Here is a 115,343-nt window from a genome sequence, read left to right on the forward strand (position 1 = left end):
ACGTCGACGGTTATTACGACCCGGACATCATGAGTTACTTCGGCGAAAAACGCCGTGAACACGCGGATGCGTTGTCCAGTAGCGTGCGAGCGGTCGCGTTGACCGGTCACTACAGCCTGAAAAACCTGCATGGCGCCTACTACGCCAAGGCGCGGATGCTGGTACCGGAGCTGACGCGCCAGTACGACGAGGCATTCAAGGATTTTGATGTATTGGTGCTGCCCACCATGCCCTTCGTAGCCACGCCGTTGACCGCCGCGGATGCGCCCGTCGAGGAGTACGTGCACAGTGCACTGGACATGCTCGCCAATACCGCGCCGTTTGACCTCACGGGGCACCCCGCGACGTCGATCCCGGCGGGGCTTGCGGACGGCTTGCCGGTAGCCATGATGATCGTTGCCCCGCGTTTCCAGGACGCCCTCGCATTACGCGTTGCCCAGGCCTACGAACACGCCCGTGGCGCATTCCCTAAACCCCCGGCGCTGTAAACCGATTGCCTGCCCTGGCGCTGGCGAATACGTTCGCTGGCGCCTGGGCTACTTTGCCTGCCAGCCCAATTGTCTGGAAATCTGCTGGGTGGCTTCCATCAGCCGATTAACGTAATCCTGCTTGAGTTCTTCGCGAAAACGAAAGCAGGGGAAGGACACGCTCATGCCCGCTATCACGTGGCCGAAACGGTCACGGATCGGTGCGGCCAGGCAGCGCATATTGTCTTCGAACTCTTCATGGTCTTCGGCATAACCCTGGGCGCGTACCACTTCCAGTTCTTGTAGATAGGCCTCGATGCTGGTCAAGGTGTTGGCGGTACGGCGCTCGAAACTTTCTTCCTGCAAATGAGCGATCAGCTCGGGCTGCTCCAGCCAGGGCCTTTAGGATGGTCAAGGGGGGCGTTGCCAGGGTGCAGACTGCCTTGGCCTCGACAAAACCTCAGCCCCCGGAAAGCTGAAACCGATAGCCCACCCCATACAACGACTCGATGGGCGTTTCCCCAGGGCATGCCTGCTCCAGCTTACGCCGCAGGTTACGGATATGGCTGTCCACCGTGCGGTCGGTGACCACACGGTGGTCGGAGTAGATGTTGTCGAGCAGTTGGTCACGGGAAAACACCCGCCCGGCGGAACGTGCAAAGGTGCTGAGCAAGCGCAGTTCCAGCGGCGTGAGGTCCAGTTCGATACCGTCGAGTGACGCACGGTATTGCGCTTCGTCGATCAGCAGGCGCGGCGGTGTGCTGGTCAGCAGTTGGGGGCCGCGACGCAGGATGGCCTTGACTCGCGCTACTACCTCGCGCGGGCTGAACGGCTTGCAGATGTAGTCGTCGGCGCCCAGGTCCAGGCCCTGCAGGCGGTCCACCTCTTCGACTCGGGCGGTGATCATGATGATCGGTACGGCGCTGAACCCGCGCAGGTCCTGGCACACTTGCATACCGTCGCGCCCGGGTAGCATCAGGTCGAGCAAGATCAGGCGCGGTGCCTGGGCGCGCACGCTCGGCACCACCTGCAAGCCGTTGTCCAGGCAGCGCGTCGGGTAGCCCGCGGCGACCAGGTAATCGCGCATCAGTGCGGCCAGCTTCGGTTCGTCTTCGACGATCAGGATCGGGCTTTCGTCGCTCATGAGTCAGGTATTCCGTGGCAGGCGCAGGGTCAGCCAAAGACCGCCGAGGGGGGAGTGAGCGGCGCTGAGGCTGCCGCCGTGGGCGAGGGCGATGCTGTGACAAATCGCCAGCCCCAGGCCGGCCCCGCCACTGGCGCGGTTGCGCGACGATTCACCGCGATAGAAACGCTCGAACAGGCGCGGCAGTTGTTCGGCTGAAACGCCTGGGCCGGAGTCTAGAACATCAATGCACACGTCGGTGCGATCCAGGCCGGCGCGGATGCGTATGAGCCCCTGCGGGTCGGTGTAGCGCACGGCGTTTTCCAACAGGTTGGAAAACAATTGCTGTAAGCGATTGGCGTCGGCCAGCAGTTCTAGGGGTTGGGATGGCAAGTCCAGTTCGATGCGCAGGTGCTGGGCGTGCAAGCGCTCCTGGAACATCGCCACACTGTTGCGCAGCAGCGGCTCCAGTGCGCAAGCGCTCTTGCGATAGGTCAGTGCGCCCACATCCGCCAGGGACAGTTCATACAGATCATCCACCAGCTTGCTGAGCATGCCGACCTCACCTTGCAAGGATTTCATCGAGCCTTGGTCCAGGGTGCGCACGCCATCCTCGATGGCCTCCAGCTCGCCGCGCAACACCGACAGCGGGGTACGCAATTCGTGGGACACATCGGCCATGAACTCACGACGCATCTGTTCATTGCGCTCCAGGGTATAGGCGAGCTGATTGAAGTCCCGGGCCAATTGGCCCACTTCGTCATTGGAGGCCACCGCCACGCGGCCGCTGTAGTCGCCGCTGGCCAGGCGATGGGTCGCTGCGGCCACCCGTTTGACCGGCTCTAACAACGTGCGGGCGATCCACCAGGCAATCAGCATCGCCAGTAGCAGCGAAAAGGCGCCCATCACCAGGCTGGTGCGTAACTGGTATTGCTGGAACCGTTCGCCGCCGGCCTCGGTCACGCTCTGGAACGGGGTCACGGCCAGCCAGCCGACGGTTTCATCGGCCACCACGATCGGGCGCAACAAGGCGTCGTTGCCGATATCCGGGTAGCCGTTCACGCGTTTTTTGTGTTTATCCAGCAATGCAATGCGAAACAGCGCGCCCGTCAGGTCCGAGGCCATGGGGGTACGCAAGTCGTTCTTCGCCGGATCTTCGCCGAGTTCGGGCCGCATAATGTCAAACCAGCGGTCCGGCTGGTTGCGCAGGAACTCCCAATTCCCCTCACGCGCATAGGCACTGGCCAGGCGTGGCAGCACGGGTGCCATGCGGTCCAGCGCCTGCTCATTGAGATACCCGAGAAAGCCGCGCCCAAAACTCCAGCTCGTCGCCAAGCCCATGCTCAGGATGACCAGCAGCACACCGGCCAGTACCGCGATAAACAGCTTGGTGGAGATACTCAACTTCATGCAGGTGGGCCGTTAAGAATGGATGGACCATTTAGGCCCTGGCGACGGAAAGATTCAACCCGGTCGGGCAATCTTCAATTTTCCTGCACATTTGCCTCGCAGGATGGCGCTGACTCAAGCCATTCCGTCTTGCAGAGGCAGCTATGTCCACGAAAATAATCGCCAAATTCCTGGTAACCGCCGCGGTTTTCCTGTCGTTGATCATTCTGGTCATGTTGGGTGGCTGCTCCGGTGGCGAGCCGGCGCCTGAAGCGGTCACCCCCAAAGTCTCGGTGATCAGCATAAAGCCCCAGAGCCAGGTGCTGACCACTGAGTTGGCGGGGCGCACCCAGGCGTTCATGGTGGCGCAGATCCGTCCGCAGGTGGGCGGCATCGTCCAGCGGCGACTGTTTGTCGAGGGCGCGGATGTCAAGGTCGGGCAGGCCCTGTACCAATTGGATGCTGCGTCCTATACCGCCGCGCTGGCGCAGTCCCAGGCGAGCCTGGCCAAGGCTCGCGCCACGCTTAAATCGGCGCAGAGCACCGCCAGGCGCGACGCGGAACTGGTGAAGATCAATGCCATCAGCCAGCAGGATAACGAGGACGCCCAGGCGACCTTGCTGACGGCTGCCGCCGATGTGCAAGTCGCTGAGGCGGAAGTCGAAACTGCCCGGATCAACCTGGCGTACACACGTATCACCTCGCCGGTCAGCGGGCGCATCGAAACGTCCACCGTGACCCCTGGTGCGCTGGTGGTGGCCAATCAGGACAGTGCATTGACCACGGTGCAGCAACTCGATCCGATCTATGTGGACGTTACCCAATCGACCACGCAATTGCTGCGGCTCAAGCGGGACCTGGCCAGCGGCGTGTTGCAGTCCAACGGTGACGGCCAGGCGCGGGTCAGCCTGAAGCTGGACGATGGCAGCACTTACAACCAGCAAGGGCGGCTCAAGGTCAGCGGCGTCAGTGTCAACGAGGGGACGGGCACCGTCACCCTGCGCGCGGAGTTCGCCAATCCAGACCACCTGCTGCTACCGGGCATGTATGTCCGCGCGGTGCTGGAGCAGGCCCGCAATGACCAGGCCATTCTGGTTCCGCAAAAAGCAGTGACCCGCAGCGCCAGCGGTGTGACCACGGCGCTACTGGTGGTCGACGGCAAGGTGGAACAACGTCAGCTGAGCATTGATCGCGCGGTGGGCAATCAATGGTGGGTCACGGCAGGCCTCAAGGCGGGTGACCAGTTGATTGTCGAAGGCGGACAAAAAGTCCGTGCCGGTGCCGCAGTCCAGGCGCAGGACGCCAGCGCGCAAGCGGCCACGCCACCCACCCCTGTGAAGGAGGGTTAAGCGTGGCGCACTTTTTTATTGATCGACCGATTTTCGCCTGGGTCATCGCCATCGTGATCATGCTCGGTGGCAGCCTCTCCATCAGCCAGTTGCCGTTGGAGCAATACCCGGACATCGCGCCACCCACGGTGAAGATTTCCGCGACCTACACCGGGGCCTCGGCCAAGACCGTGGAAGACTCGGTGACCCAGGTCATCGAACAGCAGATGAAAGGCCTGGATAACCTGACCTACATGTCGGCCACCAGCAGTTCGGCGGGCAGTGCCAGCATCAGTTTGACGTTCACCGCCGGCACCGACCCGGATGTCGCCCAAATGCAGGTACAGAACAAGCTGCAACAAGCCGAGTCGAGACTGCCGCAATCGGTACAAAGCGAAGGCCTGACCGTGACCAAGGGCGGCTCGGACTTCCTGATGATTGTCGCCCTGGCATCGGATGACCCCAGCGTGACCGGCACCCAGATCGGCGACTACATTTCCACCACCTTGCTGGACTCCATCAGCCGCATAGACGGGGTCGGCGATGTGCAGACATTGGGGGCAGGCTATGCCATGCGTATCTGGCTGGACCCGGCCCTGTTGGAAAAGTACGCGCTGATGCCTTCGGACGTCAGCAGTGCCCTGGAGGCGCAGAACACCGAAGTCTCCGCCGGGCAACTGGGGGCATTGCCGGCGATCAAGGGGCAGCAGTTGAACGCCACGATCAGTGCCCGCAGCAAACTGCAGACCGTCGAAGCGTTTCGTGATGTGGTGGTCAAGTCCAGCAGCGACGGTGCCGTGGTGTTGCTGGGCGATATCGCGACCCTGGAACTGGGCAGCGAAAGCTACGACATCAGCACCGCCCTCAACGGCAAGCCCGCGGCGGCCATGGGGGTGCAACTGGCGGCAGGCGCGAATGCGCTGAACGTCGGCAAGGCGGTCAAGGCCAAGCTCAAGGAGATGGAGCCGTTCTACCCGACTGAAATGCAGCTTAAAAACGTGATTGCCTACGACACCACGCCGTTTGTCAGTCTGTCCATCGAGGAAGTGGTCAAGGCCTTGGGCGAGGCCATCGTGCTGGTGGTGTTGATCATGTTCCTGTTCCTGCAAAACCTGCGCGCGACGCTGATCCCGGCGATTACCGTGCCGGTGGTGTTGCTGGGCACGTTCGGCGTGTTGGCGATGTTTGGCTATTCGATCAACACCTTGACGATGTTTGCCATGGTCCTGGCGATTGGCTTGCTGGTGGACGACGCCATTGTGGTGGTCGAAAACGTAGAGCGGCTGATGGGGGAGGGGCTATCGCCTGTGGCGGCCACGCGTCAATCGATGCGCGAAATCAGCGGCGCACTGGTCGGCATCACGCTGGTGCTGAGCGCGGTGTTTATCCCCATGGCGTTTTTCGGCGGTTCCACCGGGATTATCTATCGGCAGTTTTCGGTGACCATTGTCTCGGCCATGGTCCTCTCGGTGTTGGTGGCGATGACGCTGACCCCCGCGCTGTGCGCTTCGTTGCTCAAAACCCACGATGGCCAGGGGCATGCGGCCCAGCGCGGGTTCTTCGGCGGGTTCAACCGCACCTTTGAACGTGCCAGCGCCGCTTACGAGCGTTGGGTGGGTGTGGTGTTGCGGCGTTGGGTGCGCAGCCTGCTGCTCTATGGCGGGGTGCTGGTGGTCATGGCGGTGGGCTACATGAGCCTGGCCACGTCGTTTCTGCCGGACGAAGACCAAGGGATCCTCCTGGCACAGATCCAGTTGCCGGTCGGCGCGACGGACAGCCGCACCCAGGCGGTGATCAAGCAGTTCGAGGACTACATCCTCAAACAGCCCGAAGTCGAAGCGATGATCAGCATCAGCGGGCTGGGCATGGGGGGGAACAGCCAGAACACCGCGCGCGCGTTTATCCGCCTCAAGGACTGGGACGAACGCGGTGGGCCCGGCCAGGGTGCGGCGGCCATTGCCCAACGGGCGACCCTGGCACTGGCCAGCATCGGGGATGCCGACGCGTTCGTCATGCAACCGCCGACCGTACGCGGCCTGGGCCAAAGCTCGGGGTTCGACCTGCAACTCAAGGACCTCGCTGGCCTGGGCCACGATGCACTGGTGGCGGCCCGCGAACAGTTTCTTGAGCTGGCCAGAAAGGATCCACGTTTGCTCGGGGTTCGCAGCAACGGCCTGGACGATGCGCCGCAGCTCAAGGTCAGCATCGACGACCGCAAGGCCGGGGCCCTGAGCCTGAGTACCAGCGACATCAACACCACCTTGTCGACGGCGTTGGGCGGTACTTATGTGAATGACTTTCTCAACCAGGGCCGGGTGAAAAAAGTCTACGTGCAGGGCCAGGCATCCGCGCGCATGCAGGCCGCGGACCTTGATCATTGGTTCGTGCGCAACAGCAACAATGAAATGGTGCCGTTCTCATCGTTTGCCAGCAGCACCTGGAGTTACGGCTCACCCTTGCTGGAACGCTACAACGGTAACGCCTCCCTGGAAATCGTCGGTGACCCCGCGCCAGGGGTGAGCTCCGGCGACGCGATGGACGCGGTGGAAGCCATTGTCCGGCAATTGCCCCAGGGCATCGGCTACGAATGGACCGGGCAGTCCTATCAGTTGCGGCTATCCGGCTCCCAGGCCCCGCTGCTCTATGCCCTCTCCGTATTGTTTGTGTTCCTGTGCCTGGCCGCACTCTACGAGAGTTGGTCGGTGCCGTTCTCGGTGATTCTGGTGGTGCCCCTGGGGGTGATTGGCGCAGTGTTGGCGACCCGCGTCGCGGGGTTGAGCAACGACGTGTATTTTCAGGTGGGGCTGTTGACCACCGTGGGCCTGGCGGCGAAAAACGCGATCCTGATCGTTGAGTTCGCCAAGCACCTGCAAGAGCAGGGCAACAGCCTGATCGACGCGACGCTGATCGCGGTGCGCCAGCGCCTGCGGCCGATCCTGATGACGTCCCTGGCCTTCATGTTCGGCGTGTTGCCGCTGGCCTTGAGTACCGGCGCAGGTTCCGCCGGACGTCAGGCCATCGGTACCGGCGTACTGGGCGGGATGTTCAGCGCCACGGTGCTGGGGATTTTCTTTGTACCGCTGTTTTTTGTGCTGATCCGCCGCCGTTTCGGCCGCGAGCGCAGTGCTCGTCAATCTGCCCCGACAGGTGATGCATGATCAAGTCACATTGGCCTTTGCTGGCCGCCATGGTCCTGGGCGGCTGCGTCAACCTGGCGCCCCAGTATGAGCGGCCTGAAGCGCCCGTCTCCGGGCAATGGCTGCCGGCGGCCAGCCTGCCGAAAGGGCAGGTGGGCGCCGACGTCAAATGGCAGCAGTTCTTCACCGACAGCCGCCTGGCGCAGTTGCAGGCGTTGGCGCTGGCCAATAACCGCGACTTGCGCCTGGCCAACCTGAACGTGGAGAAGGCCCAGGCGCAGTACCGCATCAAGCGCGCGGACCTGTTTCCCACCCTTGACGCGAGCGTCAGCGGCACCCATAGCCGTACGCCGGGGTCGTTGTCCAATACCGGCACGGCGGCCACCACCCACGATTACAGCGCGCAATTGGGGCTGAGCAGCTATGAACTGGACGTGTTTGGCCGGGTACGCAACCTTCGGGACGAGGCCCTGGAAGACTACCTGGCGCTGACGGAAACCCGGCGCAGCACGCAAATCAGCCTGGTGGCCGAAGTGGCCACCGCCTGGCTGACCCTGGCGGCCGACAACGAACGGCTGCTGCTGGCCCAGGAAACCCTGACCAGCCAGTTGGCCACCTACGACCTGACCCAGCGCAGCTATGCCCTGGGCGGCTCCTCCGCGCTGTCCGTGGCCCAAGCCCAGACCACGGTCGAGTCGGCGCGGGGCGATGTGGCGTCCTACGAGAGCCAGATTCTGCAGGACCGCAATGCCTTGCGCCTGTTGGTCGGCAGTGACGTGCCCGAGGCCCTGTTGCCGGGCACGCACCTGGAGTCAGCGGCCGTGCTGGTGCAGATACCCGCGGGCCTGCCTTCCAGCCTGCTGCAACAACGCCCGGATGTGCTGTCGGCCGAACACACCCTCAAGTCCGCCAATATCGATATCGGCGCGGCGCGCGCGGCGTTTTACCCCAGCATCAGCCTGACCACCAATGCCGGCTCCTCCAGCGCGGCGTTGGCCGGCCTGTTCAAATCCGGCAGCGGTGCCTGGACCTTTGCCCCGAGCATCAGCGTGCCGATTTTTGACGCGGGCAGTAACCGCGCGACCCTGGACTCGGCCAAGGTCGAACGTGATATCCAGGTGCAGACCTACCAGCAAACCCTGCAGACCGCGTTCCGTGAAGTGGCCGACGCGCTGGCGGTGCGCAGCACCCTGGATCGCCGGATCGCCGCGCAACAGGCGCTGACCGACGCCAGCCGCAAAAGCTTCGAACTCTCCGATGCCCTCTATCGTGGCGGGTTGAAAAGCTACCTCGAAGCCCTGGATGCGCAACGCTCCCTCTACAGCGCACAGCAAGACCTGATCACCCTGCGCCTGACCGAGCAGAGCAACCGCATCACGCTCTACAAAGTGTTAGGCGGCGGCTGGAACTGAAGGCCCAGGCGAAAAGACTCTGCCGCATACACACACATAACCGCAGCGATGGAACGGCTTGCGTGGATCAAATCGGGTGACTTCATTCATTGGGGAATAAACATGCGTGCCTTTCGTTTCACCTTAAGCCGTCGCGCCCAGGCACTGGCCTGCGCCTGTTTCATCACGCTGTCACCGCTGTGCCGTGCGGATTCCGACGAGGACCCATGGGAGGGGTTCAACCGATCGATCTTTGCATTCAATGACACGTTGGATACGTATGCACTCAAACCGCTCGCCCAAGGCTATCAATTCATCACCCCCCGTAGGGTCCAGGACGGTATTCATAACGTCTTCAACAATCTGGGGGAGGTGAAAAACCTGGCTAACAATGTACTTCAAGCCAAATTTCACAGTGCCGGCGTAGATACCAGTCGCTTTTTGCTCAACAGCACGCTGGGCCTGGTGGGGATGATCGACGTCGCGACGCCGATGGGGCTGCAACGCAGTGACCAAGACTTTGGCCAAACCCTGGGGCACTGGGGCGTCAACAGCGGCCCTTACCTGGTACTGCCATTCCTGGGGCCAAGCACGCTTCGCGATGCACCCGCGATCCTGCCCGATGCCTACGCCAACCCGGTCCGTTACATCGGCGACGTTCCGACGCGCAATAGCCTGTACGGCGTGAGCATGATCGACGGGCGTGCCCAATACCTGAAATCTGAAAAGCTCATCACTGGCGATAAATACAACTTTATCCGCAGTGTTTATCTGCAAAACCGAGCGTTCAAGATCCAGGGCGCAAACGTCAAGGATGACTTTTGAGCCGTGTGACGACCTACACGAGGTGACCTGCATGCGTTGCCAGGCCCGTCCACCCTGACCTCGGTGTGGATGGGCGGTGCCTGGGGTTACGCCGCGGTGGAGTTGGCGCGGGCGTCGCTGGCGGTCTCACGAAACAGCCGGGGCGACATGCCGAATGTCGACTTGAAGTGCCGGCTGAAGTGCGAGCTGCTGCCATAACCCCAGGCGTAGGCTATTTCGGTGAGGGAGCGATGGGCCTGGTCGTGGTTGCGCAGGTCTTCGGCGCAGCGGGACAACCGACGCTGCCAGATGTACTCGCTGACGCTGCACCCCAGTTCGTCCTGGAATGCCCGATGCAAACTGCGCACCGAACACTGCTCGGCGTTGGCGATGCGTTCGATGCTCAGGTCGCGGTCGGCCAGGTGGCGCTCAATGTAGGCCTTGAGGCGGTTCTGCTTGAAGAAGCGGAAGTCATGGTCGAGCTGCTTTTCATCTTGCTTGTTCTTCAGCGCATTGTTCAGCAGCCCGGCGATACTGTCGCCGATCAGCCCCGCCGACTGGCTGTTGAGCAAGGGGTATTGGTGGTAGGCGTCGCTGATCAAGTGCATCAGCATGCGCCCCAGCCCGTTGCGGCCGCTCAAGTGCATGTCGCCGGTCTGGGTCAGTTGCCCGGCAGCCCCCTGGAACAGCAGGATAAAGTGCTCGCAGCCCTGGGTACTGGTGACGCTGAAGGGTTTGCCGCAGTCGACCAGGAGCATCTCGTCCGGCGCGACGGCGCTGCTTTTCTGGCCTTGCTCGAAGTGACTGACACCGGCGATTTGCAATATCAGCATACGCGGGGTGTCGAGCACATCGAGCGCCTGGCTCAGGTGACGTGAATAGCGATGGGCACTGGCGGTCATGCGGCAGAAACGCAACTGGCCCAGGTCGCCGTATTCCAGTCGCCCCTGGAAATTACCGTTGTGCAGCGGGTCGATGTGGGTGGATTCCAGGCGCTTTATATACTCCGGCGTGCGGCCCAGATGATCGCTCATGAATTCTTTCCACTTCATCAGCCGATCGGAGCGCATGACCTGTTCGGTGGACACACAGGCTAGATTACTCATTGGTTTCGCCTTTTGTTTTTTGTTTTGGGCAGACGGGGCAGGGCTGGACCCTGCCCGATCCTCGCAGACGATCAGAACGGGTAGTGATGGCTCCCGGCTTGCCAGGTCACCCAATGGGCCCGGGTGAATTCATCCAAGGCATAGTGACCATTGAAGCGGCCAAGGCCGGAGTTCTTTTCGCCGCCGAACGGCGCATTGGGCTGATCATCGACCGTGATGTCGTTGATATGGGTCATGCCCGCCACGATGCCACGGGCAAAGCTCAGGCCGCGCGCCATGTCGCGGGTAAACACCGCACTGGACAGACCGTACTCGCTGGCGTTGGCCAACTCCAGGGCATGGGCCTGGTTTTGCGCGATCATCAACGGCAGCAGCGGCCCGAAGGTTTCATCGCGAGCCAGGGCCTGGTCGGGGCCCACTTCGCCAAAGACATGGGCCGGCAGCACCAGCCCGCGCGCCTGGCCGCCACACAACTGCTTGAGACCGGCGCGCTCGGCGGCGGCGATCTTCCCCAGCAGACCGTCGAGCTGACTTTGGTTGACCACCGGCCCGATCACCGTATCGGCCTGGGCCGGGTCACCGGTCTTGAGATTGCGCACGCGCTCGACCACCAGCGCTGCGAAATCGGCATACAGCGAGCGATCCACAATGACCCGGTTGACGCTCATGCAAATCTGGCCCTGATGCAGGAAGCGCCCGACCACGGCGGCATGCGCCGCTATCTCGATGTCCGCATCCTCCAGCACCACCAGCGGCGCGTTGCCGCCCAGCTCCAGCGCCACCCGCTTGATGTGCTTGCCACCGGTGGCGATGCGTCCGACATTGCGTCCCACATCGGTGGAACCGGTGAAAGAGATCAGGCTCGGTATCGGGTGTTCGACGAAGGCATCGCCAATCTCCGAACCCGCGCCGACCACCACATTCAACGAACCGGCCGGGAACCCGGCTTCTTCGAACAGGTGGGCAATCAGCAGGCCGCCGGTCACTGCCGTGTCGCTGGCCGGCTTGAGTACCACGGTATTGCCCAGCGCAAGTGCCGGCACCACGGAACGCATGCTCAGGTACAGCGGGAAGTTCCACGGGCTGATCACACCGACCACCCCCAGTGGTTCGCGAAACACGAAGCTCTGCTCACCAGGCTTGTAGCTGGTCAGGATCCGTCCCTCAACCTGCATCGGCAGGGTGGTGCACTCGCGAACCAGGTTGAGGGTGAACTGCCACTCCATGCCCGCCTTGATGCGGGTACTGCCGGACTCACGGATCAGCCAGTCGATGATTTCTTCGCGGCGGTTCTGGATGACCTGGGCGAGTTTTTCCAGCTGTGCGCCGCGCTCGGTCGGGTGCAGCGCGGCCCAGTCGGTCTGCGCGCGCTGGGCGGCCTGGTAGGCGTCATCCAGGTCGGCCACCGAGGCCAGGGGCATTTCCAGCAAGGGTTCGCCGTTGAAGGGGTTGCGGTCGTCCAGGCGTCGTGTCGAACCACCGGCGCGCCAGGTGCCGTTGATGTATTGGTCGCCGTTGATGGCGTAGGCCGCGAGTATTGGAGTTGTCATTGTCTTACCTTTGAGGCAGGTAGCCGCGTCGATTGAGGGTGGGTGAGGGCAGACCCTTTAGGTTGTGCGTATTCAGCTTCGGATCCAGGCGCGTCCCCAGGAGTTGAGGGTGTATTCCTCCTGCGGCCAGACGCCAGGCGGGCGCGTGGGCTCGGTGATCTCCAGCTCGGCCGAGAACTCCAGGCGGTTGCGATCGGCATCGACCACCATGAAGAACAGGTTGTTGCCTGGGCCATGTCGTCCCGGGCCGAAGAACAAGGTGATGCGTTCCTTGGCGAAGCGGTCGCCCCAGTCGCGAATGTCGTTCCATTCGTTGGTTTCGTAACAGTGGTGATCCCACTCGTTTTTCGATCCGCGGAAGAACGCCAGCGAATGGTGCTCATCGTCCGAACGCAGGAAGCAGGTGGTGAGCTGGCCGCTCTGGTCGTCGACGACGTTGTCCGAGACGGTGAAGCCCACCGTGTTGACGTAGAAGTCGATCATCGCTTCCAGCTCCGTGGTCTGGAACACCACGTGCTGCAGGCGGCCCGGCATGCCCTTGCGGTCGAGCGTGGACGCGCCGCGAGACACCCCAAATACGGTTTGTCGACCCTGGGGGTCACGGATTTGAAAGGCGCCCGCTTCCAGCAACGGCGAGTCGAGCGCCTCGACGTTACAACCGTTGCCGACCAGGCGCGTGCGCAGCTCGTTCAAGTGTACTTGGCTGCCCAGGTCGTACGCCGCCGCGAGCAGGCCGCTATGGTCGGCGGGCGAGATCAGCATGGCCCGTTGAGGCCCCTGGAGCAGCCAGCTGCCGTCGGCTTGCGCCAGGCTGTCCATGTCCAGCAGGCGCCGATAGAAATCGACTTGCTGCTGGGGCGCTTTGCTCGCCAGGTGCAGGTAACACAGGCGTGCGGGAGTGGAAGTCTGCAAGGTTTGCATAAACACCTCTGGGGCTGAAGGTTCAGGGGTAGACGGGCGCCATCGCCGGCTGATCCACGCGATGGTTCGTCAGGGTGATGCCGAACAACGACTGCAATGCGCCAGCGGCCTGGTCTTGTGTGGCCAGGTCGAAGATGGCGGCCACATAGCGATCCGGGCGCAGCAGCACAAACGTGTGGCTGTCGCCGAGCAGGTCCTTGAGCGCATCCTCGCGGTCGTGCAGCACGGTGCAGCCGGGCAGTGATGGCAGGGCCTGCACGTGCGCGGGCAGGATCAGGATGCGCTTGGCTTCCAGGTGGTCCCAAAGGCCGTGGCGCAGTTCATCCAGGCGCTGGAGAGCGGGGTCGCCATATTGGATCAGGGCAAAACCGGCACCGATGGTCGTGTCCAGCAGTTGTGTGTGGCCTTGGGCATCGGTCAGCAATGGCTGAGGAAACATTTGCCCGCAGGCCAGCTTCCCGGCCTTGCCTTCGGGCAATACCAGGCCTTTGGTAAAACGTGGTTTGGGCTTGAAGCGCATTTGCAGGAAATAATCGCGCAGCGGCGGCACCAGGCCGATTAACGCGAAGGCCGCGCTGATCAGGCGAGCCCGCAGCACGGTGGCCGGCGCCATGACCACGCCAAGGTTCAGGGCCAGCTTGATCAAGGCCCAGGCATGGTCGCGCCGCTCGCTTTCGTAGGACAGCAGGGCGGTTGCGGCCATTTGGCCCTTGAGCACAGCGATCAGCTTCCAGCCCAGATTGTGCGCGTCGCGAACGCCGCTGTTCATCCCTTGCCCGGCGTAGGGCGGGGTCAAGTGCGCGGCATCGCCGGCAAGAAATACGCGGCCGACCTGCCAACGCTCGGCGACGCGGGCATGAAAGGTGTAGACCGTCTTGCGCACGATAGACACCGGGGCATCGCCCTTGAACGGACGAAGCAGCGTGTGCAGGCATTCGGGGCTGAGCACCTGCGCATCGGTTTCGCCCGACTTGAGCTGGAACTCAAAGCGCCGAGTATGGTGCGGGCCGGGCACTTCCACCACCGGGCGCCGGGCATCGCAATACACGCGGGTCTGCCAGAAGGGGTCGTCGTCCTGGTCGGTGTCGACCACCAGCCAGCGTGAGGAAAAACTCGACCCTACCATCTCGATCCCCAGTTGCTTGCGCACCGGGCTGCGACCGCCGTCGCAGGCGATCAGGTAGCTGGCCTTGACGTCGAGCAGTTGGCCATCGGCATCCTTGATCAACGCGCGCACGCCGTGCTGGTCTTGAGTGAACTCGAGCAGTTCGTGATTGAAGCGCGCTGTCAGGTTGGCAAAACGTTCAAGGCCGACCTTCAGCGTGCTTTCGAACAGCGGCTGGCGAAACGCATTACGCTTGGGGAACCCATATAACCTGCCGGTGGGCTCGACCTTGCCAAAGCAACGGCCGCCTGCGCGGGTGAAGTAATGCACACCGTAGCCGGGCACGACGTCGCGTAACACGGCGTCATCCAGCCCGATCGCCTGCATGGTGCGCAAGGATTCATCATCGATCGAAACGGCGCGGGGTTCGGTCACGGTGCCGGGTTTGCGGTCGATGATCAGGGTGTCCACATTGGCCTGGCCGAGCAGGTTGGCCAGGGTCAGCCCGGTGGGGCCGGCGCCGACGATCAGGACTTGAGTGCTGAAGCTGTTGAGGGTTGTCATTGTTATTCCCTTCCAAAGGTTTCAGTCCGGCTGCGGCGGGCGATGGGTCAGCGCCGCCATGCGTTGCGACAGCGTCTGCGCGAGGGCCAGCATCTGTGCCCCTTGTTGCGCTTCCTGGGCGTTGTCGCGCTGCTGGATCGGGCGCACGCAACTGATGCTGCCGACCACCTTGCCGTCGCTGTCGAAGATCGGCGCCGCCAGGCCGTAGACGCCGGGATCGATTTCCGCCGCGCTGGCGACATAGCCCTGGCGGCGCAGTTGCTGCAGCGAGCGGCGGAACTGTTCCCAGGTCTGGCCCAGGTGGCTGGCGCGCACTTCATCAGGGTTTTCCAGGAACAGTTGGTTGTGCTGGCGCGAGGTCATGTTGGCGAGGATCGCCTTCGACGTTGCGCCGAGAAACAGCGGCCTGGGTGAGCCCCTGGAGTAGCTGACCTCACTGAACAACTCGCCATGCTGGTGGATACACACCACCTGGTCCTTGAACAGCCGGCAGATCAGCCAGACCTGTTGTTCGCTCCAGCGTGGCAGGTCGTGTTCCAGCGACTGTGCGGCGCGCACCAGGGGGTCGCTCAGGCGCAGTTGGCGGTCCCAGGTGATAATCCGCGCGCCGAGTGCGTAGCGTCCGGCTTCGACCTGAAACAACAGGCTCGCCTCGGCCAGTTCGCGCACATAGCGATAGATGGTCGAGCGCGTATAGCCCAGTGCGGCGCCCATTTCGTCGACCGCCCAGATCGGGCTGGCTTCGGTGAATAAATCCAGCACCCGCAGCATGCGTTCAAGGCTCGAACCTTTGCTATCGACGTCCTGTTCGGACAGCTGTTCTGTTTCAGACAATGGCTGCATGGCTTACTGCTCGTCGGCGATGTTGTTGCGCAGAATGCCGATGCCGGCTATCTCGACTTCGACGGTATCGCCGGGCTTCATCCAGACAGCTGGTTCGCGGAAGGCGCCGACGCCGCCGGTGGTGCCGCTGACAATCACATCGCCGGGCGCCAGTTCGGTGAAGGTGGAGCAGTACTCGATCAACTGGCGCACACTGAAAATCATGTCGCTGGTGCAGGTGTGTTGCATCACTTCGCCGTTCAGGCGCGTGGTCAATTCCAGGTCCTGCGGGTCGCCGATCTCATCGCGCGTTACCAGCCAGGGACCGAAGCCGCCGGTGTTGGGGAAATTCTTACCCGGCACGAACTGAATGGTGTGCTTCTGCCAGTCGCGGACGCTGCCATCGTTGTAGCAGGCATAACCGGCCACATAGTCCAATGCATCCGCTGCCTTGACGTGCCGCGCGGTTTTGCCGATGACCACCGCGAGCTCGCCTTCGAAGTCCAGTTTGTGCGAAGCCTTCGGACGAATGATCGGTTGCAGGTGCGCCACCTGGCTGTCGGCGAAGCGCGTGAAAATCATCGGGTAGGTTGGCATGTCACGCCCGGTTTCACGCACGTGGGTGGCGTAGTTGATGCCGATGCACAGCACTTTGCCGGGGTTTGCGATCACTGGCAGGAACGTCACGTCCGCGATTGCGACGCGGGGCAATGACGCCAGCACGGCTGGGGTCAGTTCCCCGAGGCGATGGGCGGTGATGGCTTGCTTGAGGTCCGTGCCAACGGTGGGCTTGACCGATTCCAGGTCAATCAACTGGTCACCGTCGACCACACCGTAGGTCGTACGGCCGTGAACAATGAAGCTTGCGAGTTTCATGAAGTGTCCTCTCGTAAAGGGCAGCGGGAGATGGCGGCAATGGGGTCAATCTAGTCCTGCACATTTATCCTGTAAAGTGGGATTTATGCATAAATCCTGCAATATGAAATAAATGCGATTTTTCTGTTCGATCATCGGATCGAGGCCGGCAATGCCAGGCAGCCCGTGCCATTCCAGCAAGTGGATGGCCACGGGCGTGACGCGCGAAAGGGGGAACGCTGGGACGATTTAGCGCGGTGCCCAGCAGCCATGCAGTGACATGCGCAGGCGGAACGGGATTTTGATGCGTGCGATGGGGCCGGCGGCCATGGCGGAGGCGTCCAGCACCACCAGTTCGCTGCGGCCTTCGGCGATCAGGTTGAGCAGGCAGACCACGTAGCCATCGCCTTCCGCGGCGTCAGCGGAGCGTGGAATGAAAATGGGTTCCTGGAAGCAGCCGCTGTCACCGGGAAACCAGGCATCGGTGACACCGGTGGTGAGGTTGAGGTGAGCCAGCAGGTTAAAGAACTGGAACGGCATCGGCCCGTTCGACGGGTTGTAGGGGCGCTCTGGATCGAAGGCGAGCAGGAATCCATGTTCATATTTGCGCCCGATGTAGCGGTCATCACAGCGGGGAAACTCGCAGGGGTAGTCGGTCAGCGCCTGGGGTTGCAGTTCATCTTGCGCACTGTTGAGGTCGAACACCCAGCGCATCAGGCTGGCGGCCAGGGTTTCCGGTGGCGGTACAAAACCGTCCGCCTGGGGGAAGAAGTAAAAGATGTTGCCGCCGGTGACCGGCATGTCCAGATAGACTTTGCCGCCTTCGTCGAACGCATTCAGGGTGTGGCCCTGGAAGCCGTCCTTGGGCCCTTTGAACCAGCGCACGTCCCGCGCGTGCCCATGGCGGGGCAGCACGGCAAACAGCTGGTGCAGCTCGGGCTGCCACTGGAAATGCTGGCCGCCGTTTTTCATGCGCTCGACGTCTACCGTCAGCGGGATCAGCGGGAACACCACATAATGTTCGGTGACCGCGAAGTCGTGGACCATCGCTGCATAGGGAGCCTGGAACCAGATTTCATGCAGCAGTTTTCCCTGCGGCGAAATCTCGAAATAGGCCATGTCGGGTGTGCCGTCGCCTTTGGCTTCGTAGCTGAAGGCCAGGAGGTTGCCGGTGACGGGGTCGAGCTTGGGGTGGGCAGTGAACGTTGCAGAGTTGATCTGCCCGTCGAAATTCCACTCGCCGAGGGTTTCCAGCGTCTGTGGGTCCAGGGCCCAGGGCATGGCATCTTCCTTGAGCGCCAGCAGGACGTTGTTGTGCGGGATCACCGAGGTGTTGGCGGTGGTGTTGTTTTTGGCCGCGAGCGGGTCGTTGGTGTAGACGTTGCGGTACACGCCGTTGAGCGAACGCCCTTCACGGCGTTGAGCGACCAGGCGATCGGTCAGCACATAGCGTCGACGCAGCGAGACCTTGCCGCCTTCAAAGTAAAAACCGCTGACCAGGGCGTCGCCGTTGAAGAAAATATCGCTGCCGAGCATCGGCGGGTACTGCGGGTCCGGCGACACCTGATAAAAAGTGCCACGGATCGACTCGGGAAGGGTGCCTTCGACTTCAAGGTCGTACACCTCGCCCTCGACGCGGCTGGGTGTATACAGCGCCCCGGAAAATTCGGGGGTATTGGGGAATGGCGTATTCATTGCGTGATCTCATTGAGCGGTTTGGTTGACGTCGTTCAGGCGGATTGGGTTGCCAGGGCCTGCCCACAAGGCTTCACGCCTCGACGGAAACGGGCCACCACCAGGCACGAGATGATCAAGGCCAGCATATAAGCGCAGGCGGCGAGCCAACCCACCGCGCGAAAGTGCCCTTCGCCGACTACCAGCGCGGCGCCAAAGGGGCCAAGGCCCTGACCGACGAAAATCGCTGCGTTGCCAAGGCCGGCCAATCGACCGGAGGGGTCGAGTTCGGCGGCCATGGACAGCAGGTACGGCAAGCTGAAAAACCACACCATATGAATCAGGCAAGCCGTGGTGGCGAATGCCACGGTGCTGTCGCCGTAGACCATGATCAGGGTGGCCAGTAACGCAGTGCCGAAGCTCAACAGTTGCGGGAACAACAGCCCCAGACGCCGCCCGATCAGCCCGGAAAGGCCGGCACCCAGGGCGCCCGCCAGGATGCTGCCGCCGAGGATGGCGCCGATCTGCTGGGGCTCCAGGCCCAGGCTTTTGCCGATGCGTTCCTGATACACCCACAGGGCGGAGTGCCCGAAGAACAGTAGCGCAAACAGCGCGATCAGCAGCATCGACGTCAGCCCGAACGGCCGGGCTGCGCCATGGGCGATGCGTTGGGCGTCCGGGTAGTGCCTGGGTATTCTCCAGCAACCCAGTGCGGCGAGCAGGCTGGTGATGGCCAGCAGGCAAAAGGCACCCTGTACGCCAAACCCCCGCAACAGCAGGGGCATGGAGGTGACCAGCAGCATGCCCCATAACAGGTTGCCGATATTGATCACCGCAAAGGTCGCATCTTTGGACCTGCGCAGTGCCGCGGTCGCATACACCACCGCCATGACCGCGCCACCGCTGGCGCCGCAGATGATTCTGAAGACCACCAGCCATGCCTGGCTGTGAAGCTGGGTGCTGACCAGGTTGCCAGCGGCCAGGATCAACAACGCTACCAGGGCAAAGCGGCGGCGGTCGACACGCGCCATCAGCAGCGCACAGGCGCCGCAGGCGATGGCCATCGCGATCAGCTCGGCGGCGAAAATCGCGCCGATGGCATTGAGCGGCACACCCAGTTGATCAATCAACGCGCCGCCCAGAATCGGCTGGATCTGCAGCGTTCCCAGGGAAATGACCATCATCAGGCAGATAGCGCCCAGTGATTGCTTGCTGTCGATGGAGTCGAGCGCATTCATCACACATCACCTCAGTCAGAACTTATGGACGTAGCGAACTTGCACGGCGTAATCGGTTTTGCTGCGGTTCTCTACGCCGGTTTCTTTATAGGTATTGAGCCAGAACGCCTTGTCCTCAGTGATCTTCCAGAACAGGCCAGGGCCAATGCCGAGGACTTTCTCGCGGGAATTACTCAAGCGGTCGCCGTTGACCTGGTCATCCGAAATCTGCCGGAAGTAATAGCCGTTGATCCCGACCGAGACCTTCGGGAACACCTCGTACGAGGCCGTAAAGTTGGCCCAGGCCGATTGCCCTGCTTGGGTGTCGCGCACCGGTCGCCCTTCAAAGAACTGCGCCGAGCTGCTGGCTGGATCGTCGTTCTTGAAGTTGTACAGGTAGTTCAGGCGCCAGCTCACTTCCCAGCGCGGTGCCGGCATCAAGGTCGCGGCCCAGTAGGGGTTGAAGGAGAAGTAGTTGGAGCCGGTATTCAAGTCCTTGTGTTTGTCGTACTTGCCGGTGGGCAGGATCGTATCGAAGGCCACGCGCTGCACAAACACCGGCCGGCCTTCGGCATTGACGATCGGATCGAACTGGATCTGCGGGCCGACCGTGACGTCGCCCAGGCCAACGCCGTTGTCCTTGAGTTTGGCGCCGTTGTCGCCAAAGTCGCCGTCCAGTGAGATCACGGGTACCAACAGGCTCCAACCCAGGTGCGCGCCACCGCCGATGGTGTCGGGTGAGTAATAGCTGAATTGGTTGATCAAGCTGATGACATTGATCTTCGGGTTATCGAAGTTGCGGTTGTCCTTGCCGCCATTGTCACGAATGCTGCTGGCCGTACTGAATTTCAGATAGGTCTGATGCGTCAGCCCGGGTGGCCCGGCGAACCCGTCGTAGAAGCTGGTGCCGCCCAGGTTGATACCGCTGGGTTGGCTGACGGAGGGCGGAGGAGGGCCCTCGGCAGCATAGGTGGCAAGTGATACGAAGCTCAGAGCCAGGCACGCTGGCAAGGATGGTGTCAGTCTCATTGACGTCGCTCTATTATTGGAGTTGTGAGCTGGGGTAGCTTCCCCTGGCGCTTCAACTCTAATTCCTGAGCTTTTGCGTTACTTGTACACAGCGGTCAGAGTTGACTGAGAGCGTCATGTTGCCGGCGTTAGGCGCTTGAGCGGCAAGGTTGTGCAATCAGCCCACCCCTCGCGCCCCTAGACCTTGAAGCGCTCCACCAACCTTTCCAGTTCATGCCCCAGCCGTGCCAGCTCGTTACTCGACGCTGCGGTTTCTTCGCAGGTGTTGGCCGTCTGCTCGGAAATGTCGCGGACGTTGATCACGCTGCGATTGATCTCCTCGGTGACAGCGCTCTGTTGTTCGGCTGCCGTGGCAATCTGCTGGTTCATTGACTGAATGATCGAGACCTTGCCCGTGATGTTCTCCAGCGCATTGACCGCTCGATGGGTGCATTCCACGCTGCTTTCACTCAGCAGCAGGCTGCTTTCCATACCGGAAGCCACGGCGTGGGTGCCGCTTTGGACGCCGGCGACCAGGGTTTCAATTTCTTCGGTGGAGCGCTGGGTGCGCAGGGCGAGGTTGCGGACCTCGTCCGCGACCACCGCAAACCCGCGACCAGCCTCTCCGGCGCGGGCCGCTTCGATGGCCGCGTTCAGCGCCAGCAGGTTGGTTTGCTGGGCCACGGCCTTGATCACATCCAGTACGCCGCCGATTTTGTCGCTTTGTTCCTGGAGATGGCGCACCGCGTCCGCCGACTGGTTGAGTTCTGCCGCCAATCGCTGGATTTGCGCGATGGCTTCGCCCACGATCCGTTCCCCTTCGCTGGCCTGCTGATCGGCGATGGATGCCGCCGCAGAAGCTTCTTCGGCATTGCGTGCGACGTTGTGCACGGTGGCGGTCATCTCGTTCATTGCCGTGGCCACATGATCCGTTTCGGCTTTCTGGTTGCTGATGCCGGAATTGGTGTGCTCGGTGACCGCCGACAGCTGCTCGGCCGCGCTGGCCACCTGGATAACACCGGAGCGAATGCCGTCGATCAGTTCGTGGAGGTTGAGCATCATCTGCTGAAGGCCTGATTGCAGCTGGCCCAGTTCGTCACGCCGGTTGACCTGCAGATGCTCGGTCAAATCACCCTGGGCAATGCGGTTCACCGCCCGGAGCGTGTGTTGCAGTGGGTTCACGATTTGACGGGTGATGACCCACGCAGCGAGGGCGCCCAGCAACAGCGCCAAGGCCGCGACGAGCCCCAGCAGGGTCTTGGTGGAAGCGGCGTCGGCATCGCGTTTGGCATTTTGCGATTGAATGAGTTTTTGCGTGGTATCGAGCAGCAGGTCACCCAACTGGCCCATTCGTTTAAATAACGACGCTTGGTCAATGCCGGGGGTGGACAGGTCGTGCAGCAGCCCTCCGTACGCGGTGACCGCATTTTCCTGCTGTTGGATCAGGTCGGCATCCAGTGGGTCAATGAACAGTGCCCGAATACTGTGCAGGTGGGCTGCGAGCTGATCCAGGGTTTGCTGCAACGGTTGATAGGCATTCGGCTGCGCGTTCGTACCGATGCGTAGACGAATGATTCGCAAGTCTTTGGTGTAATCGCTGACCTGCGCAATTTTTTCAACTTTCAGCCCACGGTCCGTCAACGTCACCACGGCGTACCAGCCGGTCGCGGCCAGTAACAACGCAAGCCCCAGTACCAGACCGAACCCCCAACTTAATTTAGCACTGACTCGGATATTGCTGATCCAGCCGAACATATGGACTCCCGGTAGTAACGCAGGTTGATAAGTGAGTTCTGAGTGTCGACCTTGAATCGCAATGCTTTAGCGTGAGTGTGACGGCGACACTATTACTCCGGCTGGTTTTGAGCACTGCATGAAAAAATATCGAGAGGCGGAATGAAGGGCGGTAGTGCCACTGAAAGGTTAAAGCACCTTGTTTTTCGGGGGGGTGGAAAGATTGGCCAATTAACCAAGTGCGTTTTCAGAAGGCTCATAGTGTGATCTTGTGCTTTAGTCGAATATTCAGGAAGGCCAGGTTCTGGTGAGCCCGAATAGAGAGCGACAACTTCCTGAAAGGGCCACGATCGTCATCATGAATTTAATGGTTGATGGCTTTTTTCAGGTAGGAAAACAGCTGGTCCTGGCAAGCCCTGTAGTGATTTTCAAGGTTCTCGACCTCCCACATGCGGGCGAGCCAGACCTCATCGCAGGCCTCTTCTAAATGGTTTACGGTTGTCATCCAACTGGTTTGGGCGTTCAGCGTCGCCTGCATTAATTGCAAGAACTCCTCATTAATGGGAAGGGTATTGGGTGTGGATTGTTTGAGGGGCATTAAAAGTACCAGGCAACAATTTTAATCAGGGTGGGGGTTTGTGCTGCCCACTATAAAACGCTGCTCGCAAAGGGCCATATTCGACGAATGGCTAACAAGTCGGGCACTCATAGTTGAATTTTTTAGGTGCGGGTATTCATCCGCTGGATAATATCGTTGTGGTGATAATCATTATTTGTTGCATTAAACCGATGATTCGATTCAGCCGATAAGTTGAGCGCTTAAATAAACGCTCTTGAATGATCGGCTGCAACGCTATTGCTGTTGAGAGTGCAAACGCAATCAACGACCGTGGCGGTTTTCCAGGGCCGTAAATAACAACATGCCACCCAGCATGGCCACCATGAACACCAACGCTTGCCAGTGCCCGGTCAGCAGGATGGCCACGGCCGGCCCAGGACAAATTCCGGCGATCCCCCAACCGATGCCAAATAACAGGCTGCCGCCGATCAGGCGCCGGTCCACTCACGCTTGGCAGGGAACTGCATGGGCGCGCCCAGGAGCGAACGGGCGTGTCGGCGTGCCCAGGTCAGCGGCCCAATCGCGACGGCAATGGCGCCGCCCATGACCAGCGCCAGGGACGGGTCCCAGGCCCCAGCCAAATCCAGGAACGCGAGCACTTTGCTCGGGTTGGCCATGCCGGCCAGCAGCAGGCCCAGGCCGAACAGCAGGCCGGCGATGAATGCCGTGACTTTGAGCATGTTCAAACCCCCAGTAGATGACGCAGCACAAACACCGTCAGGAATCCGCTGGCCATGAAACAAACCGTGGCGACCATTGAGCGCGGCGAAAGGCGTGATAAGCCACACACCCCATGGCCACTGGTGCAACCTGAGCCATACCGCGTACCAACCCCCACCAGCACACCGGCGACGATCAGCCCGAGCCCGCCGCTCTGGAACTCAATCGCCGGCAGCGCGGCAAACAAGCCCCATAGCAGCGGCGCGACCAGCAGGCCCAGCAGAAACAGCGCTTTTTCACTTACGCCTTCGCCACCGCGCTGCAGCAGGCTGCCGATCAGGCCGCTGATGCCGGCGATGCGGCCGTTGCCGACGGCGAACAGGCTGGCCGCCAGGCCAATCAATGCGCCGCCTGCCAGGGACGACCAGGGGGTGAAGTTGAGCCAGTCGACAGTCATGGGGTTTCTCCTGTGCACATCTTGGGGGACTGGCGCGGTTCAGGCGCGCCTGAAAGTCGCTCGTTCAGGTTCATGTATTAATCGCCTTGACCAGCAGGGCCACCGCCACCAGCATCGACACGGCGGCAAACCCTCGTTGCAGGTGGGGCCCCGCCAGCCGAGCCGCGATCAGGCGTCCGCCGGCCATGCCAGACAATGCGCCCAGAGAGAACGGCAGCGCAATTGCCCACTGCAAATGCCCGGCCGCCGAACTGGCCGCAACGCCGGAAATGGACACCAGCGCTATCACCGCCAGGGACGTTGCCAGCACCGACTGCGTGGTCAAATTCGTGTATCGCTGCAGCGCCGGCACCATCACAAAGCCGCCCCCCACGCCGAGCAGGCCCGACAGCCCGCCCGCGACTATGCCAGACACGGCGAGCGCCCAGGCGCACGGCGCCGTCCAGTTCAGCTTTCCGCGCTGGGGGTTCAATACGCAAGGCGGCGGCTTGGGCGCGACGGCGGTCTTCGAGGCCGGGGAGGGCGGCAACGAGCGCTTGAATACCCGGAACGCCACGTACATCAGCACGCAGGCAAACAGGACCGTTAACGGACGATTCGGTGTGCGTTGTGCCAACCAAAGGCCCAGGGGCGAACAGACGATCCCCGCGGCCGCGATCAACAACGCGGCCTTGTAGCGGACGGTGCCGTTCTTGAGGCCCATCACCGCACCCAGGGTCGCGGCCAGCCCGACCGCCAGCAGGCCAATAGGCCCGGCCTCGGCCATGCTCAAGCCCGCCCCGAATACCAGTAACGGCACCGCGAGTATGCCGCCGCCGGCACCGGTCAGGGCCAGAATCACGCCCACCGTGAGCCCCAGCAGTAAGACGATGATCATCTGAGTGTCCTTGCCTTCTGCGCGGCATTCATTGGTCGGTCAACTCGGGTTTCGCCAGCCACTCCCGCCCCTTGAGCATGCCCTTCCAGTACAGCGGTGGAAGAATCCGCTCTTTGAGCAGCCAGGCCAGCCTGGAAGGTCGAGTGCCGTCGATCAGCCATGACGGGAAGCTGGGGGCCACCTTGCCGCCGTAGGTGAACTCCGCCAATACAATCTTGCCGCGCTCCACTGTCAGCGGGCAGGAGCCGTAACCGTCGTACTGGGCGACGCCGGTTGCCTTACCGAGTGCCGCCAACACGTTATGGGCCACCACCGGTGCCTGCTTGCGCGCGGCGGCGGCCGTCTTGGCGTTACTGGTGTTGGCTGCGTCGCCCAGGGCATGAATGTTGGCCCAGGTTTTATGGCGCAGCGTGGCGGGCTCGACATCTACCCAACCCGCCGCGTCTGCCAGGGGGCTGACCCGAATGAAATCCGGCGCGATCTGCGGCGGCACCACATGCAGCAAATCAAACTCGCGCGTCACCCGGCGAGCGCTGCCATCGGCGTGTACGCTGCTGAACGTGGCGGTGCGTGCCGGGCCATCGACGTGGGTGAGGGTATTGCCGAAATTCAGGTCGATCCCATACGCCGTGACATATTCCATCAACGCCGGCACATAGTCGGCCACCCCGAACAGCACCGCGCCGGCGCTGTGGAACTCGATGTCGACGGCATCCAGCACACCGCTGCGTTTCCAATGATCGGCCGACAAGTACATGGCTTTTTGCGGTGCCCCGGCACATTTGATCGGCATGGGCGGCTGCGTGAAAATCGCCCGGCCACCGCGCAAGTGTTGCACCTGTTCCCAGGTATAAGGCGCCAGGTGATACAGGTAATTGGAGGTCACGCCGTTGCGCCCCAGGGTCTCTGACAAGCCCTCGATGGCATGCCAATCGAGCTTCAGGCCAGGGCAGACGATCAGTTGCTCGTATTTGACCACCCGGCAGCCATCCAGAATGACCGCGTTTCTCTCGGGTTCGAAGGCCGCCACCGCGGCCTTGATCCAATGCACGCCGCGGGGCAGGGTGGCGCCCATGGTGTGGGCCGTTTGACGCGCATCGAACACACCGCCGCCGACCAGCGTCCAGCCAGGTTGGTAGTAATGCACATCGGCCGGGTCGACGATCGCGATGTCGAGCCCCGGCGCGCGGGCCAGCAGGCTGGAGGCGGTGGCGATACCCGCCGCGCCAGCGCCGATGATCACCACGGTGTGCTGCGCCTCAGCCACTTCGACCGGCGTGCGGCCCTGGTTCGCAATCCGCCGAATCACGCCTTTCATGTCGAAGCCGGCTTTTTTGGCGCTTTCGACGATGTGCGGCAGGTCGTGCTGACCTGCTTGTGACAGCGCCCACATCGTGGTCGAGCGCATACCGGAGCGGCAATAGGCCAACACCGGCTTGGGCAGCGTTTCCAACAGTTGGCCGAAGGCAATCCCTTGCTCGTCGGTGACTTTGCCCGATTCGGCGGGGAGGTAGTGCGCCTCGATGCCGACCGCGTCGGCGGCGCGTTTGATTTCGGCAAACAACGGTTGGTCAGCGCCCTCACCATCGGGGCGGTTACACACGATGGCACGAAAGCCGGCGGCTTTCAGTTCGGCCAGTTGGCTGGGGAAAATCTGTTCTGATACTGATAGAGCAGGTGCAAGGCTGCGGATATCCATACGTGTCTCCGTGATGGGGATTTTTCTTATGTGTTTTTTTGGGTAGGAAATGTCAGACGACGTTGAGGGGGATTTTCAGGTAGCGGGTACCGTTGGCTTCAGGCGCAGGCAAATGCCCGGCGCGTATGTTGACCTGGACTGAGGGCAGAATCAGGGTCGGCATGTCCAGCGCTGCATCGCGCTTGGTGCGCATTGCTACGAACGCCTCCTCGCTGATGCCATTACGCACATGCACGTTGAGTTCGCGCTGTTCGGCAACGGTGCTGACGAATTGCACCTCGCGCCCGCCGGGCTGGTAGTCGTGGCACATGTACAGCAACGTCTGCGCGGGCAGGCTCAGGACTTTGTTGATGGACTGGAACAGCGTGCGCGCGTTACCGCCGGGGAAGTCACAGCGGGCGGTGCCGTAGTCGGGCATGAACAGGGTATCGCCGACAAACGCCGCCGTTTCGCTGCCATTACTGATCAGGTAGGTCATGCAGGCCGGCGTATGGCCGGGGGTATGCAACGTAGAGCAGTGCAGCGTGCCGATGCGGAACGTTTCCTCGTTGGCGAACAGGTGATCGAACTGGCTGCCGTCGCGGGGCATATCGCTGCCGGCATTGAACAGCGTGCCGAACACCTTTTGCACCGTCGAAATCTGGCTGCCGATGCCTATTTTTCCACCGAGCTTTTCCTTCAGGTAGGGCGCGGCGGTCAGGTGGTCGGCGTGGACGTGGGTCTCCAGAATCCACTCGACCTGCGCATTCAGCGCGTTCACCCGGGCTATCAGGCGGTCGGCAGAGGTGGTGGCGGTGTGGCCTGATTTGGGGTCGTAATCCAAAACGCTGTCGATGATCGCGCAGTGGCGGGTGGCTTCATCCAGCACCAGATAGCTGACGGTATGGGTAGCAGGATCGAAGAAGCCTTCGACGTGAAGTTTGGCGCGCATGAACGGTCTCCTTGAGGGGGCTTTTTTACCGAGCCACTTAGACTAAGGACTGACAGTGCAATAAGTTTGCCAGGCGATGGCGATCACCAAATCGTCTGATATCCAATTGATTTTATTGGGCTTTGTATTTGTGTATGGGCGTGTTCGGGCGTCTGTCGGATGGGGGTTTCTGCCATTGGCAGTGCCTGTTGACAGAGGTGGCAGTGCCACAACAGGATAGAAGAATGGATTCCAGGAGCCATGATGAAGACTTTCCAGCCGACCCCCGCCAACGCCGTGCCCCCTCCGGATCAAGTGCAGTCGCTTGTTTCGTTTTTGGAGCACGAACCCAACCCCATGATCGTGCTTGATCCGGACTACAACATCCTGGCGGCCAACACGGCCTATCAGCGTCAGTTCGGCAGCGCCGACAAGCCCTTCATCGGGCATAAGTGCTATCAGATCTCCCACCATTACGACGTCCCGTGTGATCAGGCGGGTGAGAATTGCCCGATGAAAAAAGCCCAGGAAATGCGTGGGCCGGATCGTGTCTTGCACATCCACCACACGCCTCGGGGGCCTGAGCATGTCGACGTGGAATTGCGCCCGATCCTTGACGAGCACGGGGTGATTACCGCCTATGTGGAGCGCCTGACACTGGTACGCAGCGCCTCGGCGCGCCCCAGCGACGAAGGGTTGGTCGGCTGTTCACCGGCTTTCAACCTCGCCCTGTCGGAGTTGCAACGGGTGGCGCCCTCCATGCTGCCGGTGCTGCTGCTGGGGGAATCGGGCACCGGTAAAGAGCTGTTCGCGCGCGCCGTCCATGAAACCAGCGAGCGGGCCGCCGGGCCGTTTGTGGTGGTGGATTGCTCGGGCTTGACCGAAACGCTGTTCGAGAGCGAGCTGTTCGGCCATGAAAAAGGCGCCTTTACCGGCGCCGTCACGCGCAAGCCCGGCTTGGTCGAAACCGCCCAGGGCGGCACATTATTCCTGGATGAAATTGGCGATGTGCCGCTGGCCATGCAGGTGAAACTGTTGCGCCTGATCGAATCCTCGACTTATCGCCGGGTCGGCAGTGTCGAGACCTGTCACGCCAATTTCAGATTGATTGCCGCCACCCACAAACCGCTGGAAAAGATGATGGAAAAAGGCGAGTTCAGGCAGGACCTGTACTATCGCATCAGCGCCTTCCCGATTCACTTGCCACCCTTGCGTAACCGGGTCGAAGACATCGGCTTGCTGGCCAATTCCTTTCTGCAGCGTGGCGGTGCCGGCAAGCGCCGCCTGACCCTCGACCCTGAAGCCTTGGCAAGGCTCCAGCAGTACCCCTGGCCTGGCAATATCCGTGAGTTACGCAATGCGCTGGAAAGAGCCAGCCTGTTCGCTGACGACGGTGTCATCCGTGCCGTCCATTTACCCCAGGCATGCGTGGCGCTGCCGCCTCAGGCTGTGGCTTCGACCCCGTTCGACAGCAACACGCTGGCGCAGGCCCTGGCGACATTCAAAGGCACCCGCAGCGAGTTGGCCAGGCACCTGGGCATCAGTGACAGGACCTTGTACCGACGCCTGAAAGAACAGGGCCTGGCCTAGGCAGTCTCCGACTGCCAGCGCGCTGCCAACCTGGCAGATTGGCAGCGCGCTGGTCTGCCAATTCCCGCTTAATTCAACCCGATCAAATCGTAACTATCTGTTTTATAAGCATATAAATACAGAATCAGGCCTTGGCATGCCCTGTGCTAATTGCCTGGCATGACCATTTCCGACAAACGCCTGCTACGCCATCTGCTCACCGCGGTGCTGATCAAGCTCGTGCTGCTGAGCGTGCTGTGGTGGCTGTTCGTCCGGGATTCGCACGTCACTGTCGACCCGAACACGGTCGGCAACCGATTCGGTGTACCCACCTCGACTCAAGGGGCAAGCAAGTGATCTCAGAACAACTGGTGGATTTGTCACGGCTGCAGTTCGCGGCGACTGCGCTATACCACTTTCTTTTCGTGCCGCTGACGGTGGGCATGGTGTGGCTGCTGGTCATCATGGAGAGCGTCTATGTGATGACCGGGAATGTCATCTGGAAAGATATGACGCGCTTTTGGGGCAAGTTATTCGGCATCAACTTCGCCTTGGGGGTGACCACCGGCATCACCTTGGAATTTCAATTCGGCACCAACTGGGCCTACTACTCCCACTACGTGGGCGACATCTTCGGCGCCCCGCTGGCCATTGAGGGGTTGATGGCGTTTTTCCTCGAATCGACCATGATCGGGCTGTTCTTTTTTGGCTGGGATCGCCTGAAGAAAGAGCATCACTTGCTGGTCACGCTGCTGATGGCCGTCGGTACCAACCTGTCGGCGTTGTGGATATTGATCGCCAATGGCTGGATGCAGAACCCGGTGGGCTCGGAGTTCAGCTACATCACCATGCGCATGGAGATGGTGGATTTCTGGGCGGTGGTGTTCAACCCGGTGGCCCAGGCCAAGTTTGTCCACACGGTATCTGCCGGTTATGTCACCGGCTCGATGTTTGTGTTGTCGATTTCCAGTTGGTACTTGCTCAAGGGGCGTGACATCGAGTTCGCCAAGCGCAGCTTTCGGGTGGCGGCTGCCTTCGGCCTGGCCTCGGTGCTGAGCGTCATCGTGCTGGGGGATGAATCGGGTTACACGGTGGGCGAGGCGCAGCAAACCAAGCTCGCGGCCATGGAGGCCATGTGGGAAACCAAGCCGGCGCCGGCGGGGCTGACCTTGCTGGCCAGCATCAATGAAGCCGAATCCCGGAACAACTGGGAAGTCGACGTGCCGTGGGTGATGGGCTTGATCGGCACGCGCTCGGTGAGCAAACAGATTCCCGGCATTCATGACATCAAAGAGAAAAACCGTGCGCGCATCCTGCGTGGCATTACCGCGGTCAATGCGCTGGAAGCCCTGCGCGCCGATCGCACCGATAAGGCGGCGTTCGAGACCTTCGAAGCGTACAAGGCCGACCTCGGCTTTGGCCTGCTGCTTAAAAAGTACGTCGCGGATGTCAACCAGGCCACCCCGGCCATTATCGACAAGGCGGTGAACGATACCGTACCGCGCGTAACCCCGATGTTCTGGGCGTTCCGGGCCATGGTCGCGCTGGGTTTCGCCATGCTCCTGCTGTTCGGGCTGGCCTTCTGGAGCACCTTGAAGTCGGCCTGCACACGCCGCCGCTGGCTGCTGCGTTGGGCGCTCTGCATGCTCCCCGCGCCCTGGCTGGCCTGCGAGCTGGGCTGGTTCGTCGCTGAATACGGTCGTCAACCCTGGACCATCTACGGCGTGCTGCCCACCCACATGAGCGTCTCCACGCTGAGCATCAACAACCTCTATGGCTCGCTGGCAGGATTCGTCGCTTTCTACACCGTGCTGCTGGTGGTTGAAATGTTCCTGATGGTCAAGTTCGCCCGCCAAGGGCCCGGCAGCCTCGGAACCGGCCGTTATGCCCACGATGCCAACCTGAAGGAACTCCACCATGCTTGATTACGTCACCCTGAAAATTATCTGGTGGGCACTGGTCGGCGTACTGCTGATCGGCTTCGCCATCATGGACGGCCACGACATGGGGGTCGGCACCCTGCTGCCCTTTGTGGGCCGCACGGACCTGGAGCGCCGCGTCGCGATCAACACGGTGGGGCCGCACTGGGACGGCAACCAGGTGTGGTTCATCACGGCGGGCGGCGCGTTGTTCGCGGCGTGGCCGGTGGTGTATACCACTGCGTTCAGCGGGTTTTACTGGGCGATGATCCTGGTCCTGTGGGCGTTGTTTTTCCGCCCCGTGGGGTTCGACTATCGCAGCAAGATCCACAACGCCAGATGGCGCAGCACCTGGGACTGGGGGCTGTTTGTCGGCGGGGCCGTGCCGCCGCTGGTGTTCGGCATCGCCTTCGGCAACCTGTTGCAAGGTGTGCCGTTCCATTTCAGCGACCTGCTCGTATCGACGTACACCGGGAGTTTCTGGCAACTGCTGAACCCCTTCGCGCTGCTGACCGGGGTGGTGAGCAGTGCAATGATCACGCTGCAAGGCGGTACGTACCTGGCGCACCGCACTGAAGGGGCGATCCAGGCCCGGGCGATCAAAGGCGGGGTGGGCGCGGCGTTGGTGCTGCTCTGCACATTTGTGATCGCTGGCATCTGGTTGCAATGGATCGACGGCTATCGCATTACCTCGGTGGTGGATACCGCCGGGCTGCCGGACATTCTCAACAAGACGGTGGTGCGCGAAGCCGGTGCCTGGATGGCCAATTACGGCCATTACCCTTGGCTGTGGCTGCTGCCCGTGCTGGGCTTGGGCGGCGCAGCCGCTGCCGCGTTGTTGCTGATGATGCGGCGGACCCTGGCCGCGTTCGTCGCGTCGTCGCTCGCGGTGATCGGCGTGATCAGCACGGCCGGTGTCTCGATGTTTCCCTTCGTCATGCCGTCGTCATCGGTACCGGCGGCCAGCCTGACCGTGTGGGACAGCGTTGCCAGTCATCTGAGCCTGGCGATTATGTTCTGGGCCACGCTGATTTTCATGCCGCTGATCGTGATCTACACCTCATGGGCCTATCGCGTCATGCGCGGCAAGGTCACCGTGGCGCAGATCAAAGCCAACGAACATTCAGCCTACTAGCGTCATCGGAGGAGCAACGACTATGTGGTATTTCGCCTGGATGCTGGGAGTCGGCTTTGCACTGCTGCTGGCCATATTAAATGCGATGTGGGGCGAGAACGAAGCCGGCCGCGCCCTGAACGATCGCGACGAGACGCGGCCATGACGCCGCGTGCCGCCGACGCACCGGCGCCCTCACAGCTACACCTGCTGAGCTTGCTGCTTGCCGTCGCGATGATGCTGGCGTGTACGCTCTATCCGCCGATGATGACCGCGCCAGATGGCCGCGCTGATCATGGGCTGGCAACGGCGTTGTTCACCGCGATGAGCGTGGCCTTTGTCAGGGGCGTGGGGTTTGTGCCACGCAGGCGTGTGTGGCGCGGGTTGTTCTCGGGCTGGACCTGCCTGGCCGCTCTGGCCCTGGCGGGCGCGCTGAAGTTCCTGCGCTGAAGGAGCGACGATCCCGACGCTACGGTGGCATCTCTTTGCCGTAGCGGGATCGTCAAGCCTTGCGCACAGTGCGGCGCCGGAATGCTGGAAGCGTCAGAACGTCTGGCCCATGGAAAACTGGAAGATCTGCTTATCCGCGTTCTCCGGCGTGCGGATCGGATACGCCAGGTTGACACTCAAGGGCCCCAGCGGGCTGTACCACGTCACGCCCACCCCCACTGAGCTGGCCATCTGGCTCAGGTCCACACTGCCGCAGCCTTGGGTGGTGCTCAGGTAGCATTTGTCCGAATACACCGAGCCCATGTCCCAGAACAGCGAGGTGCGCACGGATTTGTTGTCCTTGATGAACGGCACCGGGAACAAGTACTCCGCGCCCCCGGTAATCAGGATATTGCCGCCCAACGCATCGGTATCGCGGTCTGAATAGTACGCCTGACCGGCGCTGGCATAGGTGCCGGTCGCCGGGGTGCTGCGCGGGCCGAGGGTGCCACTTTTAAAACCGCGCACCGTGCCTTCGCCGCCCGCGGTATAGCTTTCATAGAAGGGCAGCCCGTCCGTGGCGCCATAACCGTTGCCGTAACCGAGCTTGGTATGCAAGCGCAGGGCCGTGGTGTTGCTGACGGGCAGGAAGGTTTGCCCCGTGTAGTCGACTTTGTAGAAGCTCAGGTCACTGCCGGGCACCGTCACGGTCAGGTTGAGGTTTTGCGAGTGCCCGCGCGTGGCCAATACGCCCTTGTTCAAGGTCGACTCCGACCAGCCCAGGTTGGCCTTGAAGTTGGTGAACTGCTTGCCTTCGCGCTCGATGAAATCGTAGATCTCGTCGGCGCTGTAAGTGCCTGGCTCGATGCTGTCGTGTTGGGCGGTCAGGCCGAAACTCAGGCGTGAGGTCTCATTGATCGGGTAACCGAGGGTGGCGCCCAGGCCAAAACTGTTGATGGCGTAATAAGACACCCCATCATCGTAGTATTTGTTGTAGTCGGTCTTGTTGTAGAACGCGTTGTAACCCAGGCTCACCCCGTCGGCCGTGAAGTAAGGGTCGGTGAAACCGATGTTGTACTTGCTCTGGTAGGACGAACGGGTCAGCCCCAGGCTGGCGTAATTACCCGTGCCGAGAAAGTTGTTCTGGGTAATCGAGCCGCCGAGGATCAGCCCCGAACTCTGGGCGAAGCCGACGCTGGCGGTAATCGAGCCGGAGGCTTGTTCTTCCACGGCGTAGTTCACATCCAGCTGGTCATCCACGCCGGCGACTGCCGGCGTCTCGACATTCACCTCCTTGAAGAACCCCAGGCGCTCCAGGCGGACCTTGGATTGGTCGATCAGGTAGGTCGACGCCCAGCCACCCTCCATCTGGCGCATTTCGCGGCGCAACACCTGGTCGTCGGTCTTGGTATTGCCCCGGAAGTTGATGCGATTGACGTAAGCCCGCTTGCCGGGGTCGACGCTGAAGAGGATGTCGACCGTATGGTCGGCGTCATGGACCTGGGGCGTACCGTTGACGTTGGCGAACGTATAGCCTTCGTTGCCCAGACGGCGGGTAATCAACTCCGAGGTGGTGGTCATCAATTTGCGCGAGAACACCTGGCCCTTTTGCACCAGCAGCAATGATTGGAGCTGGTCTTGCGGGACTTTCAGCTCGCCGCTCAACTTGACGTCGCGCACCGTGTATTTCTGGCCTTCCTGGATGTTCACGGTGATGTAGACGTGCTTTTTGTCCGGGGTCATGGACACCTGGGTCGAGCTGATGTCCATGTTGATGTAGCCACGGTCCAGGTAATAGGAGCGCAGCCGTTCGAGGTCGCCGGAGAGTTTCTCCCGCGCGTATTTATCGTCGTTCTTGAAAAATGACAGCCAGTTGCTGGTCTTGAGCGTGAAGGTATCGGTCAAGGCGTCGTCGGGGAATACCGTATTGCCCACCACGTTGATGTGCTGGATCGACGCCACTTCACCTTCATCGATCTTGATCTTCACGCCGACCCGGTTGCGCGGCTGGGCGATGACCTCGGTGTCGACCGACGCCGAATAGCGGCCCTGGGCAACGTACTGACGCTGCAACTCATTGCGCACACCCTCCAGGGTGGCACGCTGGAATATCTCACCTTCGGCAAGCCCGCTCTGCTTCATGCCCTTCATCAAGTCCTCGGTGGAGATCGCCTTGTTGCCTTCGAATTCGATACTGGCAACCGAAGGACGCTCGACTACATTGATAATCAGCACGTCGCCTTCGCGGCTCAACTGGATGTCCTGGAAGAACCCGGTCTTGAACAACGCACGCGTGGAGTCCACCAGGCGCCGGTCATCCGCTTCGTCGCCGACATTCAGCGGCAGTGCGCCGAACACGCTGCCCGCCGAGACCCGTTGCAGGCCATTGATTCGAATATCCGAGATTTTGAAGCCTTGGGCGAGTGCCAGTGAGGCATTGAGCAGCAGCGCAACCGAGCAGAGCAGGCGCGAAAAATTCATCAAGATCTTTTCCAGAACACATCGACAAGCAGCGCCGGCGCGCTTGGATCACTCGCCGACCGGTGAAGGGCGAGCATACGAGCGCGGGGCGTTTGGTGCGGTTAACCGAATGTCAAGTTAGGTAAAGGTTGGCCCGAATCGCTGCTGCAAGGCTGATAATGCGCACCCACCCCACAGACGAGCCGGCAATGATCTCCGTACTGTTAGTCGACGACGACCAGGAATTGACTGGAATGCTGAGCCAGTACCTGGCGTGTGAAGGCTTCGAAGCCACGGCCGTGCACACGGGCGAGGAGGGCGAGGCCGAAGCGCTGTCGGGCCGCTACAGCATTGTGGTGCTGGATGTCATGCTGCCCCAGCGCTCGGGCATCGAGGTGCTGCGGCGTATCCGCACGGTCAGCCAGGTGCCCGTGGTGCTGCTGACCGCCCGTGGCGACAACATCGATCGCATCACCGGCCTGGAGCTGGGCGCCGACGATTATGTGCCCAAGCCCAGTTCCCCAGGCGAGCTGGTGGCACGCCTGCGCGCCATCATGCGCAGGGTGCAGGCGGCAGGCCAGCCGACCACCGAGGTGATCAAGACCGGCTCGCTGGTGTTGTGGCCAGGCAAGCGTGAGGCCCTGTGGAACGGCGCCGAGCTGGGTGTGACCAGCACCGAGTTCAGCCTGCTCGAAGAGCTGGCCCGCAGCGCCGGCCAGGTGGTAAGCAAAAAAGACCTGTCGCTCAACGCCCTGGGCTGCCCGCTGACCCGCTACGATCGGCGCATTGACGTGCACATCAGCAGCATCCGGCAAAAGCTGGGGCCGCGCCCGGATGCCAAGGCCTGGATCCAGAGCGTGCGCGGGCTTGGCTACCTGTTGATTGCCGAATGAGCAAGCCCGGCCTGCTGTTCTGGAAGCTGTTCCTGGCTTTCTGGCTGGCGACCACCTTGACGTTCCTGGTGGGCGTCGGTGTGCTTGAGGTGGGCCGCTTCCGCCCGGGCGACCCGCATGTGGAGGCGATCCTCGCCAGCGAAAAGAGGCTGCTGCAACAGTTTGGTGTCCAAGCCGCCGGCCAGCTTCTGACGGTATGGGAGCGGCCGCCGGATGAGGCCATTGGGGTCTATGACAGCACCGGCCAGTTGCTGGTTGGCGCTCCCGTTGCACAGCCGGCCTATGAGCAAGCGGTCACCAGCCGGGAGGGCCTGGCGCTGTCTCTGCGGTCGACCCATGCGCCGGGTAATGACGCAGGCAGGCCGTGGCCCCAGATCCCGCTGATCATCGGTACGCTGATGAGTGCGCTGTTCAGCGGTTACATGGCGTACTACCTGGCCTGGCCCTTGGCGCACTTGCGTCGGGCAATGAGCGATGTGGCCCAGGGGCGTTTCGAAACCCGGGTCAAGCCGTCCATGGGCAAGCGCCGCGATGAAATCGTCGACCTGGCCGAAGACTGCGACCGCATGGCCAACCAGTTGAAGGTATTGGTGCAAGCCCAGCAGCACCTGTTGCACGACATCTCCCATGAGCTGCGCTCGCCGCTGACGCGCATGCAAGCGGCCATCGGCCTGTTGCGCCAGGACGCCGCGCGCCTGGAAATGCTCGAACGTATCGAGCGCGAATCCGAACGCATGGACACCCTGATCGAAGCGTTGCTGACCCTGGCTCGCCTGCAGGGCCGGCCCGAAAGCATCGAGCGCGAGCCGGTGGATATCGTCGAATTGCTGGCGATGATTGTCGAAGATGCGCAGTTCGAAGCCGGTATCAAGGGCTGCCGCGTTCATTTGCAGGCTTGCCCGCCGTTTATCGCCTGTGTCAGCGGCGAGTTGCTGTACCGCTGCTTTGAGAATGTGATCCGCAACGCTGTGCGCTATACCCGGCCGGGTACTACCGTGCGGGTCTCGGCGCACGTCAATGCCGAGGCGAATCGCTTGAGCGTGCGCATCAGCGACCAAGGCCCGGGGGTGCAGCATGACCGGCTGCACAGCATCTTCCAGCCGTTCGAGCGCGGCGTGGGCGATGCCACTGTCGGCTTTGGCCTGGGCCTGGCCATCGCCGCGCGGGCAGTGCAGATGCACGGCGGCACTATCGAGGCGCGCAATGAGATGGGGGGAGGGCTGACCGTGGAGGTCAACCTGCACAGCGCGCGATCTTTACACGACATTACATTGGCTTGACCGCCCTGTACGTCGCCGCTCATTAGACTGGTCGCCAGTGATCGAGCGGAGATGGCAATGTTTCAGGTGCATAAAAAGGGCTTTGTGCCCGGCAGGAAAATGGTCGACGGCCTGGTCCCGTATGATTTCTTTTGCGAAGACAGCCCGGCGATCAATCTCTTCGTGTTTACCGGCGCGGCCACCCCAGGCGCAAGCGTCGAAGAGCAGACGCTGTGGGGCTTCACCCGGCTGGAGCGGTTCGAGGCGATGACCAGCGTGCTGGTGGGCAACAAGCAACAGGCCGGCTGGTTTCAAAGCGTCAATGTGCTGACCGGGCCTGACCTGAACGGTACGCAAAGCGTGAAATTCCAGCGCGTGCTGAAAATCATCAAGCACGCGAGCGCCACGCGCAAAGTCGACTACGAGATCCTGACCGACGAAGGCGACACCTACTTCACCCGGCCGACCGTCGCGCCGAACTGTGCGCAAACCGTCATCTATTCGGCCGACACCTCCGCTCAGCGTGGGTAAACACGCCATCAAGGCTGCGTAAGGAGTACTCGAACTTTTTTTGTGAATGATTTTCGTCGAAGCCTGTCCCTTTTTTTCACCTCACCGGTCATTCCAGGTAAGTGAACAAAATCGAGAGCTTCTTCCAATGCCCGCAGTCCTCCCCTTGCGCTTGCGCCCGTTGCTCAAGCTGAGCCTGGTGCTGAGCCTCAGCGCCAGCCCGCTGTTTGTCCCGCTCAGCTATGCCGAAGACACCGCCGCCCGCCGCAGCTACCAGGTGCCCGCCGGGAGCCTGAGTGCCGCGTTGACCCGTTTTGCCGGGTTGTCAGGCGTCAACCTGTCGGTGGACCCGGCGCTGGTCAGCGGGCGCAGCAGCGCTGGGTTGTCCGGTGAGTACGGCGTGGAGGAGGGCTTTGCGCGTTTGCTGCAAGGCTCGGGCCTGCAACTGCAATCGATGGGCGAGCAGGCCTACATGCTGGTGCCGGTACCGGATGGCAGCAGCCTGGAGCTGGCGCCGACGTCCATCCTCGGCACCACGGGCCTGTATGACGGCGATACCTACGCTGGCGGCCAGGTGGCGCGCCGTGGCTCGCAAGGCTTGCTGGGCACGCGGGACTTCATGGAAACGCCGTTCAGCATGACCACCTACACCCAGGACACGGTCAAGAACCAGCAGGCGCGCACCCTCGGCGACCTGATCGCCAGCGACCCCTCGGTACGCGCCACTAACCCGGCCGGCGGGCGGTATGAACAGTTCACCATTCGCGGCTTCAGCCTGTTCAACAGTGATGTGGCCTACAACGGCCTGTACGGCGTGCTGCCCACTTACACCATCGACATGGAAATGGCCGACCGCGTCGACATCTTCAAAGGCCCCACCCAGTTGATCAACGGCATCTCGCCGCGCGGCAGCGTGGGCGGCGGCATCAACGTGGTGCCCAAGCGCGCCACCGACAAGGACATCACTTCGTTTACCGGTACCTGGGCCTCCGACAGCCAGGCGGGCGGGGCGGTGGATGTGGGGCGGCGCTTTGGCGAGGACAACAAGTTCGGCCTGCGTTTCAATGGCGTGAAGCAATCTGGCGATACCACCTGGGACCACCAGAGCGTCGACCGCGAAATGGCGGTGCTGGGCCTGGATTTCCGTGGCGAACGCCTGCGCCTTTCCACCGATATCGGCCACACCGAACGCGATACCGATGCGCCACAGGAACGTGTGCAAGTGGCCGCCGCCGCGCCAGTGCCGAGCGCCAACGATGTGCGCCACAACTACGCGCAATCCTGGAGCAAGGCCAGCACCAACGACACCTTCGGTACCGTGAATGCCGAATATGACCTCAGCGATTCGGTGATGCTCTACGGCGGTGTGGGCGCGCGTAAAAGCAACCACGACTTCCTGCGCCATGCGGTGTCCGTGACCAATGCGGCCGGCGATTTCACGGTGCAGCCCCGTGATTTCACCCGTGATGAAAATGTGCGCACCTACAACGCGGGTGTGCGCAACTGGTTTCACACCGGGCCGGTGAGCCATGAGGTCAACCTGGCCGCCAGCTACTTCTATATGGACTTCACCAACGGCGGCGCGCGTTATGCGAACGCGTCGAGCAATCTCTACAACCCCGTGCAAACTGCGACGCCGTCCGTGGCCACGCGCCAGGATGCGAAGGTCTACACCGAGAACAAGTTCAGTGGCGTGGCCTTGTCCGACACCCTCGGCTTCTTCGATGATCGCCTGCTGTTGACCCTTGGCGCGCGCTGGCAGCGGGTCAAGGTGGATGACTGGAACAATGGGGTCAAAGGCCTCACCGGCTACGACGAAGAAAAGATCTCGCCATCCGGCGGCTTGCTGTTCAAAGCCACCGACAAACTGTCGCTGTACGCCAACTACATGGAGGGCTTGAGCCAGGGCAAGATCGCGCCGTCCACGTCGAGGAATGAAGACGAGATCTTCCCGCCGTTTATCAGCCGCCAGGTCGAAGTCGGCGCCAAATACGACGCCGGAGCCTTCGCCGTGACCGCCGCCGTGTTCCGCATCAAGCAACCGGCCTATGAAACCAACGCCACCTCGCGGTTATTCGGCCCCAACGGCAAACGCCAGAACCAAGGGGCGGAAGTCAGCGTGTTCGGTGAACCGCTCAAGGGCGTCCGCCTGCTCGGTGGGGTGATGTACATCGACAGCGAACTGACGCACACCACCAACGGTACCTACGACGGCAACCGCGCGCCGGCCACGCCCAAGTACAACGTCAACCTCGGCGCCGAGTGGGACGTACCGACCCTCGAAGGCTTGACCCTGACCAGCCGCGGCATCTACTCCAGCTCGCAGTACCTGGACCCGTCCAACGTCAAGGAAATCGACGCCTGGAACCGCATCGACGTCGGCGCACGCTATGCCTTCAAGGTGGATGACAAGCACATCACCCTGCGGGCCAATGTCGAGAACGTCGCCGATAAGCGCTATTGGAGCTCGGCGGGTGCGTCGGATGACAGCGAGCCGGGGCTGACCCTGTCGACCCCACGCACCTACCTGCTGTCTGCCACCGTCGACTTCTAATACCCGCGCCCCTGTATGGATTGATGGCTTGTTGTGGCGAGCGGGCTTGCCCCGCGTTGGGCTGCGAAGCAGCCCCAGGACACCGTCCCGGAGCTGCCTGACACACTGCAGCGCTCTTATTGGGGCCGCTTCGCGACCCAACGCGGGGCAAGCCCTAATGCCGTTCAGTTAAGGCTTTTTTGTAGGAGCGAGGGGGACGCCTAGTTCTTGCTCGCGAAGAACTTACAGGCGCCGCGTTCATTCAGGAAACACGCGTTATCGTTGACGTTTTTCGCGAGCAAGACCCTGCCGGTTTACCCCCCAAATCACTATCGAATTGCGGCCAGCGTGGTTTAACGGGGCGCCTGAGATCAAGATCAAAAGCAAGATCAAGGGCGGCTCGCTTCGCATCGTGGTTAGCGTTGGCTAATACAACATTGTGTAGATACCCATGGCTATCGGGGGCAAGCCCCCTCCCACAGTGGATGTGGGGTGTTTTCAACAGTGGGGGAGGCGCTGCGTAGGTTCTGCCTACCCAGTGGACCGGCTTTTACGAATTGACCCCAAGTGCCTCTCGCCACGACTCTGAATCCATTGATGCAGATCAACGTTTTGCACGTTCGATCGGCCATTTCTTTTTTCTGCAGGGCACAGCGACGATGACATTTGACTGGAACTACATGTTGGGTTTGCTGGGTGACGCCGAGTTCTGGCGAGCGACGTGGACGGTGATCAAGCTCAGCACCCTGACCTGGGTCTTGAGCATCGGTTTTGGCTTTCTGCTGGCGCTGGCCAAGCAATCCAGGCACGCGCTGCTCAGCGTGCCGGCGGGGGGTTATATCTGGTTGTTCCGCAGCCTGCCGCTGCTGGTGCTGCTGATCTTTATCTACAACCTGCCCCAGGCGCTGCCCGCCACCTCGGTGGTGTTGGCCGACCCGTTCTGGTCCGGCCTGCTGGCCCTGGTGATCTGTGAAACGGCATACGTGGCCGAGATCCATCGCGGCGGTTTGCTCTCGATTCCCAAGGGCCAGGGCGAAGCGGCGCGGGCGTTGGGCCTGAAGTTTTTCGGCACCCAATGGCGCGTGGTGATCCCCCAGGCGCTGCGAGTGGCATTGCCGTCCCTGGCCAACGAATACATCTCCATCGTCAAGCTGACTTCGCTGGTGTCGGTGATCTCGCTGACGGAAATCCTGATGGTCGGTCAGCGCCTGTATTCGCAGAATTTCCTGGTGATCGAAACCATGGCCGCGGTGGCGTTCTTCTACGTGTTTATCGTCACGGTGTTCGACTTCCTGCTCAAACGCCTGGAGCGCCTTCTCGACGTCAACCAGCGCAATGTCTCGCGCGTTCCCGATGCGGCGGTGCTGGCCCTGGCCACACAACAGCGCAGCGCGTTGCAGCGCCCGGTGAGTACCGGTGTGTCGGCGCTGCAGGCCACGCGACTGCACAAGGCCTACAACGACATCGAGGTACTGGGCTCGGTCAACCTGCAAATCCAGCCGGGTGAAGTGGTGTCGGTGATCGGGCCGTCCGGCTCGGGCAAAACCACGTTGATCCGCCTGCTCAACGGCCTGGAGCCATTGGACAACGGCGAGATCCAGATCAACGGCCAGCCTTTCATTCACCTCAGCAAGGTCGGCGCGCAGAAACCCCAGTACACCGAGCACGCCGAGCACCGCCTGAACATCGGCATGGTGTTCCAGAGCTTCAACCTGTTCCCGCACTTGAACGTGCTCGACAACCTGCTGATGGCGCCCAAATACCACCGCCTGGGGCGTACCGACGAGCTCAAGCAACAGGCCTACGCGCTGCTGCACAAGGTCGGCATGCTCGACCATGCCTGGAAGTACCCGCACCAACTCTCCGGCGGCCAACAGCAGCGCGTGGCCATTGCCCGCGCCCTGATGATGCGCCCGCAGATCATGTTGTTCGACGAGCCCACCTCGGCGCTGGACCCGGAGAAAGTCAACGAAGTGCTGCAAGTCATCGAGGCCTTGGCCGAGGAGGGCATCACCATGGTGATCGTCACCCACGAGATGAATTTCGCGTTCAAGGTCTCCGACCGGATCGTGTTCATGGAGAAGGGGCGGGTGGTCTGCGACGACACGCCCGCGGTATTGCGCAGCGGCCAGAACCCACGCGTGGAGGCGTTCCTCAAGGACGTCTCGCTGGCGTGATCGCTTTAACGTTCAGGAAAAAGACAATGATCGAGCAAGCACAAATCGAGCAGTTCCAGCGCGACGGATACCTGGTGGTGGAAGGTGTGTTGTCGATGGACGAAGTGGCCGCGCTGCAGCACGACTTCGACCAGTGGGTCGAAGAGAGCCGGCGCCATGACCAGGGGTGGGGCGCTACGGTGGATGGCCGCGCGCGCTTCGACCTGGAAGGCGACCACCGGCCTGACCACCCCTCGTTGCGCCGGGTCAGCTCGCCCACCGAGATTTCCACGGTGTATGAACGCGTGGCCTTGCACTCGCGCATGGCCGAGATTTCCGCGCAGTTGATTGGTGGCGGCGGCGCGCGTTTCCACCACAGCAAGATCAACTCGAAACTTCCCCACACCGCGACCCAGGTGAAGTGGCACCAGGACTTTTTGTTCACGCCCCACAGCAACGACGACATCGTCACTGCGTTGCTGATGGTCAGTGAAGTCACCCCGCAAAATGGCCCGCTGAATGTGATCCCCGGCAGCCACAAAGGCCCGCTGTGGTCGCACTGGCAGAACCAGCGCTTCACCGGCGCGGTGGACGATGCGGTGGTGCAGGAACACTGCCAGCAACCGGTGGCCTGCTACGGCCCGGCCGGCTCCGTGTGCTTCATGCACACGCGGCTTTTACATGCTTCCAGCCCTAACGAGACCGAACTGCCGCGCACCCTCTTCATCAGCGTCTACGCCGCTGAAGACGCGCTGCCATTCGGCGAAAACCCACTGCCCAGCGCACATGCCGGCCTGCTGGTGGCCGGTGAAGAAAGTGGCATGGTGCGTTCTACGGATAACCAACTGCGCTTGCCGCAGAAACCCCGTGGCGCCTCGTTCTTCGTGCAACAGGCCGGACAAGATTCTGCCACTGCCTAACCTCCCAACCCCCTTGCAGGTATTGACCATGACAGCGTTTCGTAAAAGTGTTCGCCCCCTTGCCGTGTGCCTGCTGGGCGCTGCGGTTGCGATGACTTCGTTGGCGGCTTCGGCGTTCCAGCAGGAAGGCAAGATCGTCGCCGGTTCCGATGTGACGTTCTTCCCCTACGAGTACATGGATAACAACAAGCCGGCGGGCTTTGATATCGAGTTCATGGACGGCCTGGGCAAGGTCATGGGGCGCAAGGTCGAGACCCTCGATACGCGCTTTCCCAACCTGATCACCGGCCTGCAAGCCGGGCGTTTCGATGTGACCAATTCGTCGATGTACATCACTGCCGAGCGGGTCAAAGTCATCGACATGATCCCCTACCTCAAGAGCGGCGAGTCGATCCTCACCCTCAAGGACAGTGCGTTCCAGCCCAAGACCCCGGAAGAATTCTGCGGCCACAAGATCGGCTCCATGGGCGCCACCTCGTGGCTGGCGCAGATGAACAAACTGTCGGCCGAGTACTGCGTGGCCAAAGGCTTGAAGCCGATCCTGATCAGCGAATACAGCACCGACCCGCAAACCACCCAGGCGCTGCTTGCGCATGCGGTGGAGGCGCAGATCACCGACGCGGCCGTGGCCCGTGGTGTGATCGACAAGCTGGGCAACCGCGTGGTGATTTCATCCGACACGTTGATCTACCCGGTGCTCAACGGCTTCGGCGTGAAGAAGGGCAATGACACGGTGAAAAAAGCCCTGCTCGACGGGCTGGACAAATACCGCGCCACGCCTGAGTACGCGGCCTTGCTCAAGAAATACAACTTCGAGGCGCCGACCGATGCCGACATTGCGGCGTTGATGCCCAAGTAACCTGACCCGCGCGCCGCAGTCCGCTGCGGCCGCGCCCTGCGGAGACCGATCCATGGCGTTATCCCTCGAAGAACAAACGCGCATCGACCTGGCGGCGACCTTTCGCATCATTGCCCACCTGGGCATGCACGAGGCCGTGGCCAACCACTTCAGTGCCGCCGTGTCGGCCGATGGCAAACAGTTTTTGCTCAACCCGAAGTGGAAGCACTTCTCCAGGATCCGGGCCAGCGATCTGTTGCTGCTCAACGCTGATGATTCATCCTGGGCCGAGCACCCGAACGTGGACGCCACTGCCTGGTCGATCCACGGGCAGATCCACCGCCTGCTGCCGCACACCCGTGCTGTGCTGCACTTGCACCCGGTCTACACCACGGCGGTGGCGTGCCTGGCCACACCGCATATCCCGCCGATCGACCAGAACACCGCGCGCTATTTCAACCGTGTCGCGATGGATGAACTCTACGGCGGCATGGCCGACACCGAGGCCGAAGGCGCGCGCCTGGCCGGCTTGCTCGACGGCAAGCGCCGCCTGCTGATGGGCAACCACGGCGTGATGGTGACGGCCTCGTCCATCGGTGAAGCCTTCGACGATATCTGGACCCTGGAGCGTGCCTGCCAGATCCTCGTCACAGCGTGGTCCACGGGGCAGCCGCTGCGAGTGTTGTCCGATGACGTCGCGGAGAAAACCGCACGAAGTTGGGAAGGCATTGCGGATTTCTCACGCCGGCACTTTGAAGAAATGAAGCAGATGATGATCGACGCCGACCCCTCGGTACTCGATTGAGGAGCGCTCAATGACTTTTTCCGTTGTCGCCCGCTGCGCCGAAACGGGCCAGTTGGGTATAGCAATCAGCTCGTCGAGCATTGCGGTGGGCGCCCGTTGCCCATGGCTGCGGCCCGGGGTGGGCGCGGTGGCCTCGCAGAACATTACCTTGCCGAGCCTGGGGCCGCAGGTGCTGGACGTGTTGGAGCAGGGCATGGCAGCCAGTGAGGCGCTTGGCGCGGTGCTTGCCGGCCAGGAGCACCGTGAATATCGTCAAGTAACGGTGATCGATAGCCAGGGGCGCACCGCGCATTACAGCGGTGCCCAGACCCTGGGCATTCACGACGCGGTCAGCGGGGAACAGTGTGTTGCCGCCGGAAATATGCTGGCCAATCGCGCAGTGATCAGCGCCATGGTACGCGCCTTTGAGCACGCCAGCGGGCACCTGGCCGAGCGCCTGCTTGCCGCGATGCACGCCGGCCAGGCCGAGGGCGGCGAAGCCGGGCCGGTGCATTCGGCGGCCCTGGTGGTGGTCGATGACCTGCCGTGGCCTATCGTCAACTTGCGTGTGGACTGGGCCGATACAGACCCGATTGGCGGCCTCGACCAACTCTGGCAGGCCTATCGCCCGCAACTGCAGGACTACCTCGACCGCGCCCTCAACCCGCACCTTGCACCGGGCTATGCGGTGCCGGGAGACGACCGATGAACCACAGCCGTGACCTGCTGGCGCAACTGGTGCGCTTTGACACCACCAGCCGCGAATCCAACCTGGCGCTGATCGACTTCGTGCGCACCTATTTGCAGGGCCACGGCGTTGCCTGTGAACTGTTATTCAACGAACACAAGAGCAAGGCCAACCTGCTGGCGACCATTGGCCCGGCGGATGTGCCGGGCATCGTGTTGTCCGGGCACACCGATGTGGTGCCGGTGGACGGCCAACGCTGGAGCGTGGCGCCGTTCGAGCTGACGGAACAGGACGGCAGGTTATACGGGCGTGGCACGGCTGACATGAAGGGCTATATCGCCTGCGTACTGGCCTGCGTGCCAACGCTGGTACAGGCGCCGTTGCGCATGCCGGTGCACATTGCGCTGTCCTATGACGAAGAAGTGGGCTGCCTGGGTGTGCGGGCGTTGATCGAAAGGTTTCAGGCCCAACCGGTCAAGCCGCTGCTATGCGTGATCGGCGAGCCCACCGAGCTCAAGCCGGTGCTGGGGCACAAGGGCAAATTGGCCATGCGTTGCGACGTACACGGCGCGGCGTGTCATTCGGCGTATGCGCCGTCGGGCGTCAACGCCATCGAATACGCGGCGCGCTTGATCAGTGAACTGGTACGGCTTGGCGAAACACTCAAGGCGCCGGCGCAGCTGGATCCGCGTTTTGAACCGCCATTCTCCACGGTGCAGACCGGTGTGATCAGCGGCGGCAAGGCACTGAATATCGTCCCGCAGCAGTGCACGTTTGACTTTGAAGTGCGCTCGCTGCCGGCCCATGACCCTTGGCAGGTGGCCAACCAACTGCGTGAGTACGCCGAGCACACCCTGCTACCGGCGATGCAGGCGGTGAGTGCGCAGTGCGCGATCGGCTTCAGCGAGTTGTCGAGCTACCCCGGCCTGGTGACCTCCCTGGAAAGCCAGGCCGCCGAGTGGGTCGCGCAATTTTGCGGCTCTCGAGACTACGGCACCGTCGCCTTTGGCACCGAGGGCGGCCTGTTTGACCAGGTGGGGATTCCCACGGTGGTGTGCGGGCCGGGGAGCATGGAGCAGGGGCACAAGGCCGATGAATTTATCAGCCTGGCGCAACTGGAGGCGTGTGATCGGATGTTGGCGCGGGTAGTGGGGTTTGTGCGCCATTGAATGGCAAGGCCGGCCGTGTTTTCAGGTGCCAGCCTTTACCTCATCTTCTTCACCCAGCATGATGCGCCGCTCGCACTGACATTCGCGGTGAAGAAGGAACCTCAGTTGAACGAACACACACTCTCCACCCGCCTGGAACGCGTGGCGGCGCATGTGCCGCCTGGGGCGCGGTTGGCGGATATCGGCTCGGACCACGCCTACCTGCCGGTGGCGTTGATGCGTCGCGGTGTGATCGCAGCAGCGGTGGCGGGGGAGGTGGCGGCGACGCCCTTCCACGCGGCGGAACGGACCGTGCGCGACAATGGCCTGGAGCAGCAAGTCAGCGTGCGCCTGGCCGATGGCTTGGCGGCCATCACGCCGGCAGATGCGATCACCGCCATCAGCCTGTGCGGCATGGGCGGCGAGACGATCCGTGACATCCTCGCCAGCGGCACGGCGTACCTCAACGGCCAGGAGCGTCTGATCCTGCAACCCAACGGCGGCGAGCAACCGCTGCGCCACTGGCTGATGGACAATGGCTACCGCATCCTGGTCGAGGAGCTGTTGCAGGAAAACCGTTTCTACTACGAAATCATCGTCGCCGAACGTGCCGAACCAGTGGTGTACAGTGCCGAGGCGTTGTACTTCGGCCCGCTGCTGATGCAGGCGCGCAGCCCGGTGTTCCTGGCCAAATGGCAACGCCTGCTGCGCCAGAAACACAAGACCCTGGCCAGTTTCCAGCAAGCGCGGCAGGCGGTGCCGCAGGCCAAGGTGCAGGAACTTGTCCAGCAGGTGCAGTGGATTACCGCGTTGCTGGCTTGAACTCAATTCAACGATTCATCAAGGAAGCCCACCATGGCAGACGCCACCGACTCAGCCTTCTACGACCGCGCCGACGCCCATATCGAGCTGTCGAACGAGCAACTCAAGACCCTTGAAAACATCGGCCAGGTCAGCGCCTCGATGACCTTCGGGACCACGCGTTTCAATGCCTGGGCCAGCGCGCGCAGTTTCAAGTCCGGGGCGGAGATGGCCGACGCACGCGAAGCGCTGTTGAAGTATTTCACCGAGCAATACCGACTGATGCTTGAGGACAATCTGGATGACCACATCAACAATTTCAGCCAGTACATGCAGGTAAATGCGTCGCCCGCCGGCGAATAAGCGAAAGGGGCGTAAAGAGCGGTTACAGTTTGCCCAGCGCACCTGAGTGCTTTTGCCCCATTTTCGTGCGCACCGCGCCCGTTATTCAGCCGCACCCTGCCTATCTGCGGGCCCCATGCCGACGGCCCGTATCTTGCTTGAGCCTTCCCAATCAATGACATGGCATTTTGCCGTTAGTCATTTCATGGTTTCGCCCTGCGTTGTACCACGTGGGTTGTTTTGGGGAGTGGTCGGCCATGCACAGTCTTTTATCACCCGGTATCCGCCTGCTCGGACGTTTTGGTTTTGCGCGCAAGTTCCAGATTCTATTCATTCTGTTCATGCTGCCCCTGGCCGGGAGCCTGTGGCTGATCGGGTTGGACTATCGCGATAAATTAGCGGTGATTTCCAGCGAAACGTCCGGCGTTCACCAACTGCTGGCTCTGGATTCGCTGGATGGCCAATTGACCGCCCAGCGCAACCTGGCGTCGCGCTGGAAAGCCCTGGACCTGCTGCGTGAACCGACGCCTGCGGCCAAGGTGGCGATGGACAAGGTGGATGCCAATAACCCGCTGATCCTGCAAAGCCTGCAAGCCCTGGGCGATGCGCTCAAGGCTCGGGGCGTCAGCGCCGACACCCTGGCCCGCTTCGAGGCGTTGCAGGCAACGGTCAAGGGCATGGACGTGCAATCCCTGCGCACGGTGGGCTGGTGGCCGGACGGTTACGACCGCTTCACCTCGGCCCTGACCGCCCTGCAAACCCTGCGCGAGCAGATCGCCCTCGACACCGGCCTGATCCTCGATCCCTGGCTGGAAACTTACCTGCTGATGCAGGTTTCCACCCAGCAAACGCCAGACCTGATCGAGCGTATCGGGCGCATGGCCAGTGTGGGTCAGTCGTCCGTCGCCTCGGGGCAGTTCACCTTGCAAAGCCGTTTGCAGATGCGTGACCTGCGCAGCCGCATCGGTGATGCGCGGGAGCAACTGGTCAAGGCGACGGCGTCGCTCAAGGCCAAGCAATACCCTGGCCTGGAACCCTGGATCGCCCAGTACGACAACAGCCTGCAATTGCTGGATAGCGAGCTCAAAGTGCTTGACGATGGCGTGTTCGGCGGCAGCATCAAGCTCGATCCCGCCGGTTTCGAGCGCAGTGTCGACGCCATGCTCGGTAGCCTGGGCGCGCTGCGCAACCAGTCGCTGGGCTCACTGGAAGCGCGCCTGAGCTATTACCACGACCGTTCCCTTCAGCAGTTCATCCCTGTAGTGGCGACGTTCAGCCTGCTGGCCTTGGCGGCGCTGTACCTGTTCATGTGCCTGCAAGCCTCGATCCGCCGCAGTGCCAGCGGTATCACCACCTTGGCCGAGTCCCTGCGTGACGGCAACCTGTGCGTGGAAGTGGCGGTGGAAGGGCGCGACGAACTGGCGGTCATCAGCACCGCGCTCAACGTGGCGGTGGTGCAGTTGCGCACCAGCCTGCTCGGGGTCAACCACGAGACCCAGCAGCTCGGTTCTGCCGTGCTCACCCTCAATACGCAATCGAGCAGCACCCTCGGCGACGTCGAAGACCAGCAACACCAGATCAGCCAGATCGCCGCCGCCGCCACGCAGTTGGCCGCCACCTCCATGGGCGTCGCCAAGAGCTGTGAACAAGCCTCCGGCAGCGCCCAGCAGACCCGGCGCATCGCCGAAGACAGCAGCCGCGACAGCCTGCGCACCACGGCGAGCATCCAGCAGCTCAACCAGCGCCTGACCGACACGGCCAACGCCCTGGAGCAAGTGAGCCAGCAGGGCCAGCAGATTCAATCGGTGGTCGACACCATTCGCGGCATCGCCGAACAAACCAACCTGCTGGCGCTCAACGCCGCCATCGAAGCCGCTCGCGCCGGCGAGCAGGGCAGGGGCTTTGCCGTGGTGGCCGATGAAGTGCGCAGCCTGTCACAACGCACCCAGGCCTCCACCGCGCAGATCGCCAGCACGGTGGACAGCCTGCGCGCCACGGTCAGCCAGGCCGTCACGCTGATGGGCGCCGCCTGCGAACAGGCGCTGACCGATGCCGAGTCCGTCACCGGGCTGGGCACGCGGCTGGGCGAGATCGCCGGGGCTGTGCAGAATGTCACCGACACCCTGGCGCAGATTGCGGCGGCGGTGGAAGAACAAGCCACCACGGCGGATGAAGTGAGCGGCAATATCCAACAGGTCGACCAGGCGGCAGGGCGCTTGCTCGACGGCGCGCGGGCGGTGAATCAGGCGGCGGATACGCTGAGTAAGGGCAGCCGTGCCCTGAGCGACAACACCGCGCGTTTTCGCCTGAGCTGAACGCTCACCGCGTTTGCTGTGGCGAGCTAGCTGTTGTGGAGTGGGCCGTTGTGGCGAGCGGGGTTGTTGTTGTGGCGAGCGGGCTTGCCCCGCGTTGGGCTGCGAAGCAGCCCCTTTACAGGCGATGTGTTTTTAACTGACACACCGCGGTGCCTGGTTTTGGGGCTGCTGCGCAGCCCAACGCGGGGCAAGCCCGCTCGGGGGTGTCAGAAATTTTGTGTTCGGGCATAACATGAGTAAGAGGTGCATGTATGCCAACCAAAAAGAAACCCGCGTTGCGAGAGCTGCCGAAAATCCCGAAAGAGCTGCTCGAGCAATTCACCGATGGACCGATGACCGCTGAAGCTATCGAGGACGCGTCTGCGGCGTTCAAGAAGGCTTTGATCGAGCGAGCGCTGAGTGCAGAGCTAGGTCACCACTTGGGCTATCCGCCGGGCGCGCAGCGCCCAGAGGATGAAACCAACCAGCGCAATGGCAAAAGCGGCAAGACGGTTCTAACCGGCGACGGTCCGCTCCGACTGGATATTCCCCGCGACCGGGACGGCAGTTTTTCGCCCATTTTGATCCCCAAGCACGAACGCCGCTACACCGGTTTCGACGACAAGATCATCGCCATGTATGCCCGTGGAATGACGGTCAGAGAGATCCGAGCGTTTCTTTCCGAGCAGTACGGTACTGACGTTTCTCCCGACTTCATCAGCTCTGTAACCGACGAGGTCATGGCAGAGATCGGTGCATGGCAACAGCGGCCTTTGGAGCCGATGTATCCGGTTATTTTCTTCGATGCTCTACGGGTCAAAATTCGCGAAGAGGGGCTGGTTCGCAACAAGGCGATTTACTTGGCCCTGGGCGTTTTGCCTGACGGAACACGCGATATTCTCGGCATCTGGGTAGAAAATACCGAGGGCGCCAAGTTCTGGATGAAAGTTTTCAACGACCTCAAGACACGCGGCGTCGAAGACGTGTTGATTGCTGTGACCGATGGACTGAAAGGCATGCCAGAGGCTCTCAACGCCGTATTTCCAGACACGACACTGCAAACATGCATTGTTCATCTGATCCGCAACAGTCTTGATTACGCGGCCTGGGACAAGCGTCGCGAACTGGCCAAGGCGCTCAAACCGATCTATCAGGCGGTGACCGCCGAAGCGGCCGAGCAGGCGCTGGATGCGTTTGAAAGCGGGCCATGGGGCAAGCAGTATCCGACGGTAGTGGCTGCCTGGCGCCGCGCTTGGGATCGTGTGATCCCATTTTTCGTGTTCCCGCCGGCGATTCGAAAAGTGATCTACACGACCAACGCCATTGAGAGCATCAACGCTCAGTTGCGCAAGATCATCAAGACCCGAGGTCACTTCCCGACCGACGATGCGGCGACAAAACTGATCTGGCTTGGACTGCGCAATATCACCGCAAACTGGGGCTCCGCGGCCCATGACTGGAAAAGTGCGATGAATCAATTTGCGATTCTGTACGGAGATCGATTTATCAGGCCGACCTGGTAAAAGCACGGCCTGCCTGACGGCAGGCCGTTACCGGCCCGCACACAAAATATCTGACAGTCCCAGCCCGCTCGCCACAACAAGCCCTCTCCCCCTACAACAAGCCCTCTGACCACTTCAAGCCCTCTCCCCCACAACAGGCCTACTCCCCACAACAAGCCCTCTCCCCCACAACAAACCCTCCGGCCACTTCAAGCCCTCTCCCTCGCAACAGCCCCGCTCGCCACGAGTCAGTTACCCAGCCACTTATTTCTTTTTCTTTTTATCGTGCTTGTCGGACTTGGCGAACGCTTCTTCCAAGGCCAGGTTGATGGTGCGTAGCACCTTGACCCGCGCCCAACGCTTGTCATTGGCCTCCACCAGGGTCCACGGCGAGACCTCGGTGCTGGTGCGGTCGACCATATCGCCCACCGCCGCGCGGTAGTCGTCCCACTTGTCGCGGTTGCGCCAGTCGTCCTCGGTGATCTTGAAGCGCTTGAACGGGATCGCCTCACGGGCCTGGAAACGCTCCAGTTGGGTCTGCTTATCGATAGCCAGCCAGAACTTGACCACAATCACCCCCGCATCGCGCAGTTGCTCCTCGAAGTCGTTGATCTCGCCATAGGCACGCAACCAGTCGGCCGGGGTGCAGAAGCCTTCGATGCGCTCCACCAACACTCGGCCATACCACGACCGGTCGAATACCGTGAACATGCCGCGTGCCGGGATCTGCCGCCAGAAACGCCAGAGGTAAGGCTGAGCCCGTTCGTCTTCGGTGGGTGCGGCGATCGGGATGATGCGGTACTGGCGCGGGTCGAGGGCCGCGGCGACACGGCGGATCGCCCCCCCCTTCCCGGCGGCATCGTTGCCTTCGAACACAGTGACCAGGGCGTGCTTGCGCATGCGTTTGTCGCGCATCAGGCCAGAGAGGCGCGCCTGCTCGGTAATCAGTTGTTCTTCGTAATCGTCCTTGTCCAGGCTCAAGGTCATGTCGAGGCTGTTCAGCAGGCTCACCTGGTCCACCGCGGCAGGCAAAGGCGCCGGGTTCATGCCGCTGGCCTTGCCCCTGGCTTGCTTCAAGGCGTTTTGCAGGCCTTCGAGCAGGATCTTGCCCACGGTCAGGCCACGGTAATAGGGGTCGACACCTTCGATCACATGCCACGGCGCATAGTCACGGCTGGTGCGGCGCAGCACGCGCTCGCCAAAATGCACGAACTTGTCGTAGGTCTGCGATTGCTGCCAGTCCAGCGGGCTGATGCGCCAGCTGTGCAGCGGGTCATCGGCCAGGGCCTTGAGTCGCGCCTTCATCTGTTTCTTGGACAGGTGGAACCAGAACTTGAAGATCACCGCGCCCTCATCGCAGAACATCTTCTCCAGGCGCTCGGCACCGGCGATGGCCTGGTCGAGCCGCGCATCCTTGATCTCGCCGTGCACGCGGCTTTGCAGCATCTGGCTGTACCAATTGCCAAAAAACACGCCCATGCGGCCCTTGGCGGGCAGTTGGCGCCAGTAGCGCCAGGCCGGGGGGCGCGCCAGTTCCTCGTCGGTCTGCTGGTCGAAGGTGCGCACTTCGATCAGGCGCGGGTCCATCCATTCATTGAGCAGCTTGACCGTCTCGCCCTTGCCCGCACCTTCAACCCCGTTGATCAGGATGATCACCGGAAAACGCTTCTGCTGCTGCAACTCGTATTGCACTTCGAGCAAGGCTTCGCGCAGGGCGGGCACCTCGGTGTCGTAGGTGTCTTTGTCGATGGCGTGACCGATTTCGGCGGATTCGAACATAGGCTGCTCCGTTTCAAGATGGATCAAGACTAGCGGATTGGGCAACGCCATGCGGGAGGAAATTCCACGTGCGCTTGCCGTGGGTCAATTCAAAGGCTGTTGATCGGCTAGAATGGCGGCCTTGCCTTTGCCGAGTCGCCCATGAACCCCGTAACCCACGCCCAGCTCGACTGGGATGACCAAGGTCGCCCGCACTCACGGGTATTCGACGACGTGTACTTTTCCGACAAATCGGGCCTGGAAGAAACCCGTTATGTGTTCCTCGAACAGAACCGTTTGCAGGAGCGTTTTGCTGCCTTGCCGGTGAATGGATGCCTGGTGATCGGCGAGACCGGTTTCGGCACTGGCCTGAATTTTCTCTGCGCCTGGCAGTTGTTTGAACAGCAGGCCGTAGCCGGTGCGCGCTTGCACTTTGTCAGCGTTGAGAAATACCCGCTGAGCCACGCCGACCTGCAACGCGCACTCGCCCTGTGGCCCGAGCTGCAACCCTTCGCCGAATCCTTACTGGCGCAGTACGTCGCGATCCACCAAGGCTTCCAGCGCCTGGTGCTGGCCAACGGCCGTGTGACCTTGACGCTGTTGATCGGTGACGCCCTGGAGCAATTACCGCAACTGGATGCGCAAGTCGATGCATGGTTTCTCGATGGCTTCGCCCCCGCCAAAAACCCCGACATGTGGACCGCCGAGCTGTTCGCCGAACTGGCACGCCTGGCGGCCCCTGGAGCGACCATCAGCACGTTTACCAGCACCGGTTGGGTGCGGCGGCTGATCAATGCCGCCGGGTTCAAGATGAAACGCACGCCGGGTATTGGCCACAAATGGGAGATCCTGCGGGGTGAATACCTTGGGTGGCCGGCCGACACCCCGCCGCCGCCCCCGGACAAACCGTGGTTCGCCCGTCCAACGCCGCTGCACGGTGAGCGCAGCGCCCTGGTGATCGGGGGTGGCCTGGCCGGCTGCGCTACGGCAGCCAGCCTCGCGGCACGCGGCTGGCGCGTCAAGCTGCTGGAACGACATGCGGGCCTGGCGCAGGAAGCCTCAGGCAACCCGCAAGGCGTGCTTTACCTCAAGCTGTCAGCGCACGGCACGGCACTTTCGCAGTTGATCCTCAGCGGTTTCGGCCATACCCGACGCCTGTTGGAACACCTGCACCGAGGCGTCGACTGGGACGGTTGCGGCGTGCTTCAACTGGCCTTCAACGCCAAGGAAGCCGAGCGCCAGGCACAGTTGGCCGGCGCATTCGCCCCTGGCCTGCTGCATCGGCTCGATCAGGCCCAGGCCCAGGCTCGTGCCGGTGTGGCGCTGGAGCATGGCGGGCTGTTCTACCCCGAAGGCGGTTGGGTGCACCCGCCAGCGTTATGCGAATGGCAAGCCCGGCACCCTCTGATCACCGTGCTGACGCATCACGAAGCCCTTGAGTTGCAACGCGTCGACGGTCAATGGCGCGCCCTGGCCGGCGACACCTTGCTGGCCAGCGCCAGTGTGGTGGTGCTGGCCAACGCAGCGCAGATCAAGCACTTCGCGTTCAGCGCCGACCTGCCCCTCAAGCGCATTCGCGGGCAAATCACCCGCTTGGCGCAAACCCCGGCGAGCCAGGCGTTGGCCACGGTGGTGTGCGCCGAGGGCTATGTGGCCCCGGCGCGCCTGGGGGAGCACACGCTGGGCGCCAGCTTCGATTTCAAGAGCGATGACCTGACCCCCACGGTCGCCGAGCATGTCGGCAACCTGGACATGCTGCGGGAAATATCCGTCGACCTGCTGCACCGCCTGGGCGCCGACCACCTTGCCGGCGAGGACCTGCAAGGTCGCGCCGCGTTTCGCTGCACCAGCCCGGACTACCTGCCGATTGTCGGGCCACTGGCCGATCGCGCGGCCTTTGACCACGCCTATGCGGCACTGCGCAAGGACGCCCGACAGGTACCCGAGGCCGCCTGCCCATGGCTCGACGGCCTGTATATCAACAGCGGCCATGGCTCCCGTGGGCTGGTGACCGCCCCCCTGTGCGCGGAACTGTTGGCGGCATGGCTGGACGATGAACCCTTGCCGGTGCCTAAAAGCGTGGCCGACGCCTGCCATCCGAATCGGTTCGCCTTGCGCGCATTGATTCGCGGCACGGGCGGCTCCTCTGCGCAGTAACGGGCCACTCGCCGCGCAGGATCGCACCGGAGCAGCCAAGGCTCTTGGCCTTATAACAGATTGTTCTAAAACTCCAATCATAGGGGCGTGTCAGTTTCTGGGTACGCGCCCTTTAGGCGCATTGAGTATTTACCCCTCCCCAACGGAAAAACCGGTAAGGAACTTATGTGCGGATTAGCTGGAGAACTACGTTTTGATGCCCAACCTGCCGACCTGGCAGCGATTGAACGCATCACCCATCACTTGGCCCCCCGTGGCCCCGACGCCTGGGGCTTTCATGCCCAAGGGCCGATTGCCCTGGGCCATCGACGCCTGAAAATCATGGACCTGTCGGATGGCTCGGCCCAACCGATGGTTGACGCCCAACTGGGGCTGTCCCTGGCGTTCAACGGTGCAATCTATAACTTCCCGGAACTGCGCCAGGAGCTCGAAGCCCTGGGCTATGCCTTCTATTCCGGCGGCGACACCGAAGTGCTGCTCAAGGGCTATCACGCCTGGGGCGAGGCTCTGCTGCCCAAGCTCAACGGCATGTTCGCGTTTGCCATCTGGGAGCGCGACGCCCAGCGCCTGTTTATCGCCCGCGACCGCCTGGGCGTGAAGCCGTTGTACCTCTCACGTACCGGCCAGCGTTTGCGCTTTGCCTCAACCCTGCCAGCCCTGCTCAAGGGCGGCGATATCAACCCGATCCTCGACCCCGTCGCACTCAACCATTACCTGAACTTCCATGCCGTGGTGCCTGCACCGCGCACGCTGCTGGCAGGCATCGAAAAACTGCCGCCCGCCACCTGGATGCGCGTCGACGCCAAGGGCAACACCGAGCAAAAAACCTGGTGGAGCCTGCCCTACGGCCCGCGAGAGGATGAGCGCAACCTCACGCTGGAAGACTGGACCGACCGCGTGCTCGACAGCACCCGCGAGGCCGTGGCGATTCGCCAACGCGCCGCCGTGGATGTCGGCGTGCTGCTCTCCGGTGGCGTCGATTCGAGCCTGCTCGTCGGCTTGTTGCGGGAAGTCGGCGTGCAGGACCTGTCGACCTTCTCCATCGGTTTTGAAGACGCTGGCGGCGAGCGCGGCGATGAATTCCAGTATTCAGACCTGATCGCCAAGCACTACGGCACCCGCCACCATCAATTGCGCATCGCCGAAAGCGAGATCATCGAGCAACTGCCGGCCGCGTTCCGCGCCATGAGCGAGCCGATGGTCAGTCATGACTGCATTGCCTTCTACCTCTTGTCCCGGGAAGTGGCCAAGCATTGCAAGGTGGTGCAAAGCGGCCAGGGCGCCGACGAACTGTTTGCCGGTTACCACTGGTACCCGCAGGTGGACGGTGCCAGCGATCCGTATGCCGCGTACCGCGAGGCGTTTTTCGACCGCAGCTACGACGACTACGCCGCCACCGTCGCTCCAAAATGGCTGACCGCCAACGATGCCGCTGGCGATTTCGTGCGTGAGCATTTCGCGATGCCCGGCGCCGATGCCGCCGTGGACAAGGCCCTGCGCCTGGACAGCACGGTGATGCTGGTGGACGACCCGGTCAAACGCGTCGACAACATGACCATGGCCTGGGGCCTGGAGGCACGCACGCCGTTCCTCGACTACCGCCTGGTGGAGCTGTCGGCACGCGTCCCCGGTCAATTCAAGTTGCCCGACGGCGGCAAGCAGGTACTCAAGGAAGCGGCGCGCCGGGTGATCCCGAGCGAAGTCATCGACCGCAAGAAAGGCTACTTCCCGGTGCCAGGGCTCAAGCATTTGCAGGGCGACACCTTGAACTGGGTGCGTGAACTGCTGCTCGACCCCAGCCAGGATCGCGGCCTGTTCAACCCGGCCATGCTCGATCGCCTGCTGACTGACCCGCAGGGCCAACTGACGCCGTTGCGCGGCTCCAAGCTGTGGCAACTGGCAGCGCTGAACCTGTGGCTCAGCGAACAAGGAATCTGATCCATGAAACCGAATGCCGCGGCTTACAGCCAACGCTTGCTCAAGGGCCAGGCGCCGACCTATGAACGCCTGCAGGCGCGCCTCGCCGAAGATGGCAGCCCACTGGCCGCCGAGCCGATTGCGGTGCATTGCGGCTGGGGCCGGCTGTTGATCGGCCACACCTTTCCCGACCCGGCCAGCCTGGCCCAGGAACTGCTCAACGAGCAGCCCGGCGAGCGCGACATCGCGCTGTACGTGGCCGCGCCCCAACAGATACTCGGGATCGATCCGCAGCAGTTGTTCCTGGATCCGTCCGATACCCTGCGCCTGTGGTTCAGCGACTATCGCCCTGCCACCCGGGTGTTTCGCGGCTTCCGGATTCGCCGGGTCCAGACCGAGGCCGATTGGCTCGCGGTCAACCAGCTCTACCAGGGCCGCGGCATGTTGCCCGTCGACGCCGAGCGCCTCACGCCGCGCCATGAAGGAGGCCCGGTGTACTGGTTGGCCGAGGATGAGGACAGCGGCGCAGTGATCGGCAGCGTCATGGGCCTGAATCACCCAAAAGCCTTCCACGACCCGGAAAACGGATGCAGCCTGTGGTGCCTGGCCGTCGACCCGCAATGCACGCGACCCGGCGTGGGCGAAGTGCTGGTGCGCCACCTGGTGGAACACTTTATGAGCCGTGGCCTGAGCTACCTCGACCTGTCGGTGCTGCACGACAACCGCCAAGCCAAGAGCCTGTACGCCAAGCTGGGCTTCCGCGCGCTGACCACCTTTGCGATCAAGCGCAAGAACGGTATCAACCAGCCGCTGTTCCTCGGCCCCGGCCCGCAGGCGGGGTTCAACCCCTATGCGCGGATCATCGTCGAAGAAGCCCATCGGCGCGGCATCGACGTGCAGGTGGACGACGCCGATGCGGGGCTGTTCACCCTCAGCCATGGCGGGCGTCGCGTGCGTTGCCGGGAGTCATTGAGCGACCTGACCAGCGCCATCAGCATGACCCTGTGCCAGGACAAGAGCCTTACGCACAAGGTATTGAAGGCCGCCGGTTTGAAACTGCCTTCCCAGCAACTGGCGGGCAGCGCCGATGACAACCTGGAGTTCCTCGACGAACACCAGCGCATCGTGGTCAAGCCGTTGGACGGCGAGCAAGGCCAGGGTGTAGCGGTGGACCTGCAAGAGATTGACGAGGTGCAACAGGCCATCGAAGCGGCGCGGCAGTTCGACAGCCGCGTATTGCTCGAGAGCTTCCACGAGGGTCTCGACCTGCGCATCCTGGTGATCGGCTTCGAAGTCGTGGCCGCCGCGATTCGCCGCCCGGCCGAAGTAATCGGCGACGGCCAGCACTCCATCCGCGCGCTGATCGAGGCGCAAAGCCGGCGCCGTCAGGCCGCTACCGATGGCGAAAGCAAAATCCCCCTGGATGCCGAAACCGAACGCACCTTGAAAGCCGCTGGCTACGACTACAACAGCATCCTGCCCCGTGGTGTGCAATTGGCTGTGCGCCGTACTGCCAACCTGCACACGGGTGGGTGCCTGGAAGATGTGACGGGCATCCTGCATCCCACCCTGGTCGACGCCGCCGTACGCGCCGCCCGCGCGCTGGATATCCCCGTGGTGGGCCTGGACCTGCTGGTGCCCGCGGCCGATCAACCGGATTACGTGTTTATCGAAGCCAACGAACGGGCCGGGCTGGCCAACCATGAACCGCAGCCGACGGCAGAGAAGTTTGTGGATTTGTTGTTTCCACACAGTCAGCCGACCGCTCAATAAACCCTGTGGCGAGGGGGCCTGTGGTGGCGAGCGGGCTTGTTGTGGCGCCACAGAGGTTCACTGCTTACTTCGAAACTTTACCCAGCACACGCAGGCGGCTTACGCCCCCATCCGGGAACACGTTCAAGCGGATATGGGTGATTGGCCCCAGCGCCTTGATCTGCTCAGCGAAGGTGTGTTCGGCGTGCATTTCCAGCTTTTGCGCCGGCAGCAGTTCGCGCCAGAACAGCGATTGGGTTTCGATCTGGCTGTCGGTACCGCCCTTGACGAACGCGCCCTGGATCGAACAGGTGTCCGGGTAGTTGCCCTTGAAGTGCAGGGTGTCGACGATGATCTTCTCGATCTCGCCGGGGTGGCCCAGCGCGACGATCACCCAGTCATTGCCTGGCGTGCGACGACGCGCGGTTTCCCAACCATCGCCCATGTTGATGCCACGGCCCGGGTTGAGGATGTTGCTCATGCGGCCGAAGTGTTCGTCGGAGCAGGCCAGGGCGCGACCACCATTCAAGGCGGCAGCCAGGTCGACCTGTTCGTTATCGCCCACTGCGGACCAGTCGCGGAACGGCACGCCGTACACACGCAGGCGGGCCACGCCGCCATCCGGGTAGATGTTGAAACGCAGGTGGCTGAACGCCTGGTCGTTGCTGATTTCGTGGTAGTGGTGGCTGTTGCCTTGCAGCTCGACGGCCGACAGTACTTCTACCCACTGGGTGTTGTCGTCAGGCTCGCCCGAGGCCAGGAAGCAGGCTTCCAGGGACGCCGACGGCGGGTAGTTGCCGGTGAAGAATGAAGTGTCGATGTCCACGCCCTTGATCGAACCCGGTACGCCCAGGCGGATCACTGCGCTGTCGTAGCCTTCGAAGCGCTTGCGGCGCGACTCCCAGCCGTCCATCCACTTGCCGTTGTCATCGAAAACGCCCTCCTTCCACACGGCCGGGGTCGGCTGGAACAGGCGGTTGGCGTCGGCGAACCAGTCATCGGTGACGGAGATGATCTTGGTGCCCAGGCGGGCGTCGGCCAGGTTGACGAACTTCTCGAAAGGTACAGCGTAAGCTTTCATTCTTCTTGTCTGCCTTAGATAGAGTGGCTGGGGATGGTCGTTTAGAGGGTCAGTAAACGGAACAGCGCGATCTTGTTGATCTCGGCCAGTGCGCAGTTGAACTCGGTGTCTGCCGAGTGGTGGATGCGCGTTTCGAACGCGGCCAGGATCTGGTGCCGGTTGCTGCCTTTTACCGCCATGATGAAGGGAAACTTGAACTTGGCCTTGTAGGCATCGTTCAGCTCGGTGAAGCGCGAGAACTCTTCGGCCGTGCATTGGTGAATACCGGCGCCAGCTTGTTCATTCGTGCTGGCTTCGGTCAACTGGCCCTGGACGGCCGCACGGCCTGCCAGGTCCGGGTGAGCGTTGATCAACGCCAATTGGCTCTGGTGATCAGCACTCAACAGGATATCGCTCATGCGCTGGTGCAGGGTTTCGATCTGGTCGATCGACGCATCCAGGCCCAGGTCATAGGCTTTTTCGGCCACCCATGGCGAGTGTTCGTAGATATCGGCGAAGGCTTTGACGAATGTGTCGCGGCTCAAGGTCGAGGGTTTCAGGGTCTGGAACGTGGTCATTTCGCCACTCCCGTATAGGGGTGGGTTTCCTGCCAGTGATGGGCAATGTCGACACGGCGGGCGAACCACACCTGCTCATGACCCTTGGCGTATTCGAGAAAACGCTTCAAGGCGGCCAGACGGGCAGGGCGGCCGATCAGGCGGCAATGCAGGCCGATGGAAAGCATCTTCGGCGCGTCGGCACCTTCGGCATACAGCACGTCGAAGGCGTCCTTGAGGTACTCGAAAAAGTCATCGCCCTTGTTGAACCCCTGCACCTGGGTGAAGCGCATGTCGTTGGTGTCCAGGGTATAGGGGATCACCAGGTGCGGCTTGCCGGTGGGGTTGTTCGGTTCCCAGTAGGGCAGGTCGTCGTCGTAGGTGTCGCAGTCGTACAGGAAGCCGCCTTCCTCCATCACCAGCCGCCGTGTGTTCGGGCCGGTGCGCCCGGTGTACCAGCCCAGGGGGCGTTCGCCGGTCAGTTCGGTGAGGATGCGGATGGCTTCGAGCATATGCTCGCGTTCCTGGGCCTCGTCCATGTACTGGTAGTCGATCCAGCGGTAGCCGTGGCTGCAGATCTCGTGGCCGGCTTCGACCATGGCGCGGATCACATCCGGGTGGCGCTGGGCGGCCATGGCCACGGCGAAGATGGTCAGCGGAATGTCGAACGCCTTGAACAGCTTGAGGATGCGCCACACGCCGGCACGGCTGCCGTATTCGTACAGCGACTCCATGCTCATGTTGCGCTCGCCTTGCAGCGGCTGGGCCGAGACCATTTCCGAGAGGAAGGCTTCTGACTCTTTGTCGCCATGCAAGATGTTGCGCTCGCCGCCTTCTTCGTAGTTGAGTACGAAAGACAACGCAATGCGTGCCTTGCCCGGCCAGTGGGGGTGAGGAGGGTTACTGCCGTAACCGATCAGGTCGCGTGGGTAGTCAGCGCTCACTGCAGTCTTCCTTCTTGTTCGTGGTAGCAATAGGTGTGGCGGCCGGGCAGTGAAAAGACTGGGTGGCGTCACAGCGATGAGTGATTGTATACAACTTATTGCCAACTTTGTAAGCCTGCATTTCTGCATTTTTTCCGCATCGCTCTCCTTCAAGGGTGTAGCAAGAAACTTGCCTGACTGGTCAGCTAATGGACAAAAGGTCGTTTAAAAGCAAGGATTACTGACGAATCGACTCGTCGAGCAATGTCGGCGGGGGGATCAAAAGCGTTGTGATATTTATTGTGTACAATTTTTTTAAAAAGTGTCTTAATCAGCCATCGCCGACTTTTTTGATGCCCTGAAAAAGTGCGGTTTCCTCTTCTACTGACTTCGGGAGGCGCACAAACGCCATGGGACGCTTGACCACACACGTTTTGGACGCCGCACATGGCTGCCCCGGCAGCGCAATCAAGGTTGAGCTGTACCGCGTCGAGGGCGAGAAGCTTGAACGGCTCGCCACCGCCCTGACCAACAGCGACGGTCGTTGCGACGCGCCGCTGCTGCAAGGTGATGACTACCGCAGCGGCGTGTACCAGCTGCAATTCAGTGCCGGCGATTATTACCGCGCCCGGGGTGTGCAACTGCCGGAGCCGGCTTTCCTCGACGTGGTGGTGTTGCGCTTCGGCATCAACGCCGAACAGGATCACTACCATGTGCCCTTGTTGATTTCGCCTTACAGCTACTCCACCTATCGCGGTAGCTGAGCGTCACCTCGCCTAACGCTCTTCGTTGGTTTTTCGCCCGCCCACACTGCGGGCTTTTTTTTGCGTGTCGTGCGTTCAACTATCTAGCGCCAGGGGCACCTCGGCGATACCTAGGATGGGTGTTTTCCTCCTAGAAAAGAAAACACCATGACCTCGTCCACCGATCACCCAAGCGCTGCGCCCCCTTCCAGTTCCCCATCCGTTGCAGACGACAGCGATGCGCCACAGGCCATTCGTGAGCGGTTAACGCGGCGGATCAACGCCCATCCCCATCCAAGCCGCCTGATCAATCAGATCGGCCTTGCAGATCGGCGCTGCACAGAGTTGACGCAGGAACTTGCACGCTTGATAGGACGCTCTCCCAAAGTCTTGACGGTTATCCGTGCCGAGCTGCGCAAAGCATTCGGCATGGACCCGGACAGCTTGCTGTTCACCGAATCCAAGCGGCCAAGCGAACCGCGCAAAGTCGACAGTTTGACCGATCGGGCGTTGATGTTGCTGGCGTTGCCCGTGGTGATGGCCAACGTTAACCAGTTCACCGCGCTGAGCGTCAAGGGAGATCCGGGTTGCCGCTTACCGTATACGCCGCTGGAAGCGTTGCAGCGTGTCAATGCGCTGAGGCTCTTTGAGCGATTGGATCACGCGGTTTCTGAATACTGGGGCACGCTGGCGCAGGGCTCCTGGCTCACCCGCCAGGAACGTTGGGTCGAGTTGCAAAAGACGCTCTTCGCTGACCGTGCGTTCATGGCGCGGCAACTTGAGGAGCTATCGAGCGCGGGCATGGCCCTGGTTCAAGCCCTGATCGACGCCCCTGCCGCAGAAGCACGCGAGCGGGCAGGCGGGGAGTGGGCCAGCGTCAAAGTGAGCCAATTGATGTGGCCGGGCACTCCTGCCGTCGCGATGCCCGGGGCCTTGCATCTTTACCGTGAGGGGGAGGCCAGTGATACGCCTCATGTGATTTACCTGCCAGGCACCGCCCGCAATTTCTACGAGGCCCCATCCTTCCTTGCCCTTCAGTGCGACCTGCTGGCGTTGAACCGCTCGCTGTTCCACGACCTCTGGCATTGCTTGCCGTTAAGTCGCCGCAAAACCTTGTACCGGCCGGCGGACCTGTCGCCGGCCACCGGCTTCACGCGTGGCTTGGAGGTGAGGGACGATGCGCTGGCGCATGGCGCCCAGGCGTTGCTGGCCGGGCAATGGAGCAATGAGCTGGGGTGTGCGGTGAAGGTGTATTTTGCCCATGTGTTTTCTGACGTGCGGTCTCAGCCGCCACCGCTGGATGCCGTGCTTTTTTTCGCGCAGGTGGAGAGCGCCAGGCGCCAACTGGTCGGCGCTGCCCGGCTCGGGGTCATTGGCGATCAATTGCTCAAATGGGACCAGCAACGACGACGCGAAGAAATCATGTTCACCGGTGTGGCGCCGGGTTTGCCCATGCGTACCGTAGAACAGCAGGTCAAACGCTATGAAAAGGGCCTGGTCGCCTTATTGGCCGCGGATGACCCCTGCGCAGAGACTCCAGCCTATCTGGAGATCATGTCCCAGGTGGGGCGACTCAACGTCCATACCCATGTGCTGAAAACCTTGATGCAAAGCGCGCGGCATCGGCTGCTTGAGTTGGCGTTCTGGGCAGAGCGCCCCCATGGGAAGGGAACGGCCAGACGTGTTTCCCTGTTTATGCAAGCCCAGACCGAAGCCTTGCGTTGCGAAGCGCAGTTGCTGCACGGGCTCAAGTTGATCAGTGCGGCCCATCGAGACCTGGTGGTCGAAGTGGTGGCCCAGCCCCTGGCAACCAAACGCCCGGGCAGCGATACCCGGGTGCTGTCGATCGCGGTGGGCAGCGAACCGGACGCCTTCTACCCACTCCATAATGTTTGGGTGATGACCACGGCGGCTGCGGTGCGGGTTCCGGCCCGCCAGCATCCGGTGGTGCTGTACGCGTTCGGCGTGGAGGGGGGGATTCAGGCGTTTGCCGGTTTGGACGCCTTGACCCGAAGCCTCAAGACGAGCCTGAGCAGCCCGGATGGCTCTGTGCTGTGGGGCACCGTCGAGCGGGATAAACGCTCCGATCTGCGGGGGCATGCGGCACGTGAAACGCTCGCTGTTCGCTACCTTGAGATCCCGGGCAAGCCAGCGCTGGCCTCGCTCAAGAAACTGCTGGGTAGTTACTCTCGCTTGCACAACAGCAACGAGGACATCACGCGTATTTTCAGTGAGGTGACGGATCCCGGGCTGAGCCGCTCGCTGTTGATGGTCGAGCTGGAAGATCAACTGAGTATTCCCCTCAATAACCTCCTGAGCCGGGCTCTGGCCAATGTCGAGCTGCTGCGCAAAGCGGTATCCGAAGCGAAGAAACTGCCCACGTGGTTGGCGCGCGCAAGCCGTGCCCAGCGTAAAAAATTCCAACACTTGGAGCGTGTGTACTTGGGCAGTACCTTTGCCTTTCATGATCGGATCGAGCACTACCTGCCTGACCTGAACACGTTCGCCCGCCAAGCCTTGATCGACCGTTTACGCCAGGATGGTTTTTCCCCGCTGCCGGATATCGACGAGCCTTTGATTGAGCTGCCCGATGATGTGCGCGGCTCTTTCTGTGGCTGGAGCAGCACCTGTACCGTGGGTGATCGCAACATAGTGTTGACGCCAACCACCACGCGCACGACGTTCAGTCTGCTGCAATTGGCGCTGCATAACCTGGACCCACTGGCGCCCTGGACGCAGTGGCGACTCGATCGCGCCCGCTATCTGCAAGCTGACTGGAAGCAACAGCTCAATGCCGGTTACCTGATCCGCCTGGTGTCTTCACTGGATATCGGTGGGCAATACGACGCGTTGATCAACCGGGCTTTTTACCCACTCATTGGTCCTGGCCGGACGCTCAGCGAAGGACGTATCCCCGCGTTGCTGAATCGCGCCCTGCGTGCGGGCGTTGAACATCATCTGTTCTCGGCGATTCAACGGGGTCTGACAGCCAATGCACAAAACCTGTTCATCGCCGCGATGGCGGCGATAACCCCGCAAGACTTGTGGAAGAGCCCGTACCAGTTGCAATTGCATGTGGTGCATGTGGTGGGGCACACCCTGCAGCATGATCGCTATATCGCGGGGATAGTGGTCGTGCAGGACAAGCTTTCCGGGCTCTGCGTGGTCTACTGGCCCGATGCGCCCCACGGCTTGGCGCTCACTGAGTACAGCAGCCTGCAAGTGGCTCAGGATGAACTCAATCGCATCGGTGCCTTGCCCGATAACGTCAAGGCACTCTCGCGGCAGGTCGCCCCCGGTTGGGCATTCGAGGCGATCACCCATTATCCGGAGGCGGTTGGCGAGCGCGCTGTGGGGCCGCGCACTTGATTGTCGCGCCGGCTTTTTTCTTCATGAAAGGGGTCTGGAAAGGTATCGGCTTTGTTCGCTCATTCAAGATCAAGCATTTGGAGCCGACGCCGCTGCCGGAAGAAATTGAAAAACTGATCCTCGAGCAGATCGCTTGCGAGCCGCGGGAATGGTTGGCGATCGTCGGAACATCCCACAGCAACGCCCAGGCATTGCTCTACCGTGCCAGCCTGCTTGACCTGCAGCGCCGGACGCAGGCGGCGAGTCAATCCGGCAAGGCGCTGCAAGACTATCGAATTCGGCGCCTTGGTGAGCAGGGCGATACCCGTGCGCGGGCGTTGGTGGCGTTTTTCTCTCCGGCCTTCGGGGTGTTGAACGAAGCCTATGAGTTGTTGCTTTCGGCACGGCGTTATCACCGTTCTGGCGACCCTCGGGATGCCGTCGAAGTCGGTTTCAGGAGCGCCTATCTGGCGATTGACCTGTTGATGAGCTTTATCCCCGGCCCCAAGAGCACCGGCATGGCGCGCCCCGCGCTGGGTAATGGGCTGAGAAAAATACACCGCTTGCGCATGACACCGTATGACGGGCTTTCACGCCCGGAACCGCCCAAGGTGACCCAACTCAAAGCCCTGGAACGCTTCAAAGCCAAGGGTGTGCCCGAGGGCGCGGTGGCGCTTAAAGGGCCTGGGGCGTCCGGCGTCTACGTGAAAAACGGCGAGCTCTTCGTGGCGGATGAAACCCACCATTACCCACTTTACCGGCGCGACAACGAACGGGTATTGCGCCTGAAAAACCAGCAGGCGCCGGGGCAGGACGAACTGATTATCAACGTCCACCAACCTGGGGAGTGGTTACTGGGCGCTGATGCGCCCCAGCCGGTGGCGGGGACGAGTACCGCTGGGCTTGACCCCTGGCGTGCGCCAATGCCGGTAGTGTCGGATTGGCGGCCAACCAGTGTGCGCGCAGCGACAGAACATCGTATTTACCAGTCACCCGCCACAGCCAACGAATGGTTCGATTGGAGGGTTCAGGTTCCTCTCGAGCAGATGTCTGCCGCCACGGAGTTCGGGACGTTTCATGTGAGCCAGGACGCCCGAGGGTTTTCCTACGACGCTATCTACATCGGGGCGCAATATGACACGCCGACCGTGTCGGGGATCGGGTATTACCGGTTGCTTCATGAGGGTAGCAATGCGCCAAGGAGCGGTATTGCGTTTATTGTCCCGGACGAGCCGCTGGTTTCACGCGCCTACGTGGATATCGAACGTTGGACAAGCACTGCGCCAGGCGAACAGCCGATACCGGTATCGCGCAATGCGACGGGTGACTGGCAAGTGCATACGCGTTTGTTCGACCGGCCGTTGGAGCACTATGTCGGCACGGCCTTCCCCACCATGACCCTGCACAGCCAGAGAATGGCAGCCAGAAGGCTGATCGAGTTGGCCGACACTGCCTACTCGGTCTCGACCACTCACCTGCTCAATATCCGGGCGACGCTGGACAATTGGCTGGCCTCCAATGCCAGGGGCTCGAGCCAGACCGATGACTTGCTGAGAATGTTACGCCGCACCGAACGAGCGCACGGATCAATCCGCATCGGTAACGAGAGTAACGCGCCGGGCTTCACTCGCGTCGACTTCAGGGCTCCCCACTTGGATCCTGTGTTGCGATATAGCGGTCCAGGGAGAACGGCTCAGCGCAACACTGCACAACGCGCCGCCATCCGGAATGTCCTGGAGCAGCAGGGCTTCAACGTGTATGACGTCGAGGTAAGAAGAAACAGGTACCTGAGCAATGAATTTATCGCGACGCACCGTTCTTCCGCGTCAGGCAATGTGTACTACATCAGCGCCCTGTGGGTTGAGCGAGCCAGTGTTCAGTTGAAAGAAAGGCTGACCGATCACTGGTTGAATGTCGCCATCAGAGCCAACCCGGGTTCGCTTCCCGTTGTGAGTGTCCAGCGCGCCATGCAGGAAAATCGATTGGTCCGGATCGTGGCAGGTATTCAATGGCCTGTCTTTCAGGCGGATCCACCCAGTGTTTATTTTGTGAAGGTGTGAGCGCCTCGCCGCGATCGACTCGACAGTGTGCAGGCTGAAGCGTCTGCCAGTGACTTCATCGACTCAACAGAGACGCTGCCCCGGCCCCGCTGAATAATACGGCGCTGACGCGGTTGAACCCGACCTGGCCCTTGCCGCTGCGCAGGTAGCGTGCCGCTCCCTGTGCGCCGAGCCCGTAGGTCAACTTGCACAGCAGGTCGAGCACCGTCCAGGTGGCGATCATGACCAGCAGTTGCGGCAGGAAGGATTGCCCGCTGTCGAGAAACTGTGGCAGGAAGGCGGCAAAGAACAGAATGTCCTTGGGGTTGCTGGCGCCCAGTACAAACGCGCGGCCAAACAAGCTGCGAAAACGCGGCGTGGCGATGGCCTGTGGTACGTGCACGGCGAGGCTCGGCTGGCGCGATTGCTGCCAGCTTTGCCAGGCGAGGTAGAACAGGTACAGCGCGCCGAGCAGTTTCAATACCCCGAACAGTTGCTCACTGGCCAGCAGCAGGGCGCCCAGCCCCAGTGCCGATGCACTCAAAAGGCAGACCGAGGCAAACACGCCACCCAGGAATGCGGGGTACGAACCGCGCAGACCATAGTTGAGGCTGTTACTGATCATGAGCAAGGACAGTGGGCCGGGGATCAGGATCACGATCAATGCAGCGCCGCTGAACAGCAGCCAGGTTTCCAGGGTCATGCCTTACTCCTTTTTATAGAAATATGAATTTAGCGATGAAAATCGCGCACAGCACCCACAGGCTGAGGGAAATTTCGCGGTACTTGCCGGTACCTGCTTTCAGCGCCACATAGGTGATAAAGCCCAGGGCGATACCGTCGGCGACCGAGAAGGTCAGCGGCATCATGATCGCGGTCACGATTGCCGGGATGCTGTCGGTGGCTTCATCCCAATGGATATGGGCCATGCTCGCCATCATCAGCATCGCCACATAAATCAGTGCACCGGCCGTCGCATAGGCCGGGATCATGCCGGCCAGCGGTGCGAAAAACATCGCCGTCACAAACAGCACGCCCACGGTCACGGCGGTCAGCCCGGTGCGACCACCGGCCGCGACGCCGGCAGCGCTTTCCACATAGCTGGTCACCGGCGGCACGCCGACCATGGCGCCAAACACGCTGGAGGCACTGTCGGCCTTCAGCGCCCTGGACAGGTTATGGATCTTGCCATCGTCGCCCACCAGCCCGGCGCGTTGTGCCACGCCCATCAGTGTACCTGCGGTGTCGAACATGTGCACAAAAAGGAAAGCAAATACCACGCTGATCATGCTGATATTGAATACACCTTTGATGTCCATGGCCATCCAGGTCGGTGCCAGGCTCGGTGGGGTGGAGAGAATGCCGTTGTAGTGCACCAGGCCCAGGCCCCAGCCGGCCAGGGTCACGGCGATGATGCTGATCAGGATCGCGCCAAACACGCGGTGATAGCTGAGGATCGCGATCAATAGAAAACAGATGGCCGCCAGCAGCGGGGCGGGTTCGTGCAGGGACCCGAGTTTGATCAGGGTGGCGGGGCTATCGACGATGATGCCCGCGGTTTTCAGGCCGATCACCCCGAGAAACAGCCCGACACCGGCGCCCATGGCATGGCGCAGGCTGACCGGGATGCTGTTGAGCAGCCATTCACGCACGCGCGACAGTGTCAGGAGCATGAACAGCACGCCAGAGATGAATACCGCACCCAGTGCAGTCTGCCAGGTGTAGCCCATGGTGCCGACCACGGTGTAGGTGAAAAACGCATTCAAGCCCATGCCCGGCGCCAGGCCCACCGGCCAGTTGGCATACAGGCCCATCAACAGGCACCCCAGGGCGGCGGCGATGCAGGTGGCGACGAACGCCGCACCGTGGTCGATACCGGCGTCGGCCATGATGTTCGGGTTGACGAAGATGATGTAGGCCATGGTGATGAAGGTGGTGAGGCCGGCGATCAGCTCGGTCTTCACTGTGGTGCCATGCAAGCGCAGTTTGAACAGGCGTTCGAGCCAGCCGTGGTTCGTGTGGGTGAGGTTCGGCGGGGCGAGGTCCAGCGGGGCTTCGGATTTGCGGCTATCCACAGCGAGTACTCCTCAAGCATTTTATTGTTATGTCCAGCGCGCACGCGCTGTGAGGTACTGGCGGGTTTGTTGACCAATAGGTCAGGAACTCGCACGAAGCGAATTATGCTTTTGTATACAAAGAAAGCAAATAATGTTTTCTATTTCTTGTGCGAAATAGATGAAAGGCACATCCCGGTGGGGGTTGTGGCAAGCGGGCTGGCCTGTGGCGAGCGGGCGTGTTGTGGCGAGCGGGCTTGCCCCGCGTTGGGGCGCGAAGCGGCCCCATGGCAGGCGTGTGTTTTTAACTGACACACCGAGGTGTCTGGTTTTGGGGCCGCTTCGCAGCCCAACGCGGGGCAAGCCCGCTCGCCACAACAAGCCCGCTCGCCACAGTAATTCCGCTTGCCACGGCGATCACGGCGGCCCTGCAAGGGCCTGGTTCACCGCCAACCAGCCGGTTACCGCTTCTTCGCCTGCTTCGGCGAAGGCGCGCTGCAACAATTTCACCTGTTCGCGGCGCAGTGACTGCTCGAAACGCCGGCCGTCCTCGGTCAACGCCAGCAAGCGTTTACGCTTGTCGGCCTCGGACGCGACACTGTCCACCAAGTGCATTTCCTGCAATTGGCGCAACGGCATGTTCAGCGCCTGCTTGCTCACGCCCAGCAATTCCAGGAGTTCCTTCACGCTCAGGCCCGGGTAGCGCGCGATAAAAAACACGATGCGTTGGTGCACCCGGCTCAAGCCGCGGCGCTCGAGCATTTCGTCGGCCTTGGCGGTAAACGCCTGGTAGCCGAAGAAGAACGCTTCCATGGCGGCTTGCTGACTGTTCTGGTTTTTAAGGTCAAGCATATTGACGTATCTACTCAAGTCGTCGTAATTTCGGTCAACTAGTTTGACGTATTTCCCACAGGCTTCGCTAGCGGTGACCTTATGGCCTTCTCTGAACGTGTTACGCGCCTCAAAAGCTCCTTGATTCGTGAAATCCTCGCGGCGGCCCAGCGCCCGGAAGTGATGTCGTTCGCCGGAGGCTTGCCCGCCGAAGCGATGTTGCCGGCGTTGAACTGGGATGGCATGCCGCTGAATATCGGCCAGTACGGCATGAGCGAAGGCGAGCCGCAACTGCGTGAATTGCTCGCTGCCCAGGCCCGCGCCCTTGGCGTGCCGTGCCAGGCCAGCCAAGTGCTGGTGGTCAGCGGCTCCCAGCAGGCCCTGGACCTGGCGGCCAAGCTGTATATCGATAAAGGCACCCAGATCCTACTGGAAGGCCCGACCTACCTGGCCGCCTTGCAGATCTTCCAACTGTTCGGCGCCGAATGCCTCACCGTGCAACTGGAAACCGACGGCCCGAACCTGGCCGCCCTGCGTGCCAGCCTTGAACGCCATCGGCCGGCGTTCATTTACCTGATCCCGACGTTCCAGAACCCGTCGGCGGTGCGCTACAGCGAAGCCAAGCGCGAGGCTGTCGCGGCTTTGCTCGACGAGTTCGGCGTGACCCTGATCGAGGACGAACCCTACCGCGAGCTGACCTTCGATGGCGGCAGCGCGCAGCCCATTGCCGGCCGCCTGGAAAAGGCCAGCTGGATCTACACTGGAACGGTGTCCAAGACCTTGTTGCCCGGCCTGCGCGTCGGCTACCTGATCGCCAGCCCCGACCTGTTCCCGCATTTGCTCAAGCTCAAGCAATCGGCTGACCTGCACACCAACCGCGTCGGCCAGTGGCAAGCGATGCAGTGGTTGGGTACCGACAACTATCAACAGCACCTGGTCGAGCTGCGCGGTTTTTATCGCGAGCGACGCGATGCTTTTCAGGCTGCATTGGCGCGTCACTTCAGCGAGTTGGCCGACTGGCAAGTGCCCCAGGGCGGATTATTCTTCTGGCTGACCTTGAAACAGCCGCTCGATACCCGCACCTTGTTGGCTCCTGCACTCGATCAGGACGTCGCGTTCATGCCCGGTGAACCGTTCTTTTCCGAGCCGGACCAGCACCTGGGTTCACTGCGGCTCAATTTCAGCCATATCGACCCGTCCCGCCTGGACGAAGGTCTCAAGCGCCTGGCCGCAGTGGTCCGTCAAGCACAGCACGCGCAAGCGGCATAAGGGGAGCCCCATGTATAAGGTTTATGGCGATTACAAATCGGGCAACTGCTACAAGGTCAAATTGATGCTCAACCTGTTGGGCATCCCGTACCAGTGGGTGGATGTCGACATCCTCAACGGCGACACCGAGACCCCGGAATTCCTGGCCAAGAACCCCAACGGCAAGATCCCGGTGCTGGAACTCGAAGACGGCACCTGCCTGTGGGAATCCAACGCGATCCTCAACTTCCTGGCCGATGGCAGCCAGTTCCTGCCCACCGAGCCGCGCCTGCGCACGCAAGTGCTGCAATGGCAGTTCTTCGAACAGTACAGCCATGAGCCGTACATTGCGGTGGCGCGGTTTATCCAGCTTTACCTGGGGCTACCGGAAGATCGCCAGGAGGAATACAAGAAGCTGCACAAGGGTGGCTACAAGGCGCTCAAGGTCATGGAGCGCCAGTTGCAACTCACGCCCTACCTGGTCGGCGACCAGTTCTCCATTGCCGACGTGGCGTTGTATGCCTACACCCATGTGGCCGAGGAAGGCGGTTTTGATCTGGCGCCGTACCCGGCCGTGCGGGCTTGGTTGGAGCGTGTGGCCAGCCATCCCAGACATATCGCGATGCTCGACTGACTGACGCGGTCAAAAACTCTGGGAGGGTGTGTCGGACAGTTCCTCATTCAGCAGGTCGAAACAACGTTGTGCCGCCGGGCTCAGCCCCATCCCGCTACGACTGATCAACCCGATCTCCCGGTTCACGCCGGGATGATCGATGTGGATACGTTTCAACCCCTCCAGGCTGTCCGCCGCCGACTCCGGCAGCACACTGATTCCCAGGCCCTGGCGCACCAGCGCCAACACCGTCGACATGTAGTTGGCTTCCATGCCGGCGTGCATCGTCAGCCGCGTCTCATCGAACAGCCCATCCACCTGCTCACGCACGCTGCTGTCGCGGCCGGTGAGGATGATCGGCTGGTCGGCCAGTTGTTGCAGCGTCAGCTGGCGATGGTGGGCGAGGGGGTGATCCAGCGGTACAAACGCGCACAAACGATCATTAAGCACCGGCACGAATTCCAGGCCATGGCTCAACCGCGCGCGTACGCCGATACCAAAATCCACCTCGCCTGCGCGCACCTGGGCGTGAATGCGGTGGGCCACCAGGTCCTGCAAGCGCACTTCGATCCCGGCAAAACGCTCGCGAAACAGGCGCAACGCCGGGGGCAGGGCGCCTGCGCAGACCGAGGGCAGGGCGGCGATGGTGACCACGCCCCGGCGCAGGGCGGCCAAGTCGCGGGAGCCAGTGACGATGTTGTCCAGGTCCAGCAGCAGCTTTTCCATCGGCCCACGGGCTTCCTGGCCGGCGGCGGTGATGCTCACATGGCGCGGGCTACGGTCCAGCAGGGTGACGCCGAGCCAGTCCTCCAGTTGTTGCACCTGGACTGTCAGTGCCGAAGGAGACAGGTGCAGTTCATTGGCGGCCTTGGTGAAACTTCCGGTACGGGCCACCGCGAGAAACGCTTGAATATGCTGGATTGAGTTCTTCATTTTGTTTTTCCGAACATACGGGGCTGAATATTCCAATTTACAAAGACTAACCCGCTTCCAATACTCCAGGGAAAACAATAACCGGCCACCAAGGCCGCTCTGGAGTAACCCATGCTCGCTACCCTGGGTGTCATCACCATCCTGTGCCTGCTCGCTGCCGTCATGAGCAAACGCCTTTCGCCGCTGGTGGCCCTGATTGCCTTGCCGATCATCGCCGCGCTGCTCGGCGGTTTCGGCCTGCAGACCAGCGCTTTCATCATTACCGGTATCAAGAACGTCGCCCCCGTGGTGGGTATGTTTGTGTTCGCGATCCTGTTTTTCGGGATCATGACCGATGCCGGCATGCTTGATCCCATCATTGATCGCATCCTGCGTACGGTAGGGACGCGTCCTACACGAATTGTGGTGGGTACCGCGACCCTGGCCTTGCTGGTCCACCTGGACGGTTCCGGCGCGGTGACCTTTCTGGTGACGGTGCCGGCGATGCTGCCGCTGTATACACGGCTGGGCATCGACAAGCGCATCCTTGCCTGTGTCTGCGCGATGGCCGCCGGGGTCAACTTCCTGCCTTGGACCGGCCCGGTGTTGCGCTCGTCGGCAGCCTTGCACGTGCCAGTGGCGGACTTGTTCCAGCCGCTGATCCCGGTGCAGATCGTCGGCCTGATCTTCGTTTTCGCCTGCGCCTGGTGGCTTGGTCGTCGCGAGGAAAAACGCCTGGGCCTGGGCGCCGGTTCCACAGTGGATGCCGTGCCGCAACGGGTGCTCAGCGATGATGACATCCGGCTGCGCCGCCCACGCCTGTTCTGGGTCAACCTGATCCTGACGGTGCTGGTGATGGTGGTGATGATTGCCGGTTGGGTCGATCCCGTGGTGATGTTCATGCTCGGCACTGTGGTCGCGCTGTGCATCAATTACCCGAATGTCGACGCCCAGCGTGCGCGCATCGATGCCCACGCCAAAACCGCCCTGACCATGGCCAGTATCCTGCTCGCTGCCGGGGTGTTCACCGGCATCATGCAGGGCACCGGCATGCTCAAGGCCATTGCCGAAGTGGCGGTCGCGCAGATTCCAGCGGGCCACGGCAAGCTGATCCCCGCAGTGGTGGGCTTCATTTCCATGCCCCTGAGCATGCTGTTCGACCCCGATTCCTACTATTTCGGCGTCATGCCGGTGATCGCCGAAGTCGGCAAGGCCCTGGGCGTCGACCCGCTGCAAGTGGCCCAGGCCTCGCTGCTCGGCGTACACACCACCGGCTTCCCGGTCAGCCCGCTGACCCCCGCGACATTCCTGTTGGTGGGCCTGTGCAAGATCGAATTGGCCGATCACCAGCGCTTTACCATCCCTTTTCTGTTTGCTGCGTCGGTGTTGATGACCCTGACGGCGTTGCTCCTGGGAGTGATTTGAGATGAACACCTTGCGCATCGGTTCCGGTGCCGGCTATTCCGGCGACCGCATCGAACCTGCCGTAGAACTGGCCGAACACGGCGACCTGGATTACCTGGTCTTCGAATGCCTGGCCGAACGCACCATCGCCCTGGCGCAACAGGCGCGCATCAGCGATCCGCAGGGCGGGTATGACCCGCTGCTGAGCGAGCGCATGCGCCGCGTGCTGCCGTTTGTCGGCCGCCGCGAGGGGCACCGACGTCTGCGAGTGATCACCAATATGGGCGCGGCCAATCCGGTGGCGGCGGCCCTTGAAGTGCGCCGCATCGCCAATGAGTTGGGCCTGGGCCTCAAGGTGGTGGCGGTGCTGGGTGACGATGTGCTCGACATCCTGCGCCCCGAGCAGGTGCTGGATAACGGCCAGACCTTGGGCTCACTGGGCGCGCGGTTGATTTCTGCGAACGCCTACCTGGGGGTCGATGGCATTCTCGAGGCCCTGGGTGCCGAGGCTGATGTGGTGATCACCGGGCGCGTGGCCGATCCGTCGCTGTTCCTGGCGCCGCAGATGTTTGAGTTTGGCTGGGCGATGGACGATTGGCCGCGTCTGGGGCGCGGCACACTGGTGGGGCATTTGCTCGAATGCGCGGGGCAGGTCAGCGGTGGGTATTTCGCCGATCCCGGCTTCAAGGACGTGAATGACCTGGCGCGCCTGGGGTTTCCGTTGGCCGAGATCAATGCCGACGGTGATGCGGTGATTACCAAGGTCGCAGGTTCCGGTGGACGGGTCAGTCGAGCGACCTGTACCGAGCAATTGATCTATGAAGTGCATGACCCTACGGCGTACCTGACCCCTGATGTCACCGCCGACTTTTCCCAGGTGACCTTTATCGACGACGCTACTGACCGGGTGCGGGCCCAGGGCGCCAATGGTCGAGCACGGCCGGAACAGTTGAAGGTCAGCGTGGGTTACCTGGACGGTTGGATCGGCGAGGGGCAGATGTCCTACGGTGGCCCGGGTGCGGTCGCACGGGCGCAACTGGCGCGAGATGTTGTGCTCAAGCGCCTGGAGTTGATGGGGGTGAAGATGCAGGAGGTGCGCGCCGAGTTGATCGGCTTGGACTCATTGCATGGCCCACGCGGCAGTGTCGAGCCTTGGGAAGTGCGTCTGCGCGTGGCCGCGCGCTGTGAAGAGCGCAGCGAGGCGGTACGTGTCGGCAATGAAGTGGAAACCCTCTACACCAACGGCCCGTCTGGCGGTGGCGGCGCCAGCAAGAGTGTGCGGCAGGTGGTGGCGGTGGCGTCGTTGCTGCTGCCGCGTAACGCGGTCAACCCGAGGATCGAAGCATGAAGCTGCACACCCTGGCCCATTCCCGCACCGGGGATAAGGGCGACACCTCGAATATTTCGATCATTGCCTATCGCGCCGAGGACTATCCCTTGCTTTGCGAACAGCTCACGGCCGAGCGCGTGAGCGAATTTTTTGCGGGCCTCCTGGAACCGGGTGCTGCGCCGATACGGCGTTATGAGTTGCCCAACGTGCAGGCGCTGAACTTCGTGCTGCCTGGGATCCTGCGCGGCGGGGTGACCCGTTCGCTGGCGCTGGATGCCCACGGAAAATGCCTGGGCTCCGCATTACTGGACATGGAAATCCTGTAGGAGCGAGCTAGCTCGCGAAAATCGTCAACGATAACGAGGGGAACCTGACACCCCGCGGCGTCCTCAGGTTTTTCGCGAGCAAGCTCGCTCCTACAGAGGAGACGGCGTCTGTCAGACCGCAGCGAAGCGCTTGTCCAGGTAATCGATGATCACCTTGGAATCGTACATCCACGTGGTCTGGCCATTCTCTTCGATGCGCAGGCACGGCACCTTGATCTTGCCGCCTTGCTCCAGCAGGGTCTGGCGATCTTGCTCGTTGTTCTTTGCATCCTTCAACGCCACCGGAACATTCAGGCGATGCAGGGTACGACGGGTCTTCACGCAGAACGGGCAGGCGTGGAACTGGTACAGGCTCAGGCCCTTGGCCGCCGCGTTCACCTGTGCCTGCTGCTCGGCGGGGCGCTGCTTTTTGCGTGGGCGGGTAATGAAGTCGCCCGCGATGATGACGTGGCCGAGGCCCACTCGAAGTGCTTTGACGAACATGGCTGAAACCTCTTGCCCATGACAGAAGGGGCCGCAGCTTACCTGAATTTTGCGGGCGAAAAAAAACCGGCGATGGACGCCGGCCTTTTCCTACGCAGCCTGTTACTTGATCAGGCTGAGGAATTCGCTACGGGTCGCCGCGTTTTCGCGGAACTCACCCAGCATCACCGAGGTGATCATCGACGAATTCTGTTTTTCCACACCGCGCATCATCATGCACATGTGCTTGGCTTCGATCACCACCGCCACGCCCAGGGCGCCGGTGACCTGCTGGACAGCATCGGCGATCTGGCGGCTGAGGTTTTCCTGGATCTGCAGGCGGCGCGCATACATGTCGACGATCCGCGCGACCTTGGACAGGCCCAGCACCTTGCCGCTTGGGATGTAGGCGACGTGAGCCTTGCCGATAAACGGCAGCAGGTGGTGTTCGCACAGCGAGTACAACTCGATGTCCTTGACCAGCACCATTTCGCTGTTGTCGGAGCTGAACAAGGCACCATTGGTGACTTCTTCAAGTGTCTGTTCATAGCCGCGGCAAAGGTACTGCATCGCCTTGGCGGCACGCTTTGGCGTGTCGAGCAGGCCCTCGCGGGAGACGTCCTCGCCAAGTTGGCCGAGGATCTCGGTGTAATTCTGTTCCAGGGACATGAAACTACCTGTTGGATTTTCGCAAAGCGCAAGGTTACGGTGGCCGACACATGGCTGCAAGCCTGACGATGGCACTTGTTACTCGTCGCGCCCTTCCATCATGGTGCGCTTGAGCATCACGTACACCGCGCCGGCGCCACCATGACGGGCCTGGCAGGAGGTAAAGCCGAGCACCTGGGCATGCTGGCGCAGCCAGGTGTTGACATGGCTCTTGATCATTGGCCGCTTGCCGTCCAGGCGCACGGCCTTGCCGTGGGTGACGCGCACGCAGCGGATTTCGAATTTGGTGGCTTCGGCCAGGAAGGCCCAGAGGGTTTCCCGGGCTTTTTCCACGGTCATGCCATGCAGGTCGAGGCTGCCTTCGAACGGGATCTGGCCTGCCTTGAGCTTGCGCATCTGGCTTTCCTGCACACCGTCGCGGGCCCACATCAGTTCGTCTTCGGGGCCGACGTCGATCACGAACTGGTCCGACAGGCCGTCTACGGTGGTGGCATCCGTGCGCACGGTCGCAGCCTGGCGCAACTTGGCGATCTGCGCCCGGTCAGTCTTGGGTTTGCCGGTGTCGGCGCGGTCGTGCTTGATCGGCTTGACGCCGCGCAGCTCGTTCTTGAACAGGGAAAAATCGTCGTCTTGCATGTCAGCCTCCGCGAAGGGCGGGCAGTTTACCTAAATCGCGGCGGCCAGGGCGCAGGAAACGCTATCCAAGCGCCATCAGTTGTGTTTTTTCATCAGGTGCGAGGCGATGTTCAGTGACAACGGCTGGCGCATCCGCCGCCGGCTGCGCCGCCACAACCACACGCCGAACCACAGCACCAACAGGCCGACCACCACCAGGATCGCCGAGCCGCCAGGGCTGGCATTCAATTCGCCCAGTGCCGGGGAGTGCCCCGACAAGCCTGCGCCACCGGCCACCGCCAGCAGCACACCTACAACCGCCAGCAGCGCGGCAATGCCGGCCACCAGGCGCAGGCGCCAGTTGCTCGGGCCCTTGGGGCGCAAGCGACGAGCATCAAAACCATCGGATATCTTCATTCCGACCTTTCCTCCAGGGTATCGGCCCTTCGACCGGAAGATACACAGGTTGTTCCTGTGCCAGAGGCAATTGCAGCAAATGACAGGCATTTGCAGATGAGCGGGGCCCGCACGCGGCCGCTCCGCTCATCGCGCGGCTGTCAGATCAGGTCTTTGGTCAAGGCAAGGGTGGCAAAGTTGTCGGCCATGATGGCCATTTCGGTTTGCTGCACGTGTTCGGCAGTGAGGACGCCGCCCTTGTAAGGCAGGTCGCGGGTGGCGCAGGCGTCCTCCACCAGGGTGCAGCGAAAGCCCAGGTTCTTGGCGGCGCGCACGGTGGTGCTGACGCTGGAGTGGCTCATGAAACCGCAGACGATCAGGTCCAGCGAACCCAGGTCCTGCAGGTGTTTTTCCAGGCCGGTGCCGTGGAAAGCGCTGGGCAGCAGCTTGCCGATGATGGTTTCGTCGCCGGCCGGTTCCAGGCCAGGGATGAATTCGCCACGCTCGCCCTGCGGGTCGAACAGGCCGCCCACGGTGCCCAGGTGGCGCACATGCACGATCGGGCGCCCGGCGCTGCGCGCGGCTGCGACCAATTGCTTGATATTGGCGACCGCCGCGTCCATGCCCGTGAGGGCGAGCGGGCCGCTGAGGTATTCCTTCTGGGCATCGATGATCACAAGGGTCGCATGGCTGAGATTGGCAGCTGCATAACCACGACCGCTGAGTTGAAACATCGTCTTTGGAACGGACATTCTGGGGCTCCTGTGAGTGGGGCTTTTGTGACATTGTCCACTGGCTGAGCGGTTCTGTGAATCGCTACGATCATAAGGTACGCCGTTGCTGGCGTGCAGCCATGTCAAGAGGCCGGCTTGTTCCAGCCAATGATGGCAAACTGGATGAAATCCGACGTACGGCGAGGGCGTTACGTACATCGTCGCTACGGGCGAAGGCTGTTAGAATCGCCAGTCGTTTTTTCCAGGAGCTTGCCCCCGTGATCACTTCTCGCCTGCGCACCTTGCGCGACCATATCCGTTGGGCTGTCAGCCGTTTCCATGGGGAAGACCTGTTTTTTGGCCACGGTACCGACAATGCCTGGGACGAAGCCCGGCAATTGGTGCTCGGCGCCTTGCACTTGCCGTGGGAAATCGCCGACAGCTACCTGGACTGCAACCTGGAAGAAGAGGAAATCTCCCATGTGCAGCGTTTGCTGCATCGCCGTATCCACGAGCGGGTACCCACCGCCTATCTGTTGAAGGAAGCCTGGTTTTGCGGCATGTCGTTCATTGTCGATGAGCGTGTGCTGATCCCACGCTCACCGATCGGCGAACTGATCGAAAACCGCTTCGAGCCCTGGCTGGCCCAGCCACCGGCGCGCATTCTCGACCTGTGCACGGGTTCCGGTTGCATTGGCATCGCGTGTGCCTATGAGTTCCCGGACGCCGAAGTGGTGTTGGGCGACCTGTCCTTCGAAGCGCTGGAAGTGGCCAACCAGAATATCGAGCGCCATGGCGTCGATGAACGCGTGTACACCGTGCAGGGGGACGGCTTTGATGGCTTGCCGGGCCAGCGCTTTGACCTGATCGTGTCCAACCCGCCGTATGTGGATGCCGAGGATTTTGCCGACATGCCGGACGAATACCAGCATGAGCCAGAGCTGGGCCTGGCGTGCGGCGACGATGGCCTGAACCTGGTGCGGCGCATGCTCGCCGAAGCGGCCGATCACCTGACCGAGAAGGGCTTGCTGATTGTCGAGGTGGGCAACAGCCAGGTCCACGTCGAGGCGCTGTACCCGGAAGTCGATTTTGCCTGGCTGGAGTTCCAGCGCGGTGGGCATGGCGTGTTCATGTTGACGGCTGAACAGTGCCGGGCGCATCAGGCAATCTTCGCCGCCAGGATCTAACTGAAGAAGAACCGGCTGTCGTGGCAAGCGGGTTGTTGTGGAAGGCGGGCTGTTGTTGCGAGCGGGCTTGTCTGTGGCGAGCGGGCTTGCCCCGCGTTGGGCTGCGCAGCAGCCCCAAATCCCGCACCGCGTTTTGTCTGAAAAAACGCGGTGATCTTACTGGGGCTGCTGCGCAGCCCAACGCGGGGCAAGCCCGCTCGCCACAGGGTTCCGGTTTGCTGCGCCACGGCGCCCAGTCGGATAGTCGGATAGTTGGCGCACCTTCCACCTGTGTATCCCGTGCAACCCGGTCACTCGCGATTTACCGGTGCGTAGCGATCCAGATCAACAACCCCGCCTGAAACACGGTGAACGCTACCAGGCAGGTGATGGTAAACCGTAGCCCGCTGTCCTCACGCTTGAACTTGGTGACTTTTTCCTCTTCCTTGCGCAGCTTCACTTCCTGCTCCGCCAGGTTCTGTTCGGCCTGTTGCAGCATTTGCGCGGCTTCGAGGATCTCCACGAACTGCACCTTCTCGGTGTTCCAGCTGTCCAGCACATCGCCGACCTTGCCGGGCTGCACGTTGCCTTTCAAATGCTGCACATCGGCGTAGGCCACGTCAAAGCCTTGGACACGCAGGAAGTGATCGCGACGCAGGCGCGTGGCTTCATTGAGCGCGTCCTTGTTGGCCAGGTCTACGCCGTCAACGCGGTAGTGGGCCCACTTCTTCTTCGCCCACGCGGCGCCTTGGGCGACCAGGAATCGGCCGATGCCACGGTTGGCCGGTTCGATTTCCAGGCTGTTGCCTGGGCCGAAGTGCACGCGGTGCTTGTCGTGATCGACCCAGATGTCCAGGTGATTCTGCTCGCGACGCACCCGTTGGCCCGGTAACTGGATGACCATGCGCAGCAGGCTGTGGTGTTTGTCGTTGCGTTCGGCGTAACCGAACTGCACGAAACGCAAAGGCCTCACCCCCGTGGCGCGGTCAGTGGCCAGGGGCGCCAGGCGCAGCATCTTGAAATGTTCCGCCTGCACGTCTGCCCACGGCAGGGGCGCCGCGTCGACGACCTCGGTTTTTTCCGTGGCGGTTTCAGCGGTAGGTTCTGGTGTTGCTTCGGTGATAGTCATGCGGCGCGATCCTGTCCAAGCCCAGCCAGTCGACAGGCTTTTTGCTGTCGACCCTGGGCTTATCGGCCGCTTTTCCCAGTACTGGAGGCAATTAGTCGGTCAACGGGGTTGAAGTCCGTCGATAAAGCGCACCAGGCGTGTGCCCAGCTCGGCGGCCAGGGGCAATTGAGGGTTGTTATAGGAGGCCAGTTGCTGCTTCACGTCGTTGGGCACGATGCGCATCACGTGGTTCATGCCCTCGATTATCGTCAATTCGGCGTCGGGCTTGGCGTTCTTCAATTGCTGCGCATCGCCCACCCCCACCTGGATATCGTGGGTGCCCTGGATGATCAGCGCCGGCATGCGTAGCTTGGCAAAAGCTGCCGAGGGGTCGGCACGAAACAGGCTGATCAGATAGGGCTGAACGCTGGGTCGGAAAATCCCTTCCAGAGGGGCCGGCACATCGGGGTCCACCTGGCCGGCCTTGAGGTGGTCAAGGATTTCATTACTGCGCAGCAGCAGGGCAGGGGGCAGGTGGTCAGCCAACTGTTGGCGTATCACCTGGTCCACCGGACGGGCGCTGCCGGACAAGGAGACCACCCCCGCCGGATCGAGTTGCGGCGCGGCCAGGGCGGCCACCAGCGCACCTTCGCTATGGCCCAGCACAATCAGCGGGCCCATGCGCTTGTCGGCCTTGAGCAGCTTGCCCCAGGCCACGGCGTCGGCCACGTAGGCGTCCAGGGTCAGGTTGCGCTCATCGGGCGTGGCGGCCAGGCTGGCGGCAACGCCGCGCTTGTCGTAGCGCACGCTGGCGATGTTATGCCGGGCCAGTACCCAGGCCAGGCGCTTGAGGCTGTCGTTGCGCGCGCCGTCGGCGCTGTTGCCGTTGCGGTCGGTGGGGCCGGAGCCGGCAATGATCAGCACCACCGGCACCGGTTTGTCGGACTGGGGCAGCAGCAGCGAGCCAAACAGCTCGCCGCTGCCGGTGTCGAGGCTGATGGGCCGTTGCAACACCACGGGGGACGCGGCACAGGCCACGCCAGTAAACAGGGTCAGGGTCAGTAGCAAAACTCGAAGCATCATCACGCCATCATCAGGAAGGTGCCGGTTCGACCAACGTCTACCGGTAAGGTTTCGAGGATGAACTAGTCGGTTGGCCCGCGTATACTGGCGCGCTTGGTTATCACCTCTGAGTGATTACAACTGATTTCACGGAGCGCCCTGCATGTCCGGCAATACCTTCGGCAAGCTGTTCACTGTCACCACCGCAGGCGAAAGCCATGGCCCGGCGTTGGTCGCCATTGTCGACGGCTGCCCGCCCGGCCTCGAGCTGTCCCTGGAAGACCTGCAGCGCGACCTCGACCGCCGCAAGCCCGGCACCAGCCGCCACACCACCCAGCGTCAGGAGCCTGACCAGGTCGAAATCCTCTCTGGCGTGTTCGAAGGCCGCACCACTGGCTGTGCCATCGGCCTGCTGATCCGCAACACCGACCAGAAGTCCAAGGACTACTCGGCGATCAAGGACCTGTTCCGCCCGGCTCATGCCGACTACACCTACCATCACAAATACGGCGAACGCGACTACCGTGGCGGCGGCCGCAGCTCGGCCCGCGAGACCGCAATGCGCGTGGCGGCCGGTGCGATTGCCAAGAAGTACCTGGCCACCCAGGGTATCGTCATCCGTGGCTATATGAGCCAGTTGGGCCCGATCGAAATCCCGTTCAAGACCTGGGACAGCGTGGAAGACAACGCCTTCTTCTGCCCCGACCCGGACAAAGTGCCGGAACTGGAAGCCTACATGGACCAGTTGCGCCGCGACCAGGACTCCGTGGGCGCCAAGATCACCGTGGTCGCCGAAGGCGTCAAGCCGGGCCTGGGCGAGCCGATCTTCGACCGCCTGGACGCCGAACTGGCCCACGCGCTGATGAGCATCAACGCGGTGAAAGGCGTGGAAATCGGCGCGGGCTTCGCATGTGTCGCCCAGCGCGGTACCGAACATCGCGACGAACTGACCCCACAAGGTTTCCTCAGCAATAACGCGGGCGGCATCCTCGGCGGTATTTCCTCCGGGCAGCCGATCATTGCGCACCTGGCCCTCAAGGCCACATCGAGCATCACCACCCCGGGGCGTTCGATCGATGTGCACGGCAATCCGGTGGACGTCATCACCAAGGGCCGCCATGACCCGTGCGTCGGCATCCGTGCCACACCGATTGCCGAAGCGATGATGGCGATCGTGTTGATGGACCACCTGCTGCGCAACCGTGGGCAAAATGCCGATGTACGCGTGAGTACCCCGGTACTGGGCCAACTGTGACGGATTGTGGTGGCGAGCGATGTGGCTCGCGCGGGGCTGTGAAGCAGCCCCTTGCGGCAACATGACACCCCCCGTCCCGTACTGGCGCCTCTCCAGCTTCTACCTGTTCTACTTCGCCCTGCTGGGGGCGACAGCGCCATTCCTGGCGCTTTACTTCGATCATCTGGGGTTCTCCAGCGCGCGCATCGGCGAACTGGTGGCCATCCCCATGCTGATGCGCTGCGTGGCGCCCAACCTGTGGGGCTGGCTCGGCGACTATACCGGTCGGCGCCTGGCCATCGTGCGTTTTGGCGCGGTGTGCACCCTGGCGAGCTTTTGCCTGATTTTCATCAGCAAGACTTACGCCTGGCTGGCGCTGGTGATGGCCTTGCACGCATTCTTCTGGCATGCGGTGCTGCCGCAGTTTGAAGTCATCACCCTGGCCCACCTGCACACACAAACCTCGCGCTACAGCCAGGTCCGCCTGTGGGGCTCCATCGGCTTTATCCTCACCGTCGTGATCATGGGTCGCCTGTTCGACTGGCTGAGCCTGGATATTTACCCGGTGGTGGTCGTGGTGATCATGGCCGGCATCATCGGCGCCAGCCTGTGGGTACCGAACGCGCAGCCTGCCACCCAGGGCAATCGCCTGGCTGCCGAGGGTTTCCTCACGCAATTGCGCAGCCCCGGGGTCCTTGCGTTTTATGCCTGTGTGGCGCTGATGCAAATGAGCCATGGGCCGTACTACACCTTCCTGACCCTGCACCTGGAGCACTTGGGCTACAGCCGAGGCGTGATCGGTATGCTCTGGGCCCTGGCGGTGGTCGCGGAAGTGCTGATGTTCCTGGCCATGAGTCGCATCCTTACGCGCTTTTCCGTGCGTCGTGTGTTACTGGCCAGTTTCCTGCTGGCGGCGCTGCGTTGGTTGCTGCTGGGCTCGTTTGCCGAGTTTTTCTGGGTGTTGCTGTTGGCGCAAGTGATGCACGCGGCAACGTTCGGCAGTTTTCATGCGGCGGCGATTGCCTTTGTGCAACGCAGCTTCGGCGACCGCCAGCAGGGCCAGGGCCAGGCGTTGTATGCAGCTTTGGCCGGCACCGGCGGCGCACTTGGCGCTTTGTATGCCGGCTATAGCTGGAACCTGTTGGGGCCGACCCTCACGTTCAGCATCGCCAGCGTCGCGGCCCTGGCCGCCGCCCTTATCATCGGCTTTCGATTGCAAGAGCAGAACCAAGGAACCGTCCAATGAGTTATGTAGCCGTTTACTCCGTCACCACCCCGGATACCCCGAACAAGGTCCTGACCCATTTCGACGACATCGTCTCGACCCTGGCCGAGCACGGTGTGCGGTTTGAGCGCTGGCAACCAGGCCCACTGGCAAAAGGTGCCAGCGAGGCTGAAATGATTGCCGCGTGCCAGCCCCGGATCGACGCCCTCGGTTACGGCTGCATTGAGGTGTTCAGCGTCACCGGCGACCACCCGCAACGCACTGAGCTGCGCGCCGGCCTCCTCGATGAGCGCCGCTACAGCTCGGACCAGGCCAGGTTCTTTATCGCCGGCCAGGGGCTGTTCAGCTTGCACATCGGTGACTATGTGTACGGCGTACGCTGTGAGAAAAATGACCTGCTGGTGATCCCGGCCGGCTTGCCGCATTGGTTCGATATGGGAGAGCACCCGCACTGCGTGATCTTGCAGTTATCCCACCAGCCTGGGCACGCGGTCGCTGAATTTATCGGGAGTGAGCTTGCCGCTGGGTTTCCAGGATTGGACGACTAGTCGCTGGTTCGCGATTGTTCAACCCGCCTATGCGGAAAAGTATTGTGGGAAGAACCTTATTGGAGTGTAAGACTTGGCTGTTTTTGCAGGTCTTGCTCTTTAATTCCGTTCGTTATGTAAATCTCTCCAAACCTCGATGTTTATGCTGTCTGTCAATAGGAGAAATCCGAAGGTTAGGACAGCGTCCGCAAATAAAAGGAGAGAGATGAATGAGCGCGCAACAGGAGCAGGATCGATCGTCACCGACGCAGGACGAAGTGTCCACAGCGGTGAGAAAGCGCCTGAGCTTGTCCGGCAAGCCCCTGACCCCCGCGGAACAGGAAATCCTGCGCTGGGCCCTGGAGGGCAAGACTGTCTGGGAGATCAGCCAGATTCGAGCCAGTTCCGAAGCCACGGTGAAATTTCACCTGCGTAACATCTATGGCAAGTTGCAGGTCACCAACCGCGTGCAGGCAATGAATGAAGCGGTTCGGCAAGGCCTGTACTGAACGCATAAAAAAGGGCCGCGACGCTTGATGGCGTCGCGGCCCTCTTTATTGCTGGATAGCTCAGGCCGAATGGTAGGTCGGCAAGGCAAAGCGGTTCTGGCTTTGCAGCATCGAAATCTGCGGCAGCTCACTGGCTTGTTCGGCCAGGTCGCGGCGAATCGCGCTGATCACCCACGTCAGTTGATCGGCAGTGTGCAACTGCTGGTAAGAGATCGAACGCTTGACCTGCTTGCCTTCGCTGTTGCGCAGGGTCAACAGGATACCGCCGTCGGGACGTGGCTGGGTGGTGACGTCGTAGTTGGAGAATACTGAGGCGAATTTATCTTGGATCAGGCTCATGTCTATCAGCTCCGTTGGCTCAAGTTGGCAAGCATGGAGTGATAGGTGCAGTGATTGTGCCAGCTAGTGAATTTATAAAAAGTCTTTATAAATCAACAGGTTAAAAATATTCAGAATTTTCGGTTTCGTGCAATTTGCATGAATGGCCATCATGCATCCTGCATTTTGCGCTATTCGATAGGCCCGTCGCGGCGGGTGCTCAAGGGTAAAGACTGTCAGTACGTGACTAAATTCCCTTTTTCAGCCAACGAGGGGCAGGGGATACAAAACTTTTCAAATCCCGCGTGTACAGCTGAAGAATCGCTGGCGTATTTTCCTGCAAGGCATTCGGCCTCCTGCCTTCGCAAGGCGCCGGTGTTTCCGGATCAGATAAAGAATAAGAAAAAGGATGTTCCGTCATGAGCCATCAGCCAAACGACATGATCACCTGGGGCATGATGCTGCGTAAGGTGCCAGCCATCGTGCGGGCCTTGCCCCGAGTGGTGCGCGGCATGCGCGCTGCGAATGTCACCGACCCGGCGCAGCCTTGCGGCCTGGGCTGGCACTTCGAACAAGCCACCCTGCGTAACCCTGATGGCGCCGCCTTGCTCTACGGCGACAGCGTGCTCAGCTACCGCGACGCTAACCAGCGTGCCAACCGCATCGCTCATCATCTGGCCTCCCAAGGCATCGGCAAGGGTGACGTCGTCGCGCTGTTTATCGAAAACCGTACCGAGTTGCTGCTGAACGTGCTGGCGGTGGCCAAGCTTGGCGGCATCTGCGCCATGCTCAATACCGCACAAACCCAGGCGGCGTTGGTGCACAGCCTGAACCTGGTCAACCCGGTGGCAATCGTGGTCGGCGCGGAATTGGTGGATGCCTATACGGTGGTGCGCGATCAAGTGTCGATCCCGGCGGAGCGCACCTGGTTCGTCGCGGATCAGCATGCCAGCGCGGTCCCCGAGGGGTATGTCGACCTGATGGCCGCCAGTGCCGACTGTTCGCCAGACAACCCCGCCAGCAGTGCCCGGATCTTCTTCAGCGACCCCTGCTTCTATATCTACACCTCCGGCACCACCGGCCTGCCCAAGGCCGGCATCATGAAACATGGTCGCTGGACCAGGACCGCCGTCAGTTTCGGCAGCATCGCCCTGGACATGGGCCCGGACGATGTCATGTATTGCACCTTGCCGCTGTACCACGCCACCGGTCTGTGCGTGTGCTGGGGGGCGGCGATCATTGGTGCGTCGGGATTCGCCATTCGGCGCAAATTCAGCGCCAGCCAGTTCTGGGACGATGTGCGCAAATTCAACGCCACTACCCTCGGGTATGTTGGCGAATTGTGCCGCTACCTGCTTGACCAGCCCACCAGTACCCAGGATCGTGATAACCAGGTGACCAAGATGGTCGGCAACGGCCTGCGCCCCGGTGTTTGGGCACAATTCAAACAGCGCTTTGGCGTCGAGCATATCTGCGAACTGTATGCCGCCAGCGATGGCAATATCGGCTTTACCAACGTGCTGAACTTCGACAACACCATCGGCTTTTGCCTGCAACATTGGGCGCTGGTGGATTACGTCCCGGAGAGCGGCGAACCGCTGCGGGGCAGTGATGGCTTCATGCGCAAGGTGCAAACGGGCGGCCAGGGCCTGTTGCTGGCCAGGATCGATGAAAAGTCGCCGTTCGATGGCTACACCGACCCGGAAAAGAACCGCAAGGTGGTGCTGACCGATGTGTTCGAAAAGGGCGATCGCTACTTCAATACCGGCGACTTGTTACGCAGCATCGGCTTTGGCCATGCGCAGTTTGTCGATCGCCTGGGGGATACCTATCGCTGGAAGGGCGAGAACGTTTCCACCACCGAAGTCGAGAACATCCTGCTGCAACACCCGCAGATCGCGGAGGTCGTGGCCTATGGTGTCGAGATCGAAAACACCAACGGCCGCGCAGGCATGGTCGCCATCACTCCCAGTGAATCCCTGGCGGCCTTGGATATGCGCGAACTGCTGCAATTCGCCCATGGTCAATTGCCGCACTATGCGGTGCCGTTATTCCTGCGGATCAAGGTGAAGATGGAGACCACTGGCACCTTCAAGTACCAGAAGGTACGGCTCAAGGAAGAAGCCTTCGACCCGGACAAGGCGGGCAACGATCCGGTCTACGCGTGGTTGCCGGGCTCGGACAGCTACGTGCCGGTCACGGGGCAATTATTGGCGCAGATCCAGGGCGGTGAGTTTCGCTATTGATTGTGTCTATGAAGGCTTTTGACAAAAAAGCCATGACAGTGGGGAACTCCATCGCGACACTGGGCGCCATATAAAGCACCAGAACAGGAGCCTCCCCATGTCAGACCACGCCAAACGAATGACCGAAGACGAAGCCGCCGAATTTGCCGAGCAGGTCTTCGACGTGGCCCGCAAAGGCGACGCGGCCATGCTCGCCGCGCTGCTGGCCAAAGGCTTGCCGGCCAACCTGCGCAACCACAACGGCGACACCTTGCTGATGCTCGCGGCCTACCATGGCCACGCCGAGGCGGTAAAAGTGCTGCTGGAATTCAAGGCTGACCCGCTGATCGCCAATGACAAGAACCAACTGCCGATCGCTGGCGCGGCGTTCAAGGGCAACCTGCCCGTGGTCAAGGCCCTGATCGAGGGTGGCGCACCGGTTGACGCAGCATCCTCGGACGGCCGCACGGCATTGATGATGGCAGCGATGTTCAACCGCGTTGAGATGGTGGACTACCTGCTGGGCCAGGGCGCGAACCCCAGGGCGTTCGATGCCCAGGGTGCGACGGTGCTGGCAGCGGCGCAGACCATGGGCGCGATGGATACGGCGGCGCAGTTGCAGAAACTGGTGTAGGCTACGCGCCCTCGAAAACCAGCCCGTCACAGGATCGCCCCATGAAAACCGCCCTCGTCGAACTCATCAGCAACATCAGCACCGGCCTCATGAGCGACGACGAGGTGGCGCGCATCGCCGAAGAGGCCGCCCAGGCCTACGCAGACCCTGCGGCCTTCCTGGCGGCCAATCCGGACATCAACTACGACGACACCTTCCCGATCCCGCTGGGGGAGTGGGTGGTGGTCGGCAGCCTGCCGGACACCGTGCTGTTCCAGGCCGATACTTACAGTGATCTGTTTGCCCAGATCGTCGCGTCGTTCGGCCCGGGCGTGGCATTCAACCTCAAGCCCAAGCAACTGGCCAAGACCGAAGCGCTGACCGCCCTCAACCGCATCCAGATCCAGATGAGCGCCCTGAGCCCGGAAGACGGCGGCTATGTGTTGATGAACTTCAGCCAACCGCTGGATGACGAGATCCAGGCGGTGCTGGTGTACGGCAACGACCTGGCGCGCGTGTTGGCGCTGTGTGCCGAAGTCGGCATCAAGGGCGAGCCTTCCCTGGAAGCGTTGAAGGTGGCCGTTCACGTCTGAAATAAAACGGAACCCCCGCCAGGGCTGACTATCCTACAAGGGCATGCCCTCACTTAGGAGCGACACCATGGGTTCTACTTTCAACGGTCTGATCGGGTTGATCATCCTGGCGCTGGATATCTGGGCGATCATCAATGTGTTCCAAAGCGGCGCAAGCACCGGGGCCAAGGTGCTCTGGATCCTGTTGATCCTGTTGCTGCCAGTGTTGGGCCTGATCATCTGGGCGATCGCCGGGCCGCGCGGTAATGTGCGGATCTGACCCCTCACTCCCTTTGGCGTGTGAGCAATAAGTGTGGGAGGGGGCTTGCTCCCGATAGCGGTGTGGCAGTGCCAGATGAGTTGGCTGACCCACCGCTATCGGGAGCAAGCACCCTCCCACAGTGGTCTTCAGCGCACTCCAGAGATTTGTGTGTCGAAATATTCGCTGCACGAAATTTTCACATCCCATCCAAGACAATTCGCCCGCTTTGAATCGCCGCCCCAAGGCTCTATCTCCAGTGCCGTTAACGGCAGAAGGGGGGCGCACATTCAGTAATTAATAGCGTTGCTCGCATTGATCGGGCACCATTTGCGCCACCGCGCAAACCGCCTACCCCCAGCCAGCCTGGGCGAGGCCGAGCGCCATTGCTTTATTTCGCAACTTAAACTTCCAATGGGTCCTGAAACGACATGGCAAACCCGGACGCCCTGAGTCAGCAGCGAGCTTCTAATCGCCTGCTGCAACCGACCGTCAAATCCCATCTGGCGTACACGCTGCTTTGCGCACTGGTCATGATGGTGATGTTTTCCCTGCTGCGCCTGGCGCTGCTGGCCTACAACCGCGAGATGATCCTCGACACCCCGGCCTCGACCTTCCTGGAAGCGTTCGCCAACGGCCTGCGCCTGGATATTCGCCTGGTGGTGTACGTGCTGATCCCGCTGCTGCTGGCCCTGTTCAGCGTACGGGCCATGGCCGCGCGTGGGTTCTTCCGTTTGTGGCTGACCGTTGCGTCCAGCATCGCCCTGTTCCTGGGCTTGATGGAGATGGACTTCTACCGCGAATTCCACCAGCGCCTCAACGGCCTGGTCTTCCAATATGTCAAGGAAGACCCGAAGACCGTGATGAGCATGCTCTGGTACGGTTTCCCAGTGGTGCGCTACCTGCTGGCCTGGGCCGTGGGCACGCTGATCCTGAGCATCGCCTTCAAGGGTGCCGACCGTGCCACGCGCCCGCGCGGCCCGTTCAGCGGTGGCAGCATCGGTACCCGCCAGGTGGCGCCGTGGTACTCGCGCATCGCGGTGTTCGTGGTTTGCCTGCTGGTCGCGGTCGTCGCTGCTCGTGGCACCCTGCGCCAGGGCCCGCCGCTGCGTTGGGGTGACGTCTACACCACCGAGTCGAACTTCGCCAACCAGTTGGGCCTCAATGGCACCTTGTCGCTGATCGCCGCGGCCAAGTCGCGCTTCTCCGAAGAACGCTCCAACATCTGGAAAGCCACCCTGGATCAACCGCTGGCCACCCAGACCGTGCGCAACATGCTGGTCTTGCCGCAAGAGAAACTGGTGGATACCGACACCGCCGCCGTGCGCCGTGACTACACGCCGCCGGCCGAAAAAACCCTGCCGATCAAGAACGTCGTCGTGATCCTGATGGAAAGCTTCGCCGGTCACTCGGTGGGCGCCTTGGGTCGCCCGGGTAATATCACGCCGTACTTCGACAAGTTGTCCAAGGAAGGCCTGCTGTTCGACCGCTTCTTCTCCAATGGCACTCACACCCACCAGGGTATGTTCGCCACCATGGCCTGCTTCCCGAACCTGCCGGGCTTCGAATACCTGATGCAGACCCCCGAAGGCAGTCACAAGCTGTCGGGCCTGCCGCAGTTGCTCAGTGCGCGCCAGTTTGACGACGTGTATGTCTACAACGGCGACTTCGCCTGGGACAACCAGTCCGGTTTCTTCAGCAACCAGGGCATGACCAACTTCATTGGCCGCAATGACTTCGTCAACCCGGTGTTCTCCGACCCGACCTGGGGCGTGTCCGACCAGGACATGTTCAACCGTGGCCTGGAAGAGTTGAAGGCCCGCGAAGGCGGCAAGCCGTTCTACGCATTGCTGCAAACCCTGTCCAACCACACGCCGTACGCGCTGCCCAACCCGTTGCCGGTGGATAAAGTGACCGGCCGCGGCAGCCTCGACGAGCATTTGACGGCCATGCGCTACTCCGACTGGGCCCTGGGCCAGTTCTTTGAAAAGGCCCGCAAAGAGCCGTACTTCAAGGAAACCCTGTTCGTGATCGTGGGTGACCACGGCTTTGGCAATGAACAGCAGATCACCGAAATGGACCTGGGCCGCTTCAATGTGCCGATGCTGATGATCGCACCGGGTATCCAGGAGAAGTTCGGCGAGCGTGACCACACCGTGGGCACCCAGATCGACATCGTCCCGACTATCATGGGGCGCCTTGGCGGCGACACCCTGCACCAGTGCTGGGGGCGTGACCTGCTGAACCTGCCGGAAGGCGACAAGGGTTTCGGCGTGATCAAGCCTTCGGGCAGCGACCAGACCGTGGCGTTGCTCACTGGCGACCGCGTGCTGGTGTTGCCTAAGGAAATGCCACCGAAGTTGTGGGAATACGAATTGGGCGCCGAGCCAACCGGTAAGGTCATTCCTGATTCGCCGGACGAAGCTGCACTGAAGCAGAAGCTTGAATCGTTCCTGCAGACCGCAACCAAGAGCCTGTTGGATAACACCGCAGGGGTGGTTGATGGCAAGCCGGACTAATTGACCGGCAATAAAAAAGAGGCCTTCAAGAAGGCCTCTTTTTTTGCCCGGCTTTTATATCTTGCCGAGCAGCAACAACACCAACAGCACGACCAGGACCACACCGAGAATACCCGACGGACCATAACCCCAGCTACGGGAGTGCGGGAACACTGGAAGGCCACCGACCAGTAGAAGGATCAGGATAATGATCAGAATGAGGCTCATAGTTTTTTTCCTTGTAGGCCTTCTGTAAAGACCGGTTATTTAACGATAGGCCCGACAGTTGAATACGGACGCCTTAATAACTCCGACTGTGCGCCTGCGTGGAAAATTCCATGTTTTTTTAAAGCGTTTTGCAGCGTCGCTTATTTCTTTTAATACCCTCGCCAATGCACCTGCTTAGTTGAAAAAGATTGAACTTAGCCTGTGGGCAGGTATCCGACCGAGCCCGCGGTTTGCCTGGGGCATTCATCACTCTGATGGTGCGTGGGTGTAGGAAAAACCTTCGCTACACTGCCGATCACTTCTTCTGTGAACCACAAGGCTACTTTCTATGCAAAATCGCATGATGATCACTGGCGCCGGGTCCGGCCTGGGTCGTGAAATCGCTCTGCGCTGGGCCCGCGAGGGTTGGCAACTGGCCTTGTCGGATGTCAGTGAGCCGGGCCTGCAGGAAACCTTGAAGCGGGTACGCGAGGCCGGTGGCGACGGTTTTATCCAGCGCTGCGACGTGCGCGACTACAGTCAGCTCACGGCCTTTGCCCAGGCCTGCGAGGAGAAGCTGGGTGGCATAGATGTGATCGTCAACAATGCCGGCGTGGCCTCCGGTGGGTTCTTCGCCGAACTGTCCCTGGAGGATTGGGACTGGCAGATCGCGATCAACCTGATGGGCGTGGTCAAGGGCTGCAAGGCGTTCCTGCCGCTGCTGGAAAAGAGCAAGGGCCGCATCATCAACATTGCTTCGATGGCAGCACTGATGCAGGGCCCGGCCATGAGCAACTACAACGTGGCCAAGGCCGGCGTAGTGGCGCTATCGGAAAGCCTGTTGGTGGAGCTCAAGCAGCAGGAAGTGGGGGTACACGTGGTCTGCCCGTCGTTTTTCCAGACCAACCTGTTGGACTCGTTCCGTGGACCGACCCCGGCAATGAAAGCGCAGGTGGGCAAGTTGCTCGAGAGCTCACCGATTTCGGCGGCGGATATCGCCGATTACATTTACCAGCGGGTGGCCCAGGGCGAGTTCATGATCCTGCCCCATGAGCAGGGCCGGATGGCGTGGGCGTTGAAGCAGAAGAACCCGCAGTTGCTGTATGACGAGATGACCGTGATGGCGGATAAGATGCGCGCGAAGGCCCAGGCTGTCAGGGGGTGATTGGGATGGTGTGCATATCCGTTTCCTTGGTAACGGATATGCCCCGCTAAACCCGCCACAACCAAGCCTCTGTCTGTCAGGCAATTTACCCGCCTATGTAGGCGCTGCCTGATTTAGCCGCAAGCCATTGCTGCCACAAATCCAAGCGCGCAAGGTCAAGGTCCTGTCACTCGAAAAGGACAACCGCCATGCTGGTCTTAAGCCGCGCCGTAGGCGAAATCATCTCCATTGGCGATGACATCGCCTTGCACATCCTCGAACTGAACGGTACCCAGGTTAAATTCGGCATCCAAGCGCCGGTGGGCGTCAATGTGCACCGCGCCGAGGTGTTTGAGAAGATCGTCGAACGCCAGGGTGCCGGCGCCCATCCGCAACCCAACGCCTGAAACCGCGCTCAGTCGAACAGATGCTTGGGCACGTCGTGCTTGAGCATCAACTGGCATTGTTCGCTGTCGGGGTCGAATACGATCAATGCCTGGCCCTTGGTCAGCGCCTGGCGCACGCGCAATACCCGGGTTTCCAGGGGCGTGTCGTCGCCATTGTCGGTACCGTCGCGGGTGACGAAGTCTTCGATCAGGCGGGTCAGGGTGTCGACTTCAAGTGCGTCGTAGGGAATCAGCATACAAGCCTCAACTAGAGAATCCCGGCGATGCTACTGCGCCGGGACCATTGTTGCCAGCGTCAGGACTTCTGACCGACCAGGCTGTCTACCGGCGGCACACGCGTGTCGCTCTCCATCTGCGTTTCGTGCTCGATCTGATGGCTGAACCTGTCCAGTGAACCCTGGGCCGGTTGCGCATCGCTGGCAAACACGGGGGGGCTGAGGATATACGCGCTCAGCAGGCGACTCAGGGCCGCGAGGCTGTCGATATGGGTGCGCTCGTAGCCGTGGGTCGCATCGCAACCAAACGCCAGCAGCGCGGTGCGGATATCGTGGCCAGCGGTCACCGCCGAATGGGCATCGCTGAAGTAATAACGAAACAGGTCGCGACGCACCGGCAGTTCATTGTCCGAAGCCAGGCGCAGCAGGTGGCGGGACAGGTGATAGTCATACGGCCCGCCGGAGTCCTGCATCGCCACGCTCACCGCGTGCTCGCTGGAGTGCTGGCCAGGGGCGACCGGTGCGATATCGATGCCGACAAACTCACTCACATCCCAGGGCAGGGCAGCCGCTGCGCCGCTGCCGGTTTCCTCGGTGATGGTGAACAGCGGGTGGCAGTCGATCAGCAAGGGTTCGCCGCTGTCGACGATGGCCTTGAGCGCGGCGAGCAGGGCGGCGACACCGGCCTTGTCGTCCAAGTGGCGCGCGCTGATATGGCCGCTTTCGGTGAACTCGGGCAGGGGGTCGAACGCCACGTAGTCACCGATGCCGATTCCCAGGGAGTCGCAGTCGGCACGGGTCGCGCAGTAGGCGTCCAGGCGCAGCTCCACATGGTCCCAGCTCACCGGCATTTCATCCACGGCGGTATTGAATGCGTGCCCTGAGGCCATCAATGGCAGGACGCTGCCACGGATCACGCCGTTGTCAGTGAACAGGCTGACGCGGCTGCCCTCGGCAAAGCGGCTTGACCAGCAACCGACGGGGGCCAGGGTCAGGCGTCCGTTATCCTTGATCGCGCGGACGGCGGCGCCGATGGTGTCCAAGTGCGCCGATACTGCGCGGTCGGGGCTGTTCTTCTGGCCCTTGAGGGTGGCGCGAATGGTGCCGCGGCGGGTCATTTCAAACGGGATGCCCAGCTCTTCCAGGCGTTCGGCGACATAGCGCACGATGGTATCGGTAAACCCGGTGGGGCTGGGGATGGCGAGCATTTCCAGCAGCACTTTTTGCAGGTAGTTGAGATCCGGTTCGGGGATGGTTCGGGTCATAAAGACTCCTGACTGGATAAGATAAGGGCGGTTTTGTGGCGAGCTGGCTTGTTGTGGAGAGCTGGCTTGTTGTGGCAAACGGACTTGTTGTGGCGAGCGGGCTTGTTGTGGCGAGCGGGCTTGCCCTAATGCCGTTCAGTTAAGGCTTTTTTGTAGGAGCGAGCTTGCTCGACGCCGCGTTCATTCAGGAAACACGCGTTATCGTTGACGTTTTTCGCGAGCAAGCTCGCTCCTACAGAAGGCGATGTCCGCTTAACTGAACGGCATTAGGGCAAGCCCGCTCGCCACATGAACTGAATGACACAACACAGAATCCGGATAAGAAGACAGCCATGCGCACACTGATGATCGAACCGCTGACCAAAGAAGCCTTCGCCCCTTTCGGAGACGTTATCGAAACCGACGGCAGCGATCACTTCATGATCAACAACGGCTCGACCATGCGCTTTCACAAGCTGGCAACGGTAGAAACCGCACAGCCTGAAGACCACGCAATCATCAGCATCTTCCGCGCCGACGCGCTGGATATGCCGCTGACCGTGTGCATGCTGGAGAGACACCCGCTGGGCAGCCAGGCCTTCATTCCGCTGCTCGGCAACCCCTTTCTGATCGTGGTCGCGCCACTTGGCGATGCACCTGTATCAGGCTTGGTCCGCGCCTTCGTCACCAACGGCAGGCAGGGCATTAATTACCATCGCGGCGTCTGGCACCACCCGGTGCTGACGATCGAAAAGCGGGATGACTTCCTGGTGGTTGATCGCAGTGGCACAGGCAATAACTGCGATGAGCATTTTTTCAAAGAGGATGAGCGGTTGATCCTCGCCCCCCACCAATAAGAGAAGGCCGGATCACCCGACAACAAGGGTGACAGGCGAGAGGTAAAGACTGTGGAAGCACATCTGTTGGAATGGCTGAACCTTAGCGTGCGCTGGGTTCACATGATCACTGGCGTCGCCTGGATCGGCGCTTCGTTCTACTTTGTCTGGCTGGAAAACAACCTCAACCGCGTCAACCCCAAGAGCGGCCTGGCCGGCGACTTGTGGGCGATCCACGGTGGCGGTATCTACCACCTGGAAAAATACAAACTGGCCCCGCCAACCATGCCGGACAACCTGCACTGGTTCAAATGGGAAGCCTATTTCACCTGGATGTCGGGCGTCGCGCTGTTGTGCGTGGTGTTCTACCTCAACCCGACGCTGTACCTGCTCGCCCCCGGCAGCAGCCTGAGCGGCACCGAAGGCGTATTGCTGGGCATTGGCTCGCTGTTCGCCGGCTGGTTCATCTACTCCTTCCTCTGCGACTCGGCCCTGGGCAAGCGCCCTGCCCTGCTCGGTTTCATCCTGTTCGTGCTGTTGATTGGCGCCGCGTACGGTTTCAGCAAAGTGTTCAGCGGCCGTGGCGCGTACCTGCACGTGGGTGCGGTGATCGGCACCATCATGGTCGGTAACGTGTTCCGCATCATCATGCCGGCCCAGCGTGCGCTGGTGGCAGCGATCGCGGAGAACCGCACGCCCGACCCGGCCCTGCCGGCCAAGGGTTTGCTGCGCTCACGGCACAACAACTACTTCACCCTGCCGGTGCTGTTCATCATGATCAGCAACCACTTCCCGAGCACCTACGGCAGCCAATACAACTGGCTGATCCTCGCGGGTATCGCGGTGGCAGCGGTGTTGGTGCGGCACTATTTCAACACCCGGCATAACAGCCAGAAGTATGCCTGGACCTTGCCGGTGGGGGCGTTGGCGATGATCTCCCTGGCCTACGTGACCGGGCCCAAGCCCGTGGCAGAAGTGGCCAAGGCACCCGCCGCGATCGAGTACCAACCGTTGCCGGAAACCGCCTTGGGCGGCGGCGTGAAATCCGCAGCGCCAGCCGCCCCCGTCGCGGCACCTGCCCCCGCCCAGGCGACGATTGATTTCGACAAGGTGCATGGGGTGATCCAGGAACGCTGTGCGGTATGCCATTCGGCCAAGCCCACCAGCCCGCTGTTCAGCACCGCACCGGCAGGCGTGATGTTCGATACACCGGCGCAGATCCAGCAACAGGCGGCACGTATCCAGGCGCAGGCCGTGGCGAGCCAGATCATGCCACTGGGCAACATCACCCAGATGACCCAGCAGGAGCGCGATTTGATCGGCACCTGGATCAACCAGGGCGCGCGTACCAACTGACGGATTCACATAGTTCCAATGTGGGAGGGGGCTTGCCCCCGATGGCGGTGCATCAGTCACAGATACGTTGAATGACACACCGCTATCGGGGGCAAGCCCCCTCCCACATTTGGACATGCCGTGTTTTGAAGATTGCGTTCCACACAACACAACAATAAAAAGATCCGAGGTGTTGCATGACCGAGTTAGTCGAACCGCAGATTCCTGCCGCACCCGCCATGGTGCGGCTGCCCCTCTTGCAACTGATTCTGGTAGGCCTGCAACACGTCTTGCTGATGTACGGCGGCGCCGTCGCGGTCCCCCTGATCATTGGCCAGGCCGCCGGCCTGAGCCGTGAAGAAATCGCCTTCCTGATCAACGCCGACCTGCTGGTGGCCGGTGTCGCGACCATGGTCCAGTCGTTCGGCATCGGCCCCCTGGGGATTCGCATGCCGGTGATGATGGGCGCCAGTTTCGCCGCGGTCGGCAGCATGGTCGCCATGGCCGGCATGCCGGGTATCGGCTTGCAGGGGATCTTCGGCGCGACCATCGCCGCCGGGTTCTTCGGCATGCTCATCGCGCCATTCATGTCCAAGGTGGTGCGCTTCTTTCCGCCATTGGTAACCGGCACCGTGATCACCGCCATCGGCCTGTCGCTGTTCCCTGTGGCGGTGAATTGGGCAGGCGGTGGCAGCGCCGCCGCGACCTTCGGCTCGCCCATCTACCTGGCCATCGCCGCACTGGTGCTGGCCACTATCCTGCTGATCAACCGCTTCATGCGGGGCTTCTGGGTGAATATCTCGGTGTTGATCGGCATGGCGCTTGGCTACGGCTTGTGCGGCCTGCTCGGCATGGTCGATCTCAGCGGCCTGGCCCAGGCGCCGTGGGTACAGGTGGTGACACCGTTGCACTTCGGCATGCCCACATTCGAGCTGGCGCCGATCCTGTCAATGTGCCTGGTGGTCGTGATCATCTTTGTCGAATCCACCGGCATGTTCCTCGCCCTGGGCAAGATCACCGGCCAGGACGTGACCCCGAAGATGCTCCGCCGTGGCTTGCTGTGCGATGCCGGCGCATCGTTCTTCGCCGGGTTCTTCAACACCTTTACCCACTCCTCGTTTGCGCAGAACATCGGCCTGGTGCAGATGACGGGCGTGCGCTGCCGTTCGGTGACGATCATGGCCGGCGCCTTTCTGATTGTGCTCAGCCTGTTGCCCAAGGCCGCCTACCTGGTGGCGTCGATTCCGCCAGCAGTACTCGGCGGCGCGGCGATTGCCATGTTCGGCATGGTGGCGGCCACCGGGATCAAGATTCTCCAGGAAGCCGATATCGCCGACCGTCGCAACCAGTTGCTGGTGGCTGTCAGCATCGGCATGGGCCTGATCCCGGTGGTGCGCCCGGAGTTCTTCGCACAACTGCCGTTGTGGATGAGCCCGATCACCCACAGCGGGATTGCCATGGCGACCCTCAGCGCGCTGGCGCTGAACGTGCTGTTCAATATCCTCGGCGGCGCAGAGCGCCCCGCCGTCGCCCATACGCATTGATGCCTTTGTTAGTCCAAAAATAACAACAGACAAGGAACATCCCATGCATGCCATTCACCTGGGGCCGGCCATGTGCCGTGCCCCATTCTCGCCCCCTGCGCGCTCTAACAGCGCACTTGAGCCAAGGCTTTGGAGCCAGTATTCTCCGCGCCCGCTCGAATCGACTCAAAAAAAAACAGCGAATGTAAAAGCTGACTGCAAGGCCAACTTATCCCGGCCCTGCAACAGCGACCAATGTGCGCAAACATCCCCTGAATTCGACTGCATTCCGTGCAGCCGACGGGGATTTTTTGGTTTTTCAAACACGTTGGCGCAGCTCTTGCTAAAAGCATCAAAGCTGACCGAATAGACGATTTTTGCAGCGAACCAAAAGGCGCCACACCAGAGCGCCTGCGTAGAAGAAAAACCATAAAACTTTAACTCGGGAGCAACCGAATGAAACCTATGTTCAAGGGCCTGATGCTGGCGGGATCGCTGCTGGCCGGTGGCCAAGCCGTGGCCGGTGACTTGTTGCAGTGGCAGAACAACAGCCTGACTTACCTGTGGGGCAAGAGCTTCACGGTTAACCCGCAGATCCAGCAAACCGTCACCTTCGAACATGCCGACGCATGGAAGTACGGCGACAACTTCTTCTTCCTCGACCGCATCTTTTATAACGGCAAGGAAGATGGCAACGTCGGCCCGAGCACTTACTACGGCGAGTTCAGCCCACGCTTGTCGTTCGGCAAGATCCTGGACAAGGACTTGTCCTTCGGCCCGATCAAGGATGTGTTACTGGCCTTCACTTATGAGTTCGGCGAAGGCGATAACGAATCGTACCTGCTCGGCCCTGGCTTCGACCTGAACATCCCAGGCTTCGACTACTTCCAGCTGAACTTCTACCAGCGTCAGACCGAAGGCAATCGCCCGGGTGACGGCGTATGGCAGATCACTCCGGTATGGGCGTACACCCTCCCCGTTGGCAACTCCGACATCCTGATCGACGGTTTCATGGATTGGGTGGTGGACAACGACAAGAACGCCCGTGGCACTTACCACGCCAACCTGCACTTCAACCCGCAGGTCAAATACGACCTGGGCAAGGCGCTGCATTGGGGCGATAAGCAGTTGTATGTGGGTTTTGAATACGACTACTGGAAGAACAAGTACGGGATCGAGGATTCCGGGGCGTTCAAGACCAACCAGGACACGGCGAGCTTCCTGGTCAAGTATCACTTCTGACCGAACATCGCAGGTCAAAATGTGTCAGGGGCAAGCCCCAATGCCAGTCAGTTAAGCGTACAGCGCCTTCTGTAGGAGCGATAACTGACTGGTATTTGGGCTTGCCCCTCCCACATTCAGATAGGCGGCAGGCCTAAGAACCGGGTGATTTCTTCACGCTTGGCCAACGCATCTTTCCTGCCCAATTCAATCAACTCGCTGCAATACCCCGCTTCGAACAACAAGTAACTCAGCACCCCTGCCCCACTCGTCTTGGTCGCCCCCGGCCCGCGCAGGAACAGGCGCAATGCCGCGGGCAATTCCTGACGATGCCGCGCCGCGATTTCATCGATCGGCTGGCTCGGCGCAATCACCAGCACGTCCACCGGGGCCAGGCCGCGGGACGCGCTGTCGGCAGGCTGGAAATGGCTGAACTGGTTCAAACGCTCCAGCAACTCGATATCACTTTCCAGGCTGTCGATGAACGTGCTGTTGAGCATATGCCCGCCAATCTGCGCCAGGGTCGGTTGCTGGCCCGTGAAGACGCGCGGTGTCGCCGCCTCGTTGCCCCGTGGGTTGCCACTGACCCCCACCACCAGCACGCGGCTGGCCCCCAGGTGCAAGGCCGGACTGATGGGTGCCGACTGTCGCACGGCGCCATCGCCGAAATATTCCTGGTCGAGTTTCACCGGGGCAAACAGCAAGGGGATCGCCGAACTGGCCAGCAGGTGTTCAACCGTCAGTTGGGTCGGCACGCCGATACGGCGGTGGCGCAACCAGGCGTCGATGGTGCCGCCGCCCTGATAGAAGGTCACCGCTTGTCCGGACTCATAGCCGAACGCAGTCACCGCCACCGCGTGCAGATGCTTCTCGCGGATGGCCTCATCGATGCCCTCCAGGTGCAGCTTGTCGTGGAGCAGCTCGCGCAGCGGCGAGCTGTTGAGCAGCGCCACCGGCACTTGGGCGCCCAGGCCCAGCAGGCTGTGAAAACAGAAACGGCTGGCCTGGTGAATCACCCCCGGCCAGTCGCTGCGCAGCACCCGATGGCTGCGAAAGCCCTGCCAGAACGCAGTAAGACGCTGGATCGCCGCCGTGAAGTCCATGGCGCCGCTGGCCAGGCTGACCGCATTGATCGCCCCGGCCGAGGTGCCGACGATGACCGGAAAAGGATTCGGCGCCCCCAACGGCAGCAACTCGGCAATCGCCGCCAACACCCCCACCTGATACGCCGCTCGCGCTCCGCCGCCGGAAAGAATCAAGCCTGTGACCGGTTCAGCTGGGCGCATTGCATCACTCCATGTGGGGCCAACAGGGGAAGGTCAGGTGTTATCGACGACGTTTTTCGTACAGCTTGGGTTCGCCCGGTGGCCGGCTCTTGAAGCGGCGGTGGGTCCACAGGTATTGCTCGGGGCATTCACGCACCGAGGCTTCGACCCAGCGGTTGATGCGCAGGCAGTCGACTTCGTCGCTTTCGCCCGGGAAGTCGGTCAACGGCGGGTGGATCACCAGGCGGTAACCGCTGCCATCGGCCAGGCGCTCCTGGGTGAACGGCACCACCAGCGCCTTGCCCAGCTTGGCGAACTTGCTGGTGGCGGGCACGGTGGCGGCCTGGATGCCGAACAGCGGCACGAAGATACTTTGCTTGGCGCCGTAGTCCTGGTCCGGCGCGTACCAGATGGCGCGGCCGGCGCGCAGCAGCTTGAGCATGCCGCGCACGTCTTCGCGCTCGACGGCCAGGGAATCGAGATTATGCCGCTCGCGACCACGGCGCTGGATAAAGTCGAATAAGGGGTTGCCGTGCTCGCGGTACATGCCATCGATGGTGTGCTTCTGTCCCAGCAAGGCTGCGCCGATTTCCAGGGTAGTGAAGTGCAGGGCCATGAGGATCACGCCCTTGCCATCCAACTGCGCCTGCTTGAGGTGTTCCAGGCCCTCGACGTGAGCCAGGCGCGCCAGGCGCTGGCGCGACCACCACCAGCTCATGGCCATTTCAAAGAACGCGATGCCGGTGGAAGCAAAGTTTTCCTTGAGCAGCTTTTTGCGCTCCGCGGCGGATTTTTCCGGGAAGCACAGCTCCAGGTTGCGCGCGGCGATACGGCGACGTTCGCCGGCCACGCGGTACATGCCCGCACCCAGCAGGCGACCAATGGCCAGCAACGCCCGATACGGCAATTGAGTGATCAGCCACAGCAGGCCGAGTCCCAGCCATAACAGCCAAAAACGCGGGTGAAAAAATACAGCACGAAAACGCGGGCGATCCATTACAGATTCCGGTAAAGACAAGGGCCGCGCATTCTACAACGGTTCGACTCGGCTTGCGGCCAGTGGATGTTCTCGTTATAAGTCTCGACACTTTTCGTGACAAGCCGCTTTTGCCGACCATGAGCCAAACCGAACCGCTAGACCAAGATCCCGTGTTCCAGCTGAAAGGCAGCATGCTCGCCATCACCGTGCTGGAACTGGCCCGCAATGACCTTGATGCCCTGGACCGCCAGCTCGCCGCCAAGGTCGCCCTGGCGCCGAACTTCTTCAACAATGCCCCGCTGGTGCTGGCCCTGGACAAGCTGCCGGCCGGCCAAGGCGCGATCGACCTGCCCGGCCTGATGCGCGTATGCCGCTCCCATGGCTTACGCACCCTGGCGATTCGTGCCAGCCGTATCGAAGACATTGCCGCCGCCATCGCCATTGAACTGCCAGTACTGCCACCGTCCGGCGCACGCGAGCGTCCACTCGATCCGACGGAAGGTGAAGTGAAGAAAAAACCGGAAAAACCGGCGGAACCGACGATCAAGCCGACAAAGATCATCACCTCCCCCGTACGCGGCGGGCAGCAGATTTACGCCCAGGGCGGCGACCTGGTGGTGATCTCATCGGTCAGCCCCGGCGCGGAACTTCTGGCCGACGGAAACATCCATGTATACGGCCCGATGCGCGGACGTGCGCTCGCCGGTATCAAGGGTGACACCAAGGCACGTATTTTTTGCCAGCAATTGACCGCTGAACTCGTGTCCATCGCAGGCCAGTACAAGGTTTCAGAAGATTTGCGCCGCGATCCGCTGTGGGGGGCTGGTGTACAGGTCAGCCTGTCGGGCGATGTGTTGAACATCATCCGTCTTTAACGGATACTGCCGCATTTTCCAAGCATCTCTAGACTCTGATAGCACAGCGAAACTGGCAAGACTTGCGTAGGAATAATTGGAAGTTGGCGTTTCCCCTCCGGGAACCCCATCTTTTCCCTACAAAGGCTGTCCGCCTGCAGCGAGTTCCAAGAGATGTTTTTCAGGGGCTGAAAAGTCCTTTTTCCTTAGGGGTGAAACACCTTGGCCAAGATTCTCGTGGTTACATCCGGCAAGGGTGGTGTGGGTAAGACCACCACCAGCGCCGCTATCGGTACCGGCCTCGCACTGCGCGGCCACAAGACAGTCATCGTCGACTTCGACGTCGGTTTGCGTAACCTCGACCTGATCATGGGCTGCGAACGCCGCGTGGTGTACGACTTCGTCAACGTCGTCAATGGTGAAGCCAACCTGCAACAGGCCCTGATCAAGGACAAACGCCTTGAGAACCTGTATGTACTGGCCGCCAGCCAGACCCGTGACAAAGACGCACTGACCAAGGAAGGCGTCGGCAAAGTCCTCGCCGAGCTGAAGGAAACCTTCGAATACGTGGTGTGTGACTCCCCGGCCGGTATCGAAACCGGTGCTCACCTGGCGATGTACTTCGCCGATGAAGCCATCGTGGTGACCAACCCGGAAGTGTCCTCGGTACGTGACTCGGACCGTATGCTGGGCCTGCTGGCCAGCAAGTCCAAGCGCGCCGAAGAGGGTCAGGACCCGATCAAGGAACACCTGCTGCTCACCCGCTACAACCCTGAGCGTGTCAGCAACGGCGAAATGCTCGGCGTTGAAGACGTGAAGGAAATCCTTGCAGTGACCCTGCTGGGCGTGATCCCGGAATCCCAGGCAGTTCTGAAGGCATCCAACCAAGGCGTGCCGGTGATTCTTGACGACCAGAGCGACGCCGGCCAGGCGTACAGCGATGCGGTCGATCGTCTGCTGGGCAAGACCGTGGAACATCGCTTCCTCGATGTTAAGAAGAAGGGATTCTTCGAGCGTATCTTTGGAGGCAACTAAACAATGAAATTTCTCGACTTCTTTCGCGCCAACAAAAAGCCAAGTACCGCGTCGGTAGCGAAAGAGCGTCTACAGATCATCGTGGCGCACGAACGCGGCCAACGCAGTACACCGGACTACCTGCCAGCCTTGCAGAAGGAATTGGTAGAGGTGATCCGCAAGTACGTCAATATCGGCAACGATGACGTACATGTCGCCCTGGAAAACGACGGCAGCTGCTCGATTCTGGAACTCAATATCACCCTGCCTGATCGTTGATCGAAAGGGCGGTCGCCACGGCGGCTCCGTCACCCTGATGCCTTTGCGGGCATCGGGTGGTCGAGCCGCCGTTGGCGTTTGTTACGAGGCTGTTTAATGCCGTTGTCCAACATCCATATTCTTCATCAGGACGATGCCGTCCTGGTGGTGAACAAGCCGACTTTGCTGCTCTCGGTGCCTGGCCGCGCCGATGACAACAAGGATTGCCTGATCACCCGCCTGCAGGAAAACGGCTACCCCGAAGCCCGCATCGTCCATCGCCTGGACTGGGAAACCTCGGGCATCATCCTGCTGGCCCGGGACGCCGATACTCACCGCGAGCTGTCTCGCCAGTTTCACGATCGCGAAACCGAAAAAGCCTACACTGCCCTGGCCTGGGGCCAGCCGGCACTGGACAGCGGCAGCATCGACCTGCCCCTGCGCTATGACCCGCCGACCAAGCCGCGGCATGTGGTCGACCACGAATTCGGCAAACATGCGCTGACCTTCTGGAAGGTGCTGGAACGTTGCGGCGACTGGTGCCGAGTCGAGTTGACGCCGATCACGGGGCGTTCCCACCAGTTGCGGGTGCACATGCTGTCCATCGGCCACCCCTTGCTCGGCGATGGCCTGTACGCCCATGAACAAGCCCTGGCCGCCTGGCCACGCCTGTGCCTGCACGCGAGCATGCTGAGCTTTACCCACCCGCAAAGCGGCGAGCGTTTGCGCTTCGAGTGCCCAGCCCCGTTCTAAAGCTGCAAACACAGTAAATGTGGGAGGGGGCAGCCCCCGATTGCGGAGTGTCAGTCACTGTATTTGTTGACTGGGCCACGGCAATCGGGGGCAAGCCCCCTCCCACATTTGTGCTGTGCACTTCTTGCCATCGGACGGTAAACTCCGCGCATTGCTGTCTGGAGCTATTTATGCGCGAAGCGTTGAATCAAGGCCTGATCGACTTCCTCAAGGCCTCCCCTACTCCTTTCCATGCCACCGCGGCCCTGGCCCAGCGCCTCGAAGCCGCCGGTTTCCAGCGTCTCGACGAGCGCGAAACCTGGGCCACCGAAGCCAACGGGCGCTATTACGTCACCCGCAACGATTCCTCGATCATCGCCTTCAAGCTCGGCCGTCACGCGCCACTGCAAGGCGGCATCCGCCTGGTTGGCGCCCACACTGACAGCCCGTGCCTGCGGGTCAAGCCGCAGCCTGAGCTGCAACGCCAGGGCTTCTGGCAGTTGGGTGTGGAAGTCTACGGCGGTGCGCTGCTGGCGCCGTGGTTCGACCGCGACCTGTCCCTGGCCGGGCGCGTCACCTTCCGCCGCGACGGCAAGGTCGAAAGCCAACTGATCGACTTCAAGCTGCCCATCGCGATCATCCCCAACCTGGCCATTCACCTGAACCGTGAAGCCAATCAGGGCTGGGCGATCAACGCCCAGACCGAGTTGCCGCCGATCCTCGCGCAGTTTGCCGGCGATGAACGCGTGGACTTCCGCGCCGTGCTCACCGAGCAACTGGCCCGCGAGCACGGCTTGAATGCCGATGTGGTGCTCGACTACGAGCTGAGCTTCTACGACACCCAGAGTGCTGCCGTGATCGGCCTGAACGGCGACTTCATCGCCGGCGCACGCCTGGACAACCTGCTGTCGTGCTACGCCGGCCTGCAAGCCTTGCTCACCAGCGAGACCGATGAAACCTGCGTGCTGGTGTGCAACGACCACGAAGAAGTCGGTTCCTGCTCGGCCTGCGGTGCCGACGGCCCGATGCTGGAACAGACCCTGCGCCGCCTGCTGCCTGAAGGTGATGAATTCGTACGCACCATTCAGAAATCGCTGTTGGTTTCAGCCGACAACGCCCATGGCGTGCACCCGAACTACGCCGAGAAGCATGACGCCAACCACGGGCCCAAGCTGAATGCGGGCCCGGTGATCAAGGTCAACAGCAACCAGCGCTACGCCACCAACAGCGAAACCGCCGGTTTCTTCCGCCACCTGTGCATGGCCGAGGAAGTCCCGGTACAGAGCTTCGTGGTGCGCAGCGACATGGGCTGTGGCTCGACCATCGGCCCGATCACTGCCAGCCACCTGGGCGTGCGCACCGTGGACATCGGCCTGCCGACGTTTGCCATGCATTCCATCCGCGAGCTGTGCGGCAGCCATGACCTGGCGCATTTGGTCAAAGTACTCGGCGCGTTCTACGCCAGCCACGACCTGCCCTGATCCAAAGGCTGAATGCAGTTAAACAGGTGGGAGGGGCGGTGCGATGATTCGACTTGCCCCCTCCCACATTTGGCTTCGCGTACACCTGATCTATATCACCTGCATTTCCCACAATCCCACCTAGACTTGTCACTATTCCCACTCTGACAAGGCCATCGCCTCATGATCACCATGTCCTCCTTCCACGCCATGCTCATCCCTATCCTGATCGGCATGATCATGCTCGCGGTTGGTTTTAACTTTCGTGACAAGCCCCTGGGTGTGTTCGGCATGTGGATCGGCATGCTGTTGATCCTGGGCACCGTGGTCTACAAGATCCTCGCCAAACTGGCCGAATGACAAATGCACTCGCATTGGGCATAGCGGCCTCGTACACTCGGTCAACTCGTCGTTTCCAAGGTTGACCGCCTCCGTGCTTTCCCGTCTGTTCGCTCTGCCCTGCTACCTGCTGATCGCCCTGCTCACGCTGCTGCCGCTCGCACCTGCCCAGGCCGTGAGCTTGCCCGGCTTGCTGAGCAGCACCAACAAGACCCAACCCCAGGCCGATGTGCCCCTGGGGCAGTCGTTGGACGAGGTGATCAAGACCCTGGAAAACGACCAGCAGCGCACCCAACTGCTGAGCGACCTGAAGAAGCTGCGCGAAGCCACGCAAAAAGCCCAGCCGGCCGCCGAACAAGGCGTGCTCGGGTTGATCGGCAGCACGCTGTCGGACCTCGAGCAACAATTTTCCGGGGACGACAGCCCGATCAGCCGCTGGTCCAACGAGGTTGACCTGGCCAAGGATGAACTGAGCGCACTGATACTGCCGGCCAATGAATGGCTCCCCATCATTTTCGGTTTCGCCGTGATCCTGGCGGTGTGGAGCCTGCTCGCCGCCGCGTTGATCTGGCTCAGCCACCGCGTGCGCGAGCGCTTCGGCCTGCCCGAGGAATTGCCACAACACCCGCGCACCTGGGACATGCTGCGCTTCGCCCTGCGCAAGCTGGGGCCTTGGCTGATCGCCCTGGTGATCACCGTGTACCTGAGCTATGCACTGCCGTCGTCCCTGGGCAAATCCCTGGCAATGGTGCTGGCCTACGCACTGGTGGTCGGTACGTGCTTCTCGGCGATCTGCGTGATCGCGTTCTCCCTGCTCGACGGCCCGCACCGCCACCGCGCGTTGTATATCCTGCGGCACCAGGCGTTCCGTCCACTGTGGTGGATCGGTAGCTTTGCCGCCTTTGGCGAAGCGTTGAGCGACCCCAGGCTGGTCACGGCGCTCGGCCAGCATTTGGCTCATACCGCAGCGACCGTGGCCAATGTGATGGCTGCGCTGTCCACCGGTGTGTTTATCCTGCGTTTTCGCCGGCCGATTGCGCACCTGATCCGCAACCAGCCGCTGTCCCGACGCCTGACCCGCCGCGCCCTCAGCGACACGATCGAAATCATCGGCACCTTCTGGTTCATCCCGGCCCTGCTGCTGGTGGGTATCTCGCTGTTCGCCACCTTCGTCTCGGCCGGCGACACCAGCACCGCCCTGCGCCAGTCGCTGCTGTGCACCGTGTTGCTGGTGCTGTGCATGGTGATCAACGGCCTGGTCCGACGCCACGCGCTCAAACCGCAACGCGGGCACAAGCGCCATGCGCTGTACTCCGAGCGCCTGAAAAGCTTCGTCTACACCCTGGCCCACCTGGCGGTATGGCTGGCATTTATCGAGCTGGGGCTGCGAGTCTGGGGCTTGTCGCTGATCCGCTTTACCGAAGGCGATGGTCATGAAGTCGCCGTCAAGCTATTCGGCCTGGCGGGCACCCTGCTGTTCGCGTGGCTGATCTGGATTCTCAGCGACACCGCGATCCTCCACGCCCTCACCCGCTCGCGCAAAGGCCTGGCCAATGCCCGTGCGCAGACCATGATGCCGTTGATCCGCAACGTGCTGTTCGTGACCATCTTTATCATCGCGGCCATCGTTGCCCTGGCGAACATGGGCATGAACGTCACGCCACTGCTGGCCGGTGCCGGTGTAATCGGCCTGGCCATCGGTTTTGGTGCGCAGTCGCTGGTGGCGGACTTGATCACCGGCCTGTTCATCATCATCGAGGATTCCCTGGCCATCGATGACTACGTCGACGTCGGTGGCCACCTCGGTACCGTCGAAGGCCTGACCATCCGCACCGTACGCCTGCGCGATATCGACGGCATCGTCCACACCATCCCATTCAGCGAAATCAAGAGCATCAAGAACTACTCGCGGGAGTTCGGCTACGCGATCTTCCGGGTCGCGATCCCCTACAACATGGACATCGACAGCGCGATCAAGCTGATACGCGACGTCGGCCATAAAATGCGCAACGACCCGCTGCAGCGTCGCAATATCTGGTCGCCCCTTGAGATTCAGGGCGTGGAGAGCTTCGAGTCGGGCAGCGCGATCCTGCGCGCACGCTTCAAGACCGCGCCGATCAAGCAGTGGGAAGTGTCGCGGGCGTTCAACCTGTCACTCAAGCGCCATCTGGACGAAGCCGGGCTCGACCTGGCCACGCCGCGCTTGAGTGTGCAGGTGGTGACAGGGGCTGCGGGTGGGCTGGAAAAAGACAAGAACGTATAAGGGGTACAGGCCTGTTGTGGGAGCAGACCTCTGGTGGGAGCGGGTCTGTTGTGGCGAGCGGGCTTGTTGTGGCGAGCGGGCTTGCCCCGCGTTGGGGGTGTCAGAAATTTTGTGTTCGGGCATAACATGAGTAAGAGGTGCATGTATGCCAACCAAAAAGAAACCCGCGTGGGGGTGTCAGAAATTTTGTGTTCGGGCATAACATGAGTAAGAGGTGCATGTATGCCAACCAAAAAGAAACCCGCGTTGCGAGAGCTGCCGAAAATCCCGAAAGAGCTGCTCGAGCAATTCACCGATGGACCGATGACCGCTGAAGCTATCGAGGACGCGTCTGCGGCGTTCAAGAAGGCTTTGATCGAGCGAGCGCTGAGTGCAGAGCTAGGTCACCACTTGGGCTATCCGCCGGGCGCGCAGCGCCCAGAGGATGAAACCAACCAGCGCAATGGCAAAAGCGGCAAGACGGTTCTAACCGGCGACGGTCCGCTCCGACTGGATATTCCCCGCGACCGGGACGGCAGTTTTTCGCCCATTTTGATCCCCAAGCACGAACGCCGCTACACCGGTTTCGACGACAAGATCATCGCCATGTATGCCCGTGGAATGACGGTCAGAGAGATCCGAGCGTTTCTTTCCGAGCAGTACGGTACTGACGTTTCTCCCGACTTCATCAGCTCTGTAACCGACGAGGTCATGGCAGAGATCGGTGCATGGCAACAGCGGCCTTTGGAGCCGATGTATCCGGTTATTTTCTTCGATGCTCTACGGGTCAAAATTCGCGAAGAGGGGCTGGTTCGCAACAAGGCGATTTACTTGGCCCTGGGCGTTTTGCCTGACGGAACACGCGATATTCTCGGCATCTGGGTAGAAAATACCGAGGGCGCCAAGTTCTGGATGAAAGTTTTCAACGACCTCAAGACACGCGGCGTCGAAGACGTGTTGATTGCTGTGACCGATGGACTGAAAGGCATGCCAGAGGCTCTCAACGCCGTATTTCCAGACACGACACTGCAAACATGCATTGTTCATCTGATCCGCAACAGTCTTGATTACGCGGCCTGGGACAAGCGTCGCGAACTGGCCAAGGCGCTCAAACCGATCTATCAGGCGGTGACCGCCGAAGCGGCCGAGCAGGCGCTGGATGCGTTTGAAAGCGGGCCATGGGGCAAGCAGTATCCGACGGTAGTGGCTGCCTGGCGCCGCGCTTGGGATCGTGTGATCCCATTTTTCGTGTTCCCGCCGGCGATTCGAAAAGTGATCTACACGACCAACGCCATTGAGAGCATCAACGCTCAGTTGCGCAAGATCATCAAGACCCGAGGTCACTTCCCGACCGACGATGCGGCGACAAAACTGATCTGGCTTGGACTGCGCAATATCACCGCAAACTGGGGCTCCGCGGCCCATGACTGGAAAAGTGCGATGAATCAATTTGCGATTCTGTACGGAGATCGATTTATCAGGCCAACCTGGTAAAGCATGGCCTGCCTGACGGCAGGCCGTTACCGGCCCGCACACAAAATATCTGACAGTCCCCCCGCGTTGGGCTGCGAAGCAGCCCCAATCAAGAAGCACTCGGTGTATCAGGTACAACTCAGCGGCTGGTCTTGGGGCCGCTGCGCAGCCCAACGCGGGGCAAGCCCGCTCGCCACAACAAGCCCGCTCGCCACACATCAAGCCAGCCTTCCACATCAAGCCCGCCTTCCACATCCAGCAGGCTTGACCCAGGTTTTGTGTCAGCCCAGCGCGGCGCCGTCCATCTTCTGGCGCAGGCTCAGCGGGCGCATGTCGGTCCAGGTTTCCTCGATATAGGCCAGGCACTCTTTCTTCAGGCCGCTCTTGCCCACGGTACGCCAGCCTTCCGGCACGGCCTTGTAGTCGGGCCAGATGGAGTACTGTTCTTCATGGTTGACCACTACTTGGAACAGGATGTCGTCGCGGTCAAATACTGAGGTCATTGCGGTTCTCCGTCGCTCAAAGGCTGGCTGCGCACCACGCGCAGCGCTGATATCTGTAGAAACGTACCAAGACGTTGAAAAATTAGAGGCTGGCGACCGCCGCCGCCAATGCACGCCCGAAGATCTCGGCAACGCGGTCGATTTCCACGGCCGTGATCACCAGCGGCGGCAGGAAGCGCACCACGCCGCCATGTCGGCCACCCAGCTCCAGGATCAGGCCGCGCTTGAGGCATTCACGCTGTACCAGCGGTGCCAGTTGGCGATGCACCGGTGGGTGGCCCTGGATATCGAGGGGGCCGTGCGGGTCCACCAGCTCTACGCCGAGCATCAACCCACGGCCACGGATATCGCCCAACTGCGGGAAGTCGCGCTGCAGGAGGCGCAGGTGCTCGCCGAGGCGCTCGCCCATCGCCGCCGCATGGCCGGCGAGGTCATGGTCCTTGAGGTAGCGCATCACCGCCGACCCCGCCGCCATGGCCATCTGGTTGCCGCGGAAGGTTCCGGCATGGGCGCCGGGCAGCCAGGTGTCGAGCCAGTCGCGGTACACCACCACCGCCAACGGCAGGCTGCCGCCGATGGCCTTGGACATCACCACCACGTCCGGGATGATCCCGGCGTGTTCAAAGGCGAACATTTTGCCGGTGCGGCCGAAACCGCTCTGGATCTCATCGACAATCAACGCCACGCCGGCCTGCTCGGTGATACGGCGCAAACCGCGCAGCCAATCGAGATCGGCCGGGATCACGCCGCCCTCGCCCTGCACCACTTCGACGATCACCGCCGCCGGCAACAACACCCCGGCTTCCGGGTCGGTGAGCAGGTTTTCCAGGTAATGCAAGTTGACCCGAACCCCTTGCGCGCCGCCCAGGCCGAACGGGCAGCGGTAGTCGTAGGGGAACGGCAGGAACTGCACGCCATTACCGAGCAACGCCCCCAGGGGTTTCTTCGGACCCAGGCTGCCCATCAGGCTCAAGGCACCCTGGCTCATGCCGTGGTACCCACCCTGGAACGACAACACCGTGCTCCGGCCGGTGGCGGTGCGCACCAGTTTCAACGCGGCTTCCACCGCATCGGTGCCGGTGGGGCCGCAGAACTGGATCTTCGCTTCACGGGCCAATGCTGGCGGCAACAGACCGAACAGGTCCTGCACGAACTGGTCCTTGACCGGCGTCGTCAGGTCGAGGGTGTGCAACGGCAATTCATCGCTCAGCACTTGCTGGATGGCGGCGATCACCACCGGGTGGTTATGCCCCAACGCCAAGGTGCCGGCGCCCGCCAGGCAGTCGATGAAGCTGCGCCCTTCCACATCCTCCACGTAGATCCCCTTGGCGCGCTTGAGCGCCAGGGGGATACGCCGTGGGTAACTGCGGGCATTGGACTCCTGCTGGCGCTGACGGGCCAGCAGCGGCGTTTCTTCGAACTGGTAGAGCGTTTCTGCGGGTGCCGGGCTGACAAGCGCCTGGGCGTCTTCGATACGGCTGGTAGCGACTGACATCTCTCGATCCCTCAATACGCTGATGATGGTGACCAAACTGCCGATCCGTTGGCGTCTGGCCCAAGGGCATGCGCACGGATTTCCTGTTCTGGAAACGCACCAGCGAGAGGAGGATTTAGGAGAAGTGATTGTTGACTGAGGCATGAGGATCAAAATGTGGGCGGGGCAAGTCGAATCGTCGCCCCGCCCCTCCCACCTTTGAACGGTGCGGGGCTTCAAAGCCCAAGGTACTTTTCATTCAAGGCATACAGAATCGCGCAGGTTTCGACATCCAGGAACCCGCAGTAATCCCGCGGCCGAAAGTGCATCTGAAATGCGCGGGTCCTCAGTTCAAACCCATGGCGGTTCTGCGCCGGCTTATAGCCGTAGCGCTGGAATGCCCGCTCCACCTCCACTTCAGGCGGTAAGCCGAGACAGAACCGGCGCTGGTACATGGCTCGCGTCGACTCGTCAAACCACGCCCCGATTCCCGCCTCGAACAAGCGGCGCCACGGCAGCCGGGGCCCCGGATCGCTCTTGCGCCCATAGGCCACATCCGAATGCCCGAGCACGTCGGTCGGCCCGATCTGTGGGTAACGCTCGAGAATGTCACGCAGCAACTCGATCAACACCTCGACCTGCTCCTCGGCGTAATAGGGAAAGGTAAACCCACTGGCGTCATCCCGCGCCTGATTGACGATTTCGATGCCAATCGAGCGACTGTTGAGGTTATCCCGGCCCCCCCATTGGCTCACCCCGGCATGCCAGGCACGCTTGTCCTCGTCCACTAGGCGAAACACGCGCAATTCGTCATAGCCGGCCGTGCGGTAGCCGGGCTCATCGGGGTCGGGCAGCAAGTAATGCGCACTGACCCCGTTCCGGGTCAGGGTGTGCAAGGAGGAGGCGAAGGGTGCCGCGGTGTAATGCAGGATCACTTGGCGCACAGGTTCGCCATTGCGTTCGTTGAAGTCCCTGGAGGGAAAACTGGTATCGATCACCAACATAAGAGCTGTCCTTTTCAACACAGGCCGAGTCATTCAGCCCGTTCAAGCGCAAAAAAATTACCGCCATCCTGAAGGGTTGAACCTCAGGAGGGCGGTAACTATGTGTGACACTTGAAAAAAGGGTGATCAGCGCCGCAGGGGCATGCCCAAGTCAACTCGCAGGCCATCCGGCTGGCTGTCGAATGTCAACGAGCACGAACAGCGCTGCACGATCGCTTGCACGATCGCCAGGCCCAAGCCGCACCCTTCGCTGTTGCCATTGCGCCAGAAACGCTGGGTCAGGTATTGCAGGTCTTCGGCGGATATCTGCGTGCCATGGTCACGCACACGAAACACCACCTGGTCGGCGGTGGTGGATACATTGAGTTCCACCCGGGTAGCCGCCGGGGTGTGGCGCAGGGCGTTGTCCAACAGGTTGCGCAGGGCCGCAACCGCCAGGCCCACCGGCATTTCCACCGGGGCACTTGAGAGGTTGTCCGGCAGGATCAGGTCGATCCGCGAATTGTCACCGGCATTCGCGTCCTGGATCGCCAGCCGTGCAACCTCCTCGGCACTGGATTGCATGCCATCGTCAAACGACAGGCTGCCCTCCACCCGCGCCAGCAGCAGCAATTGTTCGAGGGTGCGGTGCAGACGGTCGGCGCCCTCCTCGGCGTGGGCCAGGGACTGGTCGCGGGCGGCGCCCTCGGTCATGCGGGCCACTTGCAGGTGGGTCTTGATCGCCGTCAGCGGGCTGCGCAACTCGTGGGCGGCGTCGCCGGTGAGGCGGCGTTCGCGCTCGATGGTCTTGGCGATGCGTTGCAACAGTTGGTTTTGCGTGTCGAGCAGCGGCTTGAGCTCGCTGGGCAGCGGGTGGATCTGCAACGGCTCAAGGGAGTCGGCACTGCGGCGCATC

The 115,343-nt window shown here is 61.6% G+C and carries 104 protein-coding genes and 1 pseudogene (2 of these 105 running past the window's edge); 60 read left to right on the plus strand and 45 right to left on the minus strand.

All coding sequences use genetic code 11. From position 1 onward, the window contains the following. Positions 1-488: the 3' portion of an amidase gene (locus A7317_RS20015; RefSeq protein ID WP_069076681.1), read on the plus strand. The gene continues 1,048 nt to the left of window position 1, outside the view; only the last 488 of its 1,536 coding nucleotides appear in the window; the start codon falls outside the window, past its left edge; the stop codon is at positions 486-488. A gap of 48 nt (positions 489-536) precedes the next feature. Here the strand turns inward: A7317_RS20015 and A7317_RS20020 are convergent, their stop codons facing one another. The 3 genes from A7317_RS20020 to baeS form a co-directional block, all read right to left on the minus strand. Next, positions 537-860: an IclR family transcriptional regulator domain-containing protein gene (locus A7317_RS20020; protein WP_227496887.1), complete on the minus strand. Its 324-nt coding sequence runs from the start codon at positions 858-860 to the stop codon at positions 537-539. A 67-nt stretch (positions 861-927) separates the two neighbouring features. After that, complete coding sequence (locus A7317_RS20025) at positions 928-1,611, minus strand: response regulator (protein WP_024076450.1); 684 nt, start codon at positions 1,609-1,611, stop codon at positions 928-930. A 3-nt stretch (positions 1,612-1,614) separates the two neighbouring features. Further along, the gene (baeS, locus tag A7317_RS20030; protein ID WP_069076683.1) at positions 1,615-3,000 is read right to left on the minus strand and encodes a sensor histidine kinase efflux regulator BaeS; all 1,386 of its coding nucleotides are present in this window, start codon (positions 2,998-3,000) and stop codon (positions 1,615-1,617) included. A gap of 143 nt (positions 3,001-3,143) precedes the next feature. Between baeS and A7317_RS20035 the strand changes: the two genes are divergently transcribed. The 4 genes from A7317_RS20035 (at position 3,144) to A7317_RS20050 (ending at position 9,660) form a co-directional block, all read left to right on the plus strand. Beyond that, the gene (locus tag A7317_RS20035; RefSeq protein ID WP_024076448.1) at positions 3,144-4,328 is read left to right on the plus strand and encodes an efflux RND transporter periplasmic adaptor subunit; all 1,185 of its coding nucleotides are present in this window, start codon (positions 3,144-3,146) and stop codon (positions 4,326-4,328) included. Between the two features lie 2 nt (positions 4,329-4,330). After that, positions 4,331-7,465, plus strand: coding sequence for an efflux RND transporter permease subunit (locus tag A7317_RS20040; RefSeq protein WP_024076447.1), 3,135 nt, complete (start codon positions 4,331-4,333; stop codon positions 7,463-7,465). After that, positions 7,462-8,856 carry an efflux transporter outer membrane subunit gene (locus A7317_RS20045; RefSeq protein ID WP_069076684.1) on the plus strand — a complete coding sequence of 465 codons (1,395 nt, stop codon included), beginning with the start codon at positions 7,462-7,464 and terminating at the stop codon, positions 8,854-8,856. The genes A7317_RS20040 and A7317_RS20045 overlap by 4 nt, the downstream gene beginning before the upstream one ends. 102 nt (positions 8,857-8,958) lie before the next feature. Further along, complete coding sequence (locus tag A7317_RS20050; RefSeq protein ID WP_024076445.1) at positions 8,959-9,660, plus strand: VacJ family lipoprotein; 702 nt, start codon at positions 8,959-8,961, stop codon at positions 9,658-9,660. A gap of 86 nt (positions 9,661-9,746) precedes the next feature. Here the strand turns inward: A7317_RS20050 and A7317_RS20055 are convergent, their stop codons facing one another. From A7317_RS20055 to A7317_RS20130, 16 genes and pseudogenes are all read right to left on the minus strand, one after another. Further along, positions 9,747-10,745 (minus strand): helix-turn-helix domain-containing protein, encoded by a 999-nt coding sequence (locus tag A7317_RS20055; RefSeq protein WP_069076685.1) that lies wholly within the window; start codon positions 10,743-10,745, stop codon positions 9,747-9,749. Positions 10,746-10,816: 71 nt separating this feature from the next. Beyond that, entirely contained in the window at positions 10,817-12,295 is a 1,479-nt protein-coding gene (locus A7317_RS20060; RefSeq protein ID WP_069076686.1) for an aldehyde dehydrogenase family protein, read from the minus strand. 72 nt (positions 12,296-12,367) lie between these two features. Next, on the minus strand, positions 12,368-13,216 hold the full coding sequence (locus tag A7317_RS20065; RefSeq protein WP_069076687.1) for a VOC family protein: 849 nt from the start codon (positions 13,214-13,216) through the stop codon (positions 12,368-12,370). A gap of 22 nt (positions 13,217-13,238) precedes the next feature. Then, the gene (locus A7317_RS20070) at positions 13,239-14,885 is read right to left on the minus strand and encodes a bifunctional 3-(3-hydroxy-phenyl)propionate/3-hydroxycinnamic acid hydroxylase (RefSeq protein ID WP_069076688.1); all 1,647 of its coding nucleotides are present in this window, start codon (positions 14,883-14,885) and stop codon (positions 13,239-13,241) included. A 21-nt stretch (positions 14,886-14,906) separates the two neighbouring features. Continuing rightward, on the minus strand, positions 14,907-15,728 hold the full coding sequence (locus tag A7317_RS20075) for an IclR family transcriptional regulator (protein WP_024076440.1): 822 nt from the start codon (positions 15,726-15,728) through the stop codon (positions 14,907-14,909). A gap of 3 nt (positions 15,729-15,731) precedes the next feature. Then, positions 15,732-16,583, minus strand: a complete 852-nt coding sequence (locus A7317_RS20080) for a fumarylacetoacetate hydrolase family protein (RefSeq protein WP_024076439.1) — start codon at positions 16,581-16,583, stop codon at positions 15,732-15,734. A gap of 228 nt (positions 16,584-16,811) precedes the next feature. Beyond that, complete coding sequence (locus A7317_RS20085) at positions 16,812-18,257, minus strand: carotenoid oxygenase family protein (RefSeq protein WP_069076689.1); 1,446 nt, start codon at positions 18,255-18,257, stop codon at positions 16,812-16,814. 35 nt (positions 18,258-18,292) lie between these two features. Then, positions 18,293-19,474 carry an MFS transporter gene (locus A7317_RS20090; protein WP_069076690.1) on the minus strand — a complete coding sequence of 394 codons (1,182 nt, stop codon included), beginning with the start codon at positions 19,472-19,474 and terminating at the stop codon, positions 18,293-18,295. Between the two features lie 15 nt (positions 19,475-19,489). Further along, positions 19,490-20,482, minus strand: a complete 993-nt coding sequence (locus A7317_RS20095; protein WP_041160977.1) for a SphA family protein — start codon at positions 20,480-20,482, stop codon at positions 19,490-19,492. Between the two features lie 177 nt (positions 20,483-20,659). Continuing rightward, a complete protein-coding gene (locus A7317_RS20100; RefSeq protein ID WP_024076435.1) occupies positions 20,660-22,216 on the minus strand; it encodes a methyl-accepting chemotaxis protein in 1,557 nt (518 codons plus the stop codon). A 343-nt stretch (positions 22,217-22,559) separates the two neighbouring features. Continuing rightward, positions 22,560-22,793, minus strand: coding sequence for a hypothetical protein (locus A7317_RS20105; protein WP_024076434.1), 234 nt, complete (start codon positions 22,791-22,793; stop codon positions 22,560-22,562). A gap of 282 nt (positions 22,794-23,075) precedes the next feature. Continuing rightward, positions 23,076-23,494 (minus strand): annotated as a pseudogene (locus A7317_RS20110) (DUF6691 family protein). A 2-nt stretch (positions 23,495-23,496) separates the two neighbouring features. Beyond that, a complete protein-coding gene (locus A7317_RS20115; RefSeq protein ID WP_024076432.1) occupies positions 23,497-23,931 on the minus strand; it encodes a YeeE/YedE family protein in 435 nt (144 codons plus the stop codon). A gap of 70 nt (positions 23,932-24,001) precedes the next feature. After that, on the minus strand, positions 24,002-24,808 hold the full coding sequence (locus tag A7317_RS20120; protein ID WP_069076691.1) for a sulfite exporter TauE/SafE family protein: 807 nt from the start codon (positions 24,806-24,808) through the stop codon (positions 24,002-24,004). A gap of 28 nt (positions 24,809-24,836) precedes the next feature. Beyond that, the gene (locus A7317_RS20125; RefSeq protein WP_069076692.1) at positions 24,837-26,507 is read right to left on the minus strand and encodes a bifunctional protein tyrosine phosphatase family protein/NAD(P)/FAD-dependent oxidoreductase; all 1,671 of its coding nucleotides are present in this window, start codon (positions 26,505-26,507) and stop codon (positions 24,837-24,839) included. 52 nt (positions 26,508-26,559) lie between these two features. Next, a complete protein-coding gene (locus A7317_RS20130) occupies positions 26,560-27,438 on the minus strand; it encodes an MBL fold metallo-hydrolase (RefSeq protein ID WP_069076693.1) in 879 nt (292 codons plus the stop codon). A 243-nt stretch (positions 27,439-27,681) separates the two neighbouring features. Here A7317_RS20130 and A7317_RS20135 point away from each other — a divergent pair, with 243 nt between their 5' ends. The 6 genes from A7317_RS20135 (at position 27,682) to A7317_RS20155 (ending at position 32,469) form a co-directional block, all read left to right on the plus strand. Continuing rightward, the gene (locus A7317_RS20135; protein WP_155766412.1) at positions 27,682-29,007 is read left to right on the plus strand and encodes a sigma-54 interaction domain-containing protein; all 1,326 of its coding nucleotides are present in this window, start codon (positions 27,682-27,684) and stop codon (positions 29,005-29,007) included. A gap of 159 nt (positions 29,008-29,166) precedes the next feature. Further along, positions 29,167-29,343, plus strand: a complete 177-nt coding sequence (gene cydP, locus A7317_RS30900) for a cytochrome oxidase putative small subunit CydP (protein WP_024076427.1) — start codon at positions 29,167-29,169, stop codon at positions 29,341-29,343. Next, entirely contained in the window at positions 29,340-30,911 is a 1,572-nt protein-coding gene (locus A7317_RS20140) for a cytochrome ubiquinol oxidase subunit I (protein ID WP_069076695.1), read from the plus strand. Before cydP ends, A7317_RS20140 begins: the two co-directional genes overlap by 4 nt. Further along, complete coding sequence (cydB, locus tag A7317_RS20145) at positions 30,904-32,040, plus strand: cytochrome d ubiquinol oxidase subunit II (RefSeq protein WP_069076696.1); 1,137 nt, start codon at positions 30,904-30,906, stop codon at positions 32,038-32,040. The genes A7317_RS20140 and cydB overlap by 8 nt, the downstream gene beginning before the upstream one ends. 22 nt (positions 32,041-32,062) lie before the next feature. After that, on the plus strand, positions 32,063-32,185 hold the full coding sequence (gene cydX, locus A7317_RS20150; protein WP_024076424.1) for a cytochrome bd-I oxidase subunit CydX: 123 nt from the start codon (positions 32,063-32,065) through the stop codon (positions 32,183-32,185). After that, the gene (locus tag A7317_RS20155) at positions 32,182-32,469 is read left to right on the plus strand and encodes a cyd operon YbgE family protein (RefSeq protein WP_069076697.1); all 288 of its coding nucleotides are present in this window, start codon (positions 32,182-32,184) and stop codon (positions 32,467-32,469) included. Before cydX ends, A7317_RS20155 begins: the two co-directional genes overlap by 4 nt. 93 nt (positions 32,470-32,562) lie before the next feature. Here A7317_RS20155 and bamA read toward each other — a convergent pair whose 3' ends face one another. Further along, complete coding sequence (bamA, locus tag A7317_RS20160; protein ID WP_069076698.1) at positions 32,563-34,929, minus strand: outer membrane protein assembly factor BamA; 2,367 nt, start codon at positions 34,927-34,929, stop codon at positions 32,563-32,565. A gap of 188 nt (positions 34,930-35,117) precedes the next feature. Here bamA and A7317_RS20165 point away from each other — a divergent pair, with 188 nt between their 5' ends. From A7317_RS20165 to A7317_RS20230, 14 genes are all read left to right on the plus strand, one after another. Beyond that, on the plus strand, positions 35,118-35,801 hold the full coding sequence (locus A7317_RS20165; RefSeq protein ID WP_041160976.1) for a response regulator transcription factor: 684 nt from the start codon (positions 35,118-35,120) through the stop codon (positions 35,799-35,801). Beyond that, positions 35,798-37,081, plus strand: coding sequence for an ATP-binding protein (locus tag A7317_RS20170; protein ID WP_069076699.1), 1,284 nt, complete (start codon positions 35,798-35,800; stop codon positions 37,079-37,081). The genes A7317_RS20165 and A7317_RS20170 overlap by 4 nt, the downstream gene beginning before the upstream one ends. A gap of 57 nt (positions 37,082-37,138) precedes the next feature. Further along, positions 37,139-37,591, plus strand: coding sequence for a hypothetical protein (locus tag A7317_RS20175; RefSeq protein WP_069076700.1), 453 nt, complete (start codon positions 37,139-37,141; stop codon positions 37,589-37,591). Between the two features lie 127 nt (positions 37,592-37,718). After that, positions 37,719-40,124, plus strand: a complete 2,406-nt coding sequence (locus A7317_RS20180) for a TonB-dependent receptor (RefSeq protein ID WP_024076418.1) — start codon at positions 37,719-37,721, stop codon at positions 40,122-40,124. A gap of 638 nt (positions 40,125-40,762) precedes the next feature. Then, a complete protein-coding gene (locus A7317_RS20185; RefSeq protein WP_069076701.1) occupies positions 40,763-42,280 on the plus strand; it encodes an amino acid ABC transporter permease/ATP-binding protein in 1,518 nt (505 codons plus the stop codon). A gap of 26 nt (positions 42,281-42,306) precedes the next feature. After that, positions 42,307-43,179, plus strand: a complete 873-nt coding sequence (locus tag A7317_RS20190; RefSeq protein ID WP_069076702.1) for a phytanoyl-CoA dioxygenase family protein — start codon at positions 42,307-42,309, stop codon at positions 43,177-43,179. Positions 43,180-43,207: 28 nt separating this feature from the next. Continuing rightward, the gene (locus A7317_RS20195) at positions 43,208-44,038 is read left to right on the plus strand and encodes an ABC transporter substrate-binding protein (protein ID WP_024076550.1); all 831 of its coding nucleotides are present in this window, start codon (positions 43,208-43,210) and stop codon (positions 44,036-44,038) included. 52 nt (positions 44,039-44,090) lie between these two features. Next, positions 44,091-44,822 carry a class II aldolase and adducin N-terminal domain-containing protein gene (locus A7317_RS20200; protein WP_069076703.1) on the plus strand — a complete coding sequence of 244 codons (732 nt, stop codon included), beginning with the start codon at positions 44,091-44,093 and terminating at the stop codon, positions 44,820-44,822. 10 nt (positions 44,823-44,832) lie between these two features. Beyond that, positions 44,833-45,510, plus strand: a complete 678-nt coding sequence (locus A7317_RS20205; RefSeq protein WP_024076548.1) for a DUF1028 domain-containing protein — start codon at positions 44,833-44,835, stop codon at positions 45,508-45,510. Beyond that, a complete protein-coding gene (gene argE / locus A7317_RS20210) occupies positions 45,507-46,658 on the plus strand; it encodes an acetylornithine deacetylase (protein ID WP_069076704.1) in 1,152 nt (383 codons plus the stop codon). Before A7317_RS20205 ends, argE begins: the two co-directional genes overlap by 4 nt. A gap of 105 nt (positions 46,659-46,763) precedes the next feature. After that, positions 46,764-47,459, plus strand: a complete 696-nt coding sequence (locus A7317_RS20215) for a tRNA (adenine(22)-N(1))-methyltransferase (protein ID WP_069077439.1) — start codon at positions 46,764-46,766, stop codon at positions 47,457-47,459. Between the two features lie 33 nt (positions 47,460-47,492). Continuing rightward, positions 47,493-47,801: a DUF3144 domain-containing protein gene (locus A7317_RS20220; RefSeq protein WP_024076543.1), complete on the plus strand. Its 309-nt coding sequence runs from the start codon at positions 47,493-47,495 to the stop codon at positions 47,799-47,801. 1,601 nt (positions 47,802-49,402) lie between these two features. Continuing rightward, complete coding sequence (locus tag A7317_RS31670) at positions 49,403-50,095, plus strand: methyl-accepting chemotaxis protein (protein WP_371128943.1); 693 nt, start codon at positions 49,403-49,405, stop codon at positions 50,093-50,095. Between the two features lie 251 nt (positions 50,096-50,346). Next, on the plus strand, positions 50,347-51,597 hold the full coding sequence (locus tag A7317_RS20230) for an IS256 family transposase (RefSeq protein ID WP_069074985.1): 1,251 nt from the start codon (positions 50,347-50,349) through the stop codon (positions 51,595-51,597). 243 nt (positions 51,598-51,840) lie between these two features. On the opposite strand, the gene pap is transcribed toward A7317_RS20230, so the two are convergent. Beyond that, positions 51,841-53,355, minus strand: a complete 1,515-nt coding sequence (gene pap, locus A7317_RS20235; protein WP_024076612.1) for a polyphosphate:AMP phosphotransferase — start codon at positions 53,353-53,355, stop codon at positions 51,841-51,843. Between the two features lie 141 nt (positions 53,356-53,496). On the opposite strand from pap, the gene mnmC reads away from it, so the two are divergent. From mnmC to ngg, 3 genes are all read left to right on the plus strand, one after another. Then, the gene (gene mnmC, locus A7317_RS20240) at positions 53,497-55,491 is read left to right on the plus strand and encodes a bifunctional tRNA (5-methylaminomethyl-2-thiouridine)(34)-methyltransferase MnmD/FAD-dependent 5-carboxymethylaminomethyl-2-thiouridine(34) oxidoreductase MnmC (RefSeq protein ID WP_024076613.1); all 1,995 of its coding nucleotides are present in this window, start codon (positions 53,497-53,499) and stop codon (positions 55,489-55,491) included. Between the two features lie 165 nt (positions 55,492-55,656). Further along, positions 55,657-57,429 carry an N-acetylglutaminylglutamine amidotransferase gene (locus A7317_RS20245; protein WP_069076706.1) on the plus strand — a complete coding sequence of 591 codons (1,773 nt, stop codon included), beginning with the start codon at positions 55,657-55,659 and terminating at the stop codon, positions 57,427-57,429. 3 nt (positions 57,430-57,432) lie between these two features. After that, positions 57,433-59,181, plus strand: coding sequence for an N-acetylglutaminylglutamine synthetase (ngg, locus tag A7317_RS20250; RefSeq protein WP_069076707.1), 1,749 nt, complete (start codon positions 57,433-57,435; stop codon positions 59,179-59,181). Between the two features lie 64 nt (positions 59,182-59,245). Here ngg and alc read toward each other — a convergent pair whose 3' ends face one another. The 3 genes from alc to puuE are packed head-to-tail and all read right to left on the minus strand — an operon-like array spanning position 59,246 to position 61,721. Then, on the minus strand, positions 59,246-60,241 hold the full coding sequence (gene alc, locus A7317_RS20255) for an allantoicase (RefSeq protein ID WP_069076708.1): 996 nt from the start codon (positions 60,239-60,241) through the stop codon (positions 59,246-59,248). Positions 60,242-60,282: 41 nt separating this feature from the next. Next, complete coding sequence (uraD, locus tag A7317_RS20260) at positions 60,283-60,798, minus strand: 2-oxo-4-hydroxy-4-carboxy-5-ureidoimidazoline decarboxylase (RefSeq protein WP_069076709.1); 516 nt, start codon at positions 60,796-60,798, stop codon at positions 60,283-60,285. After that, complete coding sequence (gene puuE, locus A7317_RS20265) at positions 60,795-61,721, minus strand: allantoinase PuuE (protein ID WP_069076710.1); 927 nt, start codon at positions 61,719-61,721, stop codon at positions 60,795-60,797. The genes uraD and puuE overlap by 4 nt, the downstream gene beginning before the upstream one ends. 389 nt (positions 61,722-62,110) lie before the next feature. Here puuE and uraH point away from each other — a divergent pair, with 389 nt between their 5' ends. From uraH to A7317_RS31185, 3 genes are all read left to right on the plus strand, one after another. After that, positions 62,111-62,464 carry a hydroxyisourate hydrolase gene (gene uraH / locus A7317_RS20270; protein ID WP_024076645.1) on the plus strand — a complete coding sequence of 118 codons (354 nt, stop codon included), beginning with the start codon at positions 62,111-62,113 and terminating at the stop codon, positions 62,462-62,464. 147 nt (positions 62,465-62,611) lie between these two features. Next, entirely contained in the window at positions 62,612-65,812 is a 3,201-nt protein-coding gene (locus A7317_RS31180; RefSeq protein WP_237141773.1) for a dermonecrotic toxin domain-containing protein, read from the plus strand. Then, complete coding sequence (locus A7317_RS31185; RefSeq protein WP_237141774.1) at positions 65,809-67,851, plus strand: hypothetical protein; 2,043 nt, start codon at positions 65,809-65,811, stop codon at positions 67,849-67,851. Before A7317_RS31180 ends, A7317_RS31185 begins: the two co-directional genes overlap by 4 nt. A gap of 55 nt (positions 67,852-67,906) precedes the next feature. Here A7317_RS31185 and A7317_RS20280 read toward each other — a convergent pair whose 3' ends face one another. The 3 genes from A7317_RS20280 to A7317_RS20290 all read right to left on the minus strand — a co-directional run bounded on the left by A7317_RS20280 (position 67,907) and on the right by A7317_RS20290 (position 70,736). Further along, positions 67,907-68,533 carry a LysE family translocator gene (locus A7317_RS20280; RefSeq protein WP_069076711.1) on the minus strand — a complete coding sequence of 209 codons (627 nt, stop codon included), beginning with the start codon at positions 68,531-68,533 and terminating at the stop codon, positions 67,907-67,909. 13 nt (positions 68,534-68,546) lie between these two features. Further along, entirely contained in the window at positions 68,547-69,878 is a 1,332-nt protein-coding gene (locus tag A7317_RS20285; protein WP_237141795.1) for an NCS2 family permease, read from the minus strand. Between the two features lie 423 nt (positions 69,879-70,301). After that, entirely contained in the window at positions 70,302-70,736 is a 435-nt protein-coding gene (locus A7317_RS20290; RefSeq protein ID WP_024076641.1) for a MarR family winged helix-turn-helix transcriptional regulator, read from the minus strand. A gap of 81 nt (positions 70,737-70,817) precedes the next feature. Between A7317_RS20290 and A7317_RS20295 the strand changes: the two genes are divergently transcribed. Together A7317_RS20295 and A7317_RS20300 are read left to right on the plus strand one after the other, a co-directional pair. Further along, the gene (locus A7317_RS20295) at positions 70,818-71,984 is read left to right on the plus strand and encodes a PLP-dependent aminotransferase family protein (protein ID WP_069076713.1); all 1,167 of its coding nucleotides are present in this window, start codon (positions 70,818-70,820) and stop codon (positions 71,982-71,984) included. Positions 71,985-71,994: 10 nt separating this feature from the next. Further along, the gene (locus tag A7317_RS20300; protein ID WP_024076639.1) at positions 71,995-72,597 is read left to right on the plus strand and encodes a glutathione S-transferase family protein; all 603 of its coding nucleotides are present in this window, start codon (positions 71,995-71,997) and stop codon (positions 72,595-72,597) included. Positions 72,598-72,606: 9 nt separating this feature from the next. Here A7317_RS20300 and A7317_RS20305 read toward each other — a convergent pair whose 3' ends face one another. Further along, a complete protein-coding gene (locus A7317_RS20305) occupies positions 72,607-73,509 on the minus strand; it encodes a LysR family transcriptional regulator (RefSeq protein ID WP_069076714.1) in 903 nt (300 codons plus the stop codon). A gap of 111 nt (positions 73,510-73,620) precedes the next feature. Between A7317_RS20305 and A7317_RS20310 the strand changes: the two genes are divergently transcribed. Genes A7317_RS20310 through A7317_RS20320 form a run of 3 tightly spaced genes read left to right on the plus strand, consistent with a single transcriptional unit; the run spans position 73,621 to position 76,548 of the window. Further along, positions 73,621-74,913, plus strand: coding sequence for a CitMHS family transporter (locus A7317_RS20310; protein WP_024076637.1), 1,293 nt, complete (start codon positions 73,621-73,623; stop codon positions 74,911-74,913). 1 nt (position 74,914) lies between these two features. Continuing rightward, entirely contained in the window at positions 74,915-76,240 is a 1,326-nt protein-coding gene (locus tag A7317_RS20315) for an acyclic terpene utilization AtuA family protein (RefSeq protein ID WP_069076715.1), read from the plus strand. Further along, positions 76,237-76,548: a hypothetical protein gene (locus A7317_RS20320; RefSeq protein ID WP_069076716.1), complete on the plus strand. Its 312-nt coding sequence runs from the start codon at positions 76,237-76,239 to the stop codon at positions 76,546-76,548. The genes A7317_RS20315 and A7317_RS20320 overlap by 4 nt, the downstream gene beginning before the upstream one ends. Positions 76,549-76,659: 111 nt before the next feature. Here the strand turns inward: A7317_RS20320 and A7317_RS20325 are convergent, their stop codons facing one another. From A7317_RS20325 to A7317_RS20345, 5 genes are all read right to left on the minus strand, one after another. Beyond that, on the minus strand, positions 76,660-77,031 hold the full coding sequence (locus tag A7317_RS20325; RefSeq protein WP_069076717.1) for a glutathione S-transferase N-terminal domain-containing protein: 372 nt from the start codon (positions 77,029-77,031) through the stop codon (positions 76,660-76,662). A gap of 102 nt (positions 77,032-77,133) precedes the next feature. Beyond that, positions 77,134-77,679, minus strand: a complete 546-nt coding sequence (folE, locus tag A7317_RS20330; RefSeq protein ID WP_024076633.1) for a GTP cyclohydrolase I FolE — start codon at positions 77,677-77,679, stop codon at positions 77,134-77,136. Between the two features lie 78 nt (positions 77,680-77,757). Continuing rightward, positions 77,758-78,315, minus strand: a complete 558-nt coding sequence (locus A7317_RS20335) for a Smr/MutS family protein (protein WP_003192796.1) — start codon at positions 78,313-78,315, stop codon at positions 77,758-77,760. A 75-nt stretch (positions 78,316-78,390) separates the two neighbouring features. Then, positions 78,391-78,711 (minus strand): hypothetical protein, encoded by a 321-nt coding sequence (locus A7317_RS20340; protein ID WP_069076718.1) that lies wholly within the window; start codon positions 78,709-78,711, stop codon positions 78,391-78,393. 140 nt (positions 78,712-78,851) lie between these two features. Next, entirely contained in the window at positions 78,852-79,442 is a 591-nt protein-coding gene (locus A7317_RS20345; protein WP_024076631.1) for a cysteine hydrolase family protein, read from the minus strand. A 239-nt stretch (positions 79,443-79,681) separates the two neighbouring features. Between A7317_RS20345 and prmB the strand changes: the two genes are divergently transcribed. Continuing rightward, complete coding sequence (gene prmB / locus A7317_RS20350) at positions 79,682-80,590, plus strand: 50S ribosomal protein L3 N(5)-glutamine methyltransferase (protein WP_024076630.1); 909 nt, start codon at positions 79,682-79,684, stop codon at positions 80,588-80,590. Positions 80,591-80,891: 301 nt separating this feature from the next. On the opposite strand, the gene A7317_RS20355 is transcribed toward prmB, so the two are convergent. Both A7317_RS20355 and A7317_RS20360 read right to left on the minus strand, forming a co-directional pair. After that, positions 80,892-81,698: a hypothetical protein gene (locus tag A7317_RS20355; RefSeq protein ID WP_024076629.1), complete on the minus strand. Its 807-nt coding sequence runs from the start codon at positions 81,696-81,698 to the stop codon at positions 80,892-80,894. A 99-nt stretch (positions 81,699-81,797) separates the two neighbouring features. Further along, positions 81,798-82,760, minus strand: coding sequence for an alpha/beta hydrolase (locus tag A7317_RS20360; RefSeq protein WP_024076628.1), 963 nt, complete (start codon positions 82,758-82,760; stop codon positions 81,798-81,800). A gap of 142 nt (positions 82,761-82,902) precedes the next feature. Between A7317_RS20360 and aroC the strand changes: the two genes are divergently transcribed. From aroC to A7317_RS20380, 4 genes are all read left to right on the plus strand, one after another. Continuing rightward, complete coding sequence (gene aroC / locus A7317_RS20365; protein ID WP_024076627.1) at positions 82,903-83,994, plus strand: chorismate synthase; 1,092 nt, start codon at positions 82,903-82,905, stop codon at positions 83,992-83,994. Between the two features lie 61 nt (positions 83,995-84,055). Continuing rightward, complete coding sequence (locus tag A7317_RS20370; RefSeq protein ID WP_069076719.1) at positions 84,056-85,219, plus strand: MFS transporter; 1,164 nt, start codon at positions 84,056-84,058, stop codon at positions 85,217-85,219. Further along, positions 85,216-85,746 carry an acireductone dioxygenase gene (locus tag A7317_RS20375; protein ID WP_069076720.1) on the plus strand — a complete coding sequence of 177 codons (531 nt, stop codon included), beginning with the start codon at positions 85,216-85,218 and terminating at the stop codon, positions 85,744-85,746. The genes A7317_RS20370 and A7317_RS20375 overlap by 4 nt, the downstream gene beginning before the upstream one ends. A 209-nt stretch (positions 85,747-85,955) precedes the next feature. After that, positions 85,956-86,234, plus strand: coding sequence for a response regulator transcription factor (locus A7317_RS20380; protein WP_024076624.1), 279 nt, complete (start codon positions 85,956-85,958; stop codon positions 86,232-86,234). A gap of 60 nt (positions 86,235-86,294) precedes the next feature. On the opposite strand, the gene A7317_RS20385 is transcribed toward A7317_RS20380, so the two are convergent. Beyond that, positions 86,295-86,573, minus strand: coding sequence for a DUF3509 domain-containing protein (locus A7317_RS20385; protein WP_003172952.1), 279 nt, complete (start codon positions 86,571-86,573; stop codon positions 86,295-86,297). A gap of 398 nt (positions 86,574-86,971) precedes the next feature. Between A7317_RS20385 and A7317_RS20390 the strand changes: the two genes are divergently transcribed. The 5 genes from A7317_RS20390 to A7317_RS20410 all read left to right on the plus strand — a co-directional run bounded on the left by A7317_RS20390 (position 86,972) and on the right by A7317_RS20410 (position 92,740). Beyond that, complete coding sequence (locus tag A7317_RS20390) at positions 86,972-88,798, plus strand: long-chain-acyl-CoA synthetase (protein ID WP_069076721.1); 1,827 nt, start codon at positions 86,972-86,974, stop codon at positions 88,796-88,798. Between the two features lie 97 nt (positions 88,799-88,895). After that, a complete protein-coding gene (locus A7317_RS20395; protein ID WP_069076722.1) occupies positions 88,896-89,411 on the plus strand; it encodes an ankyrin repeat domain-containing protein in 516 nt (171 codons plus the stop codon). A gap of 41 nt (positions 89,412-89,452) precedes the next feature. Continuing rightward, positions 89,453-89,983 carry a hypothetical protein gene (locus A7317_RS20400; RefSeq protein WP_024076621.1) on the plus strand — a complete coding sequence of 177 codons (531 nt, stop codon included), beginning with the start codon at positions 89,453-89,455 and terminating at the stop codon, positions 89,981-89,983. 67 nt (positions 89,984-90,050) lie between these two features. After that, positions 90,051-90,242, plus strand: a complete 192-nt coding sequence (locus A7317_RS20405) for a PLDc N-terminal domain-containing protein (protein WP_024076620.1) — start codon at positions 90,051-90,053, stop codon at positions 90,240-90,242. Positions 90,243-90,652: 410 nt separating this feature from the next. After that, entirely contained in the window at positions 90,653-92,740 is a 2,088-nt protein-coding gene (locus A7317_RS20410; protein ID WP_069076723.1) for an LTA synthase family protein, read from the plus strand. A gap of 54 nt (positions 92,741-92,794) precedes the next feature. Here A7317_RS20410 and A7317_RS20415 read toward each other — a convergent pair whose 3' ends face one another. After that, positions 92,795-92,947: a DUF3309 family protein gene (locus A7317_RS20415; RefSeq protein WP_010208879.1), complete on the minus strand. Its 153-nt coding sequence runs from the start codon at positions 92,945-92,947 to the stop codon at positions 92,795-92,797. Between the two features lie 328 nt (positions 92,948-93,275). On the opposite strand from A7317_RS20415, the gene A7317_RS20420 reads away from it, so the two are divergent. Both A7317_RS20420 and csrA read left to right on the plus strand, forming a co-directional pair. Further along, complete coding sequence (locus A7317_RS20420; RefSeq protein WP_024076618.1) at positions 93,276-94,091, plus strand: SDR family oxidoreductase; 816 nt, start codon at positions 93,276-93,278, stop codon at positions 94,089-94,091. A 188-nt stretch (positions 94,092-94,279) separates the two neighbouring features. Continuing rightward, entirely contained in the window at positions 94,280-94,477 is a 198-nt protein-coding gene (csrA, locus tag A7317_RS20425; RefSeq protein WP_069076724.1) for a carbon storage regulator CsrA, read from the plus strand. An 8-nt stretch (positions 94,478-94,485) separates the two neighbouring features. Here csrA and A7317_RS20430 read toward each other — a convergent pair whose 3' ends face one another. Further along, positions 94,486-94,713: a YheU family protein gene (locus A7317_RS20430; protein ID WP_003236706.1), complete on the minus strand. Its 228-nt coding sequence runs from the start codon at positions 94,711-94,713 to the stop codon at positions 94,486-94,488. Between the two features lie 59 nt (positions 94,714-94,772). Next, positions 94,773-95,957, minus strand: a complete 1,185-nt coding sequence (locus A7317_RS20435) for an osmoprotectant NAGGN system M42 family peptidase (RefSeq protein ID WP_069076725.1) — start codon at positions 95,955-95,957, stop codon at positions 94,773-94,775. A gap of 332 nt (positions 95,958-96,289) precedes the next feature. On the opposite strand from A7317_RS20435, the gene A7317_RS20440 reads away from it, so the two are divergent. The 4 genes from A7317_RS20440 (at position 96,290) to A7317_RS20455 (ending at position 100,872) form a co-directional block, all read left to right on the plus strand. Beyond that, positions 96,290-96,793 carry an ureidoglycolate lyase gene (locus A7317_RS20440; RefSeq protein ID WP_024076649.1) on the plus strand — a complete coding sequence of 168 codons (504 nt, stop codon included), beginning with the start codon at positions 96,290-96,292 and terminating at the stop codon, positions 96,791-96,793. Between the two features lie 51 nt (positions 96,794-96,844). Then, positions 96,845-98,128: a urate hydroxylase PuuD gene (locus A7317_RS20445; protein ID WP_069076726.1), complete on the plus strand. Its 1,284-nt coding sequence runs from the start codon at positions 96,845-96,847 to the stop codon at positions 98,126-98,128. A 176-nt stretch (positions 98,129-98,304) separates the two neighbouring features. Beyond that, positions 98,305-99,651, plus strand: coding sequence for a nucleobase:cation symporter-2 family protein (locus A7317_RS20450; protein ID WP_024076651.1), 1,347 nt, complete (start codon positions 98,305-98,307; stop codon positions 99,649-99,651). 435 nt (positions 99,652-100,086) lie between these two features. Then, a complete protein-coding gene (locus A7317_RS20455) occupies positions 100,087-100,872 on the plus strand; it encodes an outer membrane protein OmpK (RefSeq protein ID WP_024076652.1) in 786 nt (261 codons plus the stop codon). Positions 100,873-100,988: 116 nt separating this feature from the next. Here the strand turns inward: A7317_RS20455 and A7317_RS20460 are convergent, their stop codons facing one another. Beyond that, complete coding sequence (locus A7317_RS20460; protein WP_069076727.1) at positions 100,989-102,137, minus strand: patatin-like phospholipase family protein; 1,149 nt, start codon at positions 102,135-102,137, stop codon at positions 100,989-100,991. A gap of 40 nt (positions 102,138-102,177) precedes the next feature. Continuing rightward, positions 102,178-103,113 (minus strand): lipid A biosynthesis lauroyl acyltransferase, encoded by a 936-nt coding sequence (locus A7317_RS20465; protein ID WP_069076728.1) that lies wholly within the window; start codon positions 103,111-103,113, stop codon positions 102,178-102,180. A gap of 119 nt (positions 103,114-103,232) precedes the next feature. On the opposite strand from A7317_RS20465, the gene minC reads away from it, so the two are divergent. The 8 genes from minC to A7317_RS20500 all read left to right on the plus strand — a co-directional run bounded on the left by minC (position 103,233) and on the right by A7317_RS20500 (position 111,488). Beyond that, positions 103,233-103,970, plus strand: a complete 738-nt coding sequence (gene minC / locus A7317_RS20470) for a septum site-determining protein MinC (RefSeq protein ID WP_024076655.1) — start codon at positions 103,233-103,235, stop codon at positions 103,968-103,970. A 201-nt stretch (positions 103,971-104,171) separates the two neighbouring features. After that, complete coding sequence (gene minD, locus A7317_RS20475; protein ID WP_003175251.1) at positions 104,172-104,984, plus strand: septum site-determining protein MinD; 813 nt, start codon at positions 104,172-104,174, stop codon at positions 104,982-104,984. 3 nt (positions 104,985-104,987) lie between these two features. After that, a complete protein-coding gene (gene minE / locus A7317_RS20480; protein WP_003175252.1) occupies positions 104,988-105,242 on the plus strand; it encodes a cell division topological specificity factor MinE in 255 nt (84 codons plus the stop codon). Positions 105,243-105,338: 96 nt separating this feature from the next. Next, positions 105,339-105,974, plus strand: coding sequence for an RluA family pseudouridine synthase (locus tag A7317_RS20485; RefSeq protein WP_003192838.1), 636 nt, complete (start codon positions 105,339-105,341; stop codon positions 105,972-105,974). Between the two features lie 170 nt (positions 105,975-106,144). Then, positions 106,145-107,434: a M18 family aminopeptidase gene (locus A7317_RS20490; protein ID WP_024076656.1), complete on the plus strand. Its 1,290-nt coding sequence runs from the start codon at positions 106,145-106,147 to the stop codon at positions 107,432-107,434. 162 nt (positions 107,435-107,596) lie between these two features. Beyond that, complete coding sequence (locus tag A7317_RS30905; protein ID WP_017845812.1) at positions 107,597-107,773, plus strand: hypothetical protein; 177 nt, start codon at positions 107,597-107,599, stop codon at positions 107,771-107,773. 73 nt (positions 107,774-107,846) lie between these two features. Next, positions 107,847-110,015, plus strand: a complete 2,169-nt coding sequence (locus tag A7317_RS20495; RefSeq protein WP_024076657.1) for a mechanosensitive ion channel family protein — start codon at positions 107,847-107,849, stop codon at positions 110,013-110,015. 222 nt (positions 110,016-110,237) lie between these two features. Continuing rightward, positions 110,238-111,488, plus strand: a complete 1,251-nt coding sequence (locus tag A7317_RS20500; protein ID WP_069074985.1) for an IS256 family transposase — start codon at positions 110,238-110,240, stop codon at positions 111,486-111,488. A 260-nt stretch (positions 111,489-111,748) separates the two neighbouring features. Here the strand turns inward: A7317_RS20500 and A7317_RS20505 are convergent, their stop codons facing one another. From A7317_RS20505 to A7317_RS20520, 4 genes are all read right to left on the minus strand, one after another. Further along, positions 111,749-111,970 carry an MbtH family protein gene (locus A7317_RS20505; RefSeq protein ID WP_024076658.1) on the minus strand — a complete coding sequence of 74 codons (222 nt, stop codon included), beginning with the start codon at positions 111,968-111,970 and terminating at the stop codon, positions 111,749-111,751. Between the two features lie 82 nt (positions 111,971-112,052). Continuing rightward, positions 112,053-113,465 carry an aspartate aminotransferase family protein gene (locus tag A7317_RS20510; protein ID WP_024076659.1) on the minus strand — a complete coding sequence of 471 codons (1,413 nt, stop codon included), beginning with the start codon at positions 113,463-113,465 and terminating at the stop codon, positions 112,053-112,055. Positions 113,466-113,680: 215 nt separating this feature from the next. Then, positions 113,681-114,448, minus strand: a complete 768-nt coding sequence (locus A7317_RS20515; protein WP_069076729.1) for an N-acetylmuramoyl-L-alanine amidase — start codon at positions 114,446-114,448, stop codon at positions 113,681-113,683. Between the two features lie 126 nt (positions 114,449-114,574). After that, positions 114,575-115,343: the 3' portion of an ATP-binding protein gene (locus A7317_RS20520; RefSeq protein WP_041160988.1), read on the minus strand. It continues 551 nt past the right edge of the window; only the last 769 of its 1,320 coding nucleotides appear in the window; the start codon falls outside the window, past its right edge — the gene reads right to left on this strand; it ends in the stop codon at positions 114,575-114,577.

The sequence above is a fragment of the Pseudomonas fluorescens genome, assembly GCF_001708445.1.
Lineage (GTDB): Bacteria > Pseudomonadota > Gammaproteobacteria > Pseudomonadales > Pseudomonadaceae > Aquipseudomonas > Aquipseudomonas gorinensis.

Excerpts from the sequence above, each read along its gene's own strand:
- A7317_RS20025 (WP_024076450.1), bottom strand. The coding sequence starts at position 1,611 with ATGAGCGACGAAAGCCCGATCCTGATCGTCGAAGACGAACCGAAGCTG.
- baeS (WP_069076683.1), bottom strand. The coding sequence starts at position 3,000 with ATGAAGTTGAGTATCTCCACCAAGCTGTTTATCGCGGTACTGGCCGGT.
- A7317_RS20035 (WP_024076448.1), top strand. The coding sequence starts at position 3,144 with ATGTCCACGAAAATAATCGCCAAATTCCTGGTAACCGCCGCGGTTTTC.
- A7317_RS20045 (WP_069076684.1), top strand. The coding sequence starts at position 7,462 with ATGATCAAGTCACATTGGCCTTTGCTGGCCGCCATGGTCCTGGGCGGC.
- A7317_RS20050 (WP_024076445.1), top strand. The coding sequence starts at position 8,959 with ATGCGTGCCTTTCGTTTCACCTTAAGCCGTCGCGCCCAGGCACTGGCC.
- A7317_RS20055 (WP_069076685.1), bottom strand. The coding sequence starts at position 10,745 with ATGAGTAATCTAGCCTGTGTGTCCACCGAACAGGTCATGCGCTCCGAT.
- A7317_RS20060 (WP_069076686.1), bottom strand. The coding sequence starts at position 12,295 with ATGACAACTCCAATACTCGCGGCCTACGCCATCAACGGCGACCAATAC.
- A7317_RS20065 (WP_069076687.1), bottom strand. The coding sequence starts at position 13,216 with ATGCAAACCTTGCAGACTTCCACTCCCGCACGCCTGTGTTACCTGCAC.
- A7317_RS20070 (WP_069076688.1), bottom strand. The coding sequence starts at position 14,885 with ATGACAACCCTCAACAGCTTCAGCACTCAAGTCCTGATCGTCGGCGCC.
- A7317_RS20075 (WP_024076440.1), bottom strand. The coding sequence starts at position 15,728 with ATGCAGCCATTGTCTGAAACAGAACAGCTGTCCGAACAGGACGTCGAT.
- A7317_RS20080 (WP_024076439.1), bottom strand. The coding sequence starts at position 16,583 with ATGAAACTCGCAAGCTTCATTGTTCACGGCCGTACGACCTACGGTGTG.
- A7317_RS20085 (WP_069076689.1), bottom strand. The coding sequence starts at position 18,257 with ATGAATACGCCATTCCCCAATACCCCCGAATTTTCCGGGGCGCTGTAT.
- A7317_RS20090 (WP_069076690.1), bottom strand. The coding sequence starts at position 19,474 with ATGAATGCGCTCGACTCCATCGACAGCAAGCAATCACTGGGCGCTATC.
- A7317_RS20095 (WP_041160977.1), bottom strand. The coding sequence starts at position 20,482 with ATGAGACTGACACCATCCTTGCCAGCGTGCCTGGCTCTGAGCTTCGTA.
- A7317_RS20100 (WP_024076435.1), bottom strand. The coding sequence starts at position 22,216 with ATGTTCGGCTGGATCAGCAATATCCGAGTCAGTGCTAAATTAAGTTGG.
- A7317_RS20105 (WP_024076434.1), bottom strand. The coding sequence starts at position 22,793 with ATGCCCCTCAAACAATCCACACCCAATACCCTTCCCATTAATGAGGAG.
- A7317_RS20115 (WP_024076432.1), bottom strand. The coding sequence starts at position 23,931 with ATGACTGTCGACTGGCTCAACTTCACCCCCTGGTCGTCCCTGGCAGGC.
- A7317_RS20120 (WP_069076691.1), bottom strand. The coding sequence starts at position 24,808 with ATGATCATCGTCTTACTGCTGGGGCTCACGGTGGGCGTGATTCTGGCC.
- A7317_RS20125 (WP_069076692.1), bottom strand. The coding sequence starts at position 26,507 with ATGGATATCCGCAGCCTTGCACCTGCTCTATCAGTATCAGAACAGATT.
- A7317_RS20130 (WP_069076693.1), bottom strand. The coding sequence starts at position 27,438 with ATGCGCGCCAAACTTCACGTCGAAGGCTTCTTCGATCCTGCTACCCAT.
- A7317_RS20135 (WP_155766412.1), top strand. The coding sequence starts at position 27,682 with ATGAAGACTTTCCAGCCGACCCCCGCCAACGCCGTGCCCCCTCCGGAT.
- cydP (WP_024076427.1), top strand. The coding sequence starts at position 29,167 with ATGACCATTTCCGACAAACGCCTGCTACGCCATCTGCTCACCGCGGTG.
- cydB (WP_069076696.1), top strand. The coding sequence starts at position 30,904 with ATGCTTGATTACGTCACCCTGAAAATTATCTGGTGGGCACTGGTCGGC.
- cydX (WP_024076424.1), top strand. The coding sequence starts at position 32,063 with ATGTGGTATTTCGCCTGGATGCTGGGAGTCGGCTTTGCACTGCTGCTG.
- A7317_RS20155 (WP_069076697.1), top strand. The coding sequence starts at position 32,182 with ATGACGCCGCGTGCCGCCGACGCACCGGCGCCCTCACAGCTACACCTG.
- bamA (WP_069076698.1), bottom strand. The coding sequence starts at position 34,929 with ATGAATTTTTCGCGCCTGCTCTGCTCGGTTGCGCTGCTGCTCAATGCC.
- A7317_RS20165 (WP_041160976.1), top strand. The coding sequence starts at position 35,118 with ATGATCTCCGTACTGTTAGTCGACGACGACCAGGAATTGACTGGAATG.
- A7317_RS20170 (WP_069076699.1), top strand. The coding sequence starts at position 35,798 with ATGAGCAAGCCCGGCCTGCTGTTCTGGAAGCTGTTCCTGGCTTTCTGG.
- A7317_RS20175 (WP_069076700.1), top strand. The coding sequence starts at position 37,139 with ATGTTTCAGGTGCATAAAAAGGGCTTTGTGCCCGGCAGGAAAATGGTC.
- A7317_RS20180 (WP_024076418.1), top strand. The coding sequence starts at position 37,719 with ATGCCCGCAGTCCTCCCCTTGCGCTTGCGCCCGTTGCTCAAGCTGAGC.
- A7317_RS20185 (WP_069076701.1), top strand. The coding sequence starts at position 40,763 with ATGACATTTGACTGGAACTACATGTTGGGTTTGCTGGGTGACGCCGAG.
- A7317_RS20190 (WP_069076702.1), top strand. The coding sequence starts at position 42,307 with ATGATCGAGCAAGCACAAATCGAGCAGTTCCAGCGCGACGGATACCTG.
- A7317_RS20195 (WP_024076550.1), top strand. The coding sequence starts at position 43,208 with ATGACAGCGTTTCGTAAAAGTGTTCGCCCCCTTGCCGTGTGCCTGCTG.
- A7317_RS20200 (WP_069076703.1), top strand. The coding sequence starts at position 44,091 with ATGGCGTTATCCCTCGAAGAACAAACGCGCATCGACCTGGCGGCGACC.
- A7317_RS20205 (WP_024076548.1), top strand. The coding sequence starts at position 44,833 with ATGACTTTTTCCGTTGTCGCCCGCTGCGCCGAAACGGGCCAGTTGGGT.
- argE (WP_069076704.1), top strand. The coding sequence starts at position 45,507 with ATGAACCACAGCCGTGACCTGCTGGCGCAACTGGTGCGCTTTGACACC.
- A7317_RS20220 (WP_024076543.1), top strand. The coding sequence starts at position 47,493 with ATGGCAGACGCCACCGACTCAGCCTTCTACGACCGCGCCGACGCCCAT.
- A7317_RS31670 (WP_371128943.1), top strand. The coding sequence starts at position 49,403 with ATGGGCGTCGCCAAGAGCTGTGAACAAGCCTCCGGCAGCGCCCAGCAG.
- A7317_RS20230 (WP_069074985.1), top strand. The coding sequence starts at position 50,347 with ATGCCAACCAAAAAGAAACCCGCGTTGCGAGAGCTGCCGAAAATCCCG.
- pap (WP_024076612.1), bottom strand. The coding sequence starts at position 53,355 with ATGTTCGAATCCGCCGAAATCGGTCACGCCATCGACAAAGACACCTAC.
- mnmC (WP_024076613.1), top strand. The coding sequence starts at position 53,497 with ATGAACCCCGTAACCCACGCCCAGCTCGACTGGGATGACCAAGGTCGC.
- A7317_RS20245 (WP_069076706.1), top strand. The coding sequence starts at position 55,657 with ATGTGCGGATTAGCTGGAGAACTACGTTTTGATGCCCAACCTGCCGAC.
- ngg (WP_069076707.1), top strand. The coding sequence starts at position 57,433 with ATGAAACCGAATGCCGCGGCTTACAGCCAACGCTTGCTCAAGGGCCAG.
- alc (WP_069076708.1), bottom strand. The coding sequence starts at position 60,241 with ATGAAAGCTTACGCTGTACCTTTCGAGAAGTTCGTCAACCTGGCCGAC.
- uraD (WP_069076709.1), bottom strand. The coding sequence starts at position 60,798 with ATGACCACGTTCCAGACCCTGAAACCCTCGACCTTGAGCCGCGACACA.
- uraH (WP_024076645.1), top strand. The coding sequence starts at position 62,111 with ATGGGACGCTTGACCACACACGTTTTGGACGCCGCACATGGCTGCCCC.
- A7317_RS31180 (WP_237141773.1), top strand. The coding sequence starts at position 62,612 with ATGACCTCGTCCACCGATCACCCAAGCGCTGCGCCCCCTTCCAGTTCC.
- A7317_RS20280 (WP_069076711.1), bottom strand. The coding sequence starts at position 68,533 with ATGACCCTGGAAACCTGGCTGCTGTTCAGCGGCGCTGCATTGATCGTG.
- A7317_RS20290 (WP_024076641.1), bottom strand. The coding sequence starts at position 70,736 with ATGCTTGACCTTAAAAACCAGAACAGTCAGCAAGCCGCCATGGAAGCG.
- A7317_RS20295 (WP_069076713.1), top strand. The coding sequence starts at position 70,818 with ATGGCCTTCTCTGAACGTGTTACGCGCCTCAAAAGCTCCTTGATTCGT.
- A7317_RS20300 (WP_024076639.1), top strand. The coding sequence starts at position 71,995 with ATGTATAAGGTTTATGGCGATTACAAATCGGGCAACTGCTACAAGGTC.
- A7317_RS20305 (WP_069076714.1), bottom strand. The coding sequence starts at position 73,509 with ATGAAGAACTCAATCCAGCATATTCAAGCGTTTCTCGCGGTGGCCCGT.
- A7317_RS20310 (WP_024076637.1), top strand. The coding sequence starts at position 73,621 with ATGCTCGCTACCCTGGGTGTCATCACCATCCTGTGCCTGCTCGCTGCC.
- A7317_RS20315 (WP_069076715.1), top strand. The coding sequence starts at position 74,915 with ATGAACACCTTGCGCATCGGTTCCGGTGCCGGCTATTCCGGCGACCGC.
- A7317_RS20320 (WP_069076716.1), top strand. The coding sequence starts at position 76,237 with ATGAAGCTGCACACCCTGGCCCATTCCCGCACCGGGGATAAGGGCGAC.
- A7317_RS20325 (WP_069076717.1), bottom strand. The coding sequence starts at position 77,031 with ATGTTCGTCAAAGCACTTCGAGTGGGCCTCGGCCACGTCATCATCGCG.
- folE (WP_024076633.1), bottom strand. The coding sequence starts at position 77,679 with ATGTCCCTGGAACAGAATTACACCGAGATCCTCGGCCAACTTGGCGAG.
- A7317_RS20335 (WP_003192796.1), bottom strand. The coding sequence starts at position 78,315 with ATGCAAGACGACGATTTTTCCCTGTTCAAGAACGAGCTGCGCGGCGTC.
- A7317_RS20340 (WP_069076718.1), bottom strand. The coding sequence starts at position 78,711 with ATGAAGATATCCGATGGTTTTGATGCTCGTCGCTTGCGCCCCAAGGGC.
- A7317_RS20345 (WP_024076631.1), bottom strand. The coding sequence starts at position 79,442 with ATGTCCGTTCCAAAGACGATGTTTCAACTCAGCGGTCGTGGTTATGCA.
- A7317_RS20355 (WP_024076629.1), bottom strand. The coding sequence starts at position 81,698 with ATGACTATCACCGAAGCAACACCAGAACCTACCGCTGAAACCGCCACG.
- A7317_RS20360 (WP_024076628.1), bottom strand. The coding sequence starts at position 82,760 with ATGATGCTTCGAGTTTTGCTACTGACCCTGACCCTGTTTACTGGCGTG.
- aroC (WP_024076627.1), top strand. The coding sequence starts at position 82,903 with ATGTCCGGCAATACCTTCGGCAAGCTGTTCACTGTCACCACCGCAGGC.
- A7317_RS20370 (WP_069076719.1), top strand. The coding sequence starts at position 84,056 with ATGACACCCCCCGTCCCGTACTGGCGCCTCTCCAGCTTCTACCTGTTC.
- A7317_RS20375 (WP_069076720.1), top strand. The coding sequence starts at position 85,216 with ATGAGTTATGTAGCCGTTTACTCCGTCACCACCCCGGATACCCCGAAC.
- A7317_RS20380 (WP_024076624.1), top strand. The coding sequence starts at position 85,956 with ATGAGCGCGCAACAGGAGCAGGATCGATCGTCACCGACGCAGGACGAA.
- A7317_RS20385 (WP_003172952.1), bottom strand. The coding sequence starts at position 86,573 with ATGAGCCTGATCCAAGATAAATTCGCCTCAGTATTCTCCAACTACGAC.
- A7317_RS20390 (WP_069076721.1), top strand. The coding sequence starts at position 86,972 with ATGAGCCATCAGCCAAACGACATGATCACCTGGGGCATGATGCTGCGT.
- A7317_RS20395 (WP_069076722.1), top strand. The coding sequence starts at position 88,896 with ATGTCAGACCACGCCAAACGAATGACCGAAGACGAAGCCGCCGAATTT.
- A7317_RS20400 (WP_024076621.1), top strand. The coding sequence starts at position 89,453 with ATGAAAACCGCCCTCGTCGAACTCATCAGCAACATCAGCACCGGCCTC.
- A7317_RS20405 (WP_024076620.1), top strand. The coding sequence starts at position 90,051 with ATGGGTTCTACTTTCAACGGTCTGATCGGGTTGATCATCCTGGCGCTG.
- A7317_RS20410 (WP_069076723.1), top strand. The coding sequence starts at position 90,653 with ATGGCAAACCCGGACGCCCTGAGTCAGCAGCGAGCTTCTAATCGCCTG.
- A7317_RS20415 (WP_010208879.1), bottom strand. The coding sequence starts at position 92,947 with ATGAGCCTCATTCTGATCATTATCCTGATCCTTCTACTGGTCGGTGGC.
- A7317_RS20420 (WP_024076618.1), top strand. The coding sequence starts at position 93,276 with ATGCAAAATCGCATGATGATCACTGGCGCCGGGTCCGGCCTGGGTCGT.
- csrA (WP_069076724.1), top strand. The coding sequence starts at position 94,280 with ATGCTGGTCTTAAGCCGCGCCGTAGGCGAAATCATCTCCATTGGCGAT.
- A7317_RS20430 (WP_003236706.1), bottom strand. The coding sequence starts at position 94,713 with ATGCTGATTCCCTACGACGCACTTGAAGTCGACACCCTGACCCGCCTG.
- A7317_RS20435 (WP_069076725.1), bottom strand. The coding sequence starts at position 95,957 with ATGACCCGAACCATCCCCGAACCGGATCTCAACTACCTGCAAAAAGTG.
- A7317_RS20440 (WP_024076649.1), top strand. The coding sequence starts at position 96,290 with ATGCGCACACTGATGATCGAACCGCTGACCAAAGAAGCCTTCGCCCCT.
- A7317_RS20450 (WP_024076651.1), top strand. The coding sequence starts at position 98,305 with ATGACCGAGTTAGTCGAACCGCAGATTCCTGCCGCACCCGCCATGGTG.
- A7317_RS20455 (WP_024076652.1), top strand. The coding sequence starts at position 100,087 with ATGAAACCTATGTTCAAGGGCCTGATGCTGGCGGGATCGCTGCTGGCC.
- A7317_RS20460 (WP_069076727.1), bottom strand. The coding sequence starts at position 102,137 with ATGCGCCCAGCTGAACCGGTCACAGGCTTGATTCTTTCCGGCGGCGGA.
- A7317_RS20465 (WP_069076728.1), bottom strand. The coding sequence starts at position 103,113 with ATGGATCGCCCGCGTTTTCGTGCTGTATTTTTTCACCCGCGTTTTTGG.
- minC (WP_024076655.1), top strand. The coding sequence starts at position 103,233 with ATGAGCCAAACCGAACCGCTAGACCAAGATCCCGTGTTCCAGCTGAAA.
- minE (WP_003175252.1), top strand. The coding sequence starts at position 104,988 with ATGAAATTTCTCGACTTCTTTCGCGCCAACAAAAAGCCAAGTACCGCG.
- A7317_RS20485 (WP_003192838.1), top strand. The coding sequence starts at position 105,339 with ATGCCGTTGTCCAACATCCATATTCTTCATCAGGACGATGCCGTCCTG.
- A7317_RS20490 (WP_024076656.1), top strand. The coding sequence starts at position 106,145 with ATGCGCGAAGCGTTGAATCAAGGCCTGATCGACTTCCTCAAGGCCTCC.
- A7317_RS30905 (WP_017845812.1), top strand. The coding sequence starts at position 107,597 with ATGATCACCATGTCCTCCTTCCACGCCATGCTCATCCCTATCCTGATC.
- A7317_RS20500 (WP_069074985.1), top strand. The coding sequence starts at position 110,238 with ATGCCAACCAAAAAGAAACCCGCGTTGCGAGAGCTGCCGAAAATCCCG.
- A7317_RS20505 (WP_024076658.1), bottom strand. The coding sequence starts at position 111,970 with ATGACCTCAGTATTTGACCGCGACGACATCCTGTTCCAAGTAGTGGTC.
- A7317_RS20510 (WP_024076659.1), bottom strand. The coding sequence starts at position 113,465 with ATGTCAGTCGCTACCAGCCGTATCGAAGACGCCCAGGCGCTTGTCAGC.
- A7317_RS20515 (WP_069076729.1), bottom strand. The coding sequence starts at position 114,448 with ATGTTGGTGATCGATACCAGTTTTCCCTCCAGGGACTTCAACGAACGC.